At 41.7% G+C, this 115,343-nt stretch carries 99 protein-coding genes and 1 tRNA gene (2 of these 100 cut by a window edge); 40 read left to right on the forward strand and 60 right to left on the reverse strand.

The annotated features are described in order from the left end of the window. Positions 1 to 825 carry the 5' portion of a helix-turn-helix transcriptional regulator gene (locus ABD873_RS02570; RefSeq protein WP_345064223.1) on the reverse strand. 126 nt of this gene lie to the left of the window's left edge, so the window shows 825 of its 951 coding nt (coding positions 1-825); its start codon is at positions 823 to 825; its stop codon lies off the left edge, out of view. Positions 826 to 946: 121 nt separating this feature from the next. On the opposite strand from ABD873_RS02570, the gene ABD873_RS02575 reads away from it, so the two are divergent. The 5 genes from ABD873_RS02575 to ABD873_RS02595 all read left to right on the forward strand — a co-directional run bounded on the left by ABD873_RS02575 (position 947) and on the right by ABD873_RS02595 (position 5,385). Next, on the forward strand, positions 947 to 2,053 hold the full coding sequence (locus ABD873_RS02575; RefSeq protein ID WP_345064226.1) for an FAD-dependent monooxygenase: 1,107 nt from the start codon (positions 947 to 949) through the stop codon (positions 2,051 to 2,053). 28 nt (positions 2,054 to 2,081) lie between these two features. After that, positions 2,082 to 3,050 carry a quinone oxidoreductase family protein gene (locus tag ABD873_RS02580; protein ID WP_345064229.1) on the forward strand — a complete coding sequence of 323 codons (969 nt, stop codon included), beginning with the start codon at positions 2,082 to 2,084 and terminating at the stop codon, positions 3,048 to 3,050. 223 nt (positions 3,051 to 3,273) lie between these two features. Further along, on the forward strand, positions 3,274 to 4,035 hold the full coding sequence (locus tag ABD873_RS02585; RefSeq protein ID WP_345064232.1) for an SDR family NAD(P)-dependent oxidoreductase: 762 nt from the start codon (positions 3,274 to 3,276) through the stop codon (positions 4,033 to 4,035). A 41-nt stretch (positions 4,036 to 4,076) separates the two neighbouring features. Then, entirely contained in the window at positions 4,077 to 4,454 is a 378-nt protein-coding gene (locus ABD873_RS02590; RefSeq protein WP_345064235.1) for a DoxX family protein, read from the forward strand. 10 nt (positions 4,455 to 4,464) lie between these two features. Further along, positions 4,465 to 5,385 carry a helix-turn-helix domain-containing protein gene (locus ABD873_RS02595; RefSeq protein ID WP_345064238.1) on the forward strand — a complete coding sequence of 307 codons (921 nt, stop codon included), beginning with the start codon at positions 4,465 to 4,467 and terminating at the stop codon, positions 5,383 to 5,385. A 142-nt stretch (positions 5,386 to 5,527) separates the two neighbouring features. Here the strand turns inward: ABD873_RS02595 and ABD873_RS02600 are convergent, their stop codons facing one another. Next, positions 5,528 to 5,815 carry a hypothetical protein gene (locus tag ABD873_RS02600; protein ID WP_345064241.1) on the reverse strand — a complete coding sequence of 96 codons (288 nt, stop codon included), beginning with the start codon at positions 5,813 to 5,815 and terminating at the stop codon, positions 5,528 to 5,530. A 302-nt stretch (positions 5,816 to 6,117) separates the two neighbouring features. Here ABD873_RS02600 and ABD873_RS02605 point away from each other — a divergent pair, with 302 nt between their 5' ends. Together ABD873_RS02605 and ABD873_RS02610 are read left to right on the forward strand one after the other, a co-directional pair. After that, positions 6,118 to 6,864: a hypothetical protein gene (locus tag ABD873_RS02605; RefSeq protein ID WP_345064244.1), complete on the forward strand. Its 747-nt coding sequence runs from the start codon at positions 6,118 to 6,120 to the stop codon at positions 6,862 to 6,864. A gap of 228 nt (positions 6,865 to 7,092) precedes the next feature. Then, positions 7,093 to 7,671 carry a DinB family protein gene (locus ABD873_RS02610; protein WP_345064247.1) on the forward strand — a complete coding sequence of 193 codons (579 nt, stop codon included), beginning with the start codon at positions 7,093 to 7,095 and terminating at the stop codon, positions 7,669 to 7,671. A gap of 455 nt (positions 7,672 to 8,126) precedes the next feature. Here the strand turns inward: ABD873_RS02610 and ABD873_RS02615 are convergent, their stop codons facing one another. The 20 genes from ABD873_RS02615 to prmC all read right to left on the reverse strand — a co-directional run bounded on the left by ABD873_RS02615 (position 8,127) and on the right by prmC (position 30,238). Next, entirely contained in the window at positions 8,127 to 11,198 is a 3,072-nt protein-coding gene (locus ABD873_RS02615) for a DEAD/DEAH box helicase family protein (RefSeq protein WP_345064250.1), read from the reverse strand. 137 nt (positions 11,199 to 11,335) lie between these two features. Then, positions 11,336 to 11,770, reverse strand: a complete 435-nt coding sequence (locus ABD873_RS02620; RefSeq protein WP_345064253.1) for a hypothetical protein — start codon at positions 11,768 to 11,770, stop codon at positions 11,336 to 11,338. A gap of 11 nt (positions 11,771 to 11,781) precedes the next feature. After that, on the reverse strand, positions 11,782 to 12,189 hold the full coding sequence (locus ABD873_RS02625) for a helix-turn-helix transcriptional regulator (RefSeq protein WP_345064256.1): 408 nt from the start codon (positions 12,187 to 12,189) through the stop codon (positions 11,782 to 11,784). 3 nt (positions 12,190 to 12,192) lie between these two features. Then, a complete protein-coding gene (locus tag ABD873_RS02630) occupies positions 12,193 to 12,717 on the reverse strand; it encodes a hypothetical protein (RefSeq protein WP_345064259.1) in 525 nt (174 codons plus the stop codon). Positions 12,718 to 12,762: 45 nt separating this feature from the next. Further along, a complete protein-coding gene (locus ABD873_RS02635) occupies positions 12,763 to 14,169 on the reverse strand; it encodes a DNA methyltransferase (protein ID WP_345064262.1) in 1,407 nt (468 codons plus the stop codon). Then, entirely contained in the window at positions 14,126 to 15,727 is a 1,602-nt protein-coding gene (locus tag ABD873_RS02640; protein WP_345064265.1) for a DNA methyltransferase, read from the reverse strand. Before ABD873_RS02640 ends, ABD873_RS02635 begins: the two co-directional genes overlap by 44 nt. 12 nt (positions 15,728 to 15,739) lie before the next feature. After that, positions 15,740 to 16,309 (reverse strand): transposase, encoded by a 570-nt coding sequence (locus ABD873_RS02645; RefSeq protein ID WP_345064268.1) that lies wholly within the window; start codon positions 16,307 to 16,309, stop codon positions 15,740 to 15,742. A 13-nt stretch (positions 16,310 to 16,322) separates the two neighbouring features. Continuing rightward, on the reverse strand, positions 16,323 to 19,169 hold the full coding sequence (locus ABD873_RS02650; RefSeq protein WP_345064271.1) for an SNF2-related protein: 2,847 nt from the start codon (positions 19,167 to 19,169) through the stop codon (positions 16,323 to 16,325). A gap of 274 nt (positions 19,170 to 19,443) precedes the next feature. Beyond that, complete coding sequence (locus ABD873_RS02655; RefSeq protein ID WP_345064274.1) at positions 19,444 to 19,587, reverse strand: cation transporting ATPase C-terminal domain-containing protein; 144 nt, start codon at positions 19,585 to 19,587, stop codon at positions 19,444 to 19,446. After that, positions 19,547 to 21,958, reverse strand: coding sequence for a cation-translocating P-type ATPase (locus ABD873_RS02660; protein ID WP_345064277.1), 2,412 nt, complete (start codon positions 21,956 to 21,958; stop codon positions 19,547 to 19,549). Before ABD873_RS02660 ends, ABD873_RS02655 begins: the two co-directional genes overlap by 41 nt. 251 nt (positions 21,959 to 22,209) lie before the next feature. After that, entirely contained in the window at positions 22,210 to 22,704 is a 495-nt protein-coding gene (locus ABD873_RS02665; protein ID WP_345064280.1) for a VOC family protein, read from the reverse strand. Positions 22,705 to 22,782: 78 nt separating this feature from the next. Further along, positions 22,783 to 23,670: a helix-turn-helix domain-containing protein gene (locus ABD873_RS02670; protein WP_345064283.1), complete on the reverse strand. Its 888-nt coding sequence runs from the start codon at positions 23,668 to 23,670 to the stop codon at positions 22,783 to 22,785. Between the two features lie 122 nt (positions 23,671 to 23,792). Next, positions 23,793 to 23,936, reverse strand: coding sequence for a hypothetical protein (locus tag ABD873_RS02675; protein ID WP_345064286.1), 144 nt, complete (start codon positions 23,934 to 23,936; stop codon positions 23,793 to 23,795). Between the two features lie 87 nt (positions 23,937 to 24,023). Next, the gene (locus tag ABD873_RS02680) at positions 24,024 to 24,533 is read right to left on the reverse strand and encodes a GNAT family N-acetyltransferase (RefSeq protein ID WP_345064289.1); all 510 of its coding nucleotides are present in this window, start codon (positions 24,531 to 24,533) and stop codon (positions 24,024 to 24,026) included. A 559-nt stretch (positions 24,534 to 25,092) separates the two neighbouring features. Then, positions 25,093 to 25,830, reverse strand: coding sequence for an ester cyclase (locus ABD873_RS02685; protein ID WP_345064292.1), 738 nt, complete (start codon positions 25,828 to 25,830; stop codon positions 25,093 to 25,095). A gap of 149 nt (positions 25,831 to 25,979) precedes the next feature. After that, entirely contained in the window at positions 25,980 to 26,750 is a 771-nt protein-coding gene (locus tag ABD873_RS02690) for a helix-turn-helix transcriptional regulator (RefSeq protein ID WP_039054620.1), read from the reverse strand. A 420-nt stretch (positions 26,751 to 27,170) separates the two neighbouring features. Next, a complete protein-coding gene (locus ABD873_RS02695; protein WP_345064296.1) occupies positions 27,171 to 28,133 on the reverse strand; it encodes a serine hydrolase domain-containing protein in 963 nt (320 codons plus the stop codon). A 122-nt stretch (positions 28,134 to 28,255) separates the two neighbouring features. Then, on the reverse strand, positions 28,256 to 28,849 hold the full coding sequence (locus ABD873_RS02700) for a hypothetical protein (protein WP_345064299.1): 594 nt from the start codon (positions 28,847 to 28,849) through the stop codon (positions 28,256 to 28,258). Between the two features lie 288 nt (positions 28,850 to 29,137). Beyond that, positions 29,138 to 29,213, reverse strand: a tRNA-Lys gene (locus ABD873_RS02705). Between the two features lie 152 nt (positions 29,214 to 29,365). Further along, complete coding sequence (gene prmC / locus ABD873_RS02710) at positions 29,366 to 30,238, reverse strand: peptide chain release factor N(5)-glutamine methyltransferase (protein WP_345064301.1); 873 nt, start codon at positions 30,236 to 30,238, stop codon at positions 29,366 to 29,368. A gap of 64 nt (positions 30,239 to 30,302) precedes the next feature. On the opposite strand from prmC, the gene ribD reads away from it, so the two are divergent. Both ribD and ABD873_RS02720 read left to right on the forward strand, forming a co-directional pair. After that, the gene (gene ribD / locus ABD873_RS02715) at positions 30,303 to 31,358 is read left to right on the forward strand and encodes a bifunctional diaminohydroxyphosphoribosylaminopyrimidine deaminase/5-amino-6-(5-phosphoribosylamino)uracil reductase RibD (RefSeq protein ID WP_345064304.1); all 1,056 of its coding nucleotides are present in this window, start codon (positions 30,303 to 30,305) and stop codon (positions 31,356 to 31,358) included. A gap of 27 nt (positions 31,359 to 31,385) precedes the next feature. Beyond that, on the forward strand, positions 31,386 to 32,669 hold the full coding sequence (locus ABD873_RS02720; RefSeq protein ID WP_345064307.1) for a DUF2851 family protein: 1,284 nt from the start codon (positions 31,386 to 31,388) through the stop codon (positions 32,667 to 32,669). A gap of 1 nt (position 32,670) precedes the next feature. Here the strand turns inward: ABD873_RS02720 and ABD873_RS02725 are convergent, their stop codons facing one another. Beyond that, complete coding sequence (locus ABD873_RS02725; RefSeq protein ID WP_345064310.1) at positions 32,671 to 33,321, reverse strand: ankyrin repeat domain-containing protein; 651 nt, start codon at positions 33,319 to 33,321, stop codon at positions 32,671 to 32,673. A gap of 390 nt (positions 33,322 to 33,711) precedes the next feature. Between ABD873_RS02725 and ABD873_RS02730 the strand changes: the two genes are divergently transcribed. The 9 genes from ABD873_RS02730 to ABD873_RS02770 all read left to right on the forward strand — a co-directional run bounded on the left by ABD873_RS02730 (position 33,712) and on the right by ABD873_RS02770 (position 40,308). Next, positions 33,712 to 34,281, forward strand: coding sequence for a UbiX family flavin prenyltransferase (locus ABD873_RS02730; RefSeq protein WP_039053453.1), 570 nt, complete (start codon positions 33,712 to 33,714; stop codon positions 34,279 to 34,281). A gap of 189 nt (positions 34,282 to 34,470) precedes the next feature. Beyond that, positions 34,471 to 35,736 (forward strand): dihydroorotase, encoded by a 1,266-nt coding sequence (locus ABD873_RS02735; protein ID WP_345064314.1) that lies wholly within the window; start codon positions 34,471 to 34,473, stop codon positions 35,734 to 35,736. A 1-nt stretch (position 35,737) separates the two neighbouring features. Next, positions 35,738 to 36,412: a hypothetical protein gene (locus ABD873_RS02740; RefSeq protein WP_345064317.1), complete on the forward strand. Its 675-nt coding sequence runs from the start codon at positions 35,738 to 35,740 to the stop codon at positions 36,410 to 36,412. Beyond that, on the forward strand, positions 36,412 to 37,017 hold the full coding sequence (locus tag ABD873_RS02745) for a DUF4199 domain-containing protein (protein ID WP_345064320.1): 606 nt from the start codon (positions 36,412 to 36,414) through the stop codon (positions 37,015 to 37,017). The genes ABD873_RS02740 and ABD873_RS02745 overlap by 1 nt, the downstream gene beginning before the upstream one ends. 15 nt (positions 37,018 to 37,032) lie before the next feature. Next, complete coding sequence (locus ABD873_RS02750; RefSeq protein WP_345064323.1) at positions 37,033 to 37,983, forward strand: glycosyltransferase family 2 protein; 951 nt, start codon at positions 37,033 to 37,035, stop codon at positions 37,981 to 37,983. Between the two features lie 4 nt (positions 37,984 to 37,987). Continuing rightward, positions 37,988 to 38,995: a glycosyltransferase gene (locus ABD873_RS02755; RefSeq protein ID WP_345064326.1), complete on the forward strand. Its 1,008-nt coding sequence runs from the start codon at positions 37,988 to 37,990 to the stop codon at positions 38,993 to 38,995. Positions 38,996 to 39,018: 23 nt separating this feature from the next. Then, positions 39,019 to 39,282, forward strand: a complete 264-nt coding sequence (locus ABD873_RS02760; RefSeq protein ID WP_039054507.1) for a hypothetical protein — start codon at positions 39,019 to 39,021, stop codon at positions 39,280 to 39,282. Between the two features lie 7 nt (positions 39,283 to 39,289). Continuing rightward, on the forward strand, positions 39,290 to 40,060 hold the full coding sequence (locus tag ABD873_RS02765; RefSeq protein WP_345064330.1) for an MBL fold metallo-hydrolase: 771 nt from the start codon (positions 39,290 to 39,292) through the stop codon (positions 40,058 to 40,060). 95 nt (positions 40,061 to 40,155) lie between these two features. Then, positions 40,156 to 40,308, forward strand: coding sequence for a lmo0937 family membrane protein (locus ABD873_RS02770; RefSeq protein WP_156138374.1), 153 nt, complete (start codon positions 40,156 to 40,158; stop codon positions 40,306 to 40,308). A 19-nt stretch (positions 40,309 to 40,327) separates the two neighbouring features. Here the strand turns inward: ABD873_RS02770 and ABD873_RS02775 are convergent, their stop codons facing one another. From ABD873_RS02775 to lysS, 3 genes are all read right to left on the reverse strand, one after another. Beyond that, a complete protein-coding gene (locus ABD873_RS02775) occupies positions 40,328 to 41,014 on the reverse strand; it encodes an IspD/TarI family cytidylyltransferase (protein ID WP_345064333.1) in 687 nt (228 codons plus the stop codon). Between the two features lie 67 nt (positions 41,015 to 41,081). Further along, complete coding sequence (queA, locus tag ABD873_RS02780) at positions 41,082 to 42,131, reverse strand: tRNA preQ1(34) S-adenosylmethionine ribosyltransferase-isomerase QueA (protein WP_345064336.1); 1,050 nt, start codon at positions 42,129 to 42,131, stop codon at positions 41,082 to 41,084. Between the two features lie 203 nt (positions 42,132 to 42,334). Then, positions 42,335 to 44,041, reverse strand: a complete 1,707-nt coding sequence (gene lysS / locus ABD873_RS02785) for a lysine--tRNA ligase (protein WP_345064339.1) — start codon at positions 44,039 to 44,041, stop codon at positions 42,335 to 42,337. Positions 44,042 to 44,255: 214 nt separating this feature from the next. On the opposite strand from lysS, the gene ABD873_RS02790 reads away from it, so the two are divergent. The 6 genes from ABD873_RS02790 to ABD873_RS02815 all read left to right on the forward strand — a co-directional run bounded on the left by ABD873_RS02790 (position 44,256) and on the right by ABD873_RS02815 (position 49,204). After that, positions 44,256 to 44,504 carry a type B 50S ribosomal protein L31 gene (locus ABD873_RS02790; RefSeq protein WP_345064342.1) on the forward strand — a complete coding sequence of 83 codons (249 nt, stop codon included), beginning with the start codon at positions 44,256 to 44,258 and terminating at the stop codon, positions 44,502 to 44,504. A 65-nt stretch (positions 44,505 to 44,569) separates the two neighbouring features. Next, positions 44,570 to 45,775 (forward strand): putative sugar nucleotidyl transferase, encoded by a 1,206-nt coding sequence (locus tag ABD873_RS02795; RefSeq protein WP_345064345.1) that lies wholly within the window; start codon positions 44,570 to 44,572, stop codon positions 45,773 to 45,775. A gap of 21 nt (positions 45,776 to 45,796) precedes the next feature. Then, positions 45,797 to 46,564 (forward strand): triose-phosphate isomerase, encoded by a 768-nt coding sequence (gene tpiA, locus ABD873_RS02800; protein WP_345064348.1) that lies wholly within the window; start codon positions 45,797 to 45,799, stop codon positions 46,562 to 46,564. A 9-nt stretch (positions 46,565 to 46,573) separates the two neighbouring features. Next, entirely contained in the window at positions 46,574 to 47,413 is an 840-nt protein-coding gene (gene prmA, locus ABD873_RS02805; RefSeq protein WP_039054424.1) for a 50S ribosomal protein L11 methyltransferase, read from the forward strand. A 9-nt stretch (positions 47,414 to 47,422) separates the two neighbouring features. Further along, positions 47,423 to 48,808: a Mur ligase family protein gene (locus tag ABD873_RS02810; RefSeq protein WP_345064354.1), complete on the forward strand. Its 1,386-nt coding sequence runs from the start codon at positions 47,423 to 47,425 to the stop codon at positions 48,806 to 48,808. 63 nt (positions 48,809 to 48,871) lie between these two features. Beyond that, positions 48,872 to 49,204 (forward strand): helix-turn-helix domain-containing protein, encoded by a 333-nt coding sequence (locus tag ABD873_RS02815; RefSeq protein WP_345065273.1) that lies wholly within the window; start codon positions 48,872 to 48,874, stop codon positions 49,202 to 49,204. Positions 49,205 to 49,299: 95 nt separating this feature from the next. On the opposite strand, the gene ABD873_RS02820 is transcribed toward ABD873_RS02815, so the two are convergent. The 7 genes from ABD873_RS02820 to ABD873_RS02850 form a co-directional block, all read right to left on the reverse strand. After that, the gene (locus ABD873_RS02820; RefSeq protein ID WP_197053677.1) at positions 49,300 to 49,461 is read right to left on the reverse strand and encodes a hypothetical protein; all 162 of its coding nucleotides are present in this window, start codon (positions 49,459 to 49,461) and stop codon (positions 49,300 to 49,302) included. A 133-nt stretch (positions 49,462 to 49,594) separates the two neighbouring features. Continuing rightward, positions 49,595 to 50,155, reverse strand: coding sequence for an SMC-Scp complex subunit ScpB (scpB, locus tag ABD873_RS02825; RefSeq protein WP_345064360.1), 561 nt, complete (start codon positions 50,153 to 50,155; stop codon positions 49,595 to 49,597). After that, entirely contained in the window at positions 50,156 to 51,280 is a 1,125-nt protein-coding gene (gene mqnC, locus ABD873_RS02830; RefSeq protein ID WP_345064363.1) for a cyclic dehypoxanthinyl futalosine synthase, read from the reverse strand. Between the two features lie 64 nt (positions 51,281 to 51,344). Next, a complete protein-coding gene (locus ABD873_RS02835) occupies positions 51,345 to 51,575 on the reverse strand; it encodes a hypothetical protein (protein ID WP_039054204.1) in 231 nt (76 codons plus the stop codon). Positions 51,576 to 51,669: 94 nt separating this feature from the next. Then, on the reverse strand, positions 51,670 to 52,869 hold the full coding sequence (locus ABD873_RS02840; protein ID WP_345064367.1) for a pyridoxal phosphate-dependent aminotransferase: 1,200 nt from the start codon (positions 52,867 to 52,869) through the stop codon (positions 51,670 to 51,672). Positions 52,870 to 52,966: 97 nt separating this feature from the next. Next, the gene (locus ABD873_RS02845; RefSeq protein WP_039054502.1) at positions 52,967 to 53,344 is read right to left on the reverse strand and encodes a DUF1573 domain-containing protein; all 378 of its coding nucleotides are present in this window, start codon (positions 53,342 to 53,344) and stop codon (positions 52,967 to 52,969) included. 130 nt (positions 53,345 to 53,474) lie between these two features. Further along, a complete protein-coding gene (locus tag ABD873_RS02850) occupies positions 53,475 to 54,440 on the reverse strand; it encodes a KpsF/GutQ family sugar-phosphate isomerase (RefSeq protein ID WP_345064371.1) in 966 nt (321 codons plus the stop codon). 97 nt (positions 54,441 to 54,537) lie between these two features. Between ABD873_RS02850 and recQ the strand changes: the two genes are divergently transcribed. The 5 genes from recQ to ABD873_RS02875 all read left to right on the forward strand — a co-directional run bounded on the left by recQ (position 54,538) and on the right by ABD873_RS02875 (position 61,448). After that, positions 54,538 to 56,727, forward strand: coding sequence for a DNA helicase RecQ (gene recQ / locus ABD873_RS02855; RefSeq protein ID WP_345064374.1), 2,190 nt, complete (start codon positions 54,538 to 54,540; stop codon positions 56,725 to 56,727). 7 nt (positions 56,728 to 56,734) lie between these two features. Continuing rightward, positions 56,735 to 57,550 carry a 3-deoxy-8-phosphooctulonate synthase gene (gene kdsA / locus ABD873_RS02860; protein ID WP_345064377.1) on the forward strand — a complete coding sequence of 272 codons (816 nt, stop codon included), beginning with the start codon at positions 56,735 to 56,737 and terminating at the stop codon, positions 57,548 to 57,550. Positions 57,551 to 57,672: 122 nt separating this feature from the next. Continuing rightward, a complete protein-coding gene (locus tag ABD873_RS02865) occupies positions 57,673 to 59,157 on the forward strand; it encodes an alanine/glycine:cation symporter family protein (protein WP_345064379.1) in 1,485 nt (494 codons plus the stop codon). 21 nt (positions 59,158 to 59,178) lie between these two features. Continuing rightward, complete coding sequence (locus tag ABD873_RS02870; RefSeq protein ID WP_345064382.1) at positions 59,179 to 60,498, forward strand: Na+/H+ antiporter NhaC family protein; 1,320 nt, start codon at positions 59,179 to 59,181, stop codon at positions 60,496 to 60,498. A 17-nt stretch (positions 60,499 to 60,515) separates the two neighbouring features. After that, positions 60,516 to 61,448 carry a ketopantoate reductase family protein gene (locus tag ABD873_RS02875; RefSeq protein ID WP_345064386.1) on the forward strand — a complete coding sequence of 311 codons (933 nt, stop codon included), beginning with the start codon at positions 60,516 to 60,518 and terminating at the stop codon, positions 61,446 to 61,448. An 85-nt stretch (positions 61,449 to 61,533) separates the two neighbouring features. On the opposite strand, the gene purH is transcribed toward ABD873_RS02875, so the two are convergent. The 6 genes from purH to ABD873_RS02905 form a co-directional block, all read right to left on the reverse strand. Beyond that, entirely contained in the window at positions 61,534 to 63,060 is a 1,527-nt protein-coding gene (gene purH, locus ABD873_RS02880; protein WP_345064389.1) for a bifunctional phosphoribosylaminoimidazolecarboxamide formyltransferase/IMP cyclohydrolase, read from the reverse strand. A gap of 115 nt (positions 63,061 to 63,175) precedes the next feature. Then, on the reverse strand, positions 63,176 to 63,754 hold the full coding sequence (gene purN, locus ABD873_RS02885; RefSeq protein ID WP_039053215.1) for a phosphoribosylglycinamide formyltransferase: 579 nt from the start codon (positions 63,752 to 63,754) through the stop codon (positions 63,176 to 63,178). Between the two features lie 65 nt (positions 63,755 to 63,819). Beyond that, a complete protein-coding gene (locus ABD873_RS02890; protein ID WP_345064393.1) occupies positions 63,820 to 65,253 on the reverse strand; it encodes a serine hydrolase domain-containing protein in 1,434 nt (477 codons plus the stop codon). A gap of 24 nt (positions 65,254 to 65,277) precedes the next feature. Further along, complete coding sequence (locus ABD873_RS02895; protein ID WP_345064396.1) at positions 65,278 to 66,015, reverse strand: LytR/AlgR family response regulator transcription factor; 738 nt, start codon at positions 66,013 to 66,015, stop codon at positions 65,278 to 65,280. Continuing rightward, entirely contained in the window at positions 66,008 to 67,054 is a 1,047-nt protein-coding gene (locus ABD873_RS02900) for a sensor histidine kinase (protein ID WP_345064399.1), read from the reverse strand. Before ABD873_RS02900 ends, ABD873_RS02895 begins: the two co-directional genes overlap by 8 nt. A 5-nt stretch (positions 67,055 to 67,059) precedes the next feature. After that, positions 67,060 to 67,914, reverse strand: a complete 855-nt coding sequence (locus ABD873_RS02905) for a LiaF transmembrane domain-containing protein (protein ID WP_345064402.1) — start codon at positions 67,912 to 67,914, stop codon at positions 67,060 to 67,062. Between the two features lie 249 nt (positions 67,915 to 68,163). On the opposite strand from ABD873_RS02905, the gene ABD873_RS02910 reads away from it, so the two are divergent. After that, positions 68,164 to 68,508, forward strand: a complete 345-nt coding sequence (locus tag ABD873_RS02910; RefSeq protein ID WP_345064405.1) for a DUF3276 family protein — start codon at positions 68,164 to 68,166, stop codon at positions 68,506 to 68,508. Between the two features lie 133 nt (positions 68,509 to 68,641). Continuing rightward, positions 68,642 to 70,792, forward strand: coding sequence for a S9 family peptidase (locus ABD873_RS02915; protein WP_345064409.1), 2,151 nt, complete (start codon positions 68,642 to 68,644; stop codon positions 70,790 to 70,792). A gap of 65 nt (positions 70,793 to 70,857) precedes the next feature. Here the strand turns inward: ABD873_RS02915 and ABD873_RS02920 are convergent, their stop codons facing one another. Together ABD873_RS02920 and lgt are read right to left on the reverse strand one after the other, a co-directional pair. Next, a complete protein-coding gene (locus tag ABD873_RS02920) occupies positions 70,858 to 72,048 on the reverse strand; it encodes a multidrug effflux MFS transporter (RefSeq protein ID WP_345064412.1) in 1,191 nt (396 codons plus the stop codon). 57 nt (positions 72,049 to 72,105) lie between these two features. Then, a complete protein-coding gene (lgt, locus tag ABD873_RS02925) occupies positions 72,106 to 72,939 on the reverse strand; it encodes a prolipoprotein diacylglyceryl transferase (protein ID WP_345064415.1) in 834 nt (277 codons plus the stop codon). Positions 72,940 to 73,190: 251 nt separating this feature from the next. Between lgt and ABD873_RS02930 the strand changes: the two genes are divergently transcribed. Both ABD873_RS02930 and ABD873_RS02935 read left to right on the forward strand, forming a co-directional pair. Next, entirely contained in the window at positions 73,191 to 74,306 is a 1,116-nt protein-coding gene (locus ABD873_RS02930; RefSeq protein WP_039053839.1) for a M42 family metallopeptidase, read from the forward strand. 20 nt (positions 74,307 to 74,326) lie between these two features. Further along, positions 74,327 to 74,668, forward strand: a complete 342-nt coding sequence (locus tag ABD873_RS02935) for a DUF3467 domain-containing protein (protein ID WP_345064420.1) — start codon at positions 74,327 to 74,329, stop codon at positions 74,666 to 74,668. Between the two features lie 58 nt (positions 74,669 to 74,726). On the opposite strand, the gene ABD873_RS02940 is transcribed toward ABD873_RS02935, so the two are convergent. Genes ABD873_RS02940 through ABD873_RS02955 form a run of 4 tightly spaced genes read right to left on the reverse strand, consistent with a single transcriptional unit; the run spans position 74,727 to position 82,329 of the window. Then, entirely contained in the window at positions 74,727 to 75,701 is a 975-nt protein-coding gene (locus tag ABD873_RS02940) for a DUF4973 domain-containing protein (RefSeq protein WP_345064424.1), read from the reverse strand. A 16-nt stretch (positions 75,702 to 75,717) separates the two neighbouring features. Then, on the reverse strand, positions 75,718 to 77,766 hold the full coding sequence (locus tag ABD873_RS02945) for a RagB/SusD family nutrient uptake outer membrane protein (RefSeq protein WP_345064427.1): 2,049 nt from the start codon (positions 77,764 to 77,766) through the stop codon (positions 75,718 to 75,720). Positions 77,767 to 77,776: 10 nt separating this feature from the next. After that, a complete protein-coding gene (locus tag ABD873_RS02950) occupies positions 77,777 to 80,860 on the reverse strand; it encodes a SusC/RagA family TonB-linked outer membrane protein (RefSeq protein WP_345064430.1) in 3,084 nt (1,027 codons plus the stop codon). A 23-nt stretch (positions 80,861 to 80,883) separates the two neighbouring features. After that, entirely contained in the window at positions 80,884 to 82,329 is a 1,446-nt protein-coding gene (locus ABD873_RS02955) for an IPT/TIG domain-containing protein (protein ID WP_345064433.1), read from the reverse strand. A 529-nt stretch (positions 82,330 to 82,858) separates the two neighbouring features. On the opposite strand from ABD873_RS02955, the gene ABD873_RS02960 reads away from it, so the two are divergent. Beyond that, a complete protein-coding gene (locus ABD873_RS02960; RefSeq protein ID WP_345064436.1) occupies positions 82,859 to 84,091 on the forward strand; it encodes a glycoside hydrolase family 76 protein in 1,233 nt (410 codons plus the stop codon). Positions 84,092 to 84,105: 14 nt separating this feature from the next. On the opposite strand, the gene ABD873_RS02965 is transcribed toward ABD873_RS02960, so the two are convergent. Further along, on the reverse strand, positions 84,106 to 84,870 hold the full coding sequence (locus tag ABD873_RS02965; protein ID WP_345064439.1) for a response regulator transcription factor: 765 nt from the start codon (positions 84,868 to 84,870) through the stop codon (positions 84,106 to 84,108). Next, entirely contained in the window at positions 84,854 to 88,018 is a 3,165-nt protein-coding gene (locus ABD873_RS02970; protein WP_345064442.1) for a ligand-binding sensor domain-containing protein, read from the reverse strand. Before ABD873_RS02970 ends, ABD873_RS02965 begins: the two co-directional genes overlap by 17 nt. A 217-nt stretch (positions 88,019 to 88,235) precedes the next feature. On the opposite strand from ABD873_RS02970, the gene ABD873_RS02975 reads away from it, so the two are divergent. From ABD873_RS02975 to ABD873_RS02990, 4 genes are all read left to right on the forward strand, one after another. Further along, complete coding sequence (locus ABD873_RS02975) at positions 88,236 to 90,281, forward strand: beta-L-arabinofuranosidase domain-containing protein (RefSeq protein ID WP_039052913.1); 2,046 nt, start codon at positions 88,236 to 88,238, stop codon at positions 90,279 to 90,281. Between the two features lie 24 nt (positions 90,282 to 90,305). Then, on the forward strand, positions 90,306 to 92,138 hold the full coding sequence (locus ABD873_RS02980; protein ID WP_345064449.1) for a glycoside hydrolase family 2 protein: 1,833 nt from the start codon (positions 90,306 to 90,308) through the stop codon (positions 92,136 to 92,138). Between the two features lie 32 nt (positions 92,139 to 92,170). Beyond that, the gene (locus tag ABD873_RS02985; protein WP_345064452.1) at positions 92,171 to 94,648 is read left to right on the forward strand and encodes a glutaminase family protein; all 2,478 of its coding nucleotides are present in this window, start codon (positions 92,171 to 92,173) and stop codon (positions 94,646 to 94,648) included. 118 nt (positions 94,649 to 94,766) lie between these two features. Then, entirely contained in the window at positions 94,767 to 96,275 is a 1,509-nt protein-coding gene (locus tag ABD873_RS02990; RefSeq protein ID WP_345064455.1) for a carbon-nitrogen hydrolase family protein, read from the forward strand. Positions 96,276 to 96,300: 25 nt separating this feature from the next. Here the strand turns inward: ABD873_RS02990 and asnA are convergent, their stop codons facing one another. From asnA to ABD873_RS03005, 3 genes are all read right to left on the reverse strand, one after another. Then, entirely contained in the window at positions 96,301 to 97,305 is a 1,005-nt protein-coding gene (gene asnA, locus ABD873_RS02995) for an aspartate--ammonia ligase (RefSeq protein WP_345064458.1), read from the reverse strand. A gap of 155 nt (positions 97,306 to 97,460) precedes the next feature. Then, positions 97,461 to 97,787 (reverse strand): HesB/IscA family protein, encoded by a 327-nt coding sequence (locus ABD873_RS03000; protein ID WP_039052915.1) that lies wholly within the window; start codon positions 97,785 to 97,787, stop codon positions 97,461 to 97,463. Positions 97,788 to 97,869: 82 nt separating this feature from the next. Then, positions 97,870 to 99,039: a cysteine desulfurase family protein gene (locus ABD873_RS03005; RefSeq protein ID WP_345064462.1), complete on the reverse strand. Its 1,170-nt coding sequence runs from the start codon at positions 99,037 to 99,039 to the stop codon at positions 97,870 to 97,872. 83 nt (positions 99,040 to 99,122) lie between these two features. Between ABD873_RS03005 and ABD873_RS03010 the strand changes: the two genes are divergently transcribed. After that, the gene (locus ABD873_RS03010) at positions 99,123 to 99,959 is read left to right on the forward strand and encodes a mechanosensitive ion channel family protein (protein WP_345064465.1); all 837 of its coding nucleotides are present in this window, start codon (positions 99,123 to 99,125) and stop codon (positions 99,957 to 99,959) included. Here ABD873_RS03010 and ABD873_RS03015 read toward each other — a convergent pair. The 10 genes from ABD873_RS03015 to ABD873_RS03060 all read right to left on the reverse strand — a co-directional run bounded on the left by ABD873_RS03015 (position 99,956) and on the right by ABD873_RS03060 (position 114,618). After that, positions 99,956 to 100,102: a hypothetical protein gene (locus ABD873_RS03015; protein ID WP_197053482.1), complete on the reverse strand. Its 147-nt coding sequence runs from the start codon at positions 100,100 to 100,102 to the stop codon at positions 99,956 to 99,958. The two genes, ABD873_RS03010 and ABD873_RS03015, sit on opposite strands and share 4 nt — an antisense overlap. A 97-nt stretch (positions 100,103 to 100,199) precedes the next feature. Next, positions 100,200 to 101,537 carry a glycerol-3-phosphate transporter gene (gene glpT / locus ABD873_RS03020; RefSeq protein WP_345064470.1) on the reverse strand — a complete coding sequence of 446 codons (1,338 nt, stop codon included), beginning with the start codon at positions 101,535 to 101,537 and terminating at the stop codon, positions 100,200 to 100,202. Between the two features lie 14 nt (positions 101,538 to 101,551). Beyond that, positions 101,552 to 102,460, reverse strand: coding sequence for a glycerophosphodiester phosphodiesterase family protein (locus ABD873_RS03025; RefSeq protein WP_345064473.1), 909 nt, complete (start codon positions 102,458 to 102,460; stop codon positions 101,552 to 101,554). A gap of 78 nt (positions 102,461 to 102,538) precedes the next feature. After that, a complete protein-coding gene (locus ABD873_RS03030) occupies positions 102,539 to 104,530 on the reverse strand; it encodes a calcineurin-like phosphoesterase C-terminal domain-containing protein (RefSeq protein WP_345064476.1) in 1,992 nt (663 codons plus the stop codon). A gap of 75 nt (positions 104,531 to 104,605) precedes the next feature. Further along, positions 104,606 to 105,874 carry a DUF5689 domain-containing protein gene (locus ABD873_RS03035; RefSeq protein WP_345064479.1) on the reverse strand — a complete coding sequence of 423 codons (1,269 nt, stop codon included), beginning with the start codon at positions 105,872 to 105,874 and terminating at the stop codon, positions 104,606 to 104,608. A 15-nt stretch (positions 105,875 to 105,889) separates the two neighbouring features. Next, positions 105,890 to 107,356 (reverse strand): SusD/RagB family nutrient-binding outer membrane lipoprotein, encoded by a 1,467-nt coding sequence (locus tag ABD873_RS03040; RefSeq protein ID WP_345064482.1) that lies wholly within the window; start codon positions 107,354 to 107,356, stop codon positions 105,890 to 105,892. A gap of 11 nt (positions 107,357 to 107,367) precedes the next feature. Beyond that, positions 107,368 to 110,604 (reverse strand): SusC/RagA family TonB-linked outer membrane protein, encoded by a 3,237-nt coding sequence (locus ABD873_RS03045; RefSeq protein ID WP_345064485.1) that lies wholly within the window; start codon positions 110,602 to 110,604, stop codon positions 107,368 to 107,370. Positions 110,605 to 110,754: 150 nt separating this feature from the next. Further along, positions 110,755 to 111,489 carry an MIP/aquaporin family protein gene (locus ABD873_RS03050; RefSeq protein WP_345064488.1) on the reverse strand — a complete coding sequence of 245 codons (735 nt, stop codon included), beginning with the start codon at positions 111,487 to 111,489 and terminating at the stop codon, positions 110,755 to 110,757. Positions 111,490 to 111,510: 21 nt separating this feature from the next. Next, a complete protein-coding gene (gene glpK, locus ABD873_RS03055; protein WP_345064491.1) occupies positions 111,511 to 113,010 on the reverse strand; it encodes a glycerol kinase GlpK in 1,500 nt (499 codons plus the stop codon). Between the two features lie 42 nt (positions 113,011 to 113,052). Next, on the reverse strand, positions 113,053 to 114,618 hold the full coding sequence (locus ABD873_RS03060; protein WP_345064493.1) for a glycerol-3-phosphate dehydrogenase/oxidase: 1,566 nt from the start codon (positions 114,616 to 114,618) through the stop codon (positions 113,053 to 113,055). A gap of 128 nt (positions 114,619 to 114,746) precedes the next feature. Between ABD873_RS03060 and ABD873_RS03065 the strand changes: the two genes are divergently transcribed. Further along, a protein-coding gene (locus ABD873_RS03065) for a DeoR/GlpR family DNA-binding transcription regulator (protein ID WP_345064495.1) crosses the window boundary here: on the forward strand, positions 114,747 to 115,343 show its 5' portion. 171 nt of this gene lie beyond the right edge of the window; 597 of the gene's 768 nt are visible here — the first part of the coding sequence; its start codon is at positions 114,747 to 114,749; its stop codon lies off the right edge, out of view.

The raw sequence follows: 115,343 nt of genomic DNA on the forward strand, positions 1-115,343 counted from the left end.
GCGCAACAGACGGGCAGCCTCCGTCATTCGGAGATGCTGGTAATATTCGTATATCCCCAATCCGAAAATCTGCTTGAAAATATTGCGCATCTTCAGTTCGTTCATTCCTGCCAGCTTTTTCAATTCGTTTATCGGTTGAGGTTGAGACAGGTTGGAAGCTATTCTGTCACGCACTTTATAGATGGATAGTATATCTTTTTCACTGAGCTTCAGATTAGAGGCATTTTTATCACGATGGGTAAGACTTTCAAAGAGATAATAGAGAAGTTCCATCGTCTTCAGCTTATAGAAAAAATCTTCCAATCCTTCCGTTTGGCGGTTTGAAATGATTTCGTTGACCGTACGCAGGATGTCGTCACTCATGATTTCTTCTATCAGAAAATGTTGATCCTTTCGGGTAAGGAAAGGAAAGTGTTCTATATCGCTTTTAAGAAAACTTTTAAGGTAATCGATATCAATGATTACGAGGACTACGTTGGCATGTGTTCCTTCTACGAACGTGCTGTTATGGGACATGGTACAGGGCAAAATTTTTACGTAGGGTATTTGTATGTCTTTATGCCCTTGGGTAAGGGCTTCACAGCTGATGATGTTATGGAAAAATATCCGGATGTTGTTCCTTATGTTTTTAGGAGGTACGGTGCGCCTTTGGAACGTTTTCTTTACGGAATACGCTCCGGCAAAGACAGCCAGTTCGGGCAAAAAAGTGAATGCCTTCTGGAATTTGATTTGGAAATTCTCTAAGGAGGCATCGTCCATTTCGTACCCTATTTCTTTAGCGAAATCTTTAAACAGCTTTCTGTCACATTCGGTTTCGTTTATCATTTTTCGACTATTTTTAGTTGTTGTACGACTATTTTGAACGTAAATGTATGAATAATTTTGACTCGTAGAAATTCAAAAAGCTCCAAAAGGAGTAGTCTTGTTAACTCAAAACATAGAAAAGATGAAAAAGCGCGTTTTAATTTCTGGGGCAGGCTTTGCGGGCTTGACCTTAGCTTTTTGGCTAGACAAGTTTTGTTTTGATGTGACGGTAGTAGAGTATGCCAACGGTCTGCGAAGAGGTGGTTCGCCTATTGATGTGCGGGGAGAAGCTTTACATATCGTTCAAGAGATGGGGCTTTTGGATAAGATTAAAGCCAAGGAGTTTATACATTCTGACGAGATGGTTGATGCTAATGGAGAGACCTTGGTTCGTTTTGCGCTGAATGCCCAACCGGAATATCTGGGAGATATAGAAATACATCGTGGTGATCTGTTGGATATTCTTTATGAAGCTATTCCTAGGGAGCGTGTGAAGATTCTTTTCGGCACTAGCATTGCCTCCATGTCGGAGGAGAGCGATGGTGTTGCTGTAGTTTTTGAGGATGGCAGCTCCCAGCATTTCGATTATGTGTTTGGTGCTGATGGCACTCACTCCATGGTGAGAAGGCTCATCTTTGGGGATGAGAAGCAATTTTCTAAGTTTTTTGGAGCATACTTTGCCTTTGCCGAAGTGAATCAGGTGGATAGTGGTCGCCCTAAAAATACGGGGGTATTTTACCGCACGCTAGGCAAGCAGGTGCTGCTCTATCAGTTTATGAACGGAGCCAACGGCGTTTTGATGTTCCGCTCTCCAAAATTGGACTGGGACTTTAGGGATAAAGCACAGCATAAACAGATCTTGCATGATGTTTTTGGGGAGGTTACGGATTGGAAGACCCAAGAGATATTGGAAGCTATGCTTCTTTCGGATAACCTTTATTTTGATGAGGTATGTCAGATACATGTTCCGGAGTGGCACAAGGGAAGAGTCGCCTTGGTCGGAGATGCGGCGCATGCGCCTAGCTTCTTCACAGGTATGGGGACGAGCCTTGCGATGATTGGTGCTGCTAGACTTGCCAAGTCGCTAATTGAATATGGAGACCACCATACGGCATTTGCACGGTATCAGGACATACACAAACCGTTTGCAGAAGAGATACAGTCCCGCATCGTACAGGGACAGCGGTATCAGCTGCCAGAAACCGAAGAGGAGCTGCAGGCCTCCATCGATAGATTTAGAAAAGGATAAGAAGTGATTTATTAAAAAATAAGAACATATGAGAGCGGCAGTAGTATATCAGAAGGGACAACTCCCTAAATACGACTCCGATTTTGCAGAGCCGAAAATACAAAATGACGATGAAGTCATCCTTACTGTTAAGGCTTCAGCCATTAAAAATTTGGATAAGCTGAGAGCCAGTGGCAACCATTACTCGATGAAGAAGATTGACGGACCTTTTGTGGTGGGTACGGACGGTGTGGGAGTCTTGGAGGATGGCAGAAGGGTGTACGCCATAGGCAATAAGGGTATGATGGCGGAGAAGGCTATTGTCAGCAAGGATAATATGTTGGAGCTGCCGGAAGGTATCAGCAATGCTGTTGCCGCCGCCCTTCCCAATGCGGTCATGGGGTCCGGCTTGGCCTTGCGTCTCAGAGCCCAATTAAAGGAGGGCGAGGTGGTACTAATCAATGGTGCTACAGGCGTTACCGGAAAGCTGGCCATACAGATGGCCAAACATTATGGAGCCAAGAAGGTGGTCGCCACAGGACGTAATGCAGAAGTGTTTGATGAGCTGCATAGTCTTGGCGCCGATGAAATAATTCCGCTGAATGGGGATGCCACAGCATTTGTCGCTGCAGTGAAAAGAATACATGCGCAGACCCCTATAGATGTGGTGATAGATTACCTGTGGGGAGTCACTGCAGAACAGATCCTAACAGCACTGTCCGGCAATATAGGTTATTCGCACCGCACGCGCTATCTTACCGTGGGAGCTCTTGCCGGAGACAGTATTGTATTGTCTTCCTCGATCTTACGAGGTACAGACATACAGCTGTTGGGCTCAGGTTTAGGCACCTGGACCGACGCTGAGCTGAAACAGTTTTTCTCCGAGATTCTTCCCGAAACATTTGTACTTGCTGCAGAGGATAAGCTGAAAATAGATATTCTGGAGTACGACTTGGAAGATGTGGAAGACGCATGGACAGCAGATGGGGGAGGAAAAAGGATAATTGTTCAGATTTAAATATAAAAAGATGATTGGGAAGGAGCCCATCATTGTTTGGAAAGAGAAGATAAGATTATAGATGCTTTGCCATACAGGTGTGCATCATAAAAATATAGGAAAAGCTATGCTGGCGGCAGCTATATTGATTCGATACGACTACAAATAGGAGTGATGGGACTAAAAATGCCTTCTATTTCACCAATATTTTTGCTTATCCGTTAATATCTAAATTTTGATTACTATGAGTTCTATAAACAAAGTAGCCCTGATAACAGGTGGTAGTCGTGGCATCGGAAGAGATATAGCTCTCCGCTTAGCAGATAAGGGAATAGACGTCATCATCACTTACCATACGCAGCGTGAAGCAGCAGAAGAGGTGTTGCGTCTTGTTCAAGAAAAAGGAGTAAAAGGAACCATATTTCAGCTGGATACCAGCAATGTAAAGACTTTTGATGTTTTTAAAGAGCATCTGTCGGCCTATCTGCTGCAAGAAGGGTATTCCGCGCTGGACTATCTAATCAACAATGCCGGCACGGCGCTATACGGTAGGGTAGAACAGATTACTGAACAGCAGCTGGATGATGCTTATAACATCCATTTTAAAGGTGTATTTTTCCTCACACAAAAATTGCTACATCTGTTGAATACCGGAGGAGGTATAGTAAATATTTCTTCCGGTCTTACAAGACTTACCTTTCCGGGGTCGTCGGCATATGCGTCAATCAAGACGGCAGTAGAGACTTTTACTCGATATCTGGCGAAGGAGTTGGCCGACAGAAAAATCAGAGCAAACGTTGTCGCTCCGGGAGCTATAGAGACTGACTTTGGAGGAGGACGTACGCGGGACAATAAGGAGATAAATGAGCATATTGCTGCTCTTACGGCCTTGGGACGTGCCGGACTGCCTTCGGATATAGGTGGGGTAGTGGCCTTCCTCTGTTCGCCAGATGCTTATTGGATCAATGGGCAGAGGATAGAAGTGTCCGGAGGGCTGGCACTATAAAATATTGAGTTTTACGATGTTTTTATAAATTAAATTATTTCATGGATAACAGATTTGATATTGGATTGCTTGTTTTACGTTTAGGTTTTTGTAGTTTGATGATTTATCATGGAGTATCTAAGTTGCCGTTGCTATCTGATCCGAGTAGTTTTCCAGATCCTTTAGGTGTCAGTCCAACCGTTTCGTTGGTACTGGCACTGATAAGCGAGATTATAGCACCAATACTTGTTATTCTAGGACTGAAAACACGCTGGGCCGTGTTGCCAATGATTGTTACCATGATTGTCGCTGCCTTCCTTGTGCATGGCAGCGACTCCTTCGCCAAGAAAGAGTTGGCCATTCTGTATTTTTTGGTTTTTATAGCTTTATTTTTTACTGGAGCGGGGAAATACGCATTTGACGAACCCAAAGAATCCTAACAGGTAAACCATGAATAGAATAGACCCATATCCTGTAAAGACTATTCAGGAATTCCATCGGTTGCATGGATTGTCTCAGCCATCCCATCCATTGATTAGTGTGGTGAGTTATCCCGATCTCCACAGAGACAATTACGGCAATATCGATAGGCTTCTGTTGGGTATCTATGTGATTTCCCTGAAAAGAGGTGTCAACAAGTTGTACTATGGCCAACAGGAATACGATTTTGACGAAGGGGTTTTGTACTTTATGGCTCCGGGCCAGATGCTGAAAGTCAACCATTCCCTGAACGATGCTTCGGCACGTTCAGGGTGGTTGCTTCTCATCCATCCTGACTTTTTGTGGAATTCTCACCTGCTCAAAAGCATTAAGCATTACGACTTTTTTGAGTATGATGTCCATGAAGCCCTCTTCCTATCGGACAAGGAAGAAAAGATTTTAAACGACATCATTGCAAATATCAAAAACGAATATTCCGCCAATATAGATGCTTATAGCAAGTATATCATTCTGTCGCATATTGAAACTTTGCTGAGCTATTCCGAGCGGTTTTACAATAGACAGTTTATCACACGCGAGAAGAAACACCACGACCTGTTAGATAAGCTTAACCATATTTTGGAAGATTATTTTAAGGACTCTTCCGTGATTCTTAAAGGCTTACCTACTGTGCAATACCTCGCTGAGGAGTTGCATGTGTCGCCCGGCTACCTCGGAAAGATGTTGCGTATGGTTAGCGGACAGAGTACACAGCAGCATATCCAGCATTTTATCATAGATAAAGCCAAAGAACTGCTTTCCACTACAGACCTCACCGTAAGTGAGATCGCGTACTCCTTAGGCTTTGAGCATCCCCAGTCGTTCAGCAAGCTGTTTAAGGTGCAGACCCATCAAACTCCTCTTCAATTTAGAAAAAGCTTTATGGCATAGTGGAGATAAGATGCGGTACCCGTAGGATTCCAGGATTCCGCCGTCCTTCAAAAGCATGTAGATAATACTTTTAATTTCCATAAAATCATTTTTTATATTTATCGTGCTATTTCCTCAGGAAATGGTCTTCGTATGGAGTATCCTAAAGAAGTTTGTAATGATAAAAGTAACATGCGGTATCATAGAGCTTAACGGTAAGATGCTTATCTGCCAACTTAAGGATATCGTTGAGGGTAAGTTCTTCAGGGTTGTTGAAACGGGAGATAAAGGTGTCATTACCCATGGACAAGGCCCTGTACATACCGTTTACATAGAAGCTGGATGAGGTGATTTCTTTCATGTGTGCGATTTGTCCGCATTCAAACCTGGCCTTAATGTTCTTCAATGCATCTTCCAGCTTTTCTATATTAATGTTTACCTTTTTACCCATAATCGGTTTCCCGCCTTTGTGGGCGTGCACTTTGTGGGTATCTGGCGGGCAGAAAAGACCGATGGGAAAGGCATAGCTTCCAAGATGATTGGAGGAGAATAACCCTTATTTTTATACATACAAAAGGAGGTATTAACCTCCTTTTGTTTTTTTGCGATAAACATGACCTTGATTTCCATACGGAAATTTAGTATATTATAAATCTACCTAAAGATTGATTCCTTAATTTACAGAAAGGCAATAAGTTGAAATTGGGGATACCGAAAACCATAAAGAGTAGGTATAACTTAATATGAGACGTTATGGCCCTGATAAAAGTAGGAAGTATCAATGATTTTTCGGTTTGTGCCAAGCCGGATGTGCTGTTAAGACGAGGAGCTCTTCGTTGTATAGGAAGGTTTAACGAGTTGGAGGCAGCCTCTCTGACTATAGAACCCGATTCTTTTGAACTTAGTCTGTCGCCCGATGAGAGAGGCATTACCTTGAAAAACATCACGCTGCGTGAGGGGTTTGAAGGCTTTTTGGCCAATCTCTTTGACGCCACGCAGGAAGTATATTTTGTGGCGTGGGCTTGGGATCTCAGCGGCGAGAAGATAAACTACTATCCGGGGGAAGGGATAGAGGCCAAAGATGTCATCATCCCCATGAAAGTGGGGCGTTTGCGCGAATTTATAGGAGAAGGTATCAACCTTTTTCCTAAGCGCAAGGTCAAGGGCGGCATTGCTCTACGCATCCAGCTCTGGGAATGCGACCAGAATATGCGTACCTTCGGGAAGGTGGTGGGCGACATTGCGAATATGATGCAGAACTCTCAACTCAGCCAGCTGTTCCATCTTATCGCTACAGCAACAGGAGTGACAGCTTCGACAATATCCCTCATCAAGGATGCCGCCATAGAGCTTGGTAAAGTGGTAAGTCACATATTGCAGGCCAACGGTGATGACTATGTGGATTTCTTTGAGGGCTATTATCCCGCAACATCGGAATGGAGCCCGGGAGATGAAAGTTATGAAGGTAACTCATCGATGATCACCTTACGCCGATATTGAAAGGAGGGGAACCTCCTTTTCGCATTTATAATGTGATATTCCTTTTTAACTTTAGCAATAACTTCCTAAGCTTTCCCTTTTATTCAGAGATTTTTGACATGGCGTGATAATTTGTTTTATATACCTTTATGTTTAAAACAAATAATTAATTTTTAAATAAAATTTTTGAAATTTACAGTCACAATTTGCCTTTATGTCCCGTTCTATATATTAATTACCTATTGAAAAATGATAAAACCTAATAACACAGAGACTACCAATGACTTGGCTTTGGGCTTGCTTCTTCAGTTTGATAATGCGTGGCAGCAGCTGAACCGTCACCTTCAGGGTTTGACTTTGGAGGAATGCTTGTGGCGGCCTAACGACCATGGGGGAGGTGTGAGGGGATTTGATGATTTCAGGCATGAAGGCTCTTTCCTGCCGACGGATGGTGGGGAAATGGAGGTTCCGAATATAGCATGGATTACTTGGAGGCTGGACTGTTGGTGGTCTCTGGTCATCAACCATTCTTTTGGTGACGGCACGTGGAATCACGAAAGTATAGAGTGGGTACCTTCGGTAGAGTATATACGGTGGAGGATGGAGAAGTTAAAAGATATTTGGTTGTCCCATCTTTCTGGTATGACAGCGGAAGCTTTGGAGGCTAAAGACCTTTCCCGCTTTCCGATGTCGGACCGCCCGTTTCGGGAGGTAGTGGTATGGCTTAATGTGGAGCTGATGAGGAGTGCTTCAGAGATTGGACTTATGCGTTTTGTGTACGCCAACCGAGGTAAAAAATACGAAAGGTTGGCAGAGCTTAGCGAATAAGGCGGTATCAGTATGTGTGGATGTACTGCCTGGACAGCTGTAGGTTTGAGTAATCCTTACTATTTTCATCGCATTTACTCTTGCCCTTATTTCTAAAATGTTGTGTATAGGGTTGGTGTTACGACAAATTCGTGTAATCGATTTTTGTCGTACCTCCATTGTATACAGTCTTTTGTTGGAGGAAATTTGTCCTTTGGGGTTGGGGTAGATCAGCTTATGTATTTACTAAGGCATGTTTTGCTTTTTTGGTCTTTCTGCTATCTTATTTCCATACTTTGATGAAAATACTGCCGCTTTAGTCTCTGAATGCTTACTTATCAGGGATAATGAAAGGTAAAATCAAAGTAAAAAAAATATATGCCCGCAGAGCGGGCCGGAATACGTTCATTTTGCTTATAAAGGAATGAAGGGGGAAGTTTCTTGGTGTGGAGGAGAGGTTTGTAAGATACTGAATCTTATTTTAGTATCTCCCCAATATAACTATCCGCATCCTCATATTGAAAGTACACGTGGTTTTTATGAAACTCATCTTTGCTTATTCCTTTAGCCCAATGGATTTCCATTAGTTTGGTGTTGGATATTATATACGAATCCAACTCTATTCCCGAACCGGCAACTTGAGGTTGAATTTTTTCTTTCAATACCTTGAAAAACTGAATTTTTGGGTCGTTTATTCCTTTGGAATTGCGGATTCCTTTTGGGTCAATAAACTTGATTTTCTGTTTTTCGCCCTCAATTACCCATAATATAAAATCGGGATAAAAGTTATTGCCATCGGTGAAGAACCCTAATCCTTTTTTACTTTGATTTCTCAATACGTGCACTTCTTTACCTTCTAATAATGCCGGTTTTGATCCTACATACGTAATCAAATCATCCAAAAATTGTCGCTCGGAGGTATCCAAAGGTATTGGACTAACTTGTAGTTTTTCCTGATAACCCTTTCCTACATAGACCAATGGCTTGTACAAATGCAATAGATTGTCGAATGCAGAAACTTCATTTCCAATAGTTATCTTTTTAAATTCAGGATCAACAACTTCTGTTTTTAACTTTTCTATCTGAGCTTGATATTGTTCAATTTCTTCCTGCGTATTTAATCTGAAATCGTATTCCAAAACGAAATTGTCATCAGAACCATTGAGCTTGACAACTTCTATATGATCTGAGCTGAACTGATTTTTATAGAATAGATAAAACTGTTCAATGTATTTTTTCAACAATGCAATGGCTATCTCCTGCCAAATGCGAACGTTGGAATATTCATTGAATTCTAAAATATGCTGCGGTATCAAGAGGTTGTACCAGGAAATTTCTTGTAAAATTGTTTTTAAGGCATCTAATTCAATGCAGAGATTATAATATCCTTTGTCTGCCTTAAAATTTTGAATGTCTAAATAGATTGCATTCCAATCCAATAAGGCGCGATGGGCATCGTTTAAATATCCTTTATGTTTTTCAATGGCTGTACCGGATTTTGTTTTTTCCAATACATCAATCTTGGGATACCAATCGACCTCTACCAAACGATTGTGAAACAAATCTGGATTGTAAGTAAGCGGCAGAATTACCTTTTGTTTGAAATTCTCCGAATCATTTACTGCAATGAGCTTTAATTTATTTTGTTGAACGATTTCTTTTTGAATAGTCGGGACTTTGATGGAAATCCACGATGAGTCATTCTTGGGCAAGCCTTCTTCTTCCAAGAATTCTTTAAACTTCTCCATATAATCGGCTTTTACACCAAATATTTGGAGTGTTTCCAAATGTCTCAAATAGGGTCTTAACTCCCTTATATTAGAAGGTTTCTGGTAATCATCTAACTCTGTAGAACGTTTCAATGAATAATAATACCCCTTCAAACGTACACCACGCCCGAACAATTGAATGATTTGTGAACCTTCACTTTTTCCCACATTCATTAGGCCCATTGAGGAAACACGCCAGGAAGACCAACCTTCAGTGAATTTTTTAGAACCAATCAATAAATTGATGGTTGAATCATCATCATTTATTTTCTTGAACAAAGATTCCGAAAAATCCCGCTCGGTTCCTAAAACATCATTTTCTACGGCCAATTTATACAAGGTGGTTTCGTCCCCTACATTGATGACACCGAAATAATCATTATTGCCGACACGAAGCCCCAATTCGCCCTCTGCGCCCTTTAAATTATCCAAATAGAGATTAGCACCTATGGTCGTATTGTTGAATACCAGTTCGTTGATTTGCTGGAATATAGTTTCAGCATCCAATCCTTGCTTATGCAGATAAGAAAATGATGCTTCAAAAATGGAATTGCCGTTTTTGTCCACCAATCCAGCTTTGTTCTGCACCACCGAATCGATTTTCTGAATAGAAATGGTTGGATTTTTCAGGAAATCAGTCAGGAAATAAATAATCTCCAATACATCCGAAACCTCTTTTCCGCCTTCTTTTCGTACGGCATTTACTTTTCCTCCTACAAAAATCCAAAGGGGTTTATGCAATAAAAAATCTCTTAAAACAAATTTCTGCTCCTTGTAAATCAATAATTGCTGATAAAAGGAAATGAGATTGGCCGTTAAATAAAGGTTGCGATAACTTTTGTCGTCATCTTTCAGATTAAGAATACGATAATCCTTACCATAGCCGTCTTCATAAAAGTATTTGTAGCTGTAATCGAACAGGATACTCTTGGTATATTCTTGCGTAAATTCAGCCTTCTTAATACCTGACGCGGCATTGATGGCTTGCCCAAAGGTTGCGGAATATTCAAATGCAAAACCTGTTTCGCTTAGCTTATCACGAAACTTCTTCCAGGTATCCCCCGACATGCCCCCGTGACCTTCGTCTATCAAAACTAAGTTATCGGTCTCGAAACTCTCTACAGCTACAGTTTTGTCTCCACTATTTTCAGCAAGCTTAGTAATCTCCAATATTTCCACCTGCTTACCGGAATACATACCGGAGTCATTTTTGGAAAAAATATTGGCACGTATATCCGACAACTTAAATTCCTCTAAATGCTGTTTGCTTAGTCCTTCATTCGGGGTAATTAACAATACCTTGTTTTGATGATGCTGATTATATAAGGATGCATAATGCAAATACTGCTTGATATTGACGTGCATCAACAAGGTTTTTCCGGAACCGGTGGCATTCCAAAATGCTAATTTACTAAGACATTCCAGTGTGAACGGTTCGGCAATGAAAATGTCTTTGGCTTTTTTCTTACCAACGTTCTTTTCGGCTTGTTTCAGATTGAATTCTTTGACAAACTCATTTAGGTCTGCCAACAATTTCACTTTATTGCTGAAGTATTTATCCAGATACACTTCTGTGAACAGTAACGATAGGTATTGGAAATACTTCCAAACGATCGTCTCTCCTCTCTTATCGGAAATTTGATTGGTATAGCGCACAATATTCTCATCGTAAGTCTGCAACATCGTGGGCGTGAGATGTTCCGACTGGTAGAGATGACCGAGCAAGGTTTGCAGATATTTGGTATTGCCCTCTTCGGTATAACCTTCGTTGGAAGACAATTTTAATTCCGTAAAAATTTCTACACCGTTTTTGCCGATTATTTTTTACCAATGCTGTCAATCCCGAAGAGTGACAGCATATATTTATTTAAAACGAGCTTGTCGTGAAAATTAGCCATAGCGTAGAGAAAGAAAAATTAGAATTTGATGACGATATCCTCTTCAAACATTTTGTCCACATTAATCAATCCTAAGATCAACTGATTAAATGGCGTGTTTTTGGTATTGGCAAACAATACTCCTCTGGTGGTACCTACCGTAATCATTGCTAGATGTTTTCCAAATCCGCAAGGCAATACAATAGCATCCTCTTTTTTTAATTGTTTTTCAAATTCCGAGGATTCTACTTTAAAATAACAAGAAACCGTTTGCTTCACCATTGGGGCATTTTCTTTCGTTATGGTATAATCCATCGTAACACCAATGACGTGATTTTCTATATTTACCCCAAATCCAAATCCTACCTCTTGCTGTATAGGGCTTTCTTTTTCCAATACATTTTCAAATGTTGCAAACTGCTTTTCTTCAATTTGCACTAGCTTGAAAGGTATGGGTAATTGTTTGTTGCTCATCGCTAATTTAATTATACTGCAGTAGCTTCACAACTGTACTCTTTATAAAAAACAACATAATCGGACTCGTACCGTGAAGTGTTCAATATACACTTAGATTCTGCCGTCAATTTAGTATCTTTCATAGTTGGTACTTGGATCAATTCTATTCCTAATACCTCACTCAGCTTTCCTAATGTTTCCAAGGTAAAGTTTTCATTGCCCTTCACCCATTTATTGACCTGCTGGGGGCTTACTCCCATTTTTTCTGCCAAATCTTTTTGCTTCCATTGTAGTTCGTCTAAACGCTCCAATATTTCAAAGGCAATTTGACCGGAAATTTTAGTGTAGCTCTTTTTGGCTAAACGAGCTTTTGCTCTTTCTAACGTCTTGGTTTCTTCTTGGGAAACCAAAGCCAAAAATTTTTCTTTCTTTGTCATAGATTAATATTTTAAAAACTCAAAAAAGGAATCTTCATCAAATATTCCGTTTAACTTCAGGAAATCTTTCGCTTTTTCAAGTTTTCTGAGTTCAACTCTGGTGTGTTCTCTGTCCTCCATACAATGTTGACGCGGTAATTTTATAGCTCCGCCGGTGATAACAAATACATTTTCATCTATGCGTATCGCGTATAGGCGCAAACAGTTTTTCCTACCTTTCTGCGAGGACAAAACCCTGATTTGGTATTCACTGTTGCGTAATGGCTGAAAAAATTGTTCCAATTGGTCATCCCCTGATTCTGCGATTGCTATTAATTGTTCATCTATCTCGATGGCATCTTCCCGGATAAATGCTACATACTGTCTAATACTGTAATTGGGAGGAATGTCTTCCTTGTTTTCCTGTAAAAATGCCCTCACATATTCCGTATCCGTCCATAGTTCCAACAATCTGTCATACTCATTATCCACCTCTCCATCGTAATGGAAGGCAAATAATTTGTCTGCAAAGATAGGAACAATTTTCATAAAATCAACTTATAAGTTTATTTTTTACATCAAAACAAACTGCTTCTACAATTCCTCCACATTAAACATCTTCTTGAAAAAGGTTTCTTCGATGAGTTTGACCTTGAACTTATCTTCACCGGTACGGAAGTTTTGGAAATGGTGGTCGCCGTTGATGTAAATCTGGTCGAATTCTCGGGAGTAAACACTGTCATACAGTTTGCGGTATATCCTTAACACCTCTTCGTGGGTAGTGGTTTCGAGATTGCGCCAGATAACGAGGGTTTTAAGTCCTTCACGGGTTTTGCCTTCTACAAATTTGATATCGCCTACACGCTGTATCCGTTCTACATACAGGCCGATGAGATAATTAAAGGTCTCTACCAAATCTACTTTTGTAGGTACCAGCTCATTGTTTTCGGCGACCTTGAGCTGATAGTTGAAAGGATTGCGGAACATTTGGATGTTGAACAGGTGGTCGCGTGTTTCTACATCCAGCATATAGCGCAGTAGATACTCCTCCTGTGCGTGCTCGTCAAATTGGAGCAATGCCGCATTACTCTCTGCAGGCACTTGCAGGTTATTGAGTGTATCTTCGTACGACTCCAAGACCTGATATTTGAACATTTGTGAAATACCTGCTTTATCTTGTGGCTTGCCGTTTTTCCAGTTATCAGAATAGATTACTTTTTGGATACGCGGTTTGGTAACAGTATTGAAGTACGTACCCATTTCTACCAAGATGTATTTACGGTTGCCGCTATCTTCTCGATTGAGTTTGATGACCGCGTGACCGGTTGTGCCGGAGCCGGCGAAGTAGTCGAGGATTTTTTCATCATATTTAGTACATAATTTAAGAGTGTCTTTTACGGTCTCTATTGACTTAGGAAAGTCAAATAATTTTTCCCCTAAAATTTCTTCCAATGGTTTAGTTCCATAATGATAAGAATGATACTCTTTTTTAGTCCAGTGAGTTTTTATAACCTGACTTTCTCTTAATTTTTCATAAACTACATACTTATTACCTTCTTTAACAATTTCAATATTCCCTGCTTTCCAATATTGCATAAAAGTATCAGGTTTTGTCTTCCAAGTTCTTTCAACTCCTTGATCAGTTATTGGTAAAATTGCTATTGAATTTTCAAATTTTTCTATTGACACAACTTTTAAATCATTAGAAACATAAATTGGATAGAAAAAGTCAGGTTTGCTTTCACGCAAAGCATATTTACCATCTGTCAGCCTAATAAAATTTTTCCTTTTATAACTACCAGTTCTATCGAACAAATCAAATTTATCCTTTATGCTTTCATCTAATATTACATTATAAAAGTCAGAAATACTTTTATTTTTTGAATATGCAAGCATATACTCATTTGATGTGCCAAAAAACTTCTCTTGATTTCTACCTTCTGGTTTGTGAACTACGCTAATATTTGCTATAAAAATTTTCCCGTTCGTATAACAATTCAACTAATTCATTTAGTTTGAATAGCTCCAAATCATCTATTGCAATAAACAAAAATCCATTTTCTTGTTGAAGCATTTTTGACTTGATAAGTCTATTATGCATTAAGGACAACCAAGAAGAATGTTTAAATGAATTTTTATAGACTATTTCACTTGAATCTGTATTATATGGAGGGTCTATATAAATTGCTTTTATAGTATCCTGATACTTCTCCTGCATCAAGTTGAGTGCCTGGAAGTTTTCGGAGTTAATGAGTAAGCCGTTGCATTCTTCGTCCAGATTGTCGAACTCGCCTATGAGGCGGTCTTTAAACTCTTCGGAGAAGAATTTGGTATCCAAAACCAAATAAGGTTCAAATGCCAATTGTTCGGCTGTGGTAATGGTTACGTCAAACAGCTCTTTCCATTCCTGCAATTGAGCTTGGTTGGCTGCAATCTCCGGATAGTATTTTTCCGGAATTCGGTCGAGTGTAATGCAATAATTGGTGCTAATGACAAACTTCTTTTTGAGCCATAGCTTCTTTTGGAAATCTTCTATCTGTGCCAGAAAGGTAATAATCTTATCGGCTACGGTTTTGATGGCTTTAATTTTAGACAGCTGCGCCGTAAAGAATTCGGGTTGTCTGTCGTTGATGTCGTCAATATATAAGACTTCGTTTTTGATATAAAAATCCAGCTCGCGGCGCAAGAATCCGCCCAGGTCTTTATGGATAAAATAATCGAAGGTGTTGCGGGAAATAAAATCGTTGATATGTTTTTGCAATACCGTACGGTTTTTGTCTTTCTCCGTAGGTGCTTTGTCAAAAGCCAATGCAAACTCAGCGGGAACAGCTTTCACTAATACGTCAAAAGCCTCTTTTGCCAAATCGTCCTGCTTCACTGATTTTGGCTGTGGTTCGTAGGTAAAGTTGATGTACAATTCACCATTCACCACCTCCACCGGTTGCTCGGCATAAATGGCAAAACGGCGTTCCTTATCGCCCTGGGTTTTGTTGTTGTTTTGCTCGGTAGAGGCTTCTTTTAACTGAAAATGAACAGACTTACCATCTTTGAGTTTGAAGGTATAATTCTTTAAATATTCGGATGTTTTGATATAATATTGGTCGTGATTGGCCCAATGCAGTTTGACCTCCTCACCTTCGTAAGGAATGGCATAGACATCTTTTTTATATCGGCGCAAAGAGATAAAATCGCCGTCTTTGTAATAGCGTTTGAAAAAATTGGCCAAATGCGAAAACACCTCTTGCTCCAGGGCATTGGTATCGACGGCGTTTGCTAATTGTTGTCTCAGTGCAAGATATTTAGGCGAAGATTCTCTAACCACCCCTGCATCGTCCAAGGATTTGCCTACCTGTTCCAATTCTTTTTGGAGGGTAATGGAATCTTTCGTTTGGGTTTGTGCCAAAATGTTTTTAATGTCTTCAGGTAATTTACGTTCTATAAAATCCATTACTTGGCGGCGTTTTTGGTTCATAATGCGGTAAATACCAAAATCCAAATCCGCCTTATCCATCTCGAATATTTCTTTTAAAACCTTCTGTAGGTTGTCGTAGTTGTTCATTTTTATTTCAGGTTATGAATTTTCTTTAAATAAATCATCATTTTCCCAATTTTCGGGATTTTGTATAATATAATTTTGAATGCGATAGAAATCTGCCTCCGATTTTATGATGACATCGTAAAACCGGGTTTGCCATCCTGACGGAAATCCCATACGGTTGCAATGTTTGGTCACCGCCGATTTGTACGAACCCACAATGGTGGATAGGGTCGGTTGTGTTTGTTGTTGTAGGGACAGGGCATGCCCTGTCCCTACAACAACGTGCCCTGTCCCTACAACGTGCCCTGTCCCTACAACGGACCCTGTCCCTACAACGGGTGGTTTGATGATAATAATTCCGTGCACGTGATTGGGCATTACCACAAATTCGTCCAATTCGACACAGGGAAAATGATTTTTGATTTCGTACCACATGATATTGGCAATAATTCCTGAGGGGGAATATTGCATTTTGCCGTTTCTTATTTCTCCGAACAGATGCAATCTGTTTTTGGTGCAGATGGTCACGAAATAGGCTGCCGGGGTGGAATAATCCCACCATTTGGCTCTCGGCGATTTTCTATTTTTTAACCGTTGCATCATATCATTGTGTATATTAAACCAGTTCAAAAGAAATGGTAAATATTTCTTCTTCGGTTATCGTTCTGTTTAATTTGTTTTTTGCCTCTGCAATCATTTGATCACGTTGTTCGTTGATTTCATCTTCACGTTCAAACATTTCTCTTTTCAAACGCGAAACTTTTCTCTTGGTTTTGTTTAATTTCTCTTGCAGCTCAAGAACCTCTGCCGATGACAATCCCTCCTGCATAGAGGCTCTTGTTAATTCCCTTTCTTCTTTTTTGGCCTCCTTTAGTTCAGCCTCCAAAAAAGCGATTCTATCGTCGGCCCAATTGTGAAATTTCATAAACTCCCTTTGCATCAAGGCTGCATCGGTGTCTTCCAAATATTTTAATCGCTCTTGTTTGATTTTTGTATGTAAACCTTCTATCTCATCCAATTGGATTCTATGGTTACCTGGAAATACCTTGCTGTCCAAACTCAAAATAAATCGGCAAATCTCATCATTTAACTGCTCGTTGGCATCTGTTAATCCTGCAAAAATCAATACTGAGTGTGACTCTATTTCAGAAGACACATTTAACTGACTGACTTTGAGGAATCCTCTTTTGGACTGTAGATTTTCTAATTCTTGGTATTTCTTATTTTGACCGGAGAAGTTAAATTCCAAATGCGCCAAAGGAGTATGTTCTTTCTTGGCTTGCTCGATGAACTTTTGAGCAATTGGACCATTTAGCAACAGACGTTTGGCATCTTCTCTGTTTTTGTTTAGCGTGTATTTTTCACCATTGTCTAAAATGAAGGTGTAATCATCGTAAATAAACTTCGCCTTTTGATGCAGATAAAAGCGGATTAATTCCCACAACCATTTTTCGAATTTTTCTAAGAAAACCCTGGTTTCGGAAAGTGTTATTCTGAGGCGTTCAATTACAGGAACTTCAAAGTTTTCAAACAATATTGTTTGTACTTCTCTAATCGCCTCATCTCTCTCAGCCGCAAATTCTCTTTCTAATTGTTCAAAATAGGCATCAATTTCTTCTTTTGTTCTGCACTTTTTATAAACTTCAACAATGCGTTTCTCAAAATCAACACCGTTTTCAATTGTACCCAACACTTCATCCGAAGAACCGAAGACCCCTTCAAAGAGTCTGAATTTTTTCTCCAAAAGCTCAAATACTCTTGCTTCTACAGCATTGGAAGCATTCAAGAAGTTGACCACTACCACATCAAACTCTTGTCCATAGCGATGACAGCGTCCTATGCGTTGTTCTACCCGCTGCGGGTTCCAAGGTAAATCATAGTTGACAATCATGCTGCAAAACTGTAGGTTGATACCTTCAGCTGCCGCCTCGGTAGCAATCATAATTTGATATTGGTCGCTTCTGAAGGCATCCACCAGCGCCTGACGAATATCTACCGCTTTAGAACCAGTTATTTTTCCGGCATTTTTTTCGTCGGCCAACCAATCTTTGTAGATTTGACTGGACAATGCATCTGCATTATTTCCATTAAAAAGTAGAATTCTACCGGCATACTTTTCCTTGGATAAACGCTCAAAAAGATATTGTTGAGTACGTGTAGATTCGGTAAAAATGAGCGCTTTGTCTCGTGCACCGATTTCTTTCAGTTTAGCAAAACCCTTTTCAAGAGCGATTAATAAACTTTCTCCTTTTTGGTTATGTTCAATCCTATTCGCTAAAACCAAAAACTCCTCTAATTGCTTAATCTCGGCTTCAATGGCGATTTTATCCTCTAAAGTAATTTCGTTAAGTTCAGGTTCTTGCTCTTCTTCCTCTAATTCATCCTTTTCATCATCCAAATTTTCATATTCCGAAAGCAGAAGTTCATACAAATCATCCTCCACCACTTTGGAATTTTCCAAGAGCTGTTTAAGTCTTTTGATCAATGCCTCCAAGGTTTTACCAACTGCAAAAGATGAAGAACCCAATAATTTAAAAATCACAGACTGCATCAAGTGGCGTTGAGCAGCAGGAAAAGCGTATGTGTTTTCTTGACGAAGGTAATCCAGCACCTTATTGTATAAATCTTGCTCCTCTTCTGTTGGGGTGAATTGTTGTGTTATCGGAATACGTTCTCTATACGGTACAAATTCTCTCACATCACGTCTCAGCGTGCGATGTACTACTTGACTTAAGCGTTCTCTCAAACCTTCAATATCGCGACTGCCTGATTCCAATACAAAGTTTCTCCGAAAAGATTTTATATCCCCAAAAATTTCCGGATCGATAAAAGAAACCAAACCATACAATTCATCCAAACGGTTTTGCAAGGGTGTAGCAGTTAGCAAAACTTTTTTATAGTCTCGGATTGCATTCTGAATGGTTTTGGCTGTAACATTGCCAAACTTGTACACATTTCTCAAATAATGTGCTTCATCCAAAACCACCAAATTCCAGCTTGTCAACTGAATCTCTTCTGCCTTTTTTCGTGCAAATTGATAACTGCAAATTTTTATCGTATCCGTACTATCAAAAGGATTAACAATACCCGCTTTGGATTTTTTATTAAATGAAATATTATCTATTACTTCGGCTTTCAGATAGAATTTATCCACCAATTCATTCAGCCATTGTTTACGCAATGCCGAGGGACAAATAATCAAGATTCTCCTTTTCCTTTCAGCCCAGAATTGGCTTAATAAAATGCCCGCCTCAATGGTTTTACCCAAGCCCACTTCATCAGCCAAGATAGCTCCTTTGGAATAGGGAGATTTAAAGGCAAACAAAGCTGCTTCTACCTGGTGAGGATTAAGTTCTACTTTAGCATCTAATAATGTTGCTCCAAATTTTTCCGAACTATCGGAAGATGCTTTTTTTGATAGCTCGTAAGCGTAGTATTTGGCTTGGTATTTATTGATGGTCATTGTTATGTCTTACTTATAATTTCACTTATGCCACTTGAAATATATTTCCTCTTGTTTTCAAGTTTTACAAAAATAGAATTTAGTTAGACAAATGCGTTCTAAGATTCAGTTTATCTTCCGCTTGTTATTTTCCTCGCATGGCGCCATAGCCGTATGTTCTCATAGGCAAAATATTGCGCTTGATATGAGGTAAATCTTTCAATCATGAATTAAACGCTGTTTTTTGGAAGACAATCTTATCGAAAAATATTAAAAAATTGCATTGTAATCAAGGTTATTTTTCTTGTCGTCTTCTCTTCAGCGCCTTATAACCTTCAAACCAAAGTACCGACACGGCGGCTATGAGGATAGAAAATCCTAATTCTTGGCCACTTAGGCTATTCAGCTGGAAGAAAGCGGCAAAAGCGGGGACGTACAAGAAGGCGAAAAGTAAGGATAAGGTGACGCCAATGACAAGGGGGGGGGAAGAGCATGTTTCTGTTTTTCATGCTTTCGAATACGCTATATACAAAAGAGCGGTTTACCAGGCACAAGAACACGTTGGCGAAGATCATGGTGGTGAACACCATGGCACGTGTAGTCTCTTCGGGCTGTCCCTGATGTACGGCGTATTGGTACACGAATAAGACTCCTGCGGTGATGGCCACCCCTTGGATGATGCTGATCCCCAATTCGCGTATGTTGAGGAAGGTTTCGGTCATCTTGCGTGGCTTTTGGCGCATGGTATTTTTCTCCATAGGTTCGTTTTCATATACGATGGAGCAGGTAGGCCCCATGACAAGTTCCATGAAGATGACATGCACCGGCGTGAAGATATTGGGGTATATCCAGTTGAGAAGTACCGGCAGAGACACTGTCAAAATAATAGGTATATGTATCGATATTATGTATTGGACTGCCTTTTTGATGTTGGCGTAGATGCGTCTTCCGGCGGCTATGGCGGTGATGAGTTTGCCCAGGTCGTCGTTGGTGATGACGATTTGTGCTGCTGCTTTTGCTATTTCTGTTCCTTTGTTACCCATGGCCACGCCGATATGTGCGGCTTTGAGGGCGGGGGCGTCGTTCACGCCGTCGCCCAGCATGGCCACCACCTCGCCGTTTTCTTTCAGCGCATTGACGGTAGCCAGTTTTGCTTCGGGGAACATGCGGGTGAAGAGTGTCGTTTCACGGGAAATCACACCCAGCCTATCTTGTGGCAGCTGGACGACGTCGGCGCCATTTACCGCCATGCCGTCGTTTATGATGCCCGCCTGCTTGGCGATGGCGTTCGTCGTGTCGGCATTGTCGCCAGTAATGACTTTGACCTTGATGCCGGCATCGTAAATCTGCCGGAAAACCTGCTGGATGCCTGGCTTCGGAGGGTCGTAGAACACCGTAAACCCTAAAAATTCGAAAGCAAAGTCCTGCTGTCTTTGCGGAAAGCTGTCGCCTTCGAACTGTGCTTTGCCGACCCCCAAGAGGCGGTAGCCCTGCTTTCCGAGATCGCTGATCTTACGTCGCAACTTTTCTTTTTCAGAATCCGAAAGATTGGAAACTTCCAATAGTGCTTCGGGAGCCCCCTTGGCGGCGATGATGCGTGTTCCGGCAGCATCTTCGAAGATATGTGTCATCATGGGCGGCTTACCTTCCAGCGGGTATTCGTGGATCATACGGAAATCCTTAGGTCGGTCCTGCGCTTGCGTCTCTTCGTACACCCTGTGTATGGTCTTCTCCATGGGGTCGAAAGGGACGGGCTCGCTGCTCCACATGGCATTTTCGATTAGTTCCGACAGTTCGGGAGCGTCAAACGCATCGCCTTCGAAGATACGGTCGGTCTTATAGTCGTACAACGCCTTCAGCTGCATGGAATTTTCGGTAATCGTTCCGGTCTTGTCGGTGCAGATGACGGTAGTGCTGCCCAGCGTTTCGACCACGCTGCTGCGTTTGATGATGATACCTTCCTGCATGAGCTTCCAAGCTCCCAAGGCCATGAAGGTGGTGAAGGCCACCGGAATTTCCTCCGGCAGGATGGACATGGCCAGCGTCAGTCCTGTCAGCAGACTTTGGATGATGTCGCGCGACAGCCAGAAGCTGTAGCCCCATACCAATAGGAATACGGCGATGCCGATGGCAGCCATCCATTTCACGAAGCGCGTAATCTGAAGATGCAGGGGAGAAGCCTCCTCTTTGATGTCGTGGATAGACTTTCCTATTTTTCCCAGCTTGGTAAGGCTTCCTATCTGTTCTACCCTGAATACCGCCATGACCGATACTACGAGGGTGCCGCTATATACTTTTTTGTCTTCCGTATCCGTGCTTTTGAATACGGAATAGGTTTCTCCCGTCATCGCGGCTTCATTGACCGAAAAGTCGCTGCTGTAGACGATTTCTCCATCGGCATTGATCATCTTTCCCTCCTCGATGAGGCATAGATCACCCACAGCAATTTCGCGGGTAGGGATTTGCATGATCTTCCCTTGGCGGACGACCGTGCTTAGCGGCTCATTGAGCTTTTCGAGTGCTTCCAGCGCTTTCCTGCTGCGGCTGTCTTGATAAAAGGATATGCCTGACACAGCGATAATTGCCCCCAGCATGAATAAGGCTTCGGAGTAGTTGCCCACAATGACATAAATGATGGAAACGGCGATAAGCAGAAGCAACATGGGCTCCTTGAGGATGTCCAGCAACAGCGTGTACCAAGCACCCTTCTTGAGCTCTGCCGGCTCATTAAAACCATAGTTGCTGTGCGAAGCGTTCAGCTCTTCAGCCGAAAGACCGATTAAATCCGGAGGGATATTGTATGAAGGCATGGAATGACAGTATTTAATGACAAGTGAAAATTACTATTTTCTTATCAGAAAACCTTTGTGAAAAGCAGAATAATTTATTGGTTCTTGGTAGCGCTAAAGATGATTAGGGAGCCTGCTCAGGAAAGTTGCTTAATAGGGAGATAAATAACAACTACCGATGTTTTCATGGCTAAGCGTGCGCTCGAAAACGTCGGTAGTCGGTAAATGGATTTTCAGCAATATGTCAGCTGTGGAAAGGAGAATGAGTAAGTCTATGGTGTGTAGGTGCCGTTGAATAGCACTATCCTCCATCCGTCCGGATCTTCGTAGGTTTCGCTTTTACCTATCCAATACGGATTTTCCGGCTCTACGGGATGTGCTCCATAGTTTTGCAGCCTGTCGTTAGCTTTTTTATATTCCTCTTCATTGTCGTAATAGAGAACCAACAGGTGCTCTTTTGTTGGGGCTGGTAGGGGTGAGGCTTGCTCTTGCTGTGTGAATTCCAGGTGGTAGGTTTTGTCGGGCAGTCCCAGCATGACGCCGTTGTATCCGGAATGGTTCTCAAAATGTCCGAGCTCCTGCAGCCCCAGTCCTTCTTTGTAGAAATTCACCACCTCCTTCAACTGATTTGTAGGGCGGGCGATTCTGAACTGCACAGCCTTTACTGAGACTTCAGGATTGGTCTTGTCGGTATCGGCGCTGTTGCATGCGAGCAGCAGCGACAAACTTGCTGCAAGAGCCAATAGAGGTAAGGTTTTATGTTTCATATCTTTAAACTTTAATGTTTAAAGCAAAGATCACGTTCCCGCGCGGGGCTATCAATGGCTGAAAGGCGGTTTATGTTGTCAATTTTTCCGGTTCTGCTGGTATTGGGCGGGAGAGATTCCTTTTTTCTCTTTGAAGAAGCGAGAAAAGGTAGATACGGAGGAGAAGCCCAACTGGTCGGCGACTTCCTTGACAGAATGAGAAGAATAGGTAAGAAGGAACTCTGCTTCCAGCACAAGGCGGTGGTGGATAAGGGTTAAGGCCGATATGCCGGTCTGATTTTTTACGCACTCACTGATGTATTTGGGTGATAAAAACATAATGTCGGCATATTCTTTCACGGTCTTATGCTTCCGGAAATGTTGGTCTACCAATTTTCGGAACTCATACATGACTTGATACTCACGGTTTAGGAGCTTGTCGGAATTAAGCAGACATATTTCGCAGACCCTGTTGTAGTCGAAGAGTATCTGTAGCACATATAAGCGTGAAATTTCGAGACAGAAAGGCTGTTGGTTTTCTATCTCTTCTTTGATTTTCAAAAACTTATAGGCGGTGTCGTCGAAGGCGCTGCTTTCGAGGGGAAAGGTGGGTGGATAATCCGGGTTGATGAACAGCAGCTCTTCCATGATTTCGCTTTTCACGAATCCCTTTTTGATGAATGAGGACTTGAAGAGCAGGAAGTAGGCTTCAAAGTCGGAGCTGAAGTTGTGAGCTGAAAGGAGGGTATGCGGTGGTATGATGGAGATGGAGGAAGCTTCTGCCACAAAGTCGTGATGTCCTACCGAAAGGGTGCAATGCCCTTTTTTGCATAGAAGGACCCAATGAAAGTTAAGCTTCAGGCTGTCTATGGAATGCAAATCCTTGCGAATATGAAAAACGGCACAAGGGATATCTTTCTCCTCCAGCGGCTGGACATTCAGCTGCTGCAGGACGAAATGTTCTATCTCTAAGAAATTTTGTTTCATAAGGCTAAGATTCTTTCGTACGGATATCCTGAAGATAACGTTAGTGACATTTTGTGCGCTTCAGTCTTTCACCATTTTGACATTTTCTTCCTGTTCTTCCTTAAGGTAGAAGGCCACGAACGTCATAGGTTCTTTGTCGGAGGCGTTGTCAAAATGTAGGATGTCCCGGCAGGGAAGGTAATCTCCTGTATTTCTACGGTCTTGACAAACTGCTGTACGGCGGCGGGATTAAGATCTTTTCTGGCGATACCCTGCTGTTGAGCCATAAGGCAGCCTGTGCCGAACAGAGATAATATGGCGGTCGGTAAATAAAGTTTTCATAGTAGTGATTTGGGGCTTCAAATTACAAATTATTATTGGTCCTCATAAATTTTTGCCATAAGGTATTCGTCAACATAGCGGCCGTCGACTTTCATGGAATGCTTTTTCAGTCCTTCTATGGTGAAGCCCATTTTCTTGTACAGCGCTATGGCTCTGCTGTTATGTGTCATCACGGTGAGCTCCAGCCTTGTCAGGGCAGTGTTTTGGCGCCACCGCTCGGCCATTTCAAACAGCTTACGGCCAATCTCTTGCCCGCCATATTCTTGGAGGATGCCGATGACGATTTCCGCGCGATGGCGGATGCGCCGTGTGTTACCTCCCATGACGGAGAGGCGCCCGACAAGCTGCCCTTCGGCTTCTGCCACGAAAATGTGGGAGTTGTCCGAGCGGATAATGTCGCGTAGCATTTCACGCTGCTGCTCTTCGGTCAGCTTGCGCTCGTCCGCCTCCAACAGCATGAACTTGCTTTCCCGGTCCAGCATTTTGTTGAGTTGCAGCAGGGCTGCGCTGTCTTCTTCTCTGATCTCGCGTAGGGTAATCATATGCAGTTACTATCTCAAAATCTGTGCAGAGCAGGCTTAGGTCACATTTATTCGAGAAATTAATAATGGATTCTGTCACTTTTTTGATGTCAGTAATAAGTTTAGTTTTGGAAATATAGTCATTGGTAGGATAGTTAAAGTCGGAAGGATTGACAGACATTTTAATGCTATAGTCTAAGAATAAGTCACTTAATGGTTTGCAGTTAAGGTCATATGCTCTTTCCACAGATGTTGTATTTCCCTTAATGATAGTCCACGCGCTAAAAGATTTAAATAGGTGGTCTCCTACTTGTCCTGCAGTCCAACTTTCGGGAAATGGACTCTTGTTAAGTGTTCATCTGAAAACAAAGTCAGGCCAGTCAACAACTCCTTGATTACGGTTTGAAATTCATTTACTACCTTAATCATATCCTTAAACTACTTAAAATTCGACATGCAGATAGAGCTAGAGCTTTTTGTTGAAAGAAGCTGGAGCTCAATACTAAAATTCGCCAGATTGCCAGACTTCCCATAAATTTAAAAAATAAAAGTAAAACTTACTTGAAGGCCGCTTCGGTGGTTACTCTGTCAAGCAGCGAAATGTTTCTCTTTCCATTTGTATGTGAAGCTTTCGGTAGAATTCCTGCGGGTGGAATCCTGATTTTTTATATTCATCTTGCACTATTTTTTTTGCATTGTCTAAAGAGGCCTGATTATCCCAAGCGGCAATCGTAAGTATTACTGTTCGTCCATCGTTATCTTCCCTAACTAAGATTTGGTCTTGAATAAAACCTGGAAGTTTTCTTATTAGTCGTCTGTTGACTTCCATCTTTTCGGTAAATTCTTGGACAGAAGATTGTGGCATGGTAAATCGATCCACAAAATATACGCGTTCGCTGCTAGGGGCCCATAAGGTGTGATGGATAACGTTTAGTTGCTGTAAGAAGCTTAATTGATTAGTTATTACCTGATGGGAAATGATTTTTCTAGCTTTTAATTTGTAGATAGCCATCCCTTCTCCTTCAATATGTTTTTGTGTGGGAGCTATATTCTGAAACACCCCGCGGTGGGTGCCTTCTACTTTATGTTTTACAAAAACTTTATTTCCCTCGGCAATGATCTCTTTTATGGTCCATGTAGCATCGGGAAATGCATGAGCAAATACCATAACTGATTTGGCGAAACCATCAATGCCTTTATCGCCTTGCGCATTAAGGTAGTCTGGGGAGACGACTTTCTCTAAATCGTCAAATTTTCGTGTGTTCAGGATGTGCTCATATAAAGTTCGCACTGCTTTTTTGTTTAACTCCGTTTCCATATCTTTTGACTTAAATGAAGAATTACTTTGTGGAAAAATGTATTGACTTATCCAGACAGATAAAACAAGACATACAAGAATTATAGGTTTCATCTTTTTTATACAAAATTCGTACAAGATGAAAACCAATCCTTGTAAAAAATCATTGATTACCAAAATAATCCTGATTTGTAGAAATCGGCAGGACTAAGTCCTGTGAAATTTTTGAAATCGCGATTGAAATGGGCTTGATCGTAATAGCCATGTTCCAATGCAATATGGATTAGAGGCGAACGGTTGGGAAGTGTGATGATTTGTTTTAGACGTGTGATATTGGCAAACTGCTTCGGCGAACAGCCTACGGCCTTTCTAAAGCGTTTTTCGAAGGCGTCTTGACTTATATGCAGCATGTGGGGAAGCGAGGAGACTTTAATTAAGCCTTTCGTTTTTCTTATTTCATCAACAGCCCTATGCACATAGCTATCTATTTCCGCTGTCGTAATATTGGAAAGCAGAAACTGGTCAATTTCTTTTATACGGTCCGAATCGGTGCGGGCATGGTATAGCTTTTCTTCTAGGTTTTTAATTTCATCCTGTTGAACGAAATTTTCTAGCTCTACACTGATTCCGAACAATTCATGGAGGGGATTTTTGAAAAAGGTAGCGGCACCAACTTCCGTAAACAACACGATAATGGATTTGCTACCTTTCGCATAATGGATATTTTTTATGGATTTTCTTATTCCTGAAAGGATGGAAGAAGAAAGAGGACGATAACCTCTCTCTTCAACAAACGAAATCTGTCCTTGAACGGTAAATACGATAGCTAAGCCTAAATTAGGCAAAACCCTATTGACGATATCCTCATCCGTTTCTATAATGCGGTATGATTGTATCAAGTTCTGCAGCTCTGGCCTTGGATAGTATAGTGTACTTTTCAATGTTTTACGGTTTTTCTGTAAAAGATAAAATCCTACGACTTGGTGATAATGTGAATTAAATGTAATGCAAATTCAATTGGCTTGAATAATAGCATGTATAGCCGGGTCGATGTAAGCTGCTGTTTTTTTTATTCCTAGTTTTGCAGTTCTCTTAACTCTCTATAGCCTCCAAATTCGTATATAGGGCATGTCGCATGATTTCTGTAGCCTTATCGATATTCATTTTCTTCATCTTTCTTATGGATTTCACTAGTTTTCTTTAATTTTTCGCAAGTTTAAATTAATGCAAAGTATAAAAACCTTGAATATCGCCATGTCAGTTGAATTTCAATATTTATCTATAGCTTGGATTTTTCTGATTCATCTCGATGTGGCGGACCTGTTACTTTAAAGACGCTTTGAGATGCTTTATTAAGTTTTTTACAGCTTGTATAAAGGGATAAGGTGGCGCTCGATAAAATCGATTCTGTCTTTGGGTTTGGGCACGAAGTGAGAAGCTATGGCGATGACTAACCTTTTCTTGCAGTGGATGTATATGATGTTTCCTCCATCACCTATGGCAGCAAACTTCCCTTTGTCCAATATCCACCATAAGTAGCCGTAGTTTTTGTTGTCCCAGGAGCTGTGTGGGGAGGTGCTTACTTCTATCCATTGCGGGGACACTATGGTTGTCCCTTCCCAACAGCCTTGTTGGAGACACAATTGACCTATTTTCAGCATATCGTAAACGGAAAGCATCAATCCCCAGCCGGAAGTGTTGGTACCTTGCGGGTCCGCCGCCCAACAGTTGGCATATTGGTTTTTGATGAAGTGGAAATAAGTTTCCCTGCTGTCTATTGTGAGTGTTTCGGGAGTAGTAATGTTCAACGGCTCAAAGAGATATTTTGTGGCAAAGGCATGAATGTTTATACCTATAGCTCGCTCTAGGAGGGAGGCCAAGACCTGAATCCCTACGGTAGTGTACTGAAATTCACCTATAGGCCGCTTACCACCGAGCAGGTGAAGTGCAGTAAGTCCCCAGTTTTGGGTGGAGAAGACCTTACTATAGGGCTCCGAGCGAAATTTATACGGTGCAGTCATCGTCAGCAGATGTTTAATTTCCAGCTGTGCTAATGTTTTGTTTCTGCTGTTAATCTTCAGTTCGGGGAAGAAATCTATTACCTTCTCGTGGACACTTGCTATATGTTTCCTATCTAAGGCAATACCTACCAAAAGAGAAAATATACTTTTGGTAACGGAAGCCACATGAAGCTTTCTATCTTTTTCGGAGGGGTGAGCAAAGAACTCATAGCGTATTTCTCCGTCTTTGGCGATTAGTAATCCTGAGATATTAGCGTACTCTCCCTTTAGGATATCGACCGTTTTATCCAATAGCTTTGACATATAATTAGGTTTTCTGTCAAAGTAAATGGTTATAAAACGATTTTGAGAAATGGTTTTAAAAAAAGATGTTCTGGCCGCTTTGCTCTATTATGATGCTAAATTTTTGGCAATAACGGATTCTCCTATTTCAAGATCTTGAAATTCCATAAGAGCTTCTTTCGCTGTATCAGTGTGCGCCAGTCAATAAAGAATATGCAGCCTATGAGGATCAGGCCGAACACAAAACCGGCAACGGATTTCCATGATAGCAGGTTGTCTGTGATGCTATCTATGCTTTCCGAAGCGTATTTCCCCAATAGCAGGGCTACGGCATCGCTGGTAAACTTGCCGACGAAGAAGGCAGGGATAATATATTTGGCATTTAGCTTGGACATCCCTGCAGCTAAAAACAAAGGTGTGGTAGGGAGCGGCAGCAAGGAGTAAGCAAGGACAAACAGCTGTCCTTTCCATACGTTTTCTTTCATCTTGGATCCCAAAAATTCCACATCTTCATTCTTGGCTTTATTGATATATTTGTTGGCGATAAGGGGAGTGTACAGAGTAAGGGTATATCTGCCCAAGACGGAAGCTATTACCCCGATAATCAATACGGGCCAAACGCTCAGACCGAAGGTGATTTGCAAAAATACCATTACCGTAAATGCAGGTAGGAAAGGAAAAGGTACTATATCAAACAATAAAGCACCTACAAAGACTAAAGCGTACTGCCACCACATGTTTTTTCGTTTAATATATTGCGACGCGGAAACGGTTTATCACACTATTACCACATACTATTCTGTAAAGAAAATGATTTAATAATAATTTACCACGCAAACTTCACTTTTTTACCCCAAAAACCGTTGCGAAGCAAGCTTTAGCTTTCTGTCTTCACATTTATGAGCAGCTTCAAAAGAGATGTTAATAAAAATTCTACGGTTTTCTGAAGACTGTCTGTCCTAGTTCGATAAGTTTGTTTTCTGTAATGGTAATAAAAAAAGCCCAATCTTTCGATTGAGCTTTTTTGGTGATCCCGCTGGGACTCGAACCCAGGACCCATACATTAAAAGTGTATTGCTCTACCAGCTGAGCTACGGAATCTTTAACCTTTCGGTTACTTTCTTCGTTTGAAGTGCTGCAAAGGTAGGAAAATATCTTTCTGCTGCAAAATATTCGACGCTTATTTTTGAATATTTTCTTTAACTATTTGTTTTTCAGAATAAAAAAATATTGTTAAAAAGGTCGTTGTAGGCCTATTGAAGGCTCTTTTTGCGTTTTGCCCGTATTATGCGGTCTGCGCCGTTGATATCTTTGAAGAGTTCTACCGCGCTAAACCCCTTTTTCTTCAACAAATCTGCCGTTTCTTCTCCTAGAAACTGGTTGATTTCAAAATATAGCGTGCCTTCTTCGACGAGGTGGTGTAAGGCAAAGTCGGCGATATGGTCATAAAATAGAAGGGGAGCACTTTCCTCTACAAAAAGAGCAAGATGGGGCTCGTACTGTAAGACGTTGCGGTGCATTTCTTCCTTCTCTGCAGGTGTAATATAGGGAGGGTTGCTGACGATGATGTCAAAATTTTGTCTTTCGGAAAACATAAATTCCCATTCCAGGATGTCGGCCTGTATGAAGCTGACGTCCGTCTTCAGGGCTTGGGCGTTTTTCTTGGCCACAGCAATAGCTTCAGCGGAGATGTCTACTGCCCAGCTGTCCGCATTAAGGTGCTTTGCTAAGGAAAGGACAATACATCCTGTGCCGGTACCTATGTCTATAAGCTTGATGGAGGAGGCATCCCGCCAATCCCGAATGATCAAGTCCACAAGCTCTTCGGTTTCCGGACGTGGGATGAGGGTATGTTCGTTGACAAAGAATTCTTGACCGTAGAAAGGCGCTTTCCCCAAAATATGCTGAATAGGTCTTCCCATGGCAAGCTGGTCGAGGATTTGTAGCAGGCGGCTATCGATGTTTTGCGCGACGGCTTCATTTTTAAGGAGTGAAAACTCATATTTGCGAAGTCCGCCAACCTCTTCAGCAGCAAGGAAGAAGAGCTCTCTGCTCTCACTTTCGGGGTAAAGGGATGCCAAGATCTTGATGTAGGCGCTTTCTATGTCTTTCCATGTTCTTTGCATATTACAAAACTACAATATTCAAAGGCTCTTTTCTTTTAAATCTGCAAAATGTTAAGTTTGCACTATGACGGTAGATGAGCGCTATATGAAGCGGTGCCTGGATCTGGCGGTGTTAGGTGCCGGGTCTGTGAGTCCCAATCCCATGGTAGGGGCGGTGGTCGTATACGAGGATAAAATTATCGGAGAAGGTTTTACCTCTCCCTACGGAGGACCGCATGCGGAGGTAAATGCCATCCAAGAGGTGTTAACAAACTATGGAGAGGAGGAAGGGAAGGCTTTGCTTCGTCAATCTACGGTCTATGTGTCGTTAGAACCTTGTGCCCACTACGGGAAGACACCACCTTGTGCGGACATGTTAGCTTCCTTTCCGGTGAAGAAGGTGGTCATAGGCTGCTTGGATAGCTTCGACAAAGTAAATGGCAAGGGAGTTCAGATCCTCCGTGACGCCGGCATAGATGTGGAAGTAGGGGTACTGGAGGAGGAATGTAGATTTGCTAACCGCCGTTTTTTTACGCGTATCACGCAACAGCGCCCCTATGTGATTCTTAAATGGGCAGAAACAAAAAACGGCTATTTTGCTCCCAAGGCGGATCGTCAGGAATGGATCTCGCGTCCGGCGAGTAAGCAGCTGGTACATAAATGGCGCTCGGAGGAGGATGCCATCCTCGTCGGCACACGTACAGCTCTTATCGACAACCCTTCGCTGAATACGCGCCTCTGGAAAGGTAAATCGCCGAAGCGCGTGCTCATAGACAAAAATCTGGAAGTGCCGGAGACATCCAAGTTGTTTTCTATCACTAACTCGGATTTAATCATTTTCAATGCGGTGAAGACCGATTGGAAAGCACACCTCAAGTATATAGAGTTGGAAAATTTTGACTTCTATCTTCCGCAAAACATATTATATCAACTGTTTCTAATGGACGTACAGTCCCTTATCATCGAGGGAGGAGCGAAGACCCTTCAGCAATTTATTGATGCTAACCTTTGGGATGAGGCACGCGTCATCACAGGTGATGTCGTTTGGGACGACGGCATTCCTTCTCCTAAGTTGCCTGTAGCCAGCAAAGAAACATTAAAAGTTGGAAGTAACGTGTTGAATATTTATATTAATAAGTAATATTCAATAAGTTAATTCTGTCGTGAAATGAGGTATCCGGAGAAGTTGCTTCATTTTATATGGCGTTACAAACTTATTAATCCCCAAAATCTTAAGACCACGGCAGGGGAGGAGCTGCAGATTCTGGACTTTGGCCAGTACAATACTGATGCCGGAGCGGACTTCGAATTTGCCAAAATTAGACTCAACGGGTCCGTCTGGGCAGGAAATGTGGAAATGCATGTGGAATCACAGGACTGGAACCGACACAACCACCAACACGATGCGCGTTACAATACGACCATACTCCATGTGGTTTGGGAAGCGGATGAGGGAGAGAAAGTGCTGCGCCAAGATGGTACCGAAATCCCTACCTTGGCAATGAAAGACTTTGTGGACCCTTCCTTGCCGGAAAGGTATATGGAACTTATGCAGCAGCAGCATCCTATTGCCTGTGCTTATAGACTGCCACAAATAGCCTCTTTTCATGTGTACAGCTGGCTGGATAGGGTGCTTATCGAGCGTTTGGAAACTAAGTCGCTACTTATCGAAGAATGGTTGGAGCAAACCGCTAACGACTGGGAGAAGGTGACCATCATTTCCTTGGCCCGCTCTTTTGGTATGGCAATAAACCAACATGCTTTTGAGCGACTGATGAAAAGTATTCCCCTCAATCTTATATACAAATATGCAGAAGAGGAAGATAAGTTGGAAGCACTGTTGTTTGGTTGTGCTGGGCTGTTGGATATGTCGGAGATGAAAGATAGTTATGCCCGCAAGCTGAAAGAGGAGTTCCAGTATCTAAAGATGCTACATCGACTGCAGCCCATGGAGAAGGAAAGCTGGAAGTTTATGCGTATGCGGCCCTATAATTTCCCGACCATCCGGTTGGCGCAGCTATGTGCACTGCTAAGACAGCGCGTAAGATGGTTCGAATATATACGGAAAAACAGTCTGGAAACCGTTATGCAGGCATGCAGAGAGGTAGAGGTAGCTTCCTATTGGAATGAACATTTTCATTTTGGGAAGGTGACCAAGGTTCATCCGACAACGGTGACGGAAAGCTTTGTAACACATCTGGTGGTCAATACTTTTGTTCCCGTATTATTTGCCTATGGAAGGTTTTTAGGCGACGAAAGACTGAAGGATAAGGCTGTGGAATGGCTGTCGCTGCTGCCTTCAGAGGATAATAACATCATACGTAAATTCCGGGAGCTGGGCGTGCAGAGCCGCTCAGCGGGAGACGGGCAGGCCATCATTCAGCTGTACAAATCTTACTGTGTGGTGAAACGCTGTCTCGACTGCGCCTTAGGGTACTACTGTCTCCGGTAGGCTAAACTTTAAGAATGTCGGCGATTTCGCGGAAACCTTTTTGCAGCGCCAAGTCGGAAGGTGTCTCTCCGTTTTGGTTGCGTGCTTCTACGGATGCCCCTTGTTCTAAGAGGATGATGATAAGGTCTATATTTCCATGTTGACAAGCCAGGTGGAGAGGAGTGAATCCTCCGTGCTGTACAACATTAACGTCGGCCCCCGCTTCGATAAGCATTTTGCTTATTTCACTGTTGTTGTTGGCCAGTGCAGCATGAAGGGGATATACATTAAATCCATTCTGAGAGCATAAGTTAGGGTCGGCTTTATGGGTCAAAAGAAGTCTTACTATATCTTCTTTATTGAAGTGGGTGGCAACACCTAGTGGTGTAAAGCCATGCGATGAAAGCTCATTGACGATATCGGCTTTGTGATCAATCATCATCTGTACATGTTGAAGAAGACCTACAGCACAAGCTTCGTGGATAGTAATCGTAGTGGTAAACTTAAGGATGGTCTGTACTACATTGTCTTTGTTGTAGTAGCAAGCCAGCAGCAAAGGCGATATATCGTGGCTGGTTTTCTCCTTTAGGATCGAAGCATCTTTGTTAAGCAGATGTTCTAGGTCTAAGTGATTGCCCGTTTCAATATATTGTTCTAAAATGCTTATGCTCATGTTAGGTTTGTTTCTATACAGCTAAGTAAGTAAAAAATCCGAAAAATTTTAGTATATGTGGATAAAATAAATACATGTGAATATATGTTTTCTTAAAAGTTAAATGTGTTAAATGTAAGCTTGAAGGAAGAAGTTGAAAAAAGTGGCTTTATGAGCTTGTAGAGGGCTTTGTAGTGATTTTTCTACAAAATTTTTAGAATGTATTCGTTTGTTATTTTAGTTAATATTCATTTGTGTAATTTTGTTATGCCCTCCCCAGGGGCATGTTTTTCATAGGTAGATGTAGGGGTCGAATAACTCTATTCGACCCTTTTCTTTTGTGATTATGGTGATTCTTTATGATAAGCAGCAAAAATTCGTCGTTGCGGGGCTTTTTGTGTATTTTTGTTTATGCAAAAGAAGAAAATCATTGTAGCCATTACGGGTGCTTCGGGCTCCATTTATGCCAAAGTATTGTTGGATAAGCTTTCCTTGCTTCACGATCAGCTGGAGGCTGTGGGGGTGGTGATGTCCGACAATGCCAAGGATGTATGGCAATATGAGCTGGGAAATACTTCTTACAATGATTATGATTTCACGTTTTATTCAAAAACGGACTTCATGGCGCCTTTTGCCTCGGGCTCGGCACAGTATGAAAGTATGGTGGTGTGTCCTTGTTCTATGGGTACATTGGCACGTATTGCCACGGGAACCTCTTCGGACCTAACGACTAGGGCTGCCGACGTGATCTTGAAGGAGCGCCGAAAGCTGGTGTTGGTGACACGTGAGACTCCTCTTAACGCTATCCATATTCAGAATATGCTTACTGTAACACAGGCGGGAGGTATTATCTGTCCGGCATCTCCATCTTTCTATAGTCGACCAAAAACTATGGAAGAGCTTGCCGCCACAGTGGTGGACCGTGTGCTGTCTCTGCTGGACCTAAAGATAGACAGCTTCCGCTGGGGTGAAAATTCGTAGTTTAATCGTGTTTTGTTAAGAATTATCTACGCAATTTTCCTTACATTTGTCTTTTGATGATACACTCACTATATTTTGATCTATCGGGCATATTTCATGCTGAATGCTTAGGTGGAATTGCAGTCTCACATCAAAATATATCTCATTCGTATAAATCCATAATCCCAAACTTTTCAACAAAAACTACTCATGAGTACATTTTTAATTACTTCTGCTAAATTAGTTTTACCAGGACATATTTTTAATCAACAACAAGTAGATATTCTGATAAAAGACGGAGTAATTGCCGATATAAACAAAAGCATAAAAGTGGAAAATAATGTTAAGGTTATCGATGCATCAGGAGCGTGTGTGGCACCTGGATTTTTCGACCTTAACGTCAATATAGGTGAGCCGGGATACGAGACCAAAGAAGATATTGTTACGGGTACGGCGGCAGCAGCGGCGGGAGGCTTTACCGGCATTGCGGTACACCCTAATACTAATCCTCCTATACACAGCCGTGCGGAAGTGGCTTTGGTGGTAAACGCTGCCAAAGGTAATGCCGTTGATGTATATCCTATAGGAGCTATCTCCAAAAAGAGAGAGGGCAACGAGCTTGCTGAGTTGTACGACATGAAGGTGACAGGAGCCATAGCTTTCTCGGACGGCAATCGCAGTGTGCAGCAGGCCGGCCTTATGGGAAGAGCATTGTTGTATTCCAAAGGATTTGGTGGTCTTATCATTTCTTTTGCGCAGGACGAGTCGGTAGCCGGCGGCAATCAGATGAATGAAGGCGTGATGAGTACATACCTCGGCATGAAAGGTATTCCTAATCTCGCTGAATCATTGATGGTGTCGCGCGACCTCTATTTGGCTGAATATAATGACGCACCTATACATTTCACTACAATCTCTACAGCAGAATCGGTAGAGCTGATCAAAAAGGCTAAAGCCAAAGGCCTTAAGGTGACCTGCGATGTGGCGGCACATAACCTAGTATTTACGGATGAGGATGTGGTAGGCTTCGACTCTAACTATAAGGTGAGTCCTCCGCTACGTGCCAAGAAAGATGTGAAAGCGCTGTTGAAAGGTTTGAAGGATGGGGTCATCGATGCCGTAGTATCTCAACATACTCCGCAGGAGGTGGAATTCAAAAATGTAGAGTTCCATATCGCCAAAAACGGTATCACAGGTCTTCAAACGGCATTCCCGCTGTTGTTGAAGGCAGGTCTTGATGAAGAGCAGATCGTGGAGAAGATGGCCTTGAACCCTCGTAAAATCGTAGGTCTTGAGGTGCCTAAACTAGAAAAAGGAGAAAAAGCTAATTTGGTGGTGTTTGACACTAAAGAGAAGTGGGTGTTTGACGAAACGACGAATAAGTCAAAATCCAAAAATAACCCATTGTTTGGAACAGAATTGGTGGGTAAAGTGAAGTTGATTGTAAATAACAATCAATTGATAGAAAATAATTAACATGATAGACAAAAAAGTTAACAAGGCATTGGAAGCCGGAATTGCGGCTTATGCCAAATATGAAAATATTGACAGCGCGGCTTTTGTATCTGCAGTGAAGGAGGCTTTCCAAAAAGAAGCTCCTTTTATGGAAAAGGTGGAAGCCATGGACAAAGTCTTCGACGACTACCAAGAGTTCGAAGAAATGCGTGAAGTGGTTTTCGACCTGTTGATGATTAACTTCTTCGCCGAAGATGTCAAAAAGCTGGAAGACGACTATCTTGAATCTCCGGAATGGGAACAGATCGAAGAGGATACCATAGATCGTGGAACGGAATTACTCAATATTTTCTTATATTTAAGAGAATGTGCCGATGAATCCATCGAGCCTGAGTTGGGAGATTATCTGAAAGAGTTTCTTTTGGTGGAAGAAGATGAATTTCAAGACGAGTACCGTATCTATGAAAAAGTTATTGCAAACCAAATTTTGGTAGAGTCGGATTATTCTGAAATCGCGCGTGTGTCGAAGTCGGTGATGCCTATGGAGGAACTGTATGAGCTGTTCTATCCGTTGATGGCTTTCTTCTTCGAGCCGAATCCTTCAGCACAGCAGGTGGAAGAGTTCGCCTCACATGCTGCCAACAGGTCGTACGAAACGGCTATTTACGAAGTAATCGTTAATTTCAATAAACAATAATGACAGAATCAAAATTTACAGAAGCAGGATTTAACGCACGGTTCAACAAGACGGAAAGCACCAAATATGGAATTGTTTTGGGCGTAATCTCTTTAGTGTTGGGCATATTGGTTCTGTATATCAGTAAGGCTGTACAATCGTTTTGGGTGTTGACCGCCTTATCGTTTGGGATAAACACCATTTTGTATATGGTTATCGCCCTCTTTTTTACGTATTCTTTACGCAAAAGAAATGGGGGGATATGGAATTTTTCCATAGCGTTGAAGTCTACATTCCTCATGCTGTTGATCTCTACGGTCATAGCGACTTTGAGCACCATGCTGTATGTGCATGTGATCAATCCGGGGATTCAGGAGGACGTGTTGCGCAATACGATAAATCTGACGATAGAGCAGATGGAGAATAGTGGCGTAGAAAATGAGGTTATAGACTCTAGGGTGGCCGCTCTGGAAGAACAAATGAATGCCATTGGCCATATCAGCTTCAAGGATGTGTTCCGTGGCTTGATGATATCTATCCTTATGCAATTTATCTTTTCCTTGATATTGGCGGCAATAACGAGAAACGAGAAATTGTTGCAAACCAATAAGATGACAAACAATTAATAGTACTAACAATATATGGATATATCGGTTGTCATACCTCTATATAATGAAGCGGAATCACTGCCGGAATTGACGGATTGGATTCGCAGGGTCATGCATGCCAATAATTTCAATTATGAGATTATTCTTGTGGATGACGGAAGTACCGATAGTTCTTGGAATATCATTACGGAGTTAAAGAAAAGTCACGACCAGATTTCAGGAATTAAGTTTCGCCGCAACTATGGTAAGTCTGCTGCCTTGAATGTAGGTTTTGCAGCTGCACAGGGCGAGGTGGTCATTACCATGGATGCCGACCTGCAAGATAGCCCGGATGAGATTCCTGAGCTCTACGATCGCGTAAAAAATCAGGGAGCAGATCTGGTGTCCGGATGGAAGCAGAAGCGTTATGATCCGCCTTCGAAGACCATACCTACCAAGCTTTTCAACGCCGTAACACGTAAAGTGTCAGGTATTCATAATCTGCACGACTTCAACTGCGGGTTGAAAGCTTATAAGAAGGATGTGGTGAAAACCATAGAAGTATATGGAGAGATGCATCGCTACATTCCTGTGATTGCCAAGTGGGCAGGCTTCTCTAATATTCAGGAGCAGGTCGTGCAGCACTATCCACGCAAGTACGGCAAGACCAAGTTCGGTCCCGGAAGGTTCATCAAGGGCTTTCTGGATTTGATGTCTATTGTCTTTGTCGGCAAGTTTGGCAAAAGACCAATGCACTTTTTCGGTCCGGTAGGGGTGTTGAGCTTTATTATAGGATTTTTCATCACCATATATCTTATCGCCGACAAGCTTATCAGCATAGCCAACGGTACAGTGTACCGAAATGTGACAGATCAGCCTTTGTTCTATCTGTCTTTGCTGGCTATCATGATCGGTACCCAGCTGTTTCTTACCGGTTTTATCGCTGAATTGGTGTCCCGCAATAGTTCGGAGCGAAACAAGTATCATATCGAAAGAGTAATTTAGTTGCATGTTTTTTTCAATTATCATCCCTTTATATAATAGATCGGACGAAATCAAGGAGCTGCTGCACTCTTTGTTGAGTCAGACGTACCAGGATTTTGAGGTCATTATCGTGGAGGATGGTTCTACACGACCTGCCAAGCATATCATAGAACGCTATGCCGACAGATTGGATGTCAAATACTTTTTCAAAGAAAATGAGGGGCAGGGCATGGCCCGCAACTATGGTTTTGAACGTGCCAAGGGCGACTTCTTCATTGTCTTTGATTCCGATATACTTGTACCTGCGGACTATCTGCAGAAGGTTAAGGATGCCATAGCACGTAACGGCTGGGACGCCTTTGGAGGGCCAGATGCAGCGCACGAATCTTTCACTCCAATACAGAAAGCTATAAGCTATTCGATGACCAGTCCTTTTACTACTGGTGGTATAAGAGGAAACAAGAAGCATGTAGGTCAGTTTCATCCGCGCAGCTTCAACATGGGGATTTCACGTGAAGTGTATGAGAAGACCGGGGGATATAAGCTTTCACGTCGTTCGGAGGATATCGAATTCAGTATCCGCATGATACAGTCTGGTTTTAAGGTAGGGCTTATTCCGGAAGCATTCGTATATCATAAGCGCAGAACAAGTTTTTCTCAGTTCTATAAGCAGACTAATGCTTTTGGCAAAGGACGTATAGATATTTCTATACTTTATCCCTCAGAATTGAAGCTCGTCCATATGCTGCCTGCGGCATTTACCGTAGGACTAATCACCTTAATTGTGCTTAATATCATCAATTTTATGATATTTACAGATGTGGTGTGGCTGCAATTTCTGGTCAGGGTAGGGAATTTGTTTATCATAAGCTATACATTGCTGTTGCTGGTACACGCCATACTTACGACAAAAAGCCTGAAGGTAGGGGTATATGGTGTTGTGGCAGCCTACACGCAGCTTATAGCCTATGGGACAGGGTTTCTGACCAACTATGTAGACCGTATCTGGCTAAAGAAAGATACTTCTAAGTAGTTTTGAACATAAATTAGAAGACAGTGGTTTCAATTACACAGTACAACTTAGATAAAATTGAGCAGCTTCTATTGGACCTTGGCTATAAGGTTCGTTACGAAAAAGGTAACTTTAAGACAGGAGCATGTGTAATACAAAATACTAAGGTTATCGTGGTCAATAAGTTTTCGAACCTCGAAATCAAAATCAACTCGCTGATCCAGCTGTTGAGGGAATTTGAAGTTACCAAAGATATGCTTGACGAGAAGCAGTGGACTTTTTATAAGACTTTAACGAAAAAAGACTAGGAGAGCATTGAAAATTCGATTTTTAGGAACGGGAACATCACAGGGGGTACCTGTGATAGCTTGTAACTGTGAGGTGTGTGTGTCTACCGATGCGCATGATAAGCGTCTGCGTTCGTCGGTGTTAATAGAGTTGGATAATGGTAAGAACATCGTCATCGATACTGGTCCTGACTTCCGCTATCAGATGCTTCGTGAGAGGGTGACACACCTAGATGCCGTGCTGATGACGCACTCGCACAAAGACCATATCGCGGGTCTCGATGATGTGCGGGCTTTCAACTTCCGTCAACAGCGTGCTATTAACATTTACGCTAATGCTGCCACGTTAGAGGCGCTGGAAAGAGAATTCTATTATGCTTTCTCTGCTGTGAAATATCCAGGAGCACCACAGCTGGAACTCAAGGAAATCCGTCCCTTGCAGCCCTTCGAGCTGTTTGACGTGGAAATACAGCCTTTTGAAGTTATGCATTACAAGATGCCCGTCATAGGATACCGCATAGGCAAGTTTGCTTATGTTACGGATGCGAAGACTGTCTCCGACGCCACCAAAGATATGCTGAAAGGAGTGGAAGTACTGGTGGTGAATGCCCTGCAGGAGCAGCCTCATATTTCGCATTTTACACTGGAAGAAGCATTGGCCTTCATACAGGAGATAAATCCTAAGAAAGCCTATCTTACGCATATAAGTCACCGCTTCGGCACCCATGAGTATATCTGTAATATTCTTCCGGAGAATGTGTTTGCCGCTTATGACCAACTGTGCTTGGAAGTAGATTAATGTGGGATAGCTAAACCTTTTGCTTTCAAGATTGTTATTCCTATAGTCACGGAGTTTTTAACAACTCTAATTATAAACTTAATAACAAAAAGACTATGGGAAATCTGCTTTATTTAATCGCCGTTATTCTAGTAATAATTTGGGCAATCAGCTTTTTAGGTGGCTATGCTACAGGAGGTATCATCCATATATTATTGGTGATAGCTGTAATAGTTGTGCTATTACGAATAATACGTGGTAATGCCTAACGGTGACGGCATTTACCACTTACTTCATATAAATTTTGGCTATTTCAAAATCTTCTGCATAGGTAATCTTAATATTTTTAGGGCTGCTTTCAAGAAGATGTATGGGATAGCCAATTTTTTCTATTACGGAAGCATCGTCCGTAAAGAGAGGTTCTTCGGGCTGACGGTAAGCTTGCAGTAGAAGGTGTGCCGGAAAGGTCTGAGGGGTCTGTATCTGCCATACCGTATCTCTATCCACAGCTTTGTTATCTGCTACGCCGCCCAAACGTATAGAGTTGGTGCTCCGTGTGGCCAACACGTTGCACTGTCCTTTTTCTGCTAGTTCAAAGGATTTTTCGATGAGCTCCTTGTCCACTAGAGGTCGTGCAGCATCGTGTACGGCAATACTGTTTCCTTCTTCGTAAAATACCTCGGGAAACCGTTGTTCAATGAAGTTGATAGCATTACGTATACTCTGAAAGCGGGTTTTGCCGCCTATGACCATCTCGTGTGGCACGGCAAAGTCATATTTCAGGCATAGCTCTGTCCAATATTGCACCATATCGCTATGAAGAGCCACCACGATAAGGTCGCTGCACTCTACAAAAGCAGCTATAGTATGCATAAGTACGGGTTTATCATTGAGCAGCATATACTGCTTAGGTAGGTCAGCATTGATGCGTGATCCCGTTCCTCCGGCGGCGATGATGACAATACGTTTGTTCATGGTATAAAATAAAAAAGCGTGACTGTTGTCCAATCACGCTCAAAAATATTGAAATAATATCAGAATTTTAAATAATCAACATGGCATCGCCGTAGCTGTAGAATCTGTATTTCTCTTTCACCGCTACTTCATAGGCGTTCATCACATTTTCGTAACCCGCGAATGCAGCGATCATCACCAATAGGGTAGATTCCGGCATGTGGAAGTTGGTGATCATAGAGTTGGCGATGCTGAAGTCGTAAGGAGGATATATAAACTTACTTGTCCAGTCTGCAGCAGGTTTAAGTCTCTTGTCTGCTGATACGGAAGATTCTATGGCACGCATAGAAGTAGTTCCTACGGCGCATACACGACGTTTGTTGTCTAAGGCGCGGTTTACGATTTTTGCTGCCTCTTCTGTGATGATGAACTGCTCAGAGTCCATCTTATGTTTTGTCAAGTCTTCCACCTCTACTGTACGGAAGGTGCCCAGCCCCACGTGAAGGGTGATCTCCGCAAAGTCAACACCTTTCAACTCTAGGCGTTTCATCAGTTCACGTGAAAAGTGAAGACCTGCCGTAGGTGCTGCTACCGCCCCCTCTTCTTTAGCGTAGATAGTTTGATAACGGTACTTGTCTTCCGGAGTTGCTTTGCGTTTGATATATTTAGGTAGAGGTGTCTCTCCTAAAATTTCAATGTTGCGGCGAAACTCCTCATCAGTACCATCGAATAAGAAACGGATAGTGCGGCCACGAGAAGTCGTGTTGTCCACAACTTCGGCAACCAATAAATCATCTTCACCAAAGTATAGCTTGTTTCCAACACGGATTTTACGAGCCGGATCTACTAATACATCCCACAAACGTAATTCTTTGTTTAACTCACGCAATAAGAAAACTTCTATGGTAGCGCCTGTTTTTTCTTTATTTCCGTACAAACGTGCCGGAAATACTTTGGTGTTGTTCAAAATCATTACATCTTTGTCATCGAAATAATCGATAACATCCTTGAAGATTTTGTGCTCGATTTTACCGGTATCTTTGTGAAGTACCATCAAACGAGATTCATCACGTTGTTCAGAAGGTTCAGTCGCTAATAGAGATTCAGGTAAGTGGAATTTGAATTGTGATAATTTCATCTGTATCTATTTAATGTTTTAAAATCCGACCTACAGAGCCGGATAAAAGCACACAAAGGTAAGAAATTTTATTGCAAAAATGTGATAAAAATGATTATATGATAATATTCTGAAGAAATAGTAATAATCTCTTTACCTACTTGTTTAACAGTTGGAAGGAAAGAAAGTTTGGATAAACAAAAGGGCTCTTAAGAGCCCTTTCTTTATTTTTTTGTGATAAATTTATTATCTCCTTCGATGATGATGTCTATCATATCTTTCTGGCGTAGGCTTTTGGTAGCTGTATCCCATTTTTTACCACTTAGCCCGGACTTCTCTTTAGCTTCTGCAAGAGTCTGTCTTTGGTCGCTGAGAATGTTTAGTACCGTTTTTTCTTCTTCCGTAAGCTGTACGGCAGGTTCTTTTTTCTCCGGTCTCATCTGAGGGAAGAACAGTACCTCTTGGATGGACGCATTGTTGGTCAAGAACATTGTCAAGCGATCCATGCCGATTCCCAGACCTGCAGTAGGAGGCATACCGTATTCCAATGCCCGCAAGAAATCGTGGTCGATGAACATGGCTTCGTCGTCGCCTTTCTCCGAAAGACGTAACTGCTCTTCGAAGCGCTCGCGTTGGTCTATTGGGTCGTTAAGCTCCGAATAGGCATTGGCAATCTCTTTACCGCATACCATAAGCTCAAAACGCTCGGTAAGTTCCGGGTTGTTTCTATGTTTTTTGGTAAGAGGAGACATCTCTATAGGGTAGTCGGTGATGAAGGTAGGCTGGATAAAGTTGCCTTCACATTTTTCGCCGAAGATGGCGTCGATAAGTTTACCTTTACCCATAGTGTCGTCCACTTCGATGCCCATACTTTTTGCGGCTTCACGGATTTCATCTTCCGACTTGCCAGTGATGTCGAAGCCTGTATATTTTTTGATGGCTTCGGTCATCGTGATGCGCGGATAAGGCGCCTTAAAGTCAATTTCATGTTCACCGAAGGTAGCTTTTGTCGTGCCATTTACGGCGATGGCGCAGTGCTCCAACAGACGTTCGGTGAAATCCATCATCCAGTTGTAGTCTTTGTAAGCTACGTAAATCTCCATGCCGGTGAACTCCGGGTTGTGCGTACGGTCCATACCTTCGTTGCGGAAGTTTTTCGCAAACTCATACACACCGTCAAAGCCTCCAACGATAAGGCGTTTCAGATACAGCTCGTTTGCAATACGTAAGTATAGCGGAATGTCCAACGCATTGTGATGCGTAATGAAAGGACGGGCTGCAGCACCACCCGGTATGGATTGCAAGATAGGTGTTTCTACTTCCATATAGCCTGCGTCATTGAAGAATTGACGCATGGCGTTGTAGAGCTTCGTGCGCTTGATGAAGATTTCTCTGTTCTGTGGGTTTACAATCAAATCCACATAACGCATTCTGTAGCGCTGCTCAGGGTCGGTGAAGGCGTCGAACGTTTTGCCGTCGACCTCTTTCACTACCGGAAGTGGACGCAACGACTTGGTAAGAAGAGTTAACTTCTGCGTATGTATAGAAATCTCACCCGTATTAGTGGTGAACACATAACCTTCGATACCTACTATGTCGCCGATATCCAACAATTTTTTGAATACCGTATTATAAAAGGTCTTGTCTTCGCCCGGACATAGGTCGTCACGCTTTACGTAGGCTTGTATACGTCCTGTAGAATCCTGAATCTCTATAAAAGAAGCGTTACCCATGATTCTACGGCTCATGATACGTCCGGCGATACGGATATTTTTATAGTTTATTTTATCTCTTTCGTAGTTTTCCAGTATATCTGCCGCAGTAACGTTTACCTCGTATTCATCGGCAGGGAAAGGGTTGATCCCCAAGTCAATGATACTTTGTAAATTTTTTCTACGTTGAATTTCCTGTTCGGATAGTGAAATACTCATTGTCGATATATTTTAAATAATGTGCAAAAGTAAGAAATTATGTTTTTTGGTGGATGGAATATATAAAAAATATATACTTTTGTGTTCTGAATATTTCGTGGTAAAAGTGTTGATAATTTTTTGTAGGTGTAGATAAATATTATTTTGGGATTTAAAATAAAATAAATTATCTTTGCACCTCAAATATTAGCATATATTGTAATCATAAGATAAAATGAAAAAAGACTTACATCCATCAAACTACAGATTAGTTGTATTCAAAGATATGTCGAATGACTATGCTTTCTTGACTAGATCATGTGTAGAAACTAAAGAGACTATTACTTGGGAAGATGGTAATGAATATCCATTAGTAAAATTAGAGATTTCTCATACTTCACACCCATTCTATACTGGTAAGATGAAATTAGTTGATACTGCAGGTCGTATCGACAAATTCCGTAGCCGTTACAACAAGAAGTAATTATAATTTAACGATTATATATGGAAATCCCGATAGCTTTATCGGGATTTTTGTATTTTAGGACAATGAGTTTCTCCATTGTATTGTATGACAGGTCTTCTGAAAGGAATAAACTGTTGCCTTTGGTGGCAACACGGCCTGTTGGAAACCTTAGAGTAGGAGCTTACACACTCAACGATAAGTGGGCCAAGCTCTTCCATACGGACGTTTCTTACCTTACCGAGGACCATCTGGCAGGTAAGTATCCGTATACACCTACCCAAGATCTTGTTCTACTTGTCAATGCCCATATCTTACCGGAAGTTTCTCTGTTGGAAAAGCTTAAAACGTTGCAGGTAGGACAACGCCTTATAGGTGCTGAAGGGCAATGGATTGCTTTGTTGACTACCAACCAGGCTGCCGAAGACCTTGAGCAATGTATTACTGACCTCAACTACGATATCGTCCTTTACGAGCAAAAAACTATTGTCCTGCAGGAATTAGAAGATATATTTGTTACCAATGGCGCACAAATTTCCTTTGACGCTTCCCTGTTTTATATGGATAGGTTGAATAAGTTGCAAAGCCATGATTATGTAGTGGAAGGGGAAAAGCTTTATATCTCTTCATCTGCCGCTATAGCCAAAGGAACTTATCTGAATGCTCTCCAAGGTCCGATAATCATAGAAGATAATGCGGTGATTGAGCCGGGGTGTGTGATCCATGGTCCTTGTGTGATTGGTAATAATGTGCGTGTCAAGTCAGGAACAATACTCTATCCAAATGTGACTGTGGGAGATCATTCTACGGTTTGTGGCGAGCTCAACAATACCGTCATCTGGGGCAACAGCGCCAAAGGGCATTATGGCTATCTGGGCTGTGCCGTGTTGGGTGAAGGTTGTAACTTGGGAGCAGGCACAACAAATTCCAATCTGCAGAACAATTGGGGCGAGATAAAGATTTATTCGTATGCAGCCCATGACTTTAGGAATACGGGACTGAAGAAGTGCGGAGTCTTTATTGGTGATCACAGCATGTTGGCTATCCAGTCTAAGATCACTACCGGCACAGTCTTGGGCGTGGGAGTGCAGGTTGCAATATCGAATTTTATTCCCAAATTTGTACCAGACTTTACTTGGATGTCTGAACATAGGACGACAAGTTATATCTTGGAAAAGTTTATGGACATGCTCGAACGGAAAAGCTCGATGAAAGGAGAGATGTTGACGAAGGAAGATAAGGCTATCCTTAGTGCTGTCTACGAAAAGACTGAATATTTAAGAAATTATTAATCAATCTAAATACAAAAGAAGATGCGTAAAAAAATCGTAGCAGGAAACTGGAAAATGAACAAAACTTACGAAGAAGGGTTAAGCCTTTTTTCGGAGGTGGTGAATATGGTTAAAGATGAAGTTCGTGGTAACCAAGAAGTAATTGTTTGTACACCGTTCATTCATCTCTCCTCAGTGGCAAAGTTGTCGCAAGATGCTTCCAACGTGAAAATCGGCTCTCAAAATATTCACCAGGCGGAGTCCGGCGCTTATACGGGAGAGATCTCGGCATCACAGGTGAAGTCGGTAGGTGCAGAATATACTATCCTTGGCCACTCGGAGCGTAGAGCTTATTTCGGTGAGACAGATGAGCTGTTGGCAGAAAAAGTTAATGCAGCATTAAAATATGATTTAAAACCTATTTTCTGTATCGGCGAGACCAAAGAAGAGCGTGAGTCCGGAAAATTCTTCGACATTATCAAAAACCAATTGGACAGAGGAGTGTTCCACTTAAGTAAGGAAGCCTTCGCAAATATAGTGTTGGCGTATGAACCGGTGTGGGCTATAGGAACAGGTCTCACGGCAAGTCCTGAGCAAGCGCAAGAAGTGCACGCTTTCATCCGTCAGGCTATCGCAGACAAATATGACGCAGAGACGGCTGAGAGTACTACAATACTATATGGGGGTAGCTGTAACCCTTCCAACGCCGCTACTTTGTTTGCTCAACAAGATATTGACGGAGGTTTAATCGGAGGAGCTTCTTTGAAATCCAGAGATTTCTTGGAAATTGTTAAAGTTTTTAATGCATAATAATATATCATGAAATATACTGCGGTTCACTTTGTGAGTTCGGATATTCAAGATTGGCAGAAGGATTTGTTGATCGCTGAGCTGGGAGAGATAGGTTTTGATTCTTTTGAGGATTCGGAAAAAGGATTTTCAGCCTATGTTCCCAGTGCTAACTTTGACGTTCAGGCATTGGAAACCCTGCTCTTAAGAGAGGTAGATGGCTATCATCTGGATTATGAAATCCAGGATGTCGAAGAGCAAAACTGGAACGCTCTATGGGAAAGCAACTTCAATCCTATAGTAGTGGACGACTGTTGCTATGTCCGAGCTACCTTCCACGAAGCAAAACCGGAGTATACTTATGAAATAGTCATTGATCCTAAGATGTCGTTTGGTACAGGACATCACCAGACGACATCTATGATGCTTTCTTATATTTTGGAAAATGATTTTGAAGGCAAGAAAGTGTTGGATATGGGCTGTGGTACGGGGATTTTGGCTATTTTGGCTTCTCAAAAAGGAGCTTCATCCGTCCTTGCGGTAGACTACGATTCTGTATGCATAGACAGTGTCAAAGAAAACTGTGAGTTAAACAATATTTCGAATATAGAATCCCGTTTGGGGTCCAAAGAAGCTATTGCCGGTATGGCGTTTGATACTATCCTGGCGAATATCAACAGAAATATTTTGTTGGACCAGATGGCAACCTATGCTGCTGACCTCAAGAAAGGCGGAGAGCTCTATATTTCCGGCTTTTATGTCGAAGAGGACTTGCCAATCTTGAAGCAATGTTGTGAAGAGCATGCCTTAGCCTATGAAAGCCATAAAGTGCTGGACAACTGGTGTGCGGCGAAGTTTATTAAACAATAATCTCTTGCTATGCGTGTACATTTTATAGCAATAGGTGGTAGTGTGATGCACAATTTGGCTATAAGTTTGGCTAAGTTGGGACATCAGGTGACCGGGTCGGACGACCAGATCGTCGAGCCATCGAAATCCAAGCTTATCGAAGCAGGTCTTTATCCTGAAGAGATAGGGTGGAATGCCGATAAAATTACAGAAGATATAGACGCTATCATCCTTGGAAAACATGCCGCAGCAGACAATCCCGAGTTGCTGAAAGCACAGGAACTCAATATCAAGATTTATTCTTTTCCGGAATTTATCTACGAGCAATCCAAAGAAAAGATTCGTGTGGTCATCGCCGGGACTTTTGGGAAGACTACCATTACCAGTATGATCATGCATGTGCTGAAAAAAATGGAAAAGGATTTCGATTACGTCATTGGCGCTAAAATCGAAGGTTTTGAGTCCCTGATTCGCCTGACTTCCACAGCACGCATCATCCTTATCGAAGGCGATGAATATTATGCTTCTTCCATCGACGCCCATTCCAAATTCCATTATTATCACCCTAACATAGCTTTATTAAGTAATATTTCCTGGGATTCTTTTAACATGGAAATCTCAGAGGAAGATTATTATAGGCAGTTTAGAGATTTTATATATACTATAGTGCCGAAAGGAACGTTGGTATATAATAAAGAAGATGCCAATGTGGTGAAGGTGGTGAATGAAACCAAAGAGCTTAAGATAAACCGTCATGGCTATAAGCTTCCCGCCTATACGATAAATAAAGGCGTGACATATCTTCATAATGATGGCCAAGACATTCCTCTTCTTGTCATAGGACGACAGAACCTGTCGAATATAGCAGGAGCATATACGGTATGTGAGTGGCTGGGAATCCGCCGCACTGACTTTTATGAAGCAATAAAAGATTTCAAAAGCTCTATTCGTTATTTAGAGTTTGTTAAGAGTGAGGGAGGGTCGGTAGTGTATCAGGATTTTGCTCATACCCCCGCCAAGCTTCGCTCAAGTATTCATGCTGTGAAGGAGCAGTTTCCTTTGCAAAAGTTGTTGACTGTTATCGAGTTAAATCCTTACGATGTATTTGAAGGAGACAAGCTTTCCTTATATTGTCGCTCGATGAATGAGGCAGATTATGCTGTAGTTTTTGTAAATAAAAATAGCATCAAAGAAAAAAATATTATCCTTAACGAAATTGTTGCAAAGATTAAGGATACTTTTCAGCATCCAAAACTAGACATATTCTTAGATATTACAGAGCTTAAAGATTTTTTAGAGAGTTTTGATTCTCAAGGGGTTAACTCCCTTTTTATGACCTCCAATAATTATGCTGGTGCAAATGTTTTAACGTTTGCGGACAAATTTTTGTCTCGAAGGGACAAAAAGTCTGAATAAATGACTTTATTATTTAATAATTTTTTTTTAACTTGCGCGCTAAATAATAAAAACATTTACCAAATGAATACTTTAGGGAAAAAAATTAGATTATTAAGACACCAGAAAGGGTGGAGTCAAGAAGATGTCGCAAAGCGATTGGACATTTCCATTCCAGCATTTTCAAAAATCGAGACAGGAATTACAGATGTAAATTTGTCGAGATTAAATCAAATTGCAAAGTTGTTTAACTTATCGTTAGTGGAATTACTATCCACTTCCGATGCAAATGAAGAAAAAGAGAAATTTGCAGAAATCAACGAGTTACAACAAAGATTGCAAGCAAGAGAAGCTGAAGTTATTGAGTTGCAAAAAAAGGTTATTGATTTGTACGAACAGCTTCACAAAAAATCATAAAAGAATTTGAATAAAATTTTTTAAGGGCAATTTCAGAAGAAATTGCCCTTATTTTTTCTTTAAGGTAGACTTATTTATGTTAGACTAAAGACTCTTTAAAAATCGTCATCTTCATCAAAGTCGTCAAAGCTGCCAATTGAGTCGATGTCGATATCAAAGCCGTCATCATCGAAGTCATCATCATCATCATCGTCTGGACCGTTAAAATTGATTAAATGCTCATCCAATTCTAACTTTTCGATAGTTTCGTTCATCATAGCAATATTACTTTCAATTGATTATTATACTGTAAAATTATATAACAAATATTAAACTTAAAATTTTTTTTAAAAAATATAGTGCTGATTTACAGTGTTTTATTTTTTTAAATTTATATCAAAAAGTCAAAAATTATTCTATGATTTCTCCTATGCTATTTTCCTCGCTGACGATATCTTTAAGCTGCGGTAAATCTTTGACCGAGTTGATGCCGAAGTGGTTCATAAATGTGTCGCTGGTGGCATAGAGCAGTGGTTTTCCTATAGTGTCTGCTTTTCCAACGATTTTTATTAGATCTTTTTCCAGCAGACGTTGTATAGAATAATCGCAGTTTACCCCACGTATTTGTTCCACTTCCAGCTTTGTTATCGGTTGGCGGTAAGCGATGATTGCCAAGGTTTCTAAGCCGGCCTGACTAAGTTTTTTCTTATCCCTATTGGCTTGCAGCTGATTGAGAACGTCATGAAAGGTCTCTTTGGTAAGAAACTGATATTTGTTGTTAATCATCTTCAAGCTGAAAACATAATCTTCCTGCTCGTATTTTGCCTGTATCTTATCTATAAAGGACATAACTTCCTCCTTATTGATGGTGATGAGTAAGGCATCCTGAAGAATATGTTTTATTTCGTTTGCCGAAACACCGTCTTCAGCAGCAAAAATTATTGCTTCTATGTTGAGTAAGATATCTTTCACTTAGTAGTCAATTACTTGTTCGACCATGGATTCAGGCAGTTCTCTAAACTCGTAAGTCTGTGTGCGCAGCTGTGGCTCAAAACCGGCCTCACGGATGGCTTCCTGAATGGAGAGCGAGGTGAAGCGGTGAGGTGCTCCTGCGGCGGAGACAACATTTTCTTCTATCATGATGGAGCCGAAATCATTTGCACCGCTGTGTAAACATAGTTGCGCGACGGATTTACCTACGGTCAGCCAAGAGGCCTGTATATTTTTGATATTTGGCAGCATGATGCGGCTTAACGCTATCATACGTATATATTCGTCGCCGGTAACATTGTTAGATATGCCACGCAGGCGTTTCAACAAGGTGCCGTCGTCTTGGAAAGGCCAAGGGATGAATGCGATAAAGCCATAATGTCCTTCCGGCTTTTCACTTTGGACTTCCCGGATCCACACTAGATGTTCGAAGCGTTCTTCAATAGTTTCTATATGTCCGAACATCATTGTCGCCGAGGTAGGAAGGTTAATCTGATGTGCAGCGCGCATGATGTCTAGCCATTCCTGACCTCCACACTTACCTTTGGAAATGAGGCGGCGCACACGGTCATTAAGAATTTCTGCGCCGGCACCCGGTAGCGAGTCCATTCCTGCCTCTTTGAGGGCTGTCAGTACGTCTATATGTGACATGCCTTCCAGCTTGGCGATATGTGCCACTTCCGGAGGGCCTAAGGCGTGTAGCTTAAGGGTGGGATACAGCTCTTTAAGCTGCTTGAACAGGGTAGTGTAGAAGTTTAGTCCCAAATCCGGGTGATGCCCCCCTTGTAGCAAGAGCTGATCTCCTCCGTATTTAAATGTTTCCTCGATCTTCCTTTTGTACGTTTCTATGTCGGTGATGTAACTCTCTTGGTGTCCCGGACGGCGGAAAAAGTTGCAGAATTTGCAGTTGGCAATACACACATTGGTGGTATTGACATTTCTGTCGATCTGCCAAGTTACTTTGCCGTGCGGTACCTGAATTTTACGCAGATCATTAGCTACATATGCTAAATCCGCTGTGGGAGCATTGTGATATAGGAAAACCCCTTCTTCCTTGGTGAGGAATTCGAAGTTTAATGCTCTTTCCAATAAATTTTCTACATTCATTACTAACAAAGATACGCAGGATTTTTATGAAGTGAAAGCAATTGTCTTGTTATATCTTCCACTCTTATGGTCTTGTGATGGCGTAATAAATAACGTATAACCATCCTAAAATACCGTGTATTATGGCCCATAATATGGACTTGTTACGGTCCCAAGAGGCCACAACGGCTATGGCGGAACCTAATCCTATTCCATTGTTTCTCACGGTCTGGGTAAAGTCGTTGGCAGCGCTAGACTGAGCAAAGCAGGTTGCTACAAGCAACAGAGCAAATAGGGTAAAGATTGTTCTTTTCATATATAGTGTACAATAGTTATATAAAAATAAAAAAGAGGTTTATACAATTTTTACGTATAAGCCTCTTTTTATTAGAATATTTTGACTTTTGATTTTATAATGTTCTGCCCGGATAAGCGGCCAAACCTTTTTCTAAGCATACCAATGCTTTTTTAAGGTCTTCCTGCTTCAAGACATAAGCAAGGCGTACTTCATTTTGTCCTGCTCCTGGTGTGCTATAAAATCCTGTTGCAGGGGCCATCATTACTGTTTCGTTTTCGTAAGAGAACCTCTCTAACATCCATTGACAGAATTTGTCTGCGTTGTCAATAGGCAATTTGGCTACCACATAGAAGGCACCTCCTGGATTAGGGCAGTAAACGCCTTCGATGGCGTTAAGACCTTGGACAAGCGTGTCACGTCTTGCTGTATATTCTTTGGATACCGCTTCGAAATAGGAATCAGGAGTGTCAATAGCAGCTTCCGATGCTATCTGCCCTTCAAGAGATGGAGAGAGACGGGCTTGAGCGAACTTCAGCGCTGTAAGATAAAGTTCTTTGTTTTTGGTGATAAGACAGCCTATACGTGCACCACAAGCAGAGTATCTTTTCGATACGGTGTCAAATACTACCACATGGTCTTCCAAGCCTTCCAAGTGCATTGGAGAGACGAACTCGCGGCCATCATAGCAAAATTCACGGTAAGCTTCATCGGAGAATAAGTACAGGTCATATTTCAGACACAGCCCTTTCAGTGCTTCTAGCTCCTCACGCGAGTAAAGGTATCCTGTAGGGTTATTAGGATTACAGATAGCGATAGCTTTGGTCTTTTCGGTGATCAGCTTTTCAAATTCTGCGATAGGAGGTAAGGCGAAGCCGTTGTCGATGTAGGACATGATAGGTTTTACGACTACATCTGCCGAGCAGGCAAAGCCATTGTAGTTGGCGTAGAAAGGCTCTGGGATGATCACTTCTTCTCCCGGGTTAAGACAAGCCTGCATGGCTATGGTGATAGCCTCCGAACCTCCGTTGGTCACCAAAATATCTGTAGGTTGTATGTTATAGTTTAATTTGTTATAGTATTGCGCCAACTTCTGACGATAAGAAGCGGTACCTTCCGAAGGAGTATAAGCCCATACTTTGAAGTCTATATTTTTCAAAGCGTTAAGCATTACTTCAGGAGTCTCGATGTCAGGTTGACCGATATTTAGATGATATATTTTTTTCCCTTCTTTTTTAGCTTGGTCAGCAAAAGGAGTAAGTTTACGAATAGGTGAAGCAGGCATGTTAATGCCTTTCTGAGAAATCTTTGGCATAGTATTCAATATTATTTTCTGGCTACAAATATAGGTTAAAAAATAGCCGTATCAAATCATTTTGATACGGCTATCATAAATTTTATAGTCGTTAATATTATTCTACATTACCTTTGATGGTAAGGGTCTTAACCGGGGTTTTGGTGTTGGACTTCACCACGAAAGACTTGGTGAAAGGTCCTTTCGCCGCTGCATTGTAAGTAACTTTTATTTTACCCGATTCTCCCGGTTTTACCGGCGATTTGGAATAGTCTGCTACCGAACAGCCACAGGAAGGGGCTACCTCCGAAATGATAATAGGAGCTTTTCCTACGTTGGTGAACACAAACTCATGGGATGCAGGCTTGTTGAATGGAATGGTGCCAAAATCATGTGACTCGCTTTCGAACTTAAATTCTCCCATCTGCAATAAAGTCATGGAAGTGAGGGCGATAAACGAAATGATGGTGGCAGCAGTATATACTAATTTTTTCATAGTTCTTCCTTTGTAAAAGATGTTTCTGTTTGACTACTTTTTGCAATTATATTGCCAAAGTTACGTCTAAAAATAGCAAACAATTTAAAAACCACAATAATTTTACATTGAATATATTCATATTCCAATATTAAATTATGCCTTCCTTCAAGAGATCTTGTAGGTGTACGATTCCGACGTATTCTCCTTGGTCAAGGACGATCAGCTGCGAGATGCTGTTTTCTTTCATTTTGTGGAAAGCGTTGATAGCCAGTTCATCCTGTTCGATGTTCTTTGGGTTTTGGGACATGATGTCTTTGGCAGACAATATGGAGGTGTCCTGATGGTTTTCCAGCATACGGCGTATATCTCCATCGGTAATGATTCCTACTATCTGGTTATTGTCGGTCACTACGGTAGCACCCAGCCTAAATTTGGTAATGGAGATGATGACATCGCGTATAGAGGCGTTGCTAGGCACTTCCGGCTTGCCATTGATTGATAGTACGTCTTTAACTTTCAGGTAAAGCTGCTTGCCTAATGCCCCTCCGGGATGATATTTGGCGAAGTCGCGGTCTGTAAAGTGGCGAAGAGTCTGGAGACATACGGCTAGTGCATCACCCATGGCCAGCTGTGCTGTAGTGCTCGTAGTAGGAGCTAGATTGTTAGGGCAGGCTTCACGTTCTACTGTGGTGTCCAAGATAAAGTCAGCTTGTTGCGCCAAGAAGGAATTTAGATTTCCTACGATGGCGACAAGCTTGTTTTTTGTTTGCTTGAGGAATGGAATCAGCACCTTTATTTCCGGAGTGTTTCCGCTTTTGGAGATGACGATAATCAGGTCATCTTCTTGGATGATCCCCAAATCCCCATGAATGGCATCGGCGGCATGCATGAAAATTGCTGGCGTTCCGGTAGAATTTAAGGTAGCTACAATCTTCTGGGCTATGATGGCGCTTTTTCCTATTCCTGAAACAATAACACGACCTTTCAGATTTAATATGGTGTTGACAACTTCAGCGAAATCGTCTGTAATTCTTTTCGTCATGTCTTCTAGTGCTTTAGCTTCCAAGAGCAGCACATCTATGGCCTCTTTTTTAATTTCTGAATTGTTTTTCACGGAAAATCTCCTTATTTTTATTCTTATTTTTAGACAAAAATAGAGTATTTAATTTTTAGAGGAGCAATAGTCTACTTATATTTTTGTAACTGCGCTGATGGAAATAGAAAAATCTTTGTACGACAACCTTCAAGAGTTCTTCGGATTTGACACATTTAAGGGAGACCAAGAAGCCATTATTACCAACATACTAAACAAAAAAGATACTTTCGTCATCATGCCTACCGGAGGAGGCAAATCCATTTGCTATCAGTTACCTGCTTTGATGAGTGAGGGGACAGCGATAGTGATATCGCCTCTTATCGCTTTGATGAAAAATCAGGTGGACCAGCTAAGGGCTTTTGGAGGAAGGGAAAGCATAGCACATTTTCTAAACTCTTCCCTTACCAAGGGAGAGATCACCAAAGTGAAGGCCGATGTGTCGTCCGGAAAGACTAAGTTGCTCTATGTGGCGCCGGAGTCGCTGACCAAGGAAGACAATGTGGCATTTTTGCAGACGGTAAATATTTCCTTTGTCGCGGTGGACGAGGCCCACTGTATTTCGGAGTGGGGGCATGACTTCAGGCCTGAATACCGTAAGATACGTACTATCATCAATGAGGTGGGAGACAATATTCCTATCATCGCACTGACGGCTACAGCAACCCCTAAGGTGCAGTCCGACATACGTAAAAACCTGCAGATGACGGACGCTACACTGTTCAAGTCTTCCTTCAACCGCTCCAACCTCTACTACGAGGTAAGACCTAAGAAAAACGTTGTCAAAGAGATTGTAAAGTTTATCAAAAATAATCCCGGAAAGACGGGAATCATCTACTGCCTAAGCCGTAAAAAAGTAGAAGAAATAGCAGAGATTCTCAACATAAATGGTATCAAAGCTTTACCATATCATGCCGGCCTGGATGCCAAAACCCGTGCGGAAACGCAAGACAAATTCTTGATGGAAGATGTCCAAGTGATAGTGGCAACCATAGCCTTCGGTATGGGAATAGACAAGCCGGATGTGCGTTATGTCATCCACCACGATATCCCAAAATCGATGGAAGGCTATTATCAGGAAACAGGACGTGCAGGACGCGACGGTGGAGAAGGGCATTGTCTCGCTTTCTATTCGAAGAAAGATGTGGATAAGCTACTCAAATTTATGAAAGACAAGCCGGTGTCGGAAAGAGAGATTGGAACACAAATCCTTAAAGAGGTGGTGGACTACTCTGAATCCTCCGTGTGTCGTCGTAAACAGATTCTACATTATTTCGGAGAAAAATTCGATGAGACAGGATGTAACAACATGTGTGACAACTGTCGCTCTTCCAAAACCTATTTCGATGCGCAGGAAGATCTTATCAAACTTCTAACTTTTATTAAGGAAGAGGGAGATAAATTTGATGACCAGCATATCATGAATGTGTTTATGGGCCAGAATAACCAACCGATTTCAGCCTATAAGCACGATGAACATAAATTCTTCGGTTCAGGAAAGGATAAAGGATATAACTATTGGAATTCGCTGATTCTCCAAGCCGAACTGTCGGACTTCGTGAAGAAAGATATAGATCATTACGGTCTTTTGATGCTTACCGATGAGGGGCGCAAGTATCTCGAGAATCCTTACAATATCAAGTATATCTTGAACAGAGAGATGGAGGCAGGTGATGAGGAGGATGGCGATGAACCATCACAAGGTAGTGGTACCTTGGATGTTAACCTGCTGAAGATGCTGAAAGATTTGCGCAAAAAGGTGGCCAAGCAGAAATCTTTACCACCATTTGTCATTTTCCAAGACCCTTCCTTGGACGAGATGTGTATCCACTATCCGATTACCATGGAAGAGCTCAAACGTATTCACGGCGTAGGTGCAGGCAAAGCGTTGAAGTTTGGTGCTCCTTTCCTTGAGCTTATCAAAAAGTATGTGGAAGAGAACAACATCGAGAGAGCGCAGGACTTCGTAGTAAAAGGCACGGCCAATAAATCAGCCTTGAAAGTGAGCATTATCCAAAATATTGACCGCAAGATCGCGCTAGATGACATCGCTCATGCGAAGGGCATAAGCTACGAAGAGTTGTTGAAAGAAGTTGAATCTATCGTCAATTCCGGAACGAAGCTTAACATCAATTATTTTATTGATGAGATGATTGATAAGGTCCGTCAAGATGAGGTATATGATTATTTCCGTGAGGCGGAGGACGACTCCATCGATAAGGCTCTGCAGGAACTGGGTGAAGAAGATTATACCTATGAAGATATTCAATTGATGCGTATTAAATTTATTTCAGAGTTTGGAAACTAATAAACAGATGATAAACACATATTTGCCGAACATTAAAAACGGAAATTCGGATCAGTTTTTTCTCATGGCTGGTCCTTGTGCGATTGAAGGTGAGGAGATTGCATTACGTATAGCGGAGAAGATAGTAACAATTACCGATAAGCTTAATATACCTTATATTTTCAAGGGTTCGTATCGTAAAGCCAACCGTTCACGAGTAGATTCTTTTACTGGAATTGGTGATGAGAAAGCTCTTAAAATCCTTGAGAAGGTGGGCAAAGAGTTCGGTATTCCTACGGTAACCGATATTCACGAAAGCCACGAGGCCGCTATGGCTGCTGCCTATGTGGATGTGTTGCAAATACCTGCTTTCCTATGCCGTCAGACAGAGCTTCTCGTAGCGGCAGCCCGTACAGGTAAGGTGGTGAATATCAAGAAGGGGCAGTTCCTTTCTGCGGACTCTATGAAATTTGCAGTAGAAAAAGTTAAAGATTCCGGCAACGATAAGGTTATTCTCACAGACCGAGGAAATAGCTTTGGCTATCAGGATTTGATTGTGGATTTCAGAGGAATCCCTACTATGCGTTCATTTGGTGTGCCTACAGTGATGGACTGTACACACTCCTTACAGCAGCCTAATCAATCTTCAGGGGTGACAGGAGGTAAGCCAGAACTCATCGAAACGATTGCCAAGGCGGCGATAGCGGTGGGAGCAGACGGACTCTTTATAGAGACACATCCTGATCCTGCAAATGCCAAGTCTGACGGAGCAAACATGCTTCACTTGGATTTATTGGAAGGATTGCTAACGAAATTGACAAAGTTGCGTCAGGCAATATTGTAAAAATTATGCATACGAAAGACTCCAAATGAAAATTAGGAGTCTTTTCTTTTTAAGAATTTATTACTTTAGCTAGTAAATTAATAACCTTTTTATTAACGTAAATTATAAAGCATTAAAGAATAATGGAGCAAGCTATATCGACGATTTCCGGTTACGTATGGAGTGATTTTTTTATTTATTTCTGTCTTAGTGTGGGACTTTACTTTTCTATCAGAACCGGATTTCTACAGATTAGATATATAAAAGACATGGTGAAATTGTTATTCACCAAAAATGAATCCAATCAAGGAATATCTTCCTTTCAGGCCTTTGCACTGGCCATTTCGGGACGTGTAGGTACCGGAAATATCGTAGGTGTAGCGACAGCGATTTATATGGGAGGTCCTGGATCGGTGTTTTGGATGTGGGCTATTGCTTTCTTGGGGGCGTCCTCAGCATTTATAGAATCTGCCTTAGCGCAAGTTTATAAACAAAAAGAGGGCGATATCTTCCGGGGAGGTCCGGCCTACTATATAGAGAAAGGACTTGGCGTGAAGTGGTATGCTTTGCTTTTTGCGCTTATTACTGTTATTAGTACAGGATTTCTGCTTCCGGGGGTTCAGAGTAATGCGATCAACGGCACCATTTCCAATGCTTTTAACTATTCTAATCAGGTAATTTCCCTAGGGGGGACGGATATGACCGTAAGCTGGGTAGGGCTTATCGTCATTATCTTGTTAGGGGTCATCATCATAGGAGGGGTGAAGAGGTTAGCGCAAGCCTCGGAGCTGATAGTCCCTTTTATGGCTGGAGCGTACATTCTGATGGCATTGATTATCATTGTTTTGAATTTTAATCATATTCCCGACGTATTCAAGTTGATATTCTCTTCGGCATTTAGTTTGGATGCCACTTTTGGAGGTATCATTGGTACGGCGATATCGTGGGGAGTGAAGCGAGGTATTTATTCTAACGAGGCGGGACAAGGTACAGGACCGCATGCTGCTGCGGCGGCACATGTGAAGCACCCCGCTCAACAGGGATTGGTGCAAGCCTTCTCGGTATATGTAGATACGCTGTTTGTTTGTTCGGCAACAGCTTTTATGATCTTGTTTAGTGATCAATATAATGTGTTGGGAGGTGTAAGTGAAACGGGAGAAGTGACATATATTGCGAAGCATATTTCCACAGATATAGGTGCCGACGGCTTTACGCAGGCTGCTGTATCATCCTATTTTCCGTCATTTGGAAATCAGTTTGTCGCTATAGCTTTATTCTTTTTTGCTTTTACGACTATCATGGCATATTACTATTTTGCTGAAACCAACATAGCTTATATTTTTAAAGGCAAGAACTATAAGCCGATGATTTGGGTTTTACGTATTGTGTTCCTTTTCTCGGTATATTTCGGTACTATCAAGACTGCAAAGCAGGCTTGGGATTTGGGAGATATAGGAGTAGGTCTTATGGCCTGGGTGAATATCATTGCTATCCTACTGTTGAGTAGAGTAGGTCTGAAGGTATGGAAAGACTATGAAAGGCAGCGTAAGCAAGGAATTGAATCGCCAACATTTCATCCTAAAGAGCTAAATATTAAAAATGCAGACTTCTGGGAAGAAGAAAAATAATTGTTAGAGAAAAATCGTAATATGACACAGCAAGACCGTACCGGACATTTTTGGGCTTTACTGCCATTGTTTGTTTTTGTTATCTTATACTTCTGTGGTTCTCTTTATTTGGGTGATTTTTATGCTCTTCCGGTATTGGTAGTGTTTGTTATTGCGCTCTTCGTGGCTTTTCTTCAGTATCCAAAGAAAAGTTTTGAGGAGAAGCTAAAAAGTTTTGCAAAAGGGTCGGGAGACGAAAATATCTTGGTCATGATTTTGATATTTTTGCTTGCTGGCGCTTTCAGTGAGCTTTCAAAGTCTATTGGAGCTTTGGAGTCTACAGTAAATTTTGCCATGACGTATGTCTCTCCTAGGTTTATTGTTTCCGGTATATTTTTAATTTCCTGCTTTGTTTCTATTTCTTTGGGTACGTCCGTAGGTACTATCGTTGCTCTCTCACCTTTGGCTGTAGGCTTTGAAACCTATATTCCTGGCATTGCTGCTTTAACATTGGCTGCGGTGGTGGGAGGAGCTATGTTTGGGGATAACTTATCCTTTATTTCGGACACCACAATAGCCGCTACAAGAACGCAGAAGGTGGAGATGCATGAGAAATTTAGAGCTAATTTCAGGATTGTATTTCCAGTAGCGTTAGTAGTCTTTATCCTATACTATTTTCAAGGGGCGGCATTTGTGCAGGAAGCTCAGAATATAGATGTCAAAGATTATCAGTTGATTTACCTTATCCCTTACACGTTGGTTTTCCTTCTGGCTTTTATGGGATTAAGTGTTATCTGGACTTTGGGAATAGGCATTTTAGCCGGCTTAATTATAGGTTGGTCTACAGGTGCTATAGATCTGTTGGGCAGCATTCAAAGCATAAACAGTGGCTTTGCGGGCATGTTTGAATTAAGTATACTTTGTCTTGTTATCGGTGGTGTCGTAGGTATCATCAAGTATAATGGAGGTATTGATTTTCTATTAAATTCTGTTTTAAAAAATATAAATTCCAAAAAGGGTGCGGAGCTGGGCATAGCAGTGCTTACGGCGGTTGTCAACTGTGCTTTAGCCAACAATACGATTACTATTGTCATTGTAGGACCTCTTGCTAAAGAAATATCGGATAAATACCAACTGCAGGGGAAACGGGTGGCCAGCATCATGGATACCGTATCGTGCTTTGTACAAGGGGTAATACCTTATGGCGCCCAGATATTGGCTGCATTGGCAGCCTCTGCCATGGTGTTGGGCTCAGCAGGAAAGACAGCACTATCACCTCTTGATATAATAAGCAATCTATACTATCCTTTTTTAACAGGGGTAGCTACCCTTGCGTTTATACTTTTCAGCAAGCGTAAGTAGTGTAATTTATTTAAGTGATGAGGAGAGAAATTCAACATGTATATGTGTTGGGCTTAGGCGCTATTGGAGCCAAATACGCTTCCATGATTTATGATGTGGATCCTGCATGTATTCACATCATTGTGGATGAGGAGCGTAAAGAGAGATACCAGCGTGAGGGCATTTTTGTCAACGACCGTCCCTATGCTTTTGATTATGTTACCGAACCTAACAAAGATTATCCGGCAGATCTGATTATCTTGGGGGTGAAGTCGTTGGATCTAGAGCTAGCTATTGAGAGACTAAGACCGTTTGTTCAGGAGGATACCGTCATAATTTCCTTATTGAATGGTATCGGAACAGCTGCTAAGATTAATCACCAGCTGGGAAAAGATGTAGCCTTACCTAGTGTAGTGTATATGGATGCTGTCAAAGTGCAGAATAGGGTAAGCTATGGTCATCGAGGAAAGGTAGTATTCGGTGAGACGAGAAATACATCTCTGTCGGATAGGGTGAAGGCTGTTTGCTCCTTCTTTGATAAGATGCATATAGACTATGTTGTACCGGAGGATATGTTGCTGGCTTTATGGCAAAAGTTTCTTATTAATGTAGTGGGTAATCAGCTGACCTTCATGGTGCATACCGGATATGAAGGATTGCAGGATAATCCATATATGCTGTTTCTGGTACAGCAAGTAGGAGAAGAGGTTATTCGTGTCGCCAACGCGCAAGGCATAGCCCTCTCGCAAGCGGATATTGATAATATGATTGCAACGATGCGCAAGATAAATCCGAAGGCCAAGACGTCTATGGTGCAGGATAGAGAACAGGGACGTAAATCAGAGGTTGAGATATTTGCAGGAGAAATTATTCGCCAAGGACAGAAGCTGGGCATACCTACCCCTTATAATGTGATGATGTATAATCTTATCAAGGCCTATGAATGGGAGAGGGATGAAAGGAAAAAATAATATATAGTTTAATTTCAATATAAAAGCCTTGTAACCAATGTTACAAGGCTTTTATGTTATTAAAGAATAGATTTTCTCTTTTCTTTTAATGTTTGAAGTGACGTACACCTGTCATCACCATAGCCATACCTTTTTCGTTGGCCATGTCTATAGACAATTGGTCTTTGATGGAGCCTCCTGGCTGCAATACAGCTGCAATGCCGTTATCTCCTGCTATTTCCACACAATCAGGGAATGGGAAGAAAGCATCGGATGCCATTACGGCACCGTTCAAGTCAAATCCGAAGGATTTGGCTTTTTCTATGGCTTGCTTTAAGGCATCCACACGTGAGGTTTGACCTACACCTGAGGCTAACAAAGTACCGTCTTTTGCTAATACTATGGTGTTAGATTTTGTATGCTTTACAATTTTATTGGCGAAGAAAAGGTCTTGCAGCTGTGTTGCTGTAGGTTCGACTTTTGTTACAGCTTTCATTTGTTCAGGACCTTCTATCGTATTGTCCTTATCTTGAAGGATTACACCGTTCAACAATGTTTTGAACTGTTGTGTAGGTAGTTTAACTTCTTTGCGGCGAAGGATGATTCTGTTTTTCTTTTCCGTAAGGATAGTCAAAGCTTCTTCCGAATAAGAAGGAGCGATCAACACTTCGAAGAACAACTTATTAATCTCTGCTGCCGTTTCTCCGTCCACTTCACCATTGGTGATCAATACACCACCGAAAGCAGATACAGGGTCACATGCCAGCGCATCGATCCAAGCTTGTTTTATGGTGCTGCGTGAAGCTACCCCGCAAGCGTTAGTGTGTTTCAAGATAGCGAAGGTAGGCTCTTCAAATTCGTCGATGATGGCTACTGCAGCATCCACATCTACCAAATTGTTGTATGAAAGTTCTTTACCGTTAAGTTTGTCAAACATAGCATCCAAGTCGCCGAAGAACACACCTTTCTGATGAGGGTTCTCTCCATAGCGTAATACCTGTGCTTTTTGTTCTGACTGTTTAAACACTTGGATAGGATCTTCTTGGTTGAAATAGTTGAAGATAGCCGTATCGTAGTGTGATGATATGTTAAAAGCACGTTTTGCGAAGGCACGACGTTGTTCCAACGTTGTCATACCGTCTTGTGCTGCTAAGATTTGTTCAATTTCAGTATAATCATTTTTCGAAGCGATGATTACTACGTCGTTGAAGTTTTTGGCAGCCGCACGAATCAATGAAATACCGCCGATGTCTATTTTTTCAATGATATCTTGTTCAGAAGCTCCGGAAGCTACCGTCTCTTCGAAAGGATAAAGATCTACGATGACCAAGTCGATTTCCGGAATGTTGTATTTTTCCAGTTGCTTTTTGTCATCTTCCAACGGACGGCGAGACAGGATACCTCCGAAAACGTTAGGGTGTAATGTTTTAACACGACCTCCCAAGATGGATGGATACCCGGTCAAATCTTCCACACGTTGAACGTCGAAGCCTAAGTCGCGGATAAAAGCTTCCGTACCGCCTGTAGAGTAGAAAGTTACTCCGAACTTATTTAATAATTGAATGAGAGGAGCTAAGTTGTCTTTATAGTAGACAGAAATTAGCGCATTTTTGATCTTAACAGGATGATTCATTGTCTATTGTTTGGAGCTGCAAAGGTAAAAATTATACTGTGGATTTCATAGGGTGGAAAGCTATTATTTGCAGCTTTCCAAACAAAAAGGAGCATCAAAGAGATGCTCCTTTTAATTAGTGGTTGTATTTCTTTAGAAGGTTTTCTATCACTTTAGGATAATGTTGATGTTCCAGCTGTTGGCCTTTGAATTTTATCTGTTCGAGTGTGTCTCCCGGCTCGATTTTAAATTTGGCTTGATAGATGATTTCCCCTTCGTCGAAGTTTTCATTTACGAAATGGATAGTTATGCCATGTTCTTCTTCGCCTGCTGCCATCACAGCTTTATGTACGTGATCCCCATACATGCCTTTACCTCCGAATTTAGGTAAAAGAGCAGGATGTATGTTGATGATTTTGTTAGGAAATGCTGTCAACAGGTTTTGAGGAACAAGCCACAAGAAGCCTGCAAGCACCACCAAATCTATATTCAATCGTTTCAACAGCTCTACCACAGAATCGGTATAATAAAACTCATGTCTATCGAATATATGGGTAGGAATTTCAAAATTGTCGGCTCTTTGCAGTACGTAAGCTTCCGGATTGTTGCTTAGCACTATGGCGACTTCAGCGTCGGACGAATATTTGAAGTGCTCCATGATCTTTTGAGCATTGGAGCCAGAACCCGAAGCGAAAATAGCAATGCGTTTCTTCACGTTGTTATTTTATTTTTTCTCAAATATAAGAATTTAACAGTTTAAATGCATTATAGCTGGTCGCTTTATTTCGAAACGGCAATTTTCTCCAATATTTTACTGCTTATCTCATCTACGGATATGGCGCTGTTGGACAAGACCACTATTGCCGATTTTTTGTCGGGCACAATCCCTAAGAAGGATGAGCTACCTCCTGTACCTCCGTTGTGCCAGTATTGCACGACATCCTCAAGCATATTCATATGCCAGCCCAAACCTATATCCGTGTTTGGTGGGAGGTAGAAGGTAAACTCCCGAGTTAGCATCATAGCTTTCTCAAGGGTAGTTTCCGGCAACTTAAACTGAAATTGTGCAAAGCGTAGCAGGTCATGAACGGATGATTTTAAACTTCCCGCACCTGCAAGAGCAAGGAAGTCCCAAGCAGGCACCTGTCTGCCTTCTGCATTATGGGGTTTGGCCAGTACTTGGTTTTTAGGATTGATCTTTTCTACCGTGTTGTGCATACCTAACGGTTCGGTGATGAGGTCTTTGATATTTTGTGCAAAAGACTTGTTGGTAATTATAGAGATTAGTTCTCCTAGGAGGCCGAAACCTAAGTTGCTGTATTCGTAATTTTCCCCCGGTTCATTTTGACCGTTGAAATCTTTCAAAAAGTGGAAAAGGTCCTTGCGTGTGTAGTTAGCGTATGGATTAGCTGCTGAAAATTTGGCTACCTTATCCAGATTTGACGGAAGGCGAGGAAGACCCGAGGTATGGTTGGCCAGCTGTTTGAACGTAATCTTACGGATAAAGGGATTTGTTTTCACCGAATCCGGAAGAAACTTAGCTATGGAATCTTCCAATGATAGGGAGCCTTCTTCTACCAGATGAGCAAGAAGTACGGAGGTGAAAAGCTTGGTCAATGACCCTACCTCATAAAGGGTATGTTCATTCGGAATAGAGAGCTTCTCTGCTGGGTCGAGCTGCCCGTAGAAGAAAGTGTTGACCTGACCGTTGTTCAGTACGCCTATGGCCAACGATTGCGTACTCGGATGAGTAAGGTATGCCCTAGCAATAGAATCTATAAATTCATCTAGGCTATTCTGCTTATTGACTTTGGCCTGTATAGGCGTGATGCGCGGGTCGACAATGTGATTAGGTTTTACCAGAAAATAGTTGAATTTCTTGGTAGAGTCTACCGCAAGATGGATGGAAAATTTTTGATCTCCAATAAGAACATTATAACCTGCGGTATTGTTTGAAAATGTAGCCGGTGTGACGCCGGACATTTTTCCGTAAGTGTAAAGATTTGATAAGAAGTTTATAAAACTTTGTCTTTCAATATTTTGCTTAAAGCTTTCTGAAGCTAAATTGTAGATGGAATCCGGTTGATTAATATTGAAAAAATATTCAATTTGATTGAATACTGCACGATTAAGCTTTTCGGCAGGAGATTGGGCATGTAAGTTCTTGAGCGATAGAAAAGTACATACAAGTAGCACTAATATTCTGTGATTCATACTGCAAAATTAACAAACAATTGGCTATAAGCCAATTGTTTGTTTTAATCTAGCATATCCGGACTTGCTGATGCTGACCTTTTCTCCGTTCAGCAAAATAGCTTTGTAGCTGTCCTTTTCCATTGGCTCGATCTTGGAAAGCTGGTCGACCTTGATGATATATGAACGGTGCACGCGGACGAACTGCTTAGGGTCCAATTGTTTTTCGAAAGATGACATAGTTTTGTTTTTCAGATACATACCGTCTTTGGTGTGAATCTTTACATAATCATCATAAGCTTCTAAGAAGATGATCTGCTGTACGGGAATCAGCTTTATCTGCGTGCCGTTTTTAACGACTATGCGTTCTAATGTTTCTTCTTCCAAGTCCTGCTTTAGGGCGTTGATGCTTTCCTGTTTTTGTTGTGTGTTATATAACGAATAGAACTTCTGGATAGCTTGGTTGAATCGGTCTTCGGATATAGGTTTCAATAGGTAGTCTACCGCGTTTTTTTCGAAGGCTTTCAGGGCATACTCTTCAAAGGCGGTGGTGAAGATGATATGCGGAAGTTCGTCGATAATTTCCAGCATTTCGAAACCTGTCAGCTTTGGCATTTGGATATCCAAGAATACCAAATCCGGTTTAAACTGCTGGATGGCTTTGGCACCTTCGAAGCCGTCGCCACATTCGGCTACCACTTCAATGCCCTCCTGCTTTTGTAAGTATTCGTGTATGATCATACGAGCGAGGGGCTCATCGTCTATTATTATTGCTTTAATCATGTTGCGGAATTTTTATTTGGGCTGTGAATTGATTTTCTGTTTTATGTATGTGTAATAAGTCGGTTCGGCTATATATCAAAAATAATCTACGTTGAATACTTGACAAGCCGAAGCCTGTACCTTTCTTGTTGTAAAATTGATCCGTATCGTAAGGATTTGTTATTTCGATATGAAGGAGGTTGTTTTCCAGCCATATCCGTGTGTTTATTTCTACATTTCCTACGATATTGTAAAGTCCATGTTTAATGGCGTTTTCCATAAGTGGCTGAATGATCATCGCTGGAACTTTGGTCTGCAAAACCTCTTCGTCGTATTCAAAGTTCGTTTTCAATCGATGGCCGAAACGTACTTTTTCAATCTCCAGATAAAGCTCTAGATGTTTGATTTCATCCGCTAGTGGAATAAGCTGCTTATCGTCCTTGCGCATAGTTCCGCGTAGGAAGTCCGACAGCTGGAATGTCATCTTCTTGGCCAGCTCGGGCTTAGCGCCGATAAGGGCAATGATAGAGTTGAGACTGTTGAATAGAAAGTGAGGTTGCAGCTGCTGTCGTAGGTTGTACAACTCTGCATCCCGTACCAACCTTTCTATTTCCAGCTTTCTTCTATCATTTTCAATAGCTTCCTCCTGAACGTTCCAAAAAATATTTATGATTAATATACAAGAAATTACCAAAAAGTTGATAATAAACTTGTAAGGAATACGCTGATAGTAATGAGCTAGTGAAGGCCTGTCAAAAAACTGATGAAGAATAAATAAGGTTATTCCTAAACTGATGATGGTCAGAGCCAGGCAGAAAAGTATGCTCTTGAAAAACTGCCTCTTCGAAGGATTGTAGTACTTCATCGAGCTGAAGATGAGATAACAACAGAGGCTCATCGTCAAGGAGCTGGCCAACGGCTCTATGCAGGATACATGCATAGGACGGAATTCCCACCACAACAAAAAATAGGATACCAAAAAGTACAAAACGAAAATAATCCCCACGCTGAGGAGGATTAATGCGCTTTTGGACTGAATCTTGATCTGTGGAAATGACATGGCGCTTAGCTATTTTTAATCGTTACCGTACCGAAAATGGAGGTTCCTGTCAAATACACTTTTTTCGATTCATCGTAAGGATGGCTTATCATCACCCTTCTATCATCTACATCTCCCATTACCGAAGATACCGAAGAGGTTACCATCCAATGTGGAGGAACGATAATTTTAATGCTTCCGAAGAGCTGGAAAGTATCTATTACCACAGGTTGCTGGATGTCGGCTTGTAATAGGTTGATAACCGAGCTGCCAAAGATATTGGTAATAGTTCCGCCCAAAAAGTTTTTTGATAAAACGATTTTGTTGGCATTGCCGAAGATAGAATCCACTTTCAGATAATTTTCTGCGTATTGGAATTGTTGATGCGTGTGGAACTTCTGTTCACTTTTTGGTTCTGACGTCTCAGAGGATATATCTTCATTTAGGTCAGTCACACGTCTGTCCCAGTCAAACTCATCCGCAGGTGATGTAGGGTCCGGCGTAGGTACTTCTGGAATCACCGGGGCCTTACGGTTGCGGTTGATAATATAAATACCTATGACTATGGCGAAAGCAGGGAACAATATCTCGAAAGGATTGAATCCTCCAAAAATTTTCCGTATGAGCAATACCCCACCTACAAGAAGCAAAATAATAGCACTTTTTTTCTGGAACTTGGAGTTCACACCAATGACAAGACCTATGATGATCAGTATCATCGGAAAGCTGAATAACCAGTTAGGGAATAAAAATCCCAAGTCCAGATTTCGAAGTAATAGAAACACACCAAACAGAATGATGATAGTTCCTACCGTAGTCGACGATTTATTGCTGCTAGGTGGGATCGGTGTTTCTTGTCTTTTATTTGTTTTCTTTTCCATCACTAAAAATTTTATACCTCAAAATTAAGACGTTAAAGCATCAACAATATATTGAATTAGGCGTTTACAATAGCTTTTTCGGTAAATGGGCCTATTTTGTCGGTGAAAATTTACGCCTTAAATATGGGATAAAATTCCATGTTTATAAAAAATAATTATTTTTCACAAAAAATTTGGTTCTTTCGTAAGATATATTATATATTTATGACATTAAAATATAGGATTTAAACTTAAATACTTACAAGACTAATGGGAGATTTTGAAAACAAAGAACGTGAAGAAGTATTTTCAAAGAAGGTGAGAGCTGGAAAACGTACTTATTTTTTTGATGTAAAGGCTACCAGATCGAATGATTATTATGTGACTATTACAGAGAGCAAAAAGCGATTTGAAGATGGTCAATTCATAAAGCATAAAATTTTCTTGTATAAGGAAGATTTTGAGAAATTCGCCGAAGGCTTGTCTGAAGTAGTAGATTACATAAAAGCTCATCAAGAAGTTGTAGAGAAAAGATACGAACCAAATCAAGAGGATGCTGCAGCCTACGAAGACACTACCGATGAGTTGGCAGCAAAAGACAATTTCTCATTCTAATTAACAATTAGACACTGAAGATATAGAGCCACTACAGATAGTGGCTTTTTTGGTTTTAAAGTTGTTACAAATTGTACTTTTTTAACCTATAGATAATCCGTTATTTTACATCGATTATAACCAATTTTTGACTATGTTGAAGAAATATATCCAACTTACTTTTGTTGGTTTTCTGTTGGTCAGCTCGTCTGTGTATGCACAGCGAAGAATGACATTTGATGAAGCTTGGGGCAGAAAACCTACACTAACACAGCCTATCAGCCACTATCAGGGGTGGGCTGATGAGGAACATTATTTAGAGTACGTACGTTCGGAAAACCGCACGTATAAAGTGAATGTAAAAACGGGACATCGTGAAGTATATGTGCCGGCAGAATCCAAGCAGACAGAAGTTGCTGTCAAGGATAATGATATTGTTATCCGTTTTGCTGACGGTTCCGTGCGCCAACTTACCAATAGTCCGGATGTGGAAGAAAAGAATCCAACATTATCTCCGGACGGTAAATATGTGGCATTCACCAGAAACAACAACCTGTTTACCGTAAGTGTAGAAAATCCGACGGAGGTACAGTACACTTTCGACGGTACTGATGTTATCTACAACGGGTGGTCCTCATGGGTATACTATGAGGAAATCTTAGGACGACCTACCAAGTACAAAGCATTCTGGTGGTCCCCGGATAGCAAGCAGCTAGCCTTCATGCGTTTCGATGACACCAATGTGCCTATGTTCCCTATCTACGTTTCCAAAGGACAAAACGGTTATGTGGAAGAGACACGCTATCCTAAAGCAGGTCAACCTAATCCGGAGGTGAAAGTAGGATTTGTAAAGGTAGGACAACAAGGTGTGGTATGGGCAGACTTTAACGAGAAAGATGATCAATATTTTGGTCAGCCATACTGGAGTTACGATAGTAAGTCTATTATGGTTCAGTGGATGAATCGCGACCAAAATAATCTTAAATTTTATACCGTGGATCCTCTTACCGGTTCCAAAAAAGAAATATACGATGAGAAGCAGCCTACATGGATCAATTTGGATCATGATGAGCGTATAACCTATCTGGCAGATAATAAGCACTACATCTTGAAATCCGACAAGACAGGATGGGCACATTATTATCTGTATACGTTGGACGGTAAATTGTTGAACCCTATAACCAGCGGAGAATGGCAGGTAGTATCTATTCAGTATATTGATGAAAAGAATAAGGTGCTTTATTTTACTGCCCGTAAGGAGAACTCCGCACGAATAGATCTTTACCGTGTAGATTATAGCGGCAAAAACCTGAAAAGGTTGACTTTTGGGGATTATTCACATCAGGTTAGTGTAGCACCGGGAGGTAAATACTTTATCACGAATTATTCTAACGTAAGTACGCCAAATAAAGTAGCTTTGGTAGATAATAAAGGAAAAATCCTTAAAGAACTAGCTGATTCTAAATCGCCTAACTTCAATGCGTTTAAGTATGGCAAAACGGAGTATATCACTGTAAAGTCAGATGATGGAAAATTTGATTTGCCGGTGATTATCACTTATCCGGTGGATTTTGATGAAAATAAATCTTATCCTGTGATAATGTACATCTACGGAGGTCCTGATGCCGGCACCGTGATGGACACATGGAAGCCAACGACGGCAAGCCCTTATGGCGGCATGTCACAATATTGGGCAAATGAAGGTATCATCCAAGTGCAGTGTGATCACCGTGCCTCAGGACATTTCGGAAAGCAGGGGGTAGCGTTGATGCACCGTAATCTTGGACATTGGGAGCTTATAGACTACATCACCATCGCTAAGTGGTTGAAGGCGAAACCATGGGTGAAGAAGGATAAGCTTCTAATCACCGGACACAGCTACGGCGGATATATGACTTGTCTGGCATTAACCAAAGGCTCTGATTATTTTGATTATGGAATCGCCGGAGCACCAGTAACAAGCTGGGAACTATACGATACGCATTATACTGAGAGATGGATGGATACTCCACAGGACAATCCCGAAGGCTATAAAAATGGTTCTATCCTGACCTATGTGGATAAATATAAAGGTGGCCTTCGTATCTTACATGGCGATATGGATGACAACGTTCACATGCAGAATACTATACAATTGGTAGATGCATTGACCAATAGGGATAAACCTTTTGAGTTGATGATTTATCCGGGAAGCCGCCATGGATGGACCAGCAACAAATTAAAATACGATTTCAAAGAGAGAGTGCGATTCTATTATCAGAATCTACTTGAAAAACCTGTTCCACAAGATTTCGACAGATGGTAACAGTTGTATATAAATAAGAAAGGTCGTGCAAACCATGCACGACCTTTCTTATTTATGATTCAGGCTTAAATGCTCTCGCTATAGAAGGTTTTGCGTATGAGATGGAAAGCTAACGATAGTGCTGCAGCTATGCACATAACATACAGCATAGGCTGAGCTGATTGGTTATGCAGAAGACTTACGGCAGCAGAGCTGATGGCACCCAATCCCATCTGTAAGAAGCCTAGGAGTGCGGAAGCACTGCCGGCATTGGTCTTAAAAGGAAACATGGCCATCGCCGATGCATTAGGAAAGATGAATCCTTGGCAAAACAGATAGCAGAAGGCAAGACCTAGGATGCTCTGCAGGTTGACCATGTTAAGCCACAGGGTGGCCACCATCAGCATGCCTACACCTACCTGACAGATGTTGGCAATCATACAAATGCTTTGCATAGACCATCTTTTAAGTACCAATCTGTTAAGCTGTGTGGATAGGATAAGGGCTGAGGCTACGAAAGCAAAGGCCAAGCCATATTCTTTTTGTGTGAGTCCACAAATTTCCTGCAGTACATACGAAGAGCCTGCAAGGTAGGCGTATAGACCTGAAGAAGCAAAGGAAGCAATGAGACAGTAAAGCAGAAAAGTACTGTTCGTAAATACCTCAAAATATTTTGATATGATGGATCGCGGCGCAAGAGATAATGTACGGTTCCCTTGAAAACTTTCAGGAAGAAAAAAAATAGAACTCAACAGGATGATAAGACCTATAATGAATAAGACTATAAAAATATAGTGCCAGTCGAATTGTTCTAACAAGAATGCTCCTACCGATGGAGCCAATATAGGGGATATGGCGATGATGAGCATGAGTAAGCTGAAAACGCGTGCCGCTTCTTTACCGGCATAATAATCTTGCACCATAGCCCGTGAGGCAACCATGCCGGCACAGCTACCTAATGCTTGAATAAAGCGGATGAGGATAAGGCTCTCCACATTACGTGTCATCACACACAACAGCGAAGCAGCAGCATAAATCGTAAGTCCTACCAGCAAAGGTTTCTTACGTCCGTATTTGTCCAACAGTGGACCGTAAATCATCTGTCCCACGGCAATGCCAATGAAGAAAGAGGTGAGGGAGAGCTGCACCTTTTCGATGTCTGTGCCAAACCCTTTGGCAATGGTGTCAAAGGCCGGCAGATACATGTCAATGGAAAAAGGGCCTACGGCAGATAATAATCCTAGGATCAGCAGAATAAGTCTTTTATTTGTCTTCATAATATCATTGAAAAAAAAGAGCCTCTTAATAGTTTAAGAGGCTATATTAAAGGGTCTTTATTTTTTCAGTTGTTGTTGGACTGGTCTAAAAATAAGATATAGCCCTGCAAGGATAAATGGCAGGCTCAACAGCTGCCCCATATTGATTAACATGCCGCTTTCGAATTCTTCTTGGTTCTCTTTGTAAAACTCTACAATAAAGCGGATGCTGAAAAGGCATACCAAAAATATGCCGAAAAGAAGCCCTGGCTTTGGCGTCGTACTCTTCTTGTAAAATAGCCACAAAAAGATAAATAGAATGGTGTATCCTACCGCTTCATAGAGTTGGCCAGGATGTCTTACCACATTGTCCACCTTGGTAAATATCACACCCCAAGGATATATGGTTTCCATCGGCTTACCAATAATCTCCGAATTGAAAAAGTTACCGATACGGACGAATGCTCCCGCAATAGGCACTACCAAAATCAGGCGGTCTGTAATCCACATAAAGTCGGTTTTAGTCTTCTTCGCGTAAAGATACAGCGCTAGCAAAATTCCTATTGCAGCACCATGGGACGCCAATCCTTGATATCCGGTAAACTGCCACTCGTTATTTACCTTGCGAAGCGGAAGGAGCATCTCCAATGGATGTTGTATATAATAGTCGAATTCGTAAAAGAGACAATGTCCCAGACGAGCTCCAAGAATTGTTCCGAGGAAGATATACATGGTGAGCTTGTCCAGCTCTTCCTGAGATTTGTTTTCTTTCTTAAAAACTTGCTGCATCAGCACGTAAGAAACCACGAAAGCTAGCAGCCAGCACATCGAATAATATCTTATGCCAAAAGAGCCTATATTGAAAATCGTCTCGGCCCCTGACCACTCAATCAGATTATATATAAAACCCATACTTAATTTTTTAGACTTGTAAAGATAAAATTAAAATTCGTTTTAGGATACAGTTGTAAGAGAAACCCAACTTTTTTTGCGGGGAAGTTTGTTAGAAATTGCAGATAACAGAAGATTTGATCACCAAGGCAGAGATACGCCGCGGTTTTTACAATTATTCTAGCATCTTATTTCTCATCATTGGAAAATCGAAATCATTAATTTTTTGGAATAGAATAATTATTTTTTATTTTGTACGGAAACAAAAGAGTATGACAAAGAAGAAGAGCAAAGAGGTACAGCATCAGGCTGTAGTGACGAAAGAGTCATTAAAATTCTTAGAAAGATATATTAATAATCCGTCGCCAACAGGTTTTGAGTGGGAGGGGCAGCGCCTATGGTTGGATTATCTGAAACCCTATGTCGATGATACCTATATTGATAATTATGGGACTGCTGTAGGGATTATCAATCCTGAAGCTAAATATAAAGTAGTTATAGAAGCTCATGCCGATGAGATTTCATGGTTTGTAAACTATATTACCAAAGACGGACTTATCTATGTCATCCGCAATGGTGGTTCGGACCATCAGATAGCACCTTCAAAACGTGTCAACATCCATACCGAAAAGGGACCTGTCAAGGCAGTATTTGGATGGCCTGCAATTCACACCCGTTCTGGTGAGAAGGAAGAGGCGCCATCGCTAAAAAATATCTTTTTGGACTGTGGCTGTACCTCAAAAGAAGAGGTAGAGGAGTTGGGTATTCATGTAGGGTCTGTCGTGACGTACGAAGATGAGTTTATGGTGCTTAACGACCGCTATTATGTGGGAAGAGCCTTAGACAATCGTGTCGGGGGATTTATGATTGCCGAGGTGGCTCGTCTGCTGAAAGAGAATAGTAAAAAGTTGCCTTTCGGACTATATATTGTGAATTCCGTACAGGAGGAGATAGGTTTGAGAGGAGCGGAGATGATAGCTAACTATATAAAACCTAATGTGGCTATCGTCACGGATGTTACGCACGATACCCAGACGCCAATGATCAATAAGGTTACGCAAGGGGATCTGGCCTGTGGGAAAGGACCAGTACTGTCGTATGCTCCAGCTGTTCAGATCAACCTGAATAAGATGCTAATCGATGTAGCTAAGAAAAATGAAATTCCTTTCCAACGTCAAGCCTCCTCGCGTTATACCGGTACGGACACGGATGCCTTTGCCTATTCCAACGGAGGAGTGCCTTCAGCCTTGATTTCTTTGCCTTTGCGTTATATGCATACTACGGTAGAGATGGTGCATAAGGAAGATGTGGACAATGTTATTCGTTTGATATACGAGACATTACTGACAATAGAGGACGGACAAGATTTTAGAACATTTACGAAGTAATAATTTTAGAATAGAAAGATATGAGTGAGAAAAAACAAGAGGCTTTGCCAAATGAATTGAGCATTGAACTATCAGAGGAAGTAGCAGAAGGAGTTTACTCTAATTTGGCAATTATTACACACTCCAATACAGAGTTTGTGTTGGATTTCGTTCGCGTAATGCCGGGAATTCCTAAAGCTAAAGTAAAATCCAGAATTATATTGACTCCGGAGCATGCGGCGCGTCTGTTGGCGGCACTTCAAGACAACCTCAACCGCTTTGAGGCGCAACTGAAGGCTGCGGCATCAAACAACCCGAATGGCGAGCAGGTGTCTAAAGATGTTCCTTATCCTTTGGACCTACATCCAAAAGGAGAGGCTTAAGAAAAAGAAAAACCTATCCTTGCGGATAGGTTTTTTTCATGAAACACAACATCTACCATTACCATTCTATAGCCTGATCTTCATCCGGAATTTGGGTGTTCAGTTTTCTTTCCAAGATTAACGATCCCGAAACTTTATATAACAAATTCACGTTGGGTACCATGGTATAATCTACGAATTCGTAGTCTATATTGTTGATAGTTATATACCTATGCAAGAGGTAAGGACGGACGGCATCCATCTGTTCGGTTATTGTATAACTGGCATCTCTATTCACTTTGAAGTTGATGTTCGGGTTGTCAGAATAGAATGTGATGGATCCCGTAGGGGTAAAATTAGCATAGATTTTATATAGTCCACGATCTTTTCTTTCTTCGTCAATATTTCCGGCATAGAAGAAGATGGTGTTTTCATCTACTACATAGCTGCGTATTTCACTTTTTACTATAGGAGTTTGATTTTCATAGCCATCCATGGCTATTTTGAGCGCTGTACCACTATATGTGCCGGAGAAATCATTAAAAGGATTGATACGTAGAAGAGCCTTTTTATAATGTTTTCGCGGATGGGCGTTATAGCCCGGTCCTTCCTGTATGGTGAGAGGCAACACCCATTTTTCTACCATATCGATACCTTTAAGTGTAAAGTCTATATTGAGTAAGGCTATATTCTCTCCACTTTTTATATCAACCTTGGAAGGTAGGGAGTAGAAGTTTTTGTCTAGAATCTTGTAATAAAAGTCTGTTCGATTTTGAAAACGTTCGAAGTTTAATGTTTCGAGCGTGTCCATATCCAGACCTATATTTACGGAGATATTTTGATCGTTGGTGGTGCTTCCACTTACAATGAGTGGTAGCTGGAAGGTGGTTTTCTCATTGCCTCTATATCGTACGAAAATATTACTTACCCCTTCATTGTTGAGAGGTGCCTTAAAGGAAATATAGCGTTCATACTGTTCTTCTTTCCATTCATCATTACAAGCGGAAAGGAGCAGGGCATGGAGGATAAGCCATAGAATATATGTTTTTTTCATACTTTTCACTTTTGGATTAGTCGTTATATGTCCATCCAGGATTCTGGGTTAAATTTTTGTTTCTTTTCAACTCGGAATGTTTTATAGGCCAAAACCACATTTTGTCTGAGAAGGTGGTTTTCAAGGCCCATACGGCTACTGGTTGATGAAAGAGGTCACGTTGACTTTCGTTCATCAGCACATTGCAGCCGTAGATGGGTAGGGATTCTTCTTCGGGAGCATCCATCCATCTTCTGAGGTCATAGTAACGTTGTCCTTCACCCATGAGTTCAATAAATCTTTCTCGCTTGATAAGCTTTCTAAGTTCATCTTTATTGCTGTAAGCGGAAGCACTGTAGTCTGGTAATCCAGCGCGAATACGAACTGGCCGTATGCCGCGTTGCATTTCCGCGATATCTCGAGAGATAGTATAGTTTGTTCCTCGCCAGGAAGGGATAGTGTAGGATCCGTTCAGTTCGTTTAGTGCTTCGGCATACATGAGTAAGATGTCAGCATAACGTATTGCAGGCTCTGCCTTAGGTACTACCTTTGCATTATTGCCACCTTCGTATGTATCGTTGGGGTGGACGAATTTTTTCATGCCGATGCCTGTTCTTAGCCAATAAGCATTCGAAGAGTTGAAGCCGTTACCTTTGTCGTTATCGCGGTAATAAAATACCTGTTGGTTTCTATTTCTTTCCTGAGACTCATTCAATAGTTTCCACATACTGCCGTTAAATGCTACGGAAGCATAGAAACGAGGTTCTCTGTTGGCATATTGTAAGGATACTCCGGGAAGTAGAGGTCTATATCTTCCGGCTTCATAATCCTCTTGGGTGACGTAGCCTTTCACACGTTCGGAGCCATTGCCACGCCCTATCTCTTTATCTTTTCCGGGAACGTCGGTGCCGTCGTTCATATAGTAAGCATCTACAAGTTTTTGAGTCAGTCCATGAGTGTTCCATCCTGTTGCAGAGCGAGGTAGCTGGTGGATAACCATAGCATCCACGCCTTCACTAAGCTGGTTGTTACCGCGTGTGAATATAAGTTCAGGGTTTCCTGATGCCGGAAGTGTGCCGTCGAAGACTCTGGCATATGATTTCTCCGGATCTATGTTAGCCCATCCTTCCGGCCAGTTTTTGTCTGAAAAGTTGGGGTCATAGGGAGGGACGACGGTAGCATCTTCTCCTGTAGCCTGAAAAGCTACGGTATAAAGTCTATATATTCCCAGTTCTATAACGTCACGTGCTGCGGCTGCGGCACGCGCCCATTTTTCTTCATTATATTGACTGGAGAGAAGCCTATTACCTTGCTTATCCGTCAGCAGGGCAGCAAAGCCGGCGTTATTGCCATTGGCCAAAGGACTGGCGCCATAGAGTAAGGCTTTGGCGCGTACTGACAGCGCCGCCCCCACCGTAGGGCGTGCCGATCCGTCCTGTCCTCGCAGCATGCCTAACTCCTGCATTTCTTGAGCGGCAAGCAACATTTCGTTGGCGATAAAGTCTACACATTCGTCATAGGTATTTCTAGGGATTGCCAAGTCATCATAACTTTGTGTGTAATCAACTTCGGTGTCCGGAAGAATAGGAATGGGGCCGTACTTGCGAAGCAATAGCCAGTAGAGGTAGGCTCTAGCGAAGCGGGCCTGTCCGCGGTAGTCATTAATCTCCCGTTCTGACATTTCGGTGTTCAGATGTATATTGTGGATAAATGTAGAGGCATTCCGTATACCTCGATAACATTGAACCCAAGTCCCTTGTTTATCATTCTCGGTATAAAGTCCCATCTTAAACATGTTGTAAGACAACTCGTTTTTTGAAGGATCATAATCTTTGTCGCGGTCGCCGTAGAACATATCGTCGGCAAAACAATGTGGAGTATAGCCTTTACTTGCTACATCGGCATTTTCACCTTTGAATTCTTCGAAAATGTGCGCTAGCCACTGTTCCGAATATTCTTTGCTTTTAAAGACTTTTTCTATGGTAAGTCTGTCTTTGAAATACTGATCGGATTCCAAGTATTCTTTTTTGCATGAAGTTAACAAGGCTAGACTTACCAATATATAGGTTAGTTTATTTCTTTTCATAATCATCTTATTATAGATTGACGTTGATACCAAAAGTGAATGATTTTGCCAGAGGGTAGTCTTCACCTCTAGGGGTAGCCAATTCTGGGTCCCATAGTTTGAATTTTGCCCATGTCAGCAAGTTTGTTCCTACAAAGAACAGTCTGATATTGCTGGTTCTTATGCGGTTTGCGAACGTCTTAGGTAGGCTGTAGCCTATATCCAATGTTTTCAGACGCAAATATTGTCCATTACGGAGCCAGAATGTGGAATTGCGGAAGTTGTTCGGATTAGGGCCGTAGCTCAGACGAGGGTAGGAAGCGTTTGGATCTTCGGTAGAAGGATCTCCCGAAATATCGGCCGAAATCCATCTGTTATCTCCCATGATACCTTTAAGAACTTGTCCCCATTCACCTTCACTAAAGGCATATACAGTCTTCCCATAGGTGAAGAAGGAGGACTTACCGGCTCCTTGGAAGTGGAAGCTGAAGTCAAAATTTTTGTAACTCACGGAGGTTCCTAGCCCGTAGATGAGGTTAGGTCTTCGCGTAGATCCAATAGCCACGTTGTCGCCATCATCAATGACGCCATCGCCGTTGACATCCTTATATTTGATATCTCCGGGCTGATAAGTTCCGAAATTTTGTTTTGGGCTATTTCGGATATCGTCGTAATCTTTGAACAGCCCTAGTGCTATGAGACCTACATTTTGATCCACGCGATAGCCTTCCATATTTTGATATTTATAAACATTGTTAGTTTGATCTCGTTTCAAGACTTCGTTTTTGCTGTATGTCATATTGGCCCTTGCGGTGATGTTTACCTCCCCTAGGCGTTGTCTAAACTCAAAACGTCCATCGAAGCCTCGAGATCTTACAGCTCCTACGTTGGCACTAGGAACGCTCTCTAACCCTACAATTTCGGGAAGGAACTCCCGACGCATATAAATACCGGTTCTTTTCTCATCAAAAAGGTCTATATAAGAGATGAATTTTTCTCTGAAAAGAGCGATATCAAGTCCCAGATTTTGTTTTTCAGAGACTTCCCAGGTTACATACGGGGAAGCCACTTGGGTGAACCGCATACCTAAATAAGCACGATCCAAACCATAATCTGCCCATTGATAAACGTTGCTGGATGTCTGTCCTATAGTGTAGAGATAAGGGAAACGTGTTCCACCCGCTAGCTGATCGTTGCCCACTCTTCCCCAAGAGTATCTGACTTTTAAAAGGTTAAGCCATGATAACTTATCTTTGATAAACGGCTCTTCAGATATATTCCATGCAGCGGAAGCCGCCGGGAAAAATCCGTATTGGTGATTTTTGGCGAAATTTTCAGAACCGGTATATCCAAAGTTAAAATCTACGACGTAGCGCATCTTCCAGTTGTATGTAAGACGTCCTGCTAGCGCTTGATTTCGTCGCGAAATACCGTTTTTGATGTCGTCTCCTAGGTTTACGGTACGTACCAATGCATCGCGTGTAAATAGGGCTACGGCACCTACATTATGATTTCCGAATGACCGATCGTAGTTGAAGCGTATATCATAAAATTCACGACGTTCGCCATCGGCAGAGCTGGATTGGAAAAGTTCACGCGGACCGGCAATGAGACGAAAAACCAATTCTCCATTCTCATCTCTTGTTCTTTCTGCCAGCCATTGTTCTGGCCATTTGCGACGCTGAATATTGTTGTTGTTTTGAGTATCGAATCCTATAATTCCTCTCACTCTCAATCCATGGGTGATGAAGTTTAAATTTTGTTCTATAGTTACGTTGGACTGGATTTTATTTGTCCAGTTTTCATTGAAACCGGTTTGGGTCGCAATGACCCAAGGGTTGGTCATATGACCTGTCCCAACGGCTGGAACGTAACCGTTAGAGTAAGTTACGGGTGTCCGGATTGGGGAATAGCCAAAAAGTACTCCCCAAAAGTCTACATCTCCTAGGCCCGGGCTATTTCTTTTACCCAAAGATCCAGCTACTCCTACTTTCAGAATGGTAGTGGTCGACAGGTTGACGTCCGTATTTAACCTGAAGTTGTAGCGATAGTAGTTAGCGTTGGTGTTGTAATCCTTTCGTAGAGTTTCGTCAGTGTGATACATTCCTCCTTCGTTTACGTAACTGCCCGAAACGAAATAGCGGGCGGTACTTCCTCCGCCACTCATGTTGAGGTTTACCCTATAGGTCATAGCACCGTCCTTCAATAGCAGTTTTTTCCAATCTACGTTAGGATAGAGATCGGGATCTAATCCTAAGCGAAGGATTTCGAGCTCTTCCGGTTGATAGATAGGTTCAAAATTGCGAGTAATACGGGCCTCGTTCAGTAGGTTGGCATAGGTAAAACCATCTTCAAATTCCGGTGTTATCGTACGCGTATTATAGATAGTTTCGTCTTTGACATTGATGTTTACACGTCCTTCTTTTCCATGTTTGGTAGTGATTAGGATTACACCATTCGCGCCTTTGGATCCATATATGGCTGTCATGGCAGCATCTTTCAGTACGGTGAACGATTCTATATCCTCAATATTGATATCGTTGATATCACGTTCTATGTTGTCCACCAACACTAAGGCACTCGTTCCTCCACCGAAAGTGGATATTCCTCGAATCCAGAATTCAGATATGTTTTTTCCTGGTTGTCCGGACACCTGCATAGCCATCACTCCCGGAACATTTCCTGCTAGGGCGTTGGTAATACTGGAAGTAGGGTTGGATTTAAGGTCATTGACATTTACGGAGCTTACGGCCCCTGTAGTTACCAATTTCTTTTGTGTTCCTGTTCCTGTTACGACTACTTCTTCGAGCACACTAGCTTCAGCTTCTTCTAATACTATGTTCAGCGTTTTTTGATTCACAAGAAGCACCTCTTGCTTCTTGTATCCAATAAAATTGAAGACTACAGTTTTATATTGTTCGACCTTAATCTTGAATTGTCCTTTGGCATCAGATACAGTTCCTAAGCCGGGCGCATCTTTGATAAAGATGCTGACGCCTTGCAAAGGTTTCTGGTTTTGGTCTGTCACCACACCGGTCAATTCAAACTTCTCTTGCGCGTAAAGTTGAAAAGTGCAGAGCAACAGTAATATATAGAGTACAAAAGTGCTTTTCATATGATTCTTAGGTTAAAGAATTATTAATCGATTTCTTCCAACGCTATTTTTCGGATACGGTGATTCATATAATCTCCAATATAGAAGGCGCCTTCTTCTTCGTTGTATGCTATTCCTGTAGGTCTGTCGAAGCGGGCTTCCTGTCTGAGGTCTCCATCCACATAGCCGTAAGGGTTATTGTTGAGACTGGAGCTTCCTCGTCCAGCAAAGGTGGTTACGTTGCCTTCAGGGGTTAGTATACGCACGCAGTGGTTGAGCTGGTCGGTGAAATAGAAATCATATTGATCGGGTTTCCCTGCAGCTACATAGTCCGGATTCTTGACGAATACTCCTTGATAGGGTTGGTTAAGTCGTGCGGAAGAGCCTACACCGTCCGCATAGCCGGGGCCTCTTACCTGTCCACAGACCAAATAGGGTTGGTTGAATCTTTTTTTCTCCCAATTATAATCTACACGAAGGATGTAGGATTGGTTGATAACTACTATATAAGCATAATTACCTGTAGGATGAATGATGATTTTGTATTCCCATTGTGGGTCGTGGACAACGAAAAGTTGCTCAAAATCTTTTACTCCCAGTCCCGACTCAAAGTATTTGTTGAGGTCAAAGCGGAAAAACTGTCCTTTTTCATAGCTGTTGAAATATAGCTCACCGTTGACAGGGTGTACGGAAGCACCATTACACTGCTTATAGGTGGTTAATACCTCTCGATCTTGCCAGTTTCTGTCACGCGATAGTCTATAGGTCGCACGGTCATTTTCGCCACCACGGTCTTCGGCCACAATCATATACTTGTGATCTAGGGTAAAGTCTACACTGCGAGGTCTATCTAGATCGGATCGTACCTTAGTCACGGTGCTGTCTTCAAAGTTGAAGAGATACAATCCATTATTAAAGTCAAACACAGCCCAAAGATGTTTGGGATTGGCTGGGTCGAATTTGAAAAAGGATTGATTCCAAAAACCGCTAGCCATCTTGTTTGGATCAGGATCTTTGAACTTACCATCTTTCCAAGGTTCATCACCGCGTTCGTTGCGGTAACCTATAACTGTGGAAACGACCATTTTGCGTTCATATTGAAAGCGTGTTGTAGCTTTTCCTACTACCTTGTTGTCTTTAGGCCCCACACGCACCTCAATATCACCGCTGAAGGCTTTGCGTGGTACAAGACAATACAAAGCATCACCAGTGGAACTAATTACTTTTGCTTCCTTACCTCCAATCAGCACCGTTATCATAGACGGGTCCGTTCCAAAATTTTTACCGTAGATGATTAAGCGCTGTCCCATTCCTCCCGATTTAGGTTGAAAGTCTTCGACAACAACGGGCTGCATGGGGTCGAAAGGTACAGAGGAAGAAGTCGTGTTCTGTTCTTCCGATTTACATGACCATAGTCCTAAAATCCATATGAATAATACTATGTATTTACGAGAACTATGAGTTACATTGAACATATCATTGTTTCTCATATACTTATAATTGGTTATCACTAGTCATTCAATAGATAGGATATCGAATGTGCGTTCTGTAATGTTTACAATTGGTTACCGACAGATTATATCGGGATATAATTATTTCTTTTGCGTTACAGTTTATTTAAAATACTTATAGCTAAAATGTCTTTGTGCTAGGATTTATAATTGATTACTCAAATTTAAAGTATAATGAAAGAGAGATGAGAGGCAAATTTTCTCATTAGAGAGTTATTTTGTTTCAAATATCTTAGCAAAATAATGCTTATTTTTATATTCCACATTCGGTTAACCAAATACGATTTAGCAGGATAGTAAACCTTAAATATATTTTATTATGAAATTGAGCGTTCGTATCGCCCGCAGGTGGTTGTATGGTCTCCTTTGCTTAGCAACAATTGGATTATCTTCTTTTAATTTAAGTGATAAAAAATTAAATAGTAGTATATCGGTTGATGATTTCTATCGAGGCGCAAATCTTTATGATAAGGCCTTGAAGCACTTTTTTGTCTCAGAACAATTTATAATGTATAGATACTATAATCCATTTGAACAGGTGCGGGGAGGAGAGAAGGCGAGTGTATGGATGTACACCTCTGCCATAGAAGCCACAAACTCTTTATTAAGGGCTTTATATAAGCATAAAGATTCTATCTCTATTCGTAAAGTTGCTTATTATGAAGGCCTTTTAGAAAAGCTGTATGACAATGCTGCTTATTATCTGGGGACTTTCACATATACTTCTTTTACACAGACCAAAGAATGGACGGTTTATGCGGTCAATAGGGCAGAAGAAAAAGGAAAAGCCAATGTGACGGGTATATTGAATGTATACGACGATCAAATGTGGTTGGTACGTGAACTCCTTGAGTCATATGATTTGACACAGAATAGCAAATATCTAGAGCAGGCCGAATATCTTACAGCATATGTTTTAGACGGTTGGGATGCTACTCGCGATGAAGAAGGAAACGAACATGGAGGAATATCATGGGGGCCGGGCTATGTGACAAAACATGCATGCAGCAATGGGCCTATGATCAGTGCTCTGGTCTGGCTACATGAACTATATAAGAAAAAGAACGATAAGGTAGTCTATAGATATATCGATTCGAGAGACAGAAAGACTCGGAAAGTAAAGAAGCTTCTTAAGAGAGACTATTATTTAATGTTTGCTAAGAAAATTTATCATTGGCAGAAAAGACATTTATTGAATGACCAAGGTGTTTATTGGGATATGATGGGGCAATGTGCGCCGGATTGTCAGATTCGTTATGAAGAGGTAGGAGGACAGAGATATAGGGGGCACACACAATTGTTGAAGGCAACAGGAAAGCCATACTCTTACAATTCAGGGACCATGCTTTCCGGAGCCGCCGATCTTTATCGGGTGACTAAGCAAAAAGATTATCTAGACGATGCTAAGGCTCTGGCAAAAGCCAGTTTCCTTTATTTTGCAAAGGCAGACAAGCAGCTCAAAGGGTACTATTCTTTTCCTACGGATGGTTTTAACAATTGGTTTCATACCGTACTGCTAAAAGGCTATACAGCTTTGCTGCCCTACGATCCTTCGGTATTAACATATGTGCAGGCTTTTCGGGCAAACCTCAACTATGCTTATTCTAATTATTATAAGGATGGGATACTGCCTAGGGATTTATTAGGCGGCTGGGATAAGGATTCCCGGAAGAACAATGTAGAAGGCATGTTTATGTTTTCGTATGTAACCCAATATGCGTTGTTTGCCACTTATCTTTAGTCAGGTATAGCCTGTTATGATTTTTTGTTTTGAAATTCACTAGGCGTAATACCAAACTGTTTTTGAAAGTTTCGCGAAAAATGCTGTGCCGAGCTATAACCGAGCATATTGGATATTTCGTATATCTTAAGGTTACCTTGGGCAAGTAATTCGGCGGCTCTGCGCAGTCTTGTGAGATTAATCAACTCATTGGGTGAAAGGCTGGAAACTACATTTATCTTTCTGTAGAGGGTAGGACGGCTCATACAAAGGATATCAGCCATTTTATCCACGTTGAATTGGGGATTGTCTAAGTTTTGGAGTATGATTTCTTCGATTTTTTTGAGAAACTCCTTGTCATTTTGATTTTGGCCAATCTGTTGTATTTGCGAAGTAGGATTTTTAATGAAGAATTCTTTGATGCGGGTTCTGTTTTTCAGAAGACTGGCCAGCTGTGCTCTTAGAAAGGCTAATGAAAATGGCTTTTCAATATAGGCGTCCGCGCCCTGTTCAAGACCTTTGATTTTGGATTCCAGTGTGTTTTTTGCTGTAAGCAGGACGATAGGTATATGTGCTAAGCTCATGTTGGATTTTACCTTTTCGCAAAACTCAAAGCCATCCATCTCGGGCATCATCACATCGCTGATTACGAGGTCGAAGTTTTCCTGTTCCATCAAGGTGTATGCATCTACCGCACTTGTACATTTGGTGATATTATAATCTTCTGCCAAGTCGTCGGCAATAAATTCCAATAATTCGACATGGTCGTCTATCAACAAGAGATTAGCTTTCGTATTCATAGATATGAGTTTGGTTTAGTGGTAGTACTAAAGTAAAGGTATTCAAATTTTTATTATCTACTTCATATTTTAACGTTCCGTGGAGTTTAAGTGCCAAGGATTGGCTTAATGCTAAGCCCAAGCCGCTTCCCGGAATGCTTTTGCTTCGTTTCAATCTGCTGAAGGGTTCAAAAATATAGGCTCTATCATCTGGAGGAATGACCTTTCCGTCGTTTTTTATCGTGAGAATCAATGACTCTCGCTTGTCATCTTGCTGCAGTACTACTTCAATATACGCATGTGAATATTTCAGAGCGTTGTTCAATAGATTTGTGCAAATTTTTTCATAAGCTTCTACATCTATATAGCATTCCAGATGTTGAGGAATGGAAGAGCGCAGGGTTTTATTTTGAGATTCCAACGTTACCTTAAAATCGGTTATTATATCTTGGGTAAGCAGACCTATATTTTTTTTCTCAAATTTGAATTTGAATGCCTTGTTGTCTACCTTTCTGAAGTCCAACAATTGGTTGCTCAATTCTATTAGCCTCTCTGTGTTGTTTTGAATTGTTTGGAGTAATTTGTCCGTCACGGGATTAGCAGGAATTTTCAGGATTAACTTCTCCAAAGGTGCTTTTATCAGGGTTAACGGCGTTCTGATTTCATGTACCACATCGGTATAGAAGTCCATTTTAGCTTGATAGAGTTGCTGTTCACGAAGGTTTTGGATTTTCAGCAGGTGTTGCTGGTTTCTTTGTTTGACTTTCTCTTTGAAGTGATAAGCTATAAATGCTATCAGCCCGATGAACAGAAGAGCATATATGATAAAGGCTGGTATACTAGCCCAGAAAGGAGGTAAAATTTTTATTTTCAGTGTTCGTATAGAAGAGATGGGGTTGCCGTTAGGGTCTTCTGCTTTCACGACAAACTCATAAGTTCCGGGCAATACTTTGGTAAAATGTGCTCTGTTGGCTTGCGTCACTGTCACCCAATCCGTATTGACGCCTACAAGTTTGTAGCTATAACGTATGGACTTAGGAGCATCATACTGTAAGGCCGTAAAATCCAAACTAAAGGATGATTGATCGTATTTCAATACCACTTCATCCGTAAAGAGAATGGATTGTGTGAGAACAGTGTTTTCTGTTCTGAGGTCTATTTCTTTGTTATTTACCAATAGTTTGGTAATGAAAATCGGCGTGTTTGGGTTGTAATTGATTTTGTTAAGCTTTTCGGGAGAGAAGCGTATTAACCCGTTTATGGTGCCAAAATAAAAGGTACCTTCTCCATCATCGAATGCTGAATTATAGTTGAACTGTATAGCAGGTAGCCCGGATTCTAAGTTAAACAGGCGATGATGTTGTGTTGAAGGGTTATAGCGTATTAATCCTTTGGAAGTACTAATCCAAAGGTTGCCTTGTCGATCCTCTAGGATAGCCAGTACAATTTTGCTGGGAAGATGGAGGTTCACCGCTTTCAGCTGATGCTTCCCACTTTTATCTTTGATGATTCTTGCCACTCCTCCCTCTGTGGCTACCCATATCGTGCCTTTACGATCTTGAAATAGGCAGTTAATCTTATTGTTAGGTAAAGAATTATCTTGCTGTGGGTCATGAACAAAATGTATGTGCCCCGGACTGTCGGGATTATACATGTAAATACCGTCTCTCCAGGTACCAAGCCATATGTTTCCTTCCCAATCTTCCGTAATAGTGGTATAGGAATTATTCAAGGGAACGTTGGTAATCTCTTGGAAGGTGTTGGATTTATGATCGAACTTATAGTGTCCTTGCGTAGAAGCAACCAACACTTCTCCCTTACGGTTTGTGTAGAAATAGTATAAAAAGTTGCTTTTCAGGCCGGAATTGTTCTTACCATCGGGTTCGATGTGGGTGACAACCCTTTTCTTATTGGTATCGAAGATGTCCATGCCATATACAAAGGTGCCTAGCAATATTTTTTCGTCCAGTGGAAGTAACCCATGAATATTATTGTTGGTGAGAGCAGCATTGTGTTCGCTATAGTTTTCAATTTCTCCTGTCGAGGGATTTAATTTGCTAAGCCCTCCGTTTTCAGTTCCTAGCCATATATTGCCTTGCTTGTCTTTCGCTATGATACGTACTACAGTACCTAAAAGCTGCCCCCCTTGTTTGGAAGACATGAATTTCTCGATGAGGTTGTTGTTTTCATTATAATAATTGACGCCACCAAAGTAGGTTGTTAGCCAGATGCCGCCATCCCTGTCTTTAACGATACTGTAGAGCGCGTTGTCCGAAATTCCCCAAGGGTTGTCTTCCGACTTGCGGATATTGGTAATTTTTTTTGTATCCGTATGATAAATAAACAATCCCGATTCGGTGGCAAACCAGTATTCGTGGTCGTTCTTTATAAGGATATCACGCACATATAAGAATTGATTCAGCTGCTGTAATCCTAAAAACCAATCGACTTTTTTGTCATATAAGGTTAATCGGGCAACCCCGGCCTTTGCCGTGCCGATGATAAGGTTGCCGTCCTTATCTTCCGTTATTTTTTGGATGCTGTACCAATCTGAGTTGCCGTAAAGTTTTGAAAAGTCAATGATTTCGGTATAGCAACCTTTATCGCTGACGGCGAAAATCTGTCCACTTATGGTTCCTAAAAATATTTGTCCATTTTTCCCGCAGTGAAGAGCCGTGGCCGAAATACGGTTATGGATTCTTTCGGTAGCGTTTTTTTGTGGTATATGATGATGAACTATACCATCAGCAATAAACCAAATAGTATTATGGTTATCAATGACGATGACAGGCACATCCGCATTTGCAAATTCTTTGTTTAGCAACCGGAAAGATTCTTTGAATGGATTGTAGATGTATATACCTTGGTCCGTGCCTATCCAGATATTTTTATGCTCATCTTCAACCAAAGAAATGATGTTGTTGGCTATGGTGTTTCTTACCTCATTGAGAATGTCAAAATGTTTGAAATTGTTGCCATCGAAACGGTCCAGACCATCCTTTGTTCCAAACCATAGAAAACCAAAGCTGTCTTGCATACTGCAGATAACCGTATTGTTGGATAGCCCGTCGTTTATCTGATAACGGTTGAAATAATAGGGCTGGGCTTTACCGTGCGGTAAACATCCCAAGAATATGACCCAACAAAACCATATCTTTAGTCTGTACATCTATCTGGCTGTTGATTTATAATTGGTGATAAACTTTTTCTTCGTGATGTCTATTATTTCAAAAATAGATAATCCTTTTAATTAAAAAAGGAATTGCAAGGATAAAAACGTATTGATACAAAAAGATATTTTTTTGAGATAAAATGCTATTTTTCCTTGCTAATGGCTGATTATCTTTGATAAACAATAGAGATACTAATTATAAACCTTTCTATCCATGCTAAGACTTACATTTTTAAGTGTATTTATGGTCCTTGTTTGTGCTGTAAGCCGGGGTCAGCAGGAAAGTGCTGAGTCGGTTTATGCGTTGCCTATTACCCCTACAAATGTCAATTATGTCAACAACAAGGCTCCATTACGTAAAAATGTTTTGATTAAACTTCCGGTAGGAAGTATACGTCCGGCAGGATGGTTAGGAAGATACCTAGAATTACAGCGGGATGGCTTGACAGGAAAGCTTGGAGAGATTAGTGCTTGGCTTAATAAGAAAAATAACGCTTGGCTCAGCAAGGACGGCACGGGCGATTACGGCTGGGAGGAAGTACCTTATTGGTTAAAAGGATATGCCCATTTAGGCTATATCCTGAGAGATGAGCAGATACTAAAGGAGGCGCAAATATGGATAGAAGGTGCTTTGAACAGCCAGCGACCAGATGGTTATTTCGGACCTCTTATTTTAAAACATAACAAGCCGGACCTCTGGGGCAACATGATCATGCTATGGTGCCTGCAATCGTATTATGAATATAGCGGAGACCAACGTGTGATAACGCTGATGACCAGATATTTTAAATGGCAGCATAGTCTTCCGGATAGTTTTTTCTTGAAAGATTATTGGGAAAATAGTCGAGGAGGAGACAATCTTCTTTCGGTATATTGGCTTTACAACAGAACGGAAGGTAATGAGTGGCTGCTAGAACTGGCAGATAAGATTCATCGCAATACGGCCAATTGGAGAAAGCATAACGATCTTCCCAATTGGCATAATGTCAACATAGCTCAAGGCTTTCGTGAGCCGGCGACTTATTTTCTGAAAAGTCATGCCCAAGAAGACCTGTTGGCGACCTATCGTAACTTTAATTTTGTCAGGGAGATTTTCGGACAGGTGCCGGGAGGTATGTTTGGCGCCGATGAGAATGCCCGTCCGGGATACACGGATCCACGTCAAGGCGTAGAAACCTGTGGAATGGTAGAACAGATGGCTTCCGACGAAATTTTGTTGGGAATAACGGGAGATCCGTTTTGGGCAGACCATGCGGAGGAGGTGGCCTTCAACACCTATCCTGCTGCGGTAACAGCAGACTTTAAAGCCCTAAGGTATATCACTAGTCCTAATATGACTATCAGCGACAGCCGCAATCACGCTCCAGGTATAGAAAATAGTGGCCCTTTCCTGATGATGAATCCTTTCAGTTCGAGGTGTTGCCAACATAATCACAGTCAAGGATGGCCCTATTATGCCGAACATCTTTATATGGCGACGAATGATAATGGCATCGCAGTGGTGCTGTATGCGGCTTCGACAGTTAATGTCAAAGTAGCTCGACAAGAGGAAATTCAGATAAAGCAAATATCCAACTATCCTTTTGAGGAAAGCATCCGCTTTGAAGTGATAACCAAAGGAAAGAGAGTAAATTTTCCTCTTTACCTTCGCATCCCCCAATGGGCTCAAAATCCTCAGGTGTCGGTCAATGGTAAAGTCTATAGTGTGAGAGAGGGAGCCAAATATTTTAAGGTTGATCGTGCATGGCAGGATGGCGATAAAGTGATAGTTCATTTGCCAATGCATATCACCTTCAACAGGTGGGAAAAGAATAAAAAATCGGTAAGTATAAGCCGTGGCCCTTTAACCTATTCACTCAAGATCAAAGAAGAGTATGTACCCAAAGACAGTAAATCTTCGGCTATAGGGGACTCGCGATGGCAGGAAGATGCCGACGCCAGTAAATGGCCTTCCTACGAAATCCTACCCGGCAGCGAATGGAACTTCGGTATTGTGGAAAGTGAGCTGCAAAATGTCCATAAGCTCAAAGTCGTAACACGCGAATGGCCAAAAGATTCCTTTCCTTTTGAGGCGGATGCTGTACCTATATCCATCTTTGTGAAGGCCAAGCAACTAAAGGAATGGGGTATAGACCGTTATGGTCTTACGGCAGAACTGCCGGAAAGCCCTATCGTTACAGAAACCAAAGAACAACTTATAGAACTCATACCTATGGGAGCAGCACGCCTCAGAGTATCTGCATTCCCGGTAGTCAACTAACATTATTACAATTAAAGTATTCAGATGAAAAAGAAGATTTTATTAGCATGTTTATTGCTGGCTTCGCAGTTCTCTTTTGCCCAGGATTGGAAGCCTGCAGGATCCAAAATTATGACCTCTTGGGGGGAAAAGGTGAACCCCGAAAATCCTCATCCGGAATATCCAAGACCTATCTTGGTCAGAGAAAACAATTGGCAAAACCTTAATGGATTGTGGAATTACGCCATCACTGATGCCGACAGAACAGCATTTCCGGAACAGTGGGAGGGTAAAATCCTAGTGCCTTTTGCCGTAGAATCGGCCCTGTCAGGGGTAGGTAAAACTGTAGGGAAAGACAAAGCTTTATGGTACCACCGTACAATAACCTTGAACAAGAATGTCAATAAAGATAATATACTCTTACATTTTGGTGCTGTAGACTGGCGCTGTGACGTCTATGTCAACGGCAAGCATGTAGGAACGCATGAGGGCGGCTTTGATCCTTTTACCATGGATATTACTTCCTTTGTGAAGAAGGGTGCTAAACAGGATATAATATTAAAAGTATGGGATCCAACCGACGATGGTCCTCAACCTCGTGGTAAGCAGATAAAAAATCCGCATGGTATATGGTATACCCCAGTTACTGGAATATGGCAAACGGTATGGGTCGAGAGTGTGCCTAAATCCTATATTGTTAAGACCAAGCATACTCCGCAATTTGATGCAAAGAAACTGACTGTAGAGTCTTTCGTCACCAATGAAAATGCAGGTGACCAGATAAAGGTAGTGGTGCTCGACGGACAACAAGAGATTACGCAAAAGACAGGTACTGTCAATACCGCTTTGGAAATCGATGTGCCTAATCTTCAGGCTTGGTCTCCTTCTAATCCTAAGCTGTATGATTTGGAAATACTACTGCTTCGAAAAGGTAAGGTTATAGACAAAGCCAAAAGCTATTTCGCGATGCGCAAAATTTCGATGCAGAAAGATGCAAACGGCATTCAACGTATGATGCTTAACAATGAATTTGTCTTTCAGTTTGGACCTTTAGACCAAGGATGGTGGCCGGATGGTTTGCATACAGCACCATCGGACGAGGCATTGAAATTCGATGTTATCAAAACTAAAGAAATGGGATTCAACATGATCCGCAAGCATATAAAGGTGGAACCTGCACGCTGGTATCGTCATTGCGACAGCGTAGGAATATTGGTATGGCAGGATATGCCAAGTGGAGATTTAGGAGGTAATGCTTGGGATATGCAGCCGGGAAAAATTTCTGGAAATAACAGAGATAAGCAACGTTCGCCGGAATCTGAAAGCTACTATCGTAAGGAATGGAAAAATATTATGGAGGCCTTACACAATTATCCGTCAATTGTCGTGTGGGTGCCTTTCAATGAAGCTTGGGGACAATTCAAAACCAAAGAGATTACGGAGTGGACCATGAACTTCGATACATCACGTCTGGTAAACAGTGCCAGCGGCGGAAACTTTATGTATACAGGACATATCCTTGACATTCACAATTATCCTGATGCGGCTATGCCTGACCCACATGTCTTTGGCGATAAGCAGATCTTGGCTCTTGGAGAGTTTGGTGGATTAGGACTGCCTGTGGAAGGTCATACATGGCAACAAAAAGACAATTGGGGTTACCAGACCTTCAAAAATAAAGAAGAATTATTTAATCGCTATAAACAGCTGATCGATAAGCTGGATAAATTAATTCCTATGGGGCTTTCTGCAGCCGTGTATACGCAGACTACGGACGTAGAGGTAGAAACGAATGGCTTGATGACATACGACAGAAAGGTCATTAAAATTCCGGAAAGTGAGCTATTTAAAGTGCATAGTAAATTATACAAACATTAAAACCTAAACCGGTCTCAAGATTAAATGATATCATGAATTTTAAATTGAAAATTACACTTGTAGCTATCTTTTTGTGTGCTTTTTTAGGGGTATCAGCACAAAGGCAGGCAAACAGAAATGAGCTTCGTGCTCCTGCCTTTCCGCTGATAACCATTGATCCTAATACCAGTGCTTGGTCCTATAGTGATAACCTATACGATGATGCAGTGCGTCATTGGACAGGTAAGCCTTTTCCGCTATTGGGAGTACTGAAAGTCGACGGCGTAGCATATAGATTTATGGGAAAGGAAGACATTGAGCTGGAAGCCATCGCCAAAATGGCGGAACAGGCTGGGTGGTCCGCAAAATTTACGATGCAAGAACCTTCCGCCGACTGGATGAATGTTGACTTTTCGGATGAAGGATGGAAAAGAGGAGAAGCTCCTTTCGGAACAAAGGATAAAGAGCCTGCAGCCAAAACAGATTGGCAGGAACCAAAAATATGGGTACGTAGGGAGTTTTACCTGAATGAGGATTTGCAGGGGAAACCTGTCTACGTGGAGTTTACCCACGATGATGATGCCATTATCTATGTAAATGGAATAGAAGTGGCCAACACCGGACAGGCGACAGGAAAAAATAGAAGGGTAAAACTGCCAGAAGCTGCGGTAAAAACTCTTAAAAAGGGCAAAAATGTGTTAGCCGGATACTGTTATAACCGCGTAGCTAATGGTTATTTCGATTTCGGACTATATACAGAAAAGAAGAATAGTGTGATATTTCCTCAGGCAGCCAAACAGTTGTCAGTAAATGTGCAGGCCACACAAACGCACTACGAGTTCGATTGTGGCCCCGTACGCCTTGAGGTTTCTTTTATAGCACCTCTATTGCTGGAAAATCTGGATTTGGTGTCTCGTCCTGTAAACTATTTGGCCTACACAGTGAAATCCTTAGACGGGAAAAAACACCAGGTACAGCTGTATGTGGAAGCCTCTACTAACTGGGCGCTAAACCATCCTCTGCAAGAGTCCACGTTGGCACAATATAAGTCTGGAGGATTGGCATATGTTAAGACTGGTAGCAAAAGTCAGGAAATCCTCGGCAAGAAGGGGGATGATCTCCGTATAGATTGGGGATATTTTTATATGGCTGCCGATGCTTCCAAGACAAGAACCGCCACAGGAGATGGACTAACCTTACGCTCAGCATTTATGAATGACAACAAACTGGACTCTTCAGATAAAGGAAGACAGCTGGTCTTAACGCAAAACTTTGCGGTGAGTAAAAGCTATTCCGACAAGATCCTGTTGGGATATGATGATATATATTCTATTCAGTATTTCGGACAGAATTTAAGGCCCTATTGGAATAGAAATGAAGATAGCTCTATAGAGAAACAATTCGAAGCTGCCCATAAAGAATTTGCAACATTAAGGACCGCTTGTGAAAAGTTTGATGTGGAGTTGTGGAACACGGCCATGCGTGTAGGCGGCAAAGAATATGCATCGTTGACAGCGCTCGCCTACCGTCAGTCTATTGCTGCCCATAAACTTGTAAAAGCTCCTAATGATGATTTGCTGTGGCTTTCCAAAGAGAATGACAGCAATGGCTCTATAGGTACTGTGGATGTGACATATCCTTCAGCTCCTCTATATTTATATTATAATCCTGAGCTGGCTAAAGGCTTACTCAACCACATATTTTACTATAGTGAAAGCAAGCGATGGAAAAAGCCTTTTGCGGCGCATGATGTCGGCACTTATCCGCTTGCCAATGGACAGACCTATGGGGGTGATATGCCTGTGGAAGAGTCCGGAAATATGGTTATCCTAACCTATGCGATAGCGCGCATGGAGAAGAATGCCGAATATGCCAGAAAACATTGGGAAGTATTGACCACCTGGACAGACTATCTTGTCGAACATGGACAGGATCCCGACAACCAGCTGTGTACGGATGACTTCGCAGGCCATTTTGCCCATAATGCCAACCTTTCTGTAAAAGCTATTGTAGCCATAGCTGCTTACGGTCATCTTGCCAAAATGTTGGGAATGAATGATGTGGCGAAAAAATATATAGCTAAAGCCAAAGAGATGGCTTCAATATGGAAAGTGATGGCGGCAGATGGCGACCACTATAAGCTTACCTTCGATAAGTCCGGGACCTGGAGCCAAAAGTATAATCTGGTCTGGGATAAGATTTTAGGGATGCATATTTTTGATGAAGACATCATTCAGACGGAAATCCAATATTATCTTACCAAACAAAATAAGTATGGTCTGCCTTTGGATAACAGACGTACTTACACGAAGACAGATTGGATTATGTGGACCGCTACCATGGCTGAAGACATAGATACTTTCCGGAAGTTTATCACTCCAGTATATAACTTTATGCATGAGACCACAGACCGTCTGCCAATGTCGGATTGGATTTATACGGATAAGCCAGTTCGTGCCGGCTTTAAAGCCCGTTCGGTAGTGGGGGGCTATTTCATCAAAATGCTAGAAGAAAAAATCAATAAACAATAATAAATTTAACTAGCTTTGGGTAGGTAACCTCATCAATTGGATGAGGTTACTTTTTTTATTGTTTTATAACAAACAATTTGAGAGTTCGAATTGTTATACCAAAAATATTATTCAATTTATGGATATTCATGTTCGATTGCTTTCGAAAAAGGATTATGCTGATTTGCGGAAATCCATGTCGAAGGCATATCATGGTATTGGAGGGATATGGTCTAAGGAAAATATTGTAGACCTTATAGATATCTTTCCTGAAGGTCAGTTTTGTGTGGAGGCCAATGGCCATGTCGTAGCTTGTGCGCTCTCCATAATAATAGATTCCAAAAAAACGTCTATTGAAGATTCTTATTTGGAAATCACGGATGATGGAAAGTTTACCAAGCACGACTACAACGGTGATACGCTGTACGGCATAGAGGTGTTCGTACATCCGGATTATCGTTCCCTACGACTCGGTAGAAGATTGTACGATAGCCGCAAGGAGCTTTGTGAGCAGATGAACCTCAAAGGCATAGTTGCCGGTGGACGTATTCCAAACTACTATAATTATGCGGATGAGATGAGTCCGCGCGTATATATCGAAAAGGTAAAACGTAAGGAAATATATGACCCTACACTTACCTTTCAGCTGTCTAATGATTTCCATGTGAAGAAAATCCTTAAGAATTATCTTCCCGGAGATTCGGAATCCAAAGAATTTGCCACCCTTCTGGAGTGGAACAACATTTATTACGACCCTAATGCCAGGGCTAGTTCAGCTACGAAACAAACCATTCGTTTGGGGTTAGTGCAGTGGCAGATGCGTCTTTTCGAAGATTTGGAAGATTTCTACGACCAAGTGGAGTTCTTTGTGGATGCGGTGAGTGATTATGGTGCCGACTTTATTATGTTTCCGGAATTTTTTAATACTCCGCTGATGCGCCCTTATAACGACCTTCCGGAGAGGATGGCCATGGAAAAGCTTGCCGGCTTCACTAAAGAAATTTCGGAGCGTATTTCTAAGTTTGCCGTCTCTTATAACGTAAATATCATTGCAGGCTCTATGCCCCTTTACGAACGCGGAAAACTATATAATGCCAGCTACTTGTGTCATCGTAATGGGCATGTAGACCAGTACCGTAAGATACATATTACGCCAAATGAACTCAAATATTATGGAATGGTGGGAGGTAACGAAGTCAAAGTGTTCGATACTGACTGTGGCAAGATCGGTTTATTGATTTGTTATGATGTAGAATTTCCGGAGTTAGGACGTATCTTGGCAGAACAGGGGATGAAAATACTTTTTGTTCCTTATATGACCGATACGCAGAATGGATATATGCGTGTACGGCATTGTGCACAGGCCAGAGCCATTGAAAATGAATGCTATGTGGCTATTGCCGGTTCTGTGGGCAACCTGCCGCATGTCAACAATATGGATATTCAATATTCACAGTCAGCGGTGTTTACGCCTTCGGATTTTGCCTTTCCGAATAATGCGGTGAAGGCGGAGGCTACCCCTAATGCCGAAATGGTGTTGATCGCTGACGTAGATTTATATGCTTTGCGCGACCTGCATGAATATGGGACGGTACAAAATCTCAAAGACCGCCGTAAGGATTTATATTCTGTAAAACTGTTGAAATAGAATGAGCTGCCATAGGCAGCTCTTCTTATAATAGGTATATATTTTCTTCCGTCAATTTTTTCTTTTTATGTTCGTCCCAAATGCTTACCTGCACTTCCCCGATGTGGGATAGTTTCAACATAAACATGCATACGCGCGATTGGCCAATCCCTCCACCTACAGATTCTGTGAGTTGATCAGTCAATAGCATCTGATGAAAGGCTAATGAGGCTCTTTCCGGACAGTTACGTATTTCAAGTTGTCGCTGAAGGGCTTTCTTATCCACTCGTATTCCCATAGAAGACAGTTCGAATGCACTTTGGATCACGGGGTTCCATACCAATATGTCCCCATTAAGTCCTTCGTAGCCCTCTTCGTTCGGTGTACTCCAGTCGTCGTAGTCGGCAGCACGCCCGTCGTGGGCAAAACCATTGGAGAGCACTCCTCCAATACCATAGATGAATACCGCGCCATAAGCTTTTGCAATCTCATTTTCGCGCTCTTTAGGTGTCAGATCGGGATAACGTTGCAACAGCTCCTCGGAGGAGATAAAAGTAATGTCTTCCGGTAGAACGGCTTTCAGATGTGGGTATTGGGCTTCTACATCTTTTTCTGTCTGCACCAGACATTGATAGATGGCTTTGACTGTCTGCTTCAGATAGCTTAGGTTTCTATTTTCCGGCAAGATTACTTTCTCCCAGTCCCATTGGTCTACATATATGGAATGTATAGGAGAGTAATCCTCGTCAGGACGCAAAGCACGCATGTCGGTGATAATACCTTCACCCGGTTCTAATTCCAGTTCTTTTAGACGAATGCGCTTCCATTTGGCTAATGAATGGACCACTACGGCACGCTGCTCGTTCAATGCTTTGATAGGGAATGATACCGGTCTTTCAATGCCATTAAGGTCATCGTTGATACCCGTGCCATCTAAGACAATTAAGGGTGATGAAATAGGAATTAGGTTTAGTGCTTTTTTTAGATATGTCGAAAAAGTATCCTTTACAAATGTTATAGCCTGCTCTCTTTTTAATAAATCTCTGCTCATTCAGTTATTAAATCTAATTGGTTATCTTTTGTGATAAATGTAATAAAATAATACAATATCAATCAAAATAATAATTGTAAAAAGTTTTTGTTGTGAATATAAAAAACAAGGAGCTGCATATATGCAGCTCCTTGTTTTTTATATTTTGTTGCTGCTTAAACGGAAAAACTTTCACCACATGCACATGTTCTTGTAGCATTTGGGTTGTGGAATTCAAATCCTTTTCCATTTAAGCCGTCAGAATAATCTAATTCTGTTCCTGCCAGATAGAGATATGATTTTATGTCGAGGCATATTTTTATGCCTTTGTCTTCAAAGATCTGATCGCCTTGTTTTTGTTCGTTGTCAAATTTAAGGTCGTAAGAAAGTCCGGAACATCCGCCACTCACCACGGCAACACGCACGAAATAGTTATCGTCGTACTGCTCGTCCTTCATAATCTGGAGGATTCTTTCTTTCGCTTTTTCTGTTACGGTAACCATAATTGTTAATCTTTTAAGATTGAAACAAAGTTCGTAAATAATTTGCAACGGACAATAGCAAAAGGTATTAATTTTGTCATTTTTATAAGAGGTTGGCCTTATACATCTGCCAGATTGGAGAGCTGTTTCGGATAGATTGTACTGCCATTTTTATCTTTTCAATGGCGCTGTCGAGCTCCTCTTTTGTGGTATATTTGGAAAGACTGAAGCGTATACTGCACAGCGCGTCTTCGGCATCTACGCCCATAGCTGTAAGTACATGGGAAGGTTCTCTATCTCCCGACACACATGCCGAACCCGATGATATAGCTATGTCAGGCAATTTGCTCATCAACTCCACACTCCGTACATATTTGAAAAGAATGTTGCTGGTGTTGCAAAGTCTTGGTACATGCGCTGCATGTATAGTCGTCTCCTCAATCTCGTCAATAAGTCTGTTTTCGAAATACTTTCTTTTCGCTTCGATATCACCGGGGGTGGCCTCACTGAGCATTTCAAAAGCTTTGCCCATACCCGCTATTGCAGCAGTGTTGTATGTTCCGCCACGCAGGCTATTTTCCTGTTTACCACCTGTGATGAGAGGTTCAATCTGTATGGGGCGGGACTTGCGTCGAATGTAAACACCACCGATACCTTTGGGACCGTGTAGTTTATGAGCACTAAAGCAACATACATCTATGCCCGAATCACCATAGGTGAAGGGTAGTTTGCCTATAGCCTGCGTCGTGTCGCTAAAAAAGATAACCTTCCGCTGGGTGGCTATCTTGGCGATTTCCTCAACGGGATGTATTACACCGGTTTCATTATTGGCATGCATGAAGCACATCAATATGGTGTCTGAGGTTATGGAACGTTCCAACTCTTCGAGAGAAATATTCCCATATTTATCTAAGGAAAGATAAGATATCCGGGCTCCTTTTTTCTGTAAAGCTTCCAAGGTGGATAGTACCGCTTTGTGTTCCGCTTTGGTAGTAATGATATGTTTTCCTAGATGTTGATATCTCTCCCAGATTCCCCGCAATACCATATTGATGGACTCTGTCGCGCCACTGGTAAAGAAAATTTCCTTTGTCGATACTCCAAAATATGCGGCAATCTGTTTTCTGGCGGTTTCCACAGCATGGTTGGCCGCACGTCCTAGTCTGTGCTGCAAGCTGGAAGCATTGCCATAGTCCTCCTTCAGGTAGGGAAGCATAGTGTCCAATACAGCATCATCCACCCGTGTGGTAGCATTATTGTCCAGATAAATCATACGATAAAGTTATCTAAAAACTAGGTATTATTCATTTGAAAGTTGTATATTCTTTGGATACAGAAAATTAATAGCAAGACTTTATGGAAAATTATGAAGGAAGAATTGAAAAATTAATAGACCTCTTAGTATTAAAAGTGCCGGAGATAATTGCGGGTCTATTAATTCTAATTATTGGCCGATACGTTATTAGCTTGATTTTAAAGATTGTAAAATCCAGGTTTGAGAAAAGGAATATCGATATTTCTATTCGAGGGTTTATTCTCAGTTTGTTAAAGTTTGTATGTTATACGCTTTTAATTCTAACCGTTGCTAGTACAGTAGGTATACAGACGACATCCTTTATAGCGGTATTGTCTGCTTTTGGCTTAGCGGTAGGGCTGGCATTGCAAGGAAGTCTATCCAATTTCGCGGGAGGGGTTTTGATACTTTTATTCCGCCCCTTTGAAGTTGGTGATTATATCGATAGTGAAAACGGCGCTAGTGGGACGGTGGAAAAGATTGATTTGTTATACACCATTCTTAGGGACGCCAATGGAATAAGTGTATTCAGTCCGAACGGCACATTGGCCAATTCTGTAATCAAGAATTATACAAAAATTACTTCAAGAAGATTTGAAATTGTAGTAGGGATAGGATACGATGATAATATTAAAGTCGCTCGAGAAGCGATTCTCCATATTCTTCATGCAGAAAAATCAATTTTGAAAAAACCGGCTCCAATAGTATTTGTGGGTTCTCTAGGGGACAGCTCAGTAAACTTGACGGTACGGGGTTGGATAAGCCGTGATGAATATTGGGATATATATAATCATCTTCAGGAGAAAATTAAAATGGCTCTTGATGAAAGAGGCATCACAATTCCTTATCCGCAAACGGAAATGCATATCAAAAATCTGCCAAAAGATATAGTCGGTTAATCCAAGGAACGGGTAAGCACATAGTAACGGTATGCTACTATCGCTAGTTGAAACTTAGATAATTTGGAAGGGTCTTTTTTGCTGTATTTAGGTAAGACCGCCTTATTGAAAGCATTTAGGATTTTGAAAAGTTTCTTCTTCATAAGTTCTGACTTGTGATATCTAATTTAACAAAAAAGTCTTGTGATATGTTCACAAGACTTTTTTGGAATATTAAGGAATATATATTTTGGTTAAACCTTATGCATTAAGGATTTCTTTTTCTTTTTTCCATGTAAAGGCGGTGAATACAATCGCTAGGATAGAGGAAGCTAAAATCACTTCGAAGGAAATATCCCAACCTTTGTTGTCTACCAACCCTCCAAGGGCCGCATTGGCCAACATATCTCCGATGAAATAGCCGAAGAGGCCTGTAAGCCCAGCAGCGGTACCTGCAGCTTTCTTAGGAACGAGATCTAGGGCCTGCACGCCGATAAGCATCACCGGACCGTAGATCAAGAAGCCTATAGCCCAAAGAGCAATATTGATAATCCATGGTGAAGAGCCTGGCGTAACCCAATAAAAGAATACGGCGATGAAGGTGGCTGCCATGAAGATAATGGTAACAGGAGCACGACGACCCTGAAACAGCTTATCACTCATGATACCACAAAGGATAGTGCCAGGAATTGCGGCAAGCTCATAGATAGAGGCTGCCCATGCGGCCTCCGATGACGAATAGCCTTTGGCCTCCTGCAAAAAGGTAGGAGCCCAGTTGACAATACCGTTTCTCACCAGGTAAACAAATGCATTGGCTATAGCGATAAACCAAAGCATCTTATTGTTGAAAACATATTTGAAGAAAATTTCTTTGGCAGTAAGCTCCTGTTCTTGGGACTCTTCATAGGTCTTCGGATAGTCGTTTTTGTATTTCTCGATAGGAGGTAAGCCACAAGACTGTGGGGTGTCTCTTACCGTTAGTACCGCAATAATGGCGAAAAGGATAGCCACTAAGCCCGGAAAATACAGTCTAGCTTGCCAATCAATAAATAATTCTACCCCGAGGATGGCTAAGGGGCCTACCAAGAAACCTCCTACGTTGTGCGCTAGGTTCCATATAGACATAGTCGTACCGCGTTCCTTGATCGAAAACCAGTGTACTACCACACGACCACATGGAGGCCAGCCCATCCCTTGGAACCATCCGTTAAGGAATAGAAGGATGAACATGACTAGTACGGAAGAGGTGGCGAAGGATGAAAATCCCATGAAAATCATCGTCAGCGATGATAATACAAGACCCAGAGCCAAGAAATAACGGGCATTGCTTCGGTCAGAAACATTTCCCATCATAAATTTACTTATCCCATATGCAATGGATATGGCTGACATGGCAAAGCCCAGCTCCGCCTTGGAATAGCCTAAAGAATCTTGTAAATCTTTGACAGCAAAAGAGAAGTTCTTACGAACAAAATAATAAGCCGCATATCCTAAGAAAATGCCTATGAAAACTTGAATTCTCAGCTTTCTGTATTCAGGATCTATACGGTGTTCTGGTAATAATTCTTTGTGTTTTGGTGGTTTTAAAAATCCTAACATGTTATCTTCTGTTCTTAAAATAAATTAGGGTAATCACTAATAATTCCGTCTACGTTCAATGCTTTTAGCTTCTCTATTTCTTCTTTAGTATTTACGGTCCAAGGAAGAACTTTTATACCCATGGCATGGGCATCTTTTACGAATTGCTCGGTTACGATTTTGTAATTAGGGCTGATAATGAAAGGTTTGAAACCTAACTCCTCTACCAACTCTTTAACTGTCTTGGTGTTTTTGGCGTCGATAAGATAGGATGTACGAACTGTTGGATATTGTTTGTTTATATATTGGATAGTACGTTTATCAAAAGACTGTATAACTGTTCTCTTGTCTATGCCTTTATCCAAAATGATTTTTAACATCAGGTCCGAAAATTCTTTTGGCTCAGGATGTGCCACATTGTCCTTCTTCTCATTACTTTTAGTCTCGATATTGTAAAACATCTTCTTGCCTTTGGAAGCAGCATATTTTTCTGCTTCGTCAATAAGATCTGATAGAAGAGCAATCTTTGTCGAAATTTTTCGCTGTTGAGGGAAATCCACATTGCCTTTTAACCCCAAGTCGAACTGCTGAAGTTGCTCGTAGATGTAATTATAGATCAATCCTTTATTGTCTTTTCCCTTTAATTCTAATCCATCACTGTAGGTCACGAATTTAGGATTGAGGAAATCATCGTGGTAAACTACTACTTTTTTGTCCTTTGTGATGTGGCAATCCATCTCCAAGGTGGTGACGATAGGGAAGTCTATAGACATTTTCATACCGCCGATGGAGTTTTCAGGATATAAGCCTCTACCACCACGGTGAGCTTCGTAAGAAAATTTAGGGAAGTCCACATAAGTATTACGCTCTTTTTTTACTGCACACGATGTGGTGGCAAGTATCAAAGAAACAATTGCTAATGATATTTTTAAAGGTTTACGCATAGATACTGATTTAAGTGTTCTAATATACATCAATAAAAAAGAATAAACATACGATGAAAGTATGTTTATTCTTTTTCGTTATTTCATTGCCGTATTAAACGTCTTTGGTCGGGTCATCGTCTCCTGATATTTATTGCCGTATTCATCTTCCACCGTAATTTCTATGGTCGATGTAGGGCTGGATGCCGTAACCAAAAATAAGTGTGACGTGTTGTTCGTAACAAAATCCGATGTAGGGGCCGCATTGGCATTCAGACGCTTCAGCTCATAAGAGATAATATGAAGTGGGTCTTTCTTATTCACGCGGCTAACGGTAAGGTTGTTGCCGTTTTCTTTCACGGTAATTTTCCAGTTTGGCTGATAACCCCATACATTGATTAGGATTTGGTTTTTGTCATTTACGACAGCATATTCTCCTGCATATTCGGCAACTTGCGGCTTATAAGTGGCATTGGCATTAGGAGCGAAGGCGTCCGCTGTGATATGAACTTTGTTAAGATCGTATGCTCTGAACTGATAGTTCTTATCGAAGCCTATGCTCTTGTAGTAGAATCTAAGGTCTTTGCCGCTATTTTCCATGACGCCATATCCTCCGGGACTGCCATCCTTGCTGATATGGTTGTCGGCATAGCCGGAGCGGCCTGTCCACCACCATGTAGCACATATCGCTGCGATATTGTATTCTGTCACGTTGGTGTTAGTACTGTTATTAGGCAGAATTCTGTAATTGTAGTGGGTATGACCACTAACTACTTTCACGTTTTCGAAGCCCGAAAGTGCGGACATGAAAGCATTGTAATTGGTAAGTCGGCTTGAATATACGTTGTTCACATTAGGGACGTTGTGCAGCGGAATGTGCATCACCACCACTATTGGCGTGGACTTATCGGTGATAGTGGCAAGGTCTGCTTTTAACCAGTCTATCTGATTTTGGGTTAATGTGGCATTATAGTTTCTGCTGCCTATAATTCCTAGACCACCGCCAGTGTTGATGTATATGATATTATCCAATACGATATAGTGTACCTTACCTAGATTGAAAGAATAGTAGGTAGGGCCGAAATTTTCACGGAAAGGTTTTTCAGAAAGGAAATCGTTTGCCACATAGGGGTCATTGTCGTGATTTCCCATAGCATGGAATATCGGAAAGTTAAAATCCTTGATAAGGTTCTTAAACTCCCTTAATCCAAAATTGTTGGAGTACCAATACTGATCCCATGTCTGGTCACCTACAGTAATGGCATAGAATTTTTTGTTTTGTCCCTTTACTTGATTAGCTAGCGTGGTTATATCGTTTACAAAACCGTTTCTGAATTGTGCAATGTCGTCGTTTCTGTTGGCGATATGCATGTCTGCCAAGAACGCTACGACATGATTTTCATTGTTGGCAGGGATAAGTTCGAAATCTACAAGATCTATTTTCTCCTTGCTAGAAGAGATAGGCTTGTAGAATTGAGGAATGGAATTTGTCACGGCAACTTCGTAATTGGAAGGTATAGATACGAAGACAAATCCATTAGTTTTGTTGGATGAAAGGTAATAGATACCATTTTCGTCCGTGGTGGTCACCGTCTCTCCGTCCGACACGACTACGTTTGGCACTCCTTTGCCTTGGCTATATACCGATCCTTTTATGTTCATTCCTTGCTTATCCGGAATATTGGCGTTAAAAACAATAGTAATGGTTGTTTCGCCGAGAAGTTTACTCTTATTGTCGCGTTGTATATATATTTCGTATGTATCAGCAGGAATGTTGTCTTTGGTTTCGACTACAATCTCATTGTCCTTGAGCTGTTTTATGGTGAATATATATTGTTGAGAAGAATTCCTTTTTTTCAGCAATATGACGTCGTTTTTTTCAAATCCTTTTCCTCCAATGGTGAATGTTTTGCTGTTGTCAATAAGGTAGGAAGAAGCTAAGGACAACTCGGTAATGGTTATAGGCTTTCCTGTTTCATCTGTAGGAGGGGTAGTAGTGGATGAACCGCCGTCTTTGCTACAGGAGAGAAATAAGGTTCCGAAAGCCAGCAGGAAGATGCTTAAAACGTGTATGAAAAAACGTGTCTTCATAATTGGTGTTTGTTAGGGTTAAAAATAGCTATCAGTCAGCTTGCGCTGACTGATAGCTTGATATAGGTTGCAAGTTTAGTTGTTCTCGAAGTATTGATAGATTGCAAAATCATCAACTCCCAAACGTCCGTTGGAAACGGTGTTGTTACTTGTTCCTAAGCCCAACTTGTTGATTCGGAAACGAACAGGCTGTTTGATATTCATCATGAATACGGCTTGTTTAGGCGTCTGACTTTGCGAGGTGGGGTGTGCGTCGCTGATAGGATCTCCTATACGATGCCATGTCTGTCCTTGATCTACCGAATACTCCAATTGGAATGTACAAGATTGATCCGTATAGTAGGAACCATACCAGAAGGTAACTTTCGAGGCACCATTAGGCACGTCGAAGTTCATCTGTGCCAACGCACTATACGAAAGGTTTTGCTGGAACCGTAAGGCCTGTTTTCCTGACACTATACGATCACGACCTGCAGTCTCTCCTTGAAGAACATAATATAAGTACCAAGTTCCTGTAGACATGGTCAACAAGTTTTGCGTAGTACTTACGTTATAACTTGTTTTACCTTGATATGGCTCCTCGAAAGTTTCTGGCCATCCTGGATACAGCTTACCCGAAGGATACAGCATGTCTTCAAATTTTTGTAGACGTAATTCAGGTCCTTCTTGAGACGCAATTACTACCCCTTGGAACGTAGCACTAGGAGAAATACTTTCATTAGCAAAAGACGCATTCTCTTCGGTCACCAAGTTGATTTTCTTGCCTTCTCCGTCGGCAATCTGTTTTTTACCCCTAAAAGTAGTGCCCGGTTGAGGCTCTGGGTCTACATCGGCTGTAACGTTGATGAGCTGAGCATCGAATAACTCAAGGTTATTCAACAATGCACCGATAGATACAGAAGTGTATTGTTTTTGGATGTTTTTCGCTACGACGGTAGGCTGGCTTGGAAGATTGTCTATAATCAATCTTTCGTTCTCCTTAACCAGACGTGCACCTATCAAATCCACACGTATAGAGTCCCCGAACTGATAGTCCGTAGGGTTGTTCACTTTCACCAAAATACCTCTGGATTGACCTCTCCACTCGCTTTGCACGGCAATCAATCCTTCAGGGAGGTTTTTGGTTGCAGGGTTAGAAACTACTACCCCTGCAGTGTATTTAGAGCCATCAATGACATCTGCATTGATATTGATAGGGTTAGATCTGTAGATCGATCTTAAGCGGAAGATTGAGACCTCAGGACTACTTTCAGCCCCATCGGCTGCATAGTTTTTATCTTCACTAATACATCCTGTAAATAGGGAAGATAAACATAATATCGATAGAATAAGTTTTGATTTCATAATTCGTTCTATTTATTAAGGTTGCCACCACATTTTACCATTGATATCGTCTTTACCACCCAGACGGGCTACAGCATCCTCATAGTTAGCTCTGTTTAGCGACTGTACAATTAAAGGATAATTCAAACGTACAGGCATATTTCCACCATTCAACAGACCAGGTCCTTTATACAAATCCAACATGCCGTTTGTTCTTCTGTATTCGTACCATTGTTGGAAGTCTGTGAACAGCATGGAGAAATAACGTTGAAGATATACTTTCTTCAATTGGTCTGTCTGGTCATCGGTCTCTAATAAGTTAACGGCAGGGTTGTTGAAATAATCGTTAGTAATTGTCTTATCCCAGAACGCAATGGAAGCGTTAACTCCATTTCTATAATAGGTATCTGCATTGCCGGTGATGTAACCTTTGATAGCCGCTTCGGCAAGGATAAACTGTAGCTCGGCATAGTTCATGATGTTACCCAAGCGAGGTTCAGTTTTAAGTGCCAGCTGAAGGGTAGACTGTCTGTCTGGAACAGAACCTTTTGGATAACCGCTCTGCATACCGGAATAGAAACCTAATGATGCTTCTGTTGCCCATACCGGTAGGCGAGGGTCTTTAAGATCCAACAAGCTGTTGATGAAGAATTGCGAATAACCTTTATCGCCGTTGAAGTCATAGTCGCGGGCGTTATAGAACTGTGTCACATAAGGTAGTGAGCCGGTGAAGTAAAGTACTGCCGAATCGTCGTTGCTAGCCATCAACGGATATGTTGAAGGGTTGCTTACGATTTGTGTGATTTTAGATACCGCATCGATGTCCGATTTGTGAGCCACACGCATCAACAAACGTAGGTAGAGCGAGTTACCGAATCTTCTCCATTTGTTGGCGACACCACCATAGATTGGGTCTGTACTAGCAAGGTCCGATGGAAGGTTAACATTGGCCGATAGCAGTACATTGGCCGAATCCAGTTTACGGAATAGGTCTTCGTAGATGTCTCTCTGTGCGTCAAATTTAGGTGTAGTGTTGCCATATTTTCCTAGGTTACTTTCGAAATATGGCACATCACCAAACATGTCCGTGATAAGGGATGATACCCAAGTGTCCAAGATTAAGGATATTCCTTGGAAAGTCTGGTAACCTGCCTGCTGACCATGTTCTGCAGTCTCATAAATATCACGGAAGTTGGTCAGCTGAAGATACCAGTTTCTCCAAAGTGGTTCCGACTCTGATGGACGTACTTCATAGCGCTGAAACTCACGAGAGTCTACCAGCGTTACTGTCACTTGCATGAACTCGTTGTTGATTCTGAAACAACGGTCCAAGTTAGAGTTGATGGTTGACACTAACGCCGGCGCCAACAAACTCTGAGGGCTTGCCGCCGTACTGGCGTTAGGGTTTGTATTTATCTCCACAAAATCCTTAGTACAGCTGGTACTAAGTGCAAGCATTGGGAGTACAATACCTAGATATGATAGTTTCTTTAAAATTTTCATGGCCATAAATATTAGAACGAGAACGATAAGTTAATACCAAAGTTACGTGTTGAAGGGAATTGGGCGATTTCTGCACCTTTTTGAATATTATCCCCTGTCAACGAAGCGAATTCCGGATCGAATGCCGGCCAGTTAGAGAATACTAACAAATCTCTTCCGTAGACACCAATAACAGCTTTTTGAACTTTAAGTTTGCTAGTGATGTCTTTAGGGAATGTGTAATCAAAACGTACTTCACGTAGCTTGATAAAGTCGGTAGAGAATGTGTTCGCTTCCAACTGATCACGGTTGAAGTGTGCGTAGTAGTAATCTCCCGCATCTACCACTTTGGTGTTTGGAGCCCATCCTCCGTTGCCATCAGACACTACACCTTTACCTATGATACCGTTCATACGGCCAGGAAGAGTCTTTTTAAGTTTTCCTTCTTCCATCAGTACGGCATGTGTCAACGAGTAACCTACACCACCTTTTTGACCGTCGATAAGGATGTTAAGTTTGAAGTTTTTGTATCTGAATTCGTTACCGAATCCCCATTTGAAATTAGCGTTGGCATTACCTAAGTAAATCAATTCCGATGACGCTAATGGGAATCCGAATTCGTCATATACGATATCTCCGTTTTCGTTACGGACGTATCCGAAACCGTATAAGTCTCCGAATTTACCACCAACACGAGCTTCTACTGTACCACGGCTACCGAAGATAGTAGACAATACGATGTTATTTACACTGTCCGCAAGGGAAACAATCTCTGTATCGAACAGGTTGAAGTTTCCGTAAGGTTTCCATCTGAAACCGTCTTTCTTCTTGAATACGTCGTACGAAGCAGAAAACTCGATACCTTTGTTGGCCACATTACCGCCGTTGATTACTTGCCAACGGTAACCACTTGATGGATCTATAGGCACTTGAAGGATTTGGTCATAGTTGTTTGCTTTGTACACTGTCAGATCTACATTCAGTCTGTTTTTGAACATTCTGAAGTCTGTACCTAACTCATACGATACCTTGTTTTCATGTTTTAGGTCTAAGTTAGGTATAACCTGAGGGTTTCTTAAACCTGGAGAGAAGTTATCTGCTACATCATACGTATAGGAGTTTAGGTAACTCTTGTCACCACCACCACCGACGCCGGCAGCTGAGAAACGAAGTTTCCAGAAAGAGATGTTTTTAGGAAGCTCGAACAAGTCGCTCAACACCGCACTCATGTTGAAAGAAGGGTAGAAGAAGTGAGGTACCTTGTTCGTAATAGGTGACGCAAGAGTACTTGCCCAGTCAACACGACCTGTGAAATCCCAGAATAACCAGTTTTTGTAGCTGAAGTTAGCCATACCGAACACACTGTGTACAGCGATTTCTGAACGGTAAGGGTTATATGTTAAGTTTTCAGCCGAGTTTGAGAAGTTGTAAACATTAGGGTTTACAAGCTTGTTGGTCGCATAGTCTGTTTTATCATACTTTCTGTTCATGAAAGCACCACCGGCACTTACCGAGAATTTGAACACCTCTCCTTTATCATTGTTGTATTTCAACAAGAAGTCGGAGTTCATCTCTTGGTTGAATACGTTTTGCTCTTTGTAAAAACCTTGAGCATAGCGATAGGTGTCGAATGGTCTACGTTGTTTACGTTTGTCGAAGCTGAAGTCAATACCTGTTCTAGCCATGATGCTGAAGAAGTCATTGAACTTGTAGTCGACTTGAACGTTACCTATGAAGTGATGCTTATTCTGAGCGTTGAGCATTTCATAAGCAATCACGTATGGGTTGTCTAGTAGGTTGGAGAATGGGGTGATCTGCTCAATACCTTCTCTGTCTGGCAACCATCCCGGTTTGAACCATTCCGTATTGAAGTTAGGAACCATACCTCTTATGAAATACATATAGGTTTGGTTGTTATAACCTGTATTCGGAAGGTTGTCACTGTTTCTATTGTTATATGTTAGTTTAGGTGAAATAGACAACTTGTCACTTAATTTGTGAACCACATTTACAGCCACACTGTTTCTTTGATATCCTGTGTTAGGAACGATCCAGGAGTTATAAACGTTGGTATAAGATACTCTGGCTGTTGTAGAGTTGTTACCTCCTGAAACCGAAATAGAGTTTGTGGTTGTGAATGAAGGGTCAAACAGCTCTTTTCTGTTGTTAGGATAGGCTTGCCATAAGGTACGCTCCGGTGGAGTGGTACGGTAATATCCAGGTGTATATTGATAATACATCTGGCCGTTAAATTTAGGACCCCACGCAGAAGAAGTACTATATGTACTTGGACCATCGGCCGATTGACCGTAAGAATAGTAAAGGTCACCACCGGCACCTCTTACCCCTTGTCCGTATTCATATTGATAATCCGGCCAACGGTTGATCGTTCCTACAGAAGTGTTAGAGTTTACTGTTATGCCTAATCCTTTTTGGTTTTTCTGTCCCGATTTGGTAGTGATGATGATCGCTCCACGAGCACCACGGTAACCATATAGGGCTGAAGCTCCAGGACCTTTCAGAATCGATATAGACTCTATGTCGTCTGGGTTAATGTCGGCTAAGCTAGTACCGAAGTCTACCGGAGAGTCGGCATCTTGATAGTTGCTGTTACCGTTACCTGTCATTTGAGTACCTCCACCCATTACTACACCATCCACAACGATTAATGCACCATTTTCACCACTTAGAGAGGTCTCTCCACGAAGGATAATCTGGTTGGTACCAGCAGGGCCACCACCTGACTTCACAAGGTTAAGTCCTGCTACTTTTCCCGACAAGGCTTCAGTCCAGTTGTTTGCCATAGCGTCAGTCAGCTCTTCGTTATTAACCGTAGTAACGGAATATCCCAAGGCTTTCTGTTCACGTTTGATACCTAACGCCGTAACAACTACCTCTTCGATATCTTGGCTGGAATCTTGAAGAGAGATAGTGATATTGCTTGCGCTTTGATTGAATTTCTGTACATGCGTGGTGTAACCTATCAACGAAAATCTAAGCTCCGCACCAGCTACGGCATCCACCACGAAGGAACCGTCAGCCTTGGTCGAAGTAACTGACTTGCCATTTACATAGATGGATACATTAGATAGAGCCTGATTAGTGTTGGCATCAACCACTTTACCTGCTACTCTTATGGTTTGTTGTACAAACTTTACTCTATCCTTGTTGTACGTTGCTGCATAAGCAGGCCCCAACAGAGGGCAGGCAGCAAATGCCATAAGAAGGATTTTGGTACGAAAAGATTTGTGCTCCTTTCTCCGTTTCATTTTTTGTATCATAGGTCTAATTGTTTATTTTTTTGCTAAAAGTGCAAAGCCAATATTAGCATAATGTTATGCTAATATTAAGCTATAATATTTGGTTATCCTTTTGGTTTTAGTTATCTGTTTGTTTTAAATATCTTTTTATTTCCTCCTTTATTTAATTATTGCCGAGTATAGAAGTGTTGCTAGAGCTGCTCCCAACATAGGACCTATTACCGGTATCCAAGCATATTCCGCATTGAAAGAAGCCTTGTTTTTTATAGGCAGCAAGGCGTGAATAATGCGAGGTCCTAAATCCCTTGCCGGATTTATAGCATAACCGGTAGTTCCGCCTAAAGATAAGCCTATGGCCCACACCAAGAATGCTACAGGCAGCGCTCCTATAGAGCCTAAACCTATAGTTGTTGGGGTGTCTTGATTAAGCGTAGCGTCCTGGAAATTTAGAATCGTGAAAATTAGTACAAAAGTACCTAACGTTTCACTCAACAAATTTCTAGGAAGATTTTTTATAGCTGGAGCAGTACAGAAGACAGCTTGTTTGGCATGCATATTCTCTGTCTGATCGAAATGGTCTTTGTACATAGCCCATACGAAAAACGCTCCTGTCATGGCACCAGCAAATTGAGCTGCCATATACTGAAGAGCTGTGCTGAAATCCATCTCTCCGCTCATGAGCACAGAAAGGGTTACCGCACAGTTAAGGTGAGCTCCACTATATGGAGCGGCTATGTTTACGCCCACAAACACGGCGAGAGCCCATGCTGTGGAGATAACTATCCAGCCGGAATCGTTTCCCTTGGTCTTGTTGAGTACTACGTTGGCCACAACACCTCCTCCCAAAAGAATCATTACGGCTGTACCAAGATATTCTGCTAATATTGGTGTCATAATTTCGTGGTTTTAAAATTATTACTTGTAATTAGCCCAAAACTTTACAGTCTCGGTCGCTCGTTTCCATTCTTTCAATGCAGCAGCATATTGTCCTTCGTCTTTGCGGAAATCAAAAACTTTGTCCTCTTTCCATAAAGTTTTCAATTCCTCGATATCCTTCCAAAAGCCTACTGCCAAGCCGGCCAAAAAGGCTGCTCCCATAGCTGTAGTTTCTGTCACGGCAGGACGTATAACTTTTGTCTGGACAATATCAGCTTGATATTGCATGAGGAAGTTGTTGTTGGTAGCACCTCCGTCGACCCGCAATTCCTGAATCTTACTTCCGGCATCATTTTCCATGGCTTTGAGGATGTCATAGGTCTGATAAGCAATGCTTTCCAGAGCCGCACGAGCGATATGAGCATCGTTGGAACCTCGCGATAGCCCTACGATGATGCCTCTGGCATTAGCATTCCAATGCGGAGCACCTAAACCTGAAAAAGCCGGCACAAGGTACACACCGTTGGTGTCCGATACACTTGTTGCCAGCTTTTCTACTTCAGCAGATGTTTTAATTATTCCCAGTTCATCTCTAAGCCATTGTACTACAGCACCACCAATGAAGATACTTCCCTCCAAAGCATAGTTTACCTGATCTCCTATTTTCCAGGCGACGGTAGTTACCAGCTTGTTTTTCGAGATGACCGGCCTATTTCCTACGTTCATCAACATGAAGCAGCCGGTACCATATGTGTTTTTCGCCATGCCTTGTTCGGTACAAAGCTGTCCGAATAAGGCAGCCTGCTGGTCTCCGGCAATGCCTGCAATAGGTATGTTGACGTTTCCTATTTCTAATGAGGTATGCCCGTAAAGTTCGGAACTGCTACACACTTGTGGCAGCATAGATTTTGGAACTTCAAAAAGTTCCAGCAACTCGTCATCCCATTCCAATGTGTGGATGTTGAGTAGGAGGGAGCGAGAGGCGTTGGTCACGTCAGTGACATGCTTTTCTCCCTTGGTAAGGTTGTATACCAACCATGAATCTACGGTGCCGAATGCCAGTTCTCCTCGGTCAGCCATTGCTTTGGCCCCTTCCACATTATTCAGTATCCAATGGATTTTGGATGCCGAGAAATAAGAGTCTATCAGCAATCCGGTCTTTTCCTGAATAAGTTTATCAAGACCTCGATCTGCTATAGCTTTACAGTAGTCTGCGGTACGTCGGTCCTGCCAAACTATAGCATTGTATATCGGCTTTCCGGTTTTACGGTTCCATACAATAGTGGTCTCACGTTGATTGGTGATACCTATTCCTTTGATAGCTTCAAGCTTGACGTTAGCTTTCGCTATAACTTCGGTCATCACTGCTAGCTGCGTGGACCATATCTCTTGCGGATCATGTTCTACCCACCCCGATTTAGGATAAATCTGAGTGAACTCCTTCTGCGCTATCTCTACAATTTCTCCCCTATGATTGAAGAGTATAGCTCGGGAGCTTGTGGTACCTTGATCTAAGGAAAGAATAAATTCTTTCTTCATATCGTAATTTAGTTTATTGGTTATCTTTAATGTAATTGAACACTAGAGCGTGTAATTTGCTACTAGATTTTTATAGCTTTCAAGCTGTGCATCAATCCAAGCCTGATCTTTGCCCAACTCTTGAGCCATAAGCTGTGCCACACGTGGTGCAGCCTGCAATGATGCCTTAGCATCTAACAGTAAGAAGCGTACCCGTCTAGCCAAGAAGTCTTCCACATTGTAGATCATTTCGTTGCGGCAAGACCATATTACTTCTGCCTCAATAAATTCAAAGTCCGGATGTAATTTGTTGCCTAAGCTTGGATTTTCTTTTACCAATGCTTGGATCTTTTCTGCATCGCTGCCGTATACCTGCCAGTGTCCTGCTCTCTTTTCTGTAGAATAGCCGTGAATAGGCAGGTGGGGTGTCTTACAATCTTTAGGAATTAATTTTCCTACAGCAATAGCCATGTCTACTGTTTCTTCGGCCATCTTGCGGTATGTTGTCCACTTACCTCCGGTGATGGTGATAAGATCTGAGTCGCTCTTTATTAGTTTGTGGTCGCGAGAGATCTCTTTTGTGCTGTTACCATCGTTATCCTTAGGTGCGGCCAAAGGTCTTAAACCCGCAAATACACTTAACACATCCTTACGTGTAGGAGGGTTTTCCAAATAGTCAGCAGCTGTATTAAGGATAAATTCAATTTCTTCTTCCAGAGGTCTTGGTTCTATTTTGTGTTCATTCAGCGGAGTGTCGGTAGTTCCCAACAATACTTTGTCATGCCATGGCACACCGAACAATACGCGGCCATCGCTGGTTTCGGGAATCATTAGTGCATCTTCCTTACCCAAGAATTTTTTATCAATTACGATGTGTGTACCTTGTGAAGGTCGAACCAAGTTTTTATGTGTAGCAGTGTCCAGCTTTAAGATATCATCCACGAAAATACCTGTCGCGTTGATGACAGCTTTTGCTTTTACAGTATATTTTTTGTTTGTATCTCTGTCAACGAATTCGATGCCTTCCACTTTACCTTCTCCGTTTTTGAGTATGCCTGTAACTTCAGCATAGTTTAATATGGTAGCGCCATGTTCACACGCTGTTTGGCCCAAGTTTAATGCCAAGCGAGCATCGTCAAACTGACCATCAAAATATTGAATACCACCGATCAGATTCTTTTGGTTTACTTTCGGAAGCTTATTAATTACTTCTTTTTTGCTTAATAAAGTTGATTTCCCAATACGAAGTCTTCCGGCCAACCAATCATAAAGTTTCAGACCTATAAGGAATTTATATTTGCTGAATATATTATATGATGGAATGACAAAACCTTGTACAAATGAGACGTGAGGCGCATTTTTGAATATCAAACCACGTTCTTTCAACGCTGAAATCACTAATTTTACGTCTCCATTAGCCAAATAGCGGACCCCACCGTGTACTAGCTTTGTACTCTTACTTGAAGTTCCTTTCGCAAAATCGTGTTTTTCAATAAGTAGTGTTTTATATCCACGCGAGGCAGCGTCTACGGCTATACCTAAGCCTGTAGCCCCACCACCTATAATCGCTATATCCCATTCTTTGGTGTTTTCAATTGTAGATAAAGAATCGTTTCTGGTAAATTTCATAGCAAAATGATTGTATTGTCTTTCGGTTTTAAAGTAAAATTAGAAAAAAATGAAAATAAACGAAAGAAAATGAAGATAATATTTTTTTATTTTGGTTTGCTAGTCTATTTTATATTATATTAGACTATATGAATAATGTCGAACGTCACCAGCATATTATAAGGCTAGTAAACAAAAAAGGCCATGTTTCCGTAGTGGAACTGTGCGATATCTTGGGAGTTTCTTCTGTAACAATCCGTAAGGATTTGCAGTTTTTGGAAGACTCAGGTCTGGTGTACCGCACACACGGTGGAGTCACCAAGCAAAATCCCTATCAGACCGATAGGCCGGTAATAGAGAAGGAGAAAATCCATGAGAAAGAGAAGCAGGCTATAGCCAGGGCGGCATCCAAATTTGTAACTGCAAACGATTCAATCATCATAGGGTCGGGAACTACCACGCAGTTCTTGGCTAGGGAAATAGTACCGCAGGGCCATCTTACCGTCGTGACGTCGGCATTGAATGTGACTTTTGAATTGCTTAAGCATGCCAATGTGGAAGTGATACAGCTCGGGGGCTCTGTACGACACACTTCTTCTTCGGTGACGGGACTTTATGCGATGCAGATTCTGGACCAGTTTTACTGCTCCAAGCTGTTTCTTGGTGTAGACGGTATCGATTTGGAATATGGTATATCTACCACCAGCGCTCAGGAAGCCCTACTCAACCAAAAGATGATTTCTGTA

The organism is Sphingobacterium thermophilum, assembly GCF_039541675.1.
GTDB lineage: Bacteria > Bacteroidota > Bacteroidia > Sphingobacteriales > Sphingobacteriaceae > Sphingobacterium > Sphingobacterium thermophilum.

Excerpts from the sequence above, each read along its gene's own strand:
- ABD873_RS02575 (WP_345064226.1), top strand. The coding sequence starts at position 947 with ATGAAAAAGCGCGTTTTAATTTCTGGGGCAGGCTTTGCGGGCTTGACC.
- ABD873_RS02580 (WP_345064229.1), top strand. The coding sequence starts at position 2,082 with ATGAGAGCGGCAGTAGTATATCAGAAGGGACAACTCCCTAAATACGAC.
- ABD873_RS02585 (WP_345064232.1), top strand. The coding sequence starts at position 3,274 with ATGAGTTCTATAAACAAAGTAGCCCTGATAACAGGTGGTAGTCGTGGC.
- ABD873_RS02590 (WP_345064235.1), top strand. The coding sequence starts at position 4,077 with ATGGATAACAGATTTGATATTGGATTGCTTGTTTTACGTTTAGGTTTT.
- ABD873_RS02595 (WP_345064238.1), top strand. The coding sequence starts at position 4,465 with ATGAATAGAATAGACCCATATCCTGTAAAGACTATTCAGGAATTCCAT.
- ABD873_RS02600 (WP_345064241.1), bottom strand. The coding sequence starts at position 5,815 with ATGGGTAAAAAGGTAAACATTAATATAGAAAAGCTGGAAGATGCATTG.
- ABD873_RS02605 (WP_345064244.1), top strand. The coding sequence starts at position 6,118 with ATGGCCCTGATAAAAGTAGGAAGTATCAATGATTTTTCGGTTTGTGCC.
- ABD873_RS02610 (WP_345064247.1), top strand. The coding sequence starts at position 7,093 with ATGATAAAACCTAATAACACAGAGACTACCAATGACTTGGCTTTGGGC.
- ABD873_RS02620 (WP_345064253.1), bottom strand. The coding sequence starts at position 11,770 with ATGAGCAACAAACAATTACCCATACCTTTCAAGCTAGTGCAAATTGAA.
- ABD873_RS02625 (WP_345064256.1), bottom strand. The coding sequence starts at position 12,189 with ATGACAAAGAAAGAAAAATTTTTGGCTTTGGTTTCCCAAGAAGAAACC.
- ABD873_RS02630 (WP_345064259.1), bottom strand. The coding sequence starts at position 12,717 with ATGAAAATTGTTCCTATCTTTGCAGACAAATTATTTGCCTTCCATTAC.
- ABD873_RS02640 (WP_345064265.1), bottom strand. The coding sequence starts at position 15,727 with ATGAACAACTACGACAACCTACAGAAGGTTTTAAAAGAAATATTCGAG.
- ABD873_RS02645 (WP_345064268.1), bottom strand. The coding sequence starts at position 16,309 with ATGATGCAACGGTTAAAAAATAGAAAATCGCCGAGAGCCAAATGGTGG.
- ABD873_RS02650 (WP_345064271.1), bottom strand. The coding sequence starts at position 19,169 with ATGACCATCAATAAATACCAAGCCAAATACTACGCTTACGAGCTATCA.
- ABD873_RS02660 (WP_345064277.1), bottom strand. The coding sequence starts at position 21,958 with ATGCCTTCATACAATATCCCTCCGGATTTAATCGGTCTTTCGGCTGAA.
- ABD873_RS02665 (WP_345064280.1), bottom strand. The coding sequence starts at position 22,704 with ATGAAACATAAAACCTTACCTCTATTGGCTCTTGCAGCAAGTTTGTCG.
- ABD873_RS02670 (WP_345064283.1), bottom strand. The coding sequence starts at position 23,670 with ATGAAACAAAATTTCTTAGAGATAGAACATTTCGTCCTGCAGCAGCTG.
- ABD873_RS02675 (WP_345064286.1), bottom strand. The coding sequence starts at position 23,936 with ATGGCTCAACAGCAGGGTATCGCCAGAAAAGATCTTAATCCCGCCGCC.
- ABD873_RS02680 (WP_345064289.1), bottom strand. The coding sequence starts at position 24,533 with ATGATTACCCTACGCGAGATCAGAGAAGAAGACAGCGCAGCCCTGCTG.
- ABD873_RS02685 (WP_345064292.1), bottom strand. The coding sequence starts at position 25,830 with ATGGAAACGGAGTTAAACAAAAAAGCAGTGCGAACTTTATATGAGCAC.
- ABD873_RS02695 (WP_345064296.1), bottom strand. The coding sequence starts at position 28,133 with ATGTCAAAGCTATTGGATAAAACGGTCGATATCCTAAAGGGAGAGTAC.
- ABD873_RS02700 (WP_345064299.1), bottom strand. The coding sequence starts at position 28,849 with ATGTGGTGGCAGTACGCTTTAGTCTTTGTAGGTGCTTTATTGTTTGAT.
- prmC (WP_345064301.1), bottom strand. The coding sequence starts at position 30,238 with ATGCAAAGAACATGGAAAGACATAGAAAGCGCCTACATCAAGATCTTG.
- ribD (WP_345064304.1), top strand. The coding sequence starts at position 30,303 with ATGACGGTAGATGAGCGCTATATGAAGCGGTGCCTGGATCTGGCGGTG.
- ABD873_RS02720 (WP_345064307.1), top strand. The coding sequence starts at position 31,386 with ATGAGGTATCCGGAGAAGTTGCTTCATTTTATATGGCGTTACAAACTT.
- ABD873_RS02725 (WP_345064310.1), bottom strand. The coding sequence starts at position 33,321 with ATGAGCATAAGCATTTTAGAACAATATATTGAAACGGGCAATCACTTA.
- ABD873_RS02730 (WP_039053453.1), top strand. The coding sequence starts at position 33,712 with ATGCAAAAGAAGAAAATCATTGTAGCCATTACGGGTGCTTCGGGCTCC.
- ABD873_RS02735 (WP_345064314.1), top strand. The coding sequence starts at position 34,471 with ATGAGTACATTTTTAATTACTTCTGCTAAATTAGTTTTACCAGGACAT.
- ABD873_RS02740 (WP_345064317.1), top strand. The coding sequence starts at position 35,738 with ATGATAGACAAAAAAGTTAACAAGGCATTGGAAGCCGGAATTGCGGCT.
- ABD873_RS02745 (WP_345064320.1), top strand. The coding sequence starts at position 36,412 with ATGACAGAATCAAAATTTACAGAAGCAGGATTTAACGCACGGTTCAAC.
- ABD873_RS02750 (WP_345064323.1), top strand. The coding sequence starts at position 37,033 with ATGGATATATCGGTTGTCATACCTCTATATAATGAAGCGGAATCACTG.
- ABD873_RS02755 (WP_345064326.1), top strand. The coding sequence starts at position 37,988 with ATGTTTTTTTCAATTATCATCCCTTTATATAATAGATCGGACGAAATC.
- ABD873_RS02770 (WP_156138374.1), top strand. The coding sequence starts at position 40,156 with ATGGGAAATCTGCTTTATTTAATCGCCGTTATTCTAGTAATAATTTGG.
- ABD873_RS02775 (WP_345064333.1), bottom strand. The coding sequence starts at position 41,014 with ATGAACAAACGTATTGTCATCATCGCCGCCGGAGGAACGGGATCACGC.
- queA (WP_345064336.1), bottom strand. The coding sequence starts at position 42,131 with ATGAAATTATCACAATTCAAATTCCACTTACCTGAATCTCTATTAGCG.
- lysS (WP_345064339.1), bottom strand. The coding sequence starts at position 44,041 with ATGAGTATTTCACTATCCGAACAGGAAATTCAACGTAGAAAAAATTTA.
- ABD873_RS02790 (WP_345064342.1), top strand. The coding sequence starts at position 44,256 with ATGAAAAAAGACTTACATCCATCAAACTACAGATTAGTTGTATTCAAA.
- ABD873_RS02795 (WP_345064345.1), top strand. The coding sequence starts at position 44,570 with ATGAGTTTCTCCATTGTATTGTATGACAGGTCTTCTGAAAGGAATAAA.
- tpiA (WP_345064348.1), top strand. The coding sequence starts at position 45,797 with ATGCGTAAAAAAATCGTAGCAGGAAACTGGAAAATGAACAAAACTTAC.
- prmA (WP_039054424.1), top strand. The coding sequence starts at position 46,574 with ATGAAATATACTGCGGTTCACTTTGTGAGTTCGGATATTCAAGATTGG.
- ABD873_RS02810 (WP_345064354.1), top strand. The coding sequence starts at position 47,423 with ATGCGTGTACATTTTATAGCAATAGGTGGTAGTGTGATGCACAATTTG.
- ABD873_RS02815 (WP_345065273.1), top strand. The coding sequence starts at position 48,872 with ATGAATACTTTAGGGAAAAAAATTAGATTATTAAGACACCAGAAAGGG.
- ABD873_RS02820 (WP_197053677.1), bottom strand. The coding sequence starts at position 49,461 with ATGATGAACGAAACTATCGAAAAGTTAGAATTGGATGAGCATTTAATC.
- mqnC (WP_345064363.1), bottom strand. The coding sequence starts at position 51,280 with ATGAATGTAGAAAATTTATTGGAAAGAGCATTAAACTTCGAATTCCTC.
- ABD873_RS02835 (WP_039054204.1), bottom strand. The coding sequence starts at position 51,575 with ATGAAAAGAACAATCTTTACCCTATTTGCTCTGTTGCTTGTAGCAACC.
- ABD873_RS02840 (WP_345064367.1), bottom strand. The coding sequence starts at position 52,869 with ATGCCAAAGATTTCTCAGAAAGGCATTAACATGCCTGCTTCACCTATT.
- ABD873_RS02845 (WP_039054502.1), bottom strand. The coding sequence starts at position 53,344 with ATGAAAAAATTAGTATATACTGCTGCCACCATCATTTCGTTTATCGCC.
- recQ (WP_345064374.1), top strand. The coding sequence starts at position 54,538 with ATGGAAATAGAAAAATCTTTGTACGACAACCTTCAAGAGTTCTTCGGA.
- kdsA (WP_345064377.1), top strand. The coding sequence starts at position 56,735 with ATGATAAACACATATTTGCCGAACATTAAAAACGGAAATTCGGATCAG.
- ABD873_RS02865 (WP_345064379.1), top strand. The coding sequence starts at position 57,673 with ATGGAGCAAGCTATATCGACGATTTCCGGTTACGTATGGAGTGATTTT.
- ABD873_RS02870 (WP_345064382.1), top strand. The coding sequence starts at position 59,179 with ATGACACAGCAAGACCGTACCGGACATTTTTGGGCTTTACTGCCATTG.
- ABD873_RS02875 (WP_345064386.1), top strand. The coding sequence starts at position 60,516 with ATGAGGAGAGAAATTCAACATGTATATGTGTTGGGCTTAGGCGCTATT.
- purH (WP_345064389.1), bottom strand. The coding sequence starts at position 63,060 with ATGAATCATCCTGTTAAGATCAAAAATGCGCTAATTTCTGTCTACTAT.
- ABD873_RS02890 (WP_345064393.1), bottom strand. The coding sequence starts at position 65,253 with ATGAATCACAGAATATTAGTGCTACTTGTATGTACTTTTCTATCGCTC.
- ABD873_RS02895 (WP_345064396.1), bottom strand. The coding sequence starts at position 66,015 with ATGATTAAAGCAATAATAATAGACGATGAGCCCCTCGCTCGTATGATC.
- ABD873_RS02900 (WP_345064399.1), bottom strand. The coding sequence starts at position 67,054 with ATGTCATTTCCACAGATCAAGATTCAGTCCAAAAGCGCATTAATCCTC.
- ABD873_RS02905 (WP_345064402.1), bottom strand. The coding sequence starts at position 67,914 with ATGGAAAAGAAAACAAATAAAAGACAAGAAACACCGATCCCACCTAGC.
- ABD873_RS02910 (WP_345064405.1), top strand. The coding sequence starts at position 68,164 with ATGGGAGATTTTGAAAACAAAGAACGTGAAGAAGTATTTTCAAAGAAG.
- ABD873_RS02915 (WP_345064409.1), top strand. The coding sequence starts at position 68,642 with ATGTTGAAGAAATATATCCAACTTACTTTTGTTGGTTTTCTGTTGGTC.
- ABD873_RS02920 (WP_345064412.1), bottom strand. The coding sequence starts at position 72,048 with ATGAAGACAAATAAAAGACTTATTCTGCTGATCCTAGGATTATTATCT.
- lgt (WP_345064415.1), bottom strand. The coding sequence starts at position 72,939 with ATGGGTTTTATATATAATCTGATTGAGTGGTCAGGGGCCGAGACGATT.
- ABD873_RS02930 (WP_039053839.1), top strand. The coding sequence starts at position 73,191 with ATGACAAAGAAGAAGAGCAAAGAGGTACAGCATCAGGCTGTAGTGACG.
- ABD873_RS02935 (WP_345064420.1), top strand. The coding sequence starts at position 74,327 with ATGAGTGAGAAAAAACAAGAGGCTTTGCCAAATGAATTGAGCATTGAA.
- ABD873_RS02940 (WP_345064424.1), bottom strand. The coding sequence starts at position 75,701 with ATGAAAAAAACATATATTCTATGGCTTATCCTCCATGCCCTGCTCCTT.
- ABD873_RS02945 (WP_345064427.1), bottom strand. The coding sequence starts at position 77,766 with ATGAAAAGAAATAAACTAACCTATATATTGGTAAGTCTAGCCTTGTTA.
- ABD873_RS02950 (WP_345064430.1), bottom strand. The coding sequence starts at position 80,860 with ATGAAAAGCACTTTTGTACTCTATATATTACTGTTGCTCTGCACTTTT.
- ABD873_RS02955 (WP_345064433.1), bottom strand. The coding sequence starts at position 82,329 with ATGAGAAACAATGATATGTTCAATGTAACTCATAGTTCTCGTAAATAC.
- ABD873_RS02960 (WP_345064436.1), top strand. The coding sequence starts at position 82,859 with ATGTATAGATACTATAATCCATTTGAACAGGTGCGGGGAGGAGAGAAG.
- ABD873_RS02965 (WP_345064439.1), bottom strand. The coding sequence starts at position 84,870 with ATGAATACGAAAGCTAATCTCTTGTTGATAGACGACCATGTCGAATTA.
- ABD873_RS02970 (WP_345064442.1), bottom strand. The coding sequence starts at position 88,018 with ATGTACAGACTAAAGATATGGTTTTGTTGGGTCATATTCTTGGGATGT.
- ABD873_RS02975 (WP_039052913.1), top strand. The coding sequence starts at position 88,236 with ATGCTAAGACTTACATTTTTAAGTGTATTTATGGTCCTTGTTTGTGCT.
- ABD873_RS02980 (WP_345064449.1), top strand. The coding sequence starts at position 90,306 with ATGAAAAAGAAGATTTTATTAGCATGTTTATTGCTGGCTTCGCAGTTC.
- ABD873_RS02985 (WP_345064452.1), top strand. The coding sequence starts at position 92,171 with ATGAATTTTAAATTGAAAATTACACTTGTAGCTATCTTTTTGTGTGCT.
- ABD873_RS02990 (WP_345064455.1), top strand. The coding sequence starts at position 94,767 with ATGGATATTCATGTTCGATTGCTTTCGAAAAAGGATTATGCTGATTTG.
- asnA (WP_345064458.1), bottom strand. The coding sequence starts at position 97,305 with ATGAGCAGAGATTTATTAAAAAGAGAGCAGGCTATAACATTTGTAAAG.
- ABD873_RS03000 (WP_039052915.1), bottom strand. The coding sequence starts at position 97,787 with ATGGTTACCGTAACAGAAAAAGCGAAAGAAAGAATCCTCCAGATTATG.
- ABD873_RS03005 (WP_345064462.1), bottom strand. The coding sequence starts at position 99,039 with ATGATTTATCTGGACAATAATGCTACCACACGGGTGGATGATGCTGTA.
- ABD873_RS03010 (WP_345064465.1), top strand. The coding sequence starts at position 99,123 with ATGGAAAATTATGAAGGAAGAATTGAAAAATTAATAGACCTCTTAGTA.
- ABD873_RS03015 (WP_197053482.1), bottom strand. The coding sequence starts at position 100,102 with ATGAAGAAGAAACTTTTCAAAATCCTAAATGCTTTCAATAAGGCGGTC.
- glpT (WP_345064470.1), bottom strand. The coding sequence starts at position 101,537 with ATGTTAGGATTTTTAAAACCACCAAAACACAAAGAATTATTACCAGAA.
- ABD873_RS03025 (WP_345064473.1), bottom strand. The coding sequence starts at position 102,460 with ATGCGTAAACCTTTAAAAATATCATTAGCAATTGTTTCTTTGATACTT.
- ABD873_RS03030 (WP_345064476.1), bottom strand. The coding sequence starts at position 104,530 with ATGAAGACACGTTTTTTCATACACGTTTTAAGCATCTTCCTGCTGGCT.
- ABD873_RS03035 (WP_345064479.1), bottom strand. The coding sequence starts at position 105,874 with ATGAAATCAAAACTTATTCTATCGATATTATGTTTATCTTCCCTATTT.
- ABD873_RS03040 (WP_345064482.1), bottom strand. The coding sequence starts at position 107,356 with ATGAAAATTTTAAAGAAACTATCATATCTAGGTATTGTACTCCCAATG.
- ABD873_RS03045 (WP_345064485.1), bottom strand. The coding sequence starts at position 110,604 with ATGAAACGGAGAAAGGAGCACAAATCTTTTCGTACCAAAATCCTTCTT.
- ABD873_RS03050 (WP_345064488.1), bottom strand. The coding sequence starts at position 111,489 with ATGACACCAATATTAGCAGAATATCTTGGTACAGCCGTAATGATTCTT.
- glpK (WP_345064491.1), bottom strand. The coding sequence starts at position 113,010 with ATGAAGAAAGAATTTATTCTTTCCTTAGATCAAGGTACCACAAGCTCC.
- ABD873_RS03060 (WP_345064493.1), bottom strand. The coding sequence starts at position 114,618 with ATGAAATTTACCAGAAACGATTCTTTATCTACAATTGAAAACACCAAA.